General features: G+C 71.8%; 96 protein-coding genes, 1 tRNA gene and 2 pseudogenes (1 of these 99 cut by a window edge). 56 read left to right on the forward strand and 43 right to left on the reverse strand.

Annotated elements, in window-relative coordinates; genetic code table 11:
- Window positions 1-1,357: pyridoxal phosphate-dependent decarboxylase family protein (locus ACIQR3_RS08875; protein ID WP_403536163.1), on the forward strand; the 1,357-nt coding region annotated here is incomplete at its 5' end.
- Window positions 1,354-2,760, forward strand: coding sequence for a lysine N(6)-hydroxylase/L-ornithine N(5)-oxygenase family protein (locus ACIQR3_RS08880; protein ID WP_403536166.1), 1,407 nt, complete (start codon window positions 1,354-1,356; stop codon window positions 2,758-2,760). The genes ACIQR3_RS08875 and ACIQR3_RS08880, both read left to right, overlap by 4 nt.
- A gap of 20 nt (window positions 2,761-2,780) precedes the next feature.
- Here ACIQR3_RS08880 and ACIQR3_RS08885 read toward each other — a convergent pair whose 3' ends face one another.
- Window positions 2,781-4,589, reverse strand: a complete 1,809-nt coding sequence (locus ACIQR3_RS08885; RefSeq protein ID WP_403536169.1) for a bifunctional metallophosphatase/5'-nucleotidase — start codon at window positions 4,587-4,589, stop codon at window positions 2,781-2,783.
- A 375-nt stretch (window positions 4,590-4,964) separates the two neighbouring features.
- Between ACIQR3_RS08885 and pyk the strand changes: the two genes are divergently transcribed.
- Complete coding sequence (pyk, locus tag ACIQR3_RS08890) at window positions 4,965-6,389, forward strand: pyruvate kinase (RefSeq protein WP_403536172.1); 1,425 nt, start codon at window positions 4,965-4,967, stop codon at window positions 6,387-6,389.
- 84 nt (window positions 6,390-6,473) lie between these two features.
- On the opposite strand, the pseudogene ACIQR3_RS08895 reads toward pyk, so the two are convergent.
- Together ACIQR3_RS08895 and ACIQR3_RS08900 are read right to left on the reverse strand one after the other, a co-directional pair.
- Window positions 6,474-6,761: pseudogene (locus ACIQR3_RS08895) on the reverse strand (helix-turn-helix domain-containing protein); the annotation flags it as partial.
- A gap of 29 nt (window positions 6,762-6,790) precedes the next feature.
- Window positions 6,791-6,865 (reverse strand) — tRNA-Leu (locus tag ACIQR3_RS08900).
- Between the two features lie 100 nt (window positions 6,866-6,965).
- Here ACIQR3_RS08900 and ACIQR3_RS08905 point away from each other — a divergent pair.
- Entirely contained in the window at window positions 6,966-7,628 is a 663-nt protein-coding gene (locus tag ACIQR3_RS08905) for an ANTAR domain-containing response regulator (protein ID WP_403536180.1), read from the forward strand.
- A 68-nt stretch (window positions 7,629-7,696) separates the two neighbouring features.
- On the opposite strand, the gene ACIQR3_RS08910 is transcribed toward ACIQR3_RS08905, so the two are convergent.
- The 7 genes from ACIQR3_RS08910 to ACIQR3_RS08940 all read right to left on the reverse strand — a co-directional run bounded on the left by ACIQR3_RS08910 (window position 7,697) and on the right by ACIQR3_RS08940 (window position 17,433).
- Window positions 7,697-8,413, reverse strand: coding sequence for an ABC transporter ATP-binding protein (locus tag ACIQR3_RS08910; RefSeq protein ID WP_403536183.1), 717 nt, complete (start codon window positions 8,411-8,413; stop codon window positions 7,697-7,699).
- Window positions 8,410-9,282 carry an ABC transporter ATP-binding protein gene (locus ACIQR3_RS08915; protein WP_403536786.1) on the reverse strand — a complete coding sequence of 291 codons (873 nt, stop codon included), beginning with the start codon at window positions 9,280-9,282 and terminating at the stop codon, window positions 8,410-8,412. Before ACIQR3_RS08915 ends, ACIQR3_RS08910 begins: the two co-directional genes overlap by 4 nt.
- A complete protein-coding gene (locus ACIQR3_RS08920; RefSeq protein ID WP_403536186.1) occupies window positions 9,279-11,105 on the reverse strand; it encodes a branched-chain amino acid ABC transporter permease in 1,827 nt (608 codons plus the stop codon). Before ACIQR3_RS08920 ends, ACIQR3_RS08915 begins: the two co-directional genes overlap by 4 nt.
- 5 nt (window positions 11,106-11,110) lie before the next feature.
- Entirely contained in the window at window positions 11,111-12,043 is a 933-nt protein-coding gene (locus ACIQR3_RS08925; protein WP_403536188.1) for a branched-chain amino acid ABC transporter permease, read from the reverse strand.
- Between the two features lie 111 nt (window positions 12,044-12,154).
- Window positions 12,155-13,384 (reverse strand): branched-chain amino acid ABC transporter substrate-binding protein, encoded by a 1,230-nt coding sequence (locus ACIQR3_RS08930; RefSeq protein ID WP_403536190.1) that lies wholly within the window; start codon window positions 13,382-13,384, stop codon window positions 12,155-12,157.
- 1,227 nt (window positions 13,385-14,611) lie between these two features.
- Window positions 14,612-15,100, reverse strand: a complete 489-nt coding sequence (locus tag ACIQR3_RS08935) for a hotdog fold thioesterase (RefSeq protein WP_403536192.1) — start codon at window positions 15,098-15,100, stop codon at window positions 14,612-14,614.
- Between the two features lie 53 nt (window positions 15,101-15,153).
- Window positions 15,154-17,433 carry an FdhF/YdeP family oxidoreductase gene (locus ACIQR3_RS08940; RefSeq protein ID WP_403536195.1) on the reverse strand — a complete coding sequence of 760 codons (2,280 nt, stop codon included), beginning with the start codon at window positions 17,431-17,433 and terminating at the stop codon, window positions 15,154-15,156.
- 569 nt (window positions 17,434-18,002) lie between these two features.
- Here ACIQR3_RS08940 and polA point away from each other — a divergent pair.
- From polA to ACIQR3_RS08955, 3 genes are all read left to right on the forward strand, one after another.
- Complete coding sequence (gene polA, locus ACIQR3_RS08945) at window positions 18,003-20,729, forward strand: DNA polymerase I (protein ID WP_403536198.1); 2,727 nt, start codon at window positions 18,003-18,005, stop codon at window positions 20,727-20,729.
- 240 nt (window positions 20,730-20,969) lie between these two features.
- Window positions 20,970-21,407 (forward strand): hypothetical protein, encoded by a 438-nt coding sequence (locus ACIQR3_RS08950; protein WP_403536201.1) that lies wholly within the window; start codon window positions 20,970-20,972, stop codon window positions 21,405-21,407.
- A 329-nt stretch (window positions 21,408-21,736) separates the two neighbouring features.
- Window positions 21,737-23,491, forward strand: a complete 1,755-nt coding sequence (locus ACIQR3_RS08955; protein ID WP_403536204.1) for a lytic murein transglycosylase — start codon at window positions 21,737-21,739, stop codon at window positions 23,489-23,491.
- A gap of 20 nt (window positions 23,492-23,511) precedes the next feature.
- On the opposite strand, the gene ACIQR3_RS08960 is transcribed toward ACIQR3_RS08955, so the two are convergent.
- Both ACIQR3_RS08960 and ACIQR3_RS08965 read right to left on the reverse strand, forming a co-directional pair.
- Entirely contained in the window at window positions 23,512-26,349 is a 2,838-nt protein-coding gene (locus ACIQR3_RS08960) for an ATP-dependent helicase C-terminal domain-containing protein (RefSeq protein WP_403536206.1), read from the reverse strand.
- A gap of 4 nt (window positions 26,350-26,353) precedes the next feature.
- Entirely contained in the window at window positions 26,354-27,313 is a 960-nt protein-coding gene (locus ACIQR3_RS08965; protein ID WP_403536209.1) for a class I SAM-dependent methyltransferase, read from the reverse strand.
- Window positions 27,314-27,538: 225 nt separating this feature from the next.
- Between ACIQR3_RS08965 and rpsA the strand changes: the two genes are divergently transcribed.
- From rpsA to ACIQR3_RS08990, 5 genes and pseudogenes are all read left to right on the forward strand, one after another.
- Window positions 27,539-29,038 (forward strand): 30S ribosomal protein S1, encoded by a 1,500-nt coding sequence (gene rpsA, locus ACIQR3_RS08970; protein WP_403536212.1) that lies wholly within the window; start codon window positions 27,539-27,541, stop codon window positions 29,036-29,038.
- A gap of 183 nt (window positions 29,039-29,221) precedes the next feature.
- A pseudogene (locus ACIQR3_RS08975) lies at window positions 29,222-29,464 on the forward strand (FAD-dependent oxidoreductase); the annotation flags it as partial.
- 107 nt (window positions 29,465-29,571) lie between these two features.
- Entirely contained in the window at window positions 29,572-30,510 is a 939-nt protein-coding gene (locus ACIQR3_RS08980) for a PAC2 family protein (protein WP_403536213.1), read from the forward strand.
- A 20-nt stretch (window positions 30,511-30,530) separates the two neighbouring features.
- Window positions 30,531-31,160, forward strand: coding sequence for a dephospho-CoA kinase (coaE, locus tag ACIQR3_RS08985; protein WP_403536216.1), 630 nt, complete (start codon window positions 30,531-30,533; stop codon window positions 31,158-31,160).
- 49 nt (window positions 31,161-31,209) lie between these two features.
- Entirely contained in the window at window positions 31,210-31,590 is a 381-nt protein-coding gene (locus ACIQR3_RS08990; RefSeq protein WP_403536218.1) for a tetratricopeptide repeat protein, read from the forward strand.
- A gap of 114 nt (window positions 31,591-31,704) precedes the next feature.
- On the opposite strand, the gene ACIQR3_RS08995 is transcribed toward ACIQR3_RS08990, so the two are convergent.
- Window positions 31,705-32,004 carry a DUF6343 family protein gene (locus ACIQR3_RS08995; RefSeq protein WP_403536221.1) on the reverse strand — a complete coding sequence of 100 codons (300 nt, stop codon included), beginning with the start codon at window positions 32,002-32,004 and terminating at the stop codon, window positions 31,705-31,707.
- 140 nt (window positions 32,005-32,144) lie between these two features.
- Here ACIQR3_RS08995 and ACIQR3_RS09000 point away from each other — a divergent pair, with 140 nt between their 5' ends.
- Entirely contained in the window at window positions 32,145-32,837 is a 693-nt protein-coding gene (locus ACIQR3_RS09000) for a class I SAM-dependent methyltransferase (RefSeq protein WP_403536224.1), read from the forward strand.
- Window positions 32,838-32,877: 40 nt separating this feature from the next.
- Here ACIQR3_RS09000 and ACIQR3_RS09005 read toward each other — a convergent pair whose 3' ends face one another.
- The 3 genes from ACIQR3_RS09005 to ACIQR3_RS09015 all read right to left on the reverse strand — a co-directional run bounded on the left by ACIQR3_RS09005 (window position 32,878) and on the right by ACIQR3_RS09015 (window position 36,377).
- Window positions 32,878-34,752, reverse strand: coding sequence for a CocE/NonD family hydrolase (locus tag ACIQR3_RS09005; protein WP_403536227.1), 1,875 nt, complete (start codon window positions 34,750-34,752; stop codon window positions 32,878-32,880).
- Between the two features lie 449 nt (window positions 34,753-35,201).
- A complete protein-coding gene (locus ACIQR3_RS09010; RefSeq protein WP_403536230.1) occupies window positions 35,202-35,741 on the reverse strand; it encodes an RNA-binding S4 domain-containing protein in 540 nt (179 codons plus the stop codon).
- 78 nt (window positions 35,742-35,819) lie between these two features.
- A complete protein-coding gene (locus ACIQR3_RS09015; RefSeq protein ID WP_403536233.1) occupies window positions 35,820-36,377 on the reverse strand; it encodes a DUF3291 domain-containing protein in 558 nt (185 codons plus the stop codon).
- Window positions 36,378-36,643: 266 nt separating this feature from the next.
- Here ACIQR3_RS09015 and ACIQR3_RS09020 point away from each other — a divergent pair, with 266 nt between their 5' ends.
- The 3 genes from ACIQR3_RS09020 (at window position 36,644) to ACIQR3_RS09030 (ending at window position 38,984) form a co-directional block, all read left to right on the forward strand.
- Window positions 36,644-37,408: a uracil-DNA glycosylase gene (locus ACIQR3_RS09020; protein ID WP_403536235.1), complete on the forward strand. Its 765-nt coding sequence runs from the start codon at window positions 36,644-36,646 to the stop codon at window positions 37,406-37,408.
- Window positions 37,409-37,417: 9 nt separating this feature from the next.
- Window positions 37,418-38,425 (forward strand): prolyl aminopeptidase, encoded by a 1,008-nt coding sequence (pip, locus tag ACIQR3_RS09025; protein ID WP_403536238.1) that lies wholly within the window; start codon window positions 37,418-37,420, stop codon window positions 38,423-38,425.
- A 64-nt stretch (window positions 38,426-38,489) separates the two neighbouring features.
- Window positions 38,490-38,984 carry an ALF repeat-containing protein gene (locus ACIQR3_RS09030; RefSeq protein ID WP_403536241.1) on the forward strand — a complete coding sequence of 165 codons (495 nt, stop codon included), beginning with the start codon at window positions 38,490-38,492 and terminating at the stop codon, window positions 38,982-38,984.
- 117 nt (window positions 38,985-39,101) lie between these two features.
- On the opposite strand, the gene ACIQR3_RS09035 is transcribed toward ACIQR3_RS09030, so the two are convergent.
- Complete coding sequence (locus ACIQR3_RS09035; RefSeq protein WP_403536244.1) at window positions 39,102-39,794, reverse strand: GntR family transcriptional regulator; 693 nt, start codon at window positions 39,792-39,794, stop codon at window positions 39,102-39,104.
- Window positions 39,795-39,964: 170 nt separating this feature from the next.
- Between ACIQR3_RS09035 and ACIQR3_RS09040 the strand changes: the two genes are divergently transcribed.
- Window positions 39,965-41,425 (forward strand): NCS1 family nucleobase:cation symporter-1, encoded by a 1,461-nt coding sequence (locus tag ACIQR3_RS09040; protein WP_403536248.1) that lies wholly within the window; start codon window positions 39,965-39,967, stop codon window positions 41,423-41,425.
- Window positions 41,426-41,431: 6 nt separating this feature from the next.
- A complete protein-coding gene (locus ACIQR3_RS09045) occupies window positions 41,432-42,160 on the forward strand; it encodes an aspartate/glutamate racemase family protein (RefSeq protein WP_403536251.1) in 729 nt (242 codons plus the stop codon).
- A gap of 92 nt (window positions 42,161-42,252) precedes the next feature.
- On the opposite strand, the gene ACIQR3_RS09050 is transcribed toward ACIQR3_RS09045, so the two are convergent.
- Window positions 42,253-42,837: a TetR/AcrR family transcriptional regulator gene (locus tag ACIQR3_RS09050; RefSeq protein WP_403536254.1), complete on the reverse strand. Its 585-nt coding sequence runs from the start codon at window positions 42,835-42,837 to the stop codon at window positions 42,253-42,255.
- Window positions 42,838-42,984: 147 nt separating this feature from the next.
- On the opposite strand from ACIQR3_RS09050, the gene ACIQR3_RS09055 reads away from it, so the two are divergent.
- The 8 genes from ACIQR3_RS09055 (at window position 42,985) to ACIQR3_RS09090 (ending at window position 51,297) form a co-directional block, all read left to right on the forward strand.
- Window positions 42,985-43,722, forward strand: coding sequence for an SDR family oxidoreductase (locus tag ACIQR3_RS09055; RefSeq protein WP_403536256.1), 738 nt, complete (start codon window positions 42,985-42,987; stop codon window positions 43,720-43,722).
- A 184-nt stretch (window positions 43,723-43,906) separates the two neighbouring features.
- A complete protein-coding gene (locus ACIQR3_RS09060; RefSeq protein WP_403536789.1) occupies window positions 43,907-44,707 on the forward strand; it encodes a nucleotidyltransferase domain-containing protein in 801 nt (266 codons plus the stop codon).
- A gap of 220 nt (window positions 44,708-44,927) precedes the next feature.
- Window positions 44,928-45,332 carry a hypothetical protein gene (locus ACIQR3_RS09065; RefSeq protein WP_403536259.1) on the forward strand — a complete coding sequence of 135 codons (405 nt, stop codon included), beginning with the start codon at window positions 44,928-44,930 and terminating at the stop codon, window positions 45,330-45,332.
- A 38-nt stretch (window positions 45,333-45,370) separates the two neighbouring features.
- The gene (locus tag ACIQR3_RS09070) at window positions 45,371-46,510 is read left to right on the forward strand and encodes a hypothetical protein (protein ID WP_403536262.1); all 1,140 of its coding nucleotides are present in this window, start codon (window positions 45,371-45,373) and stop codon (window positions 46,508-46,510) included.
- Between the two features lie 184 nt (window positions 46,511-46,694).
- Entirely contained in the window at window positions 46,695-48,581 is a 1,887-nt protein-coding gene (locus tag ACIQR3_RS09075) for an FUSC family protein (protein ID WP_403536264.1), read from the forward strand.
- 172 nt (window positions 48,582-48,753) lie between these two features.
- Window positions 48,754-50,169: an amidohydrolase gene (locus ACIQR3_RS09080; RefSeq protein ID WP_403536266.1), complete on the forward strand. Its 1,416-nt coding sequence runs from the start codon at window positions 48,754-48,756 to the stop codon at window positions 50,167-50,169.
- A 97-nt stretch (window positions 50,170-50,266) separates the two neighbouring features.
- A complete protein-coding gene (locus ACIQR3_RS09085; RefSeq protein WP_403536268.1) occupies window positions 50,267-50,956 on the forward strand; it encodes a DUF899 domain-containing protein in 690 nt (229 codons plus the stop codon).
- A gap of 155 nt (window positions 50,957-51,111) precedes the next feature.
- A complete protein-coding gene (locus tag ACIQR3_RS09090; RefSeq protein ID WP_215167529.1) occupies window positions 51,112-51,297 on the forward strand; it encodes a hypothetical protein in 186 nt (61 codons plus the stop codon).
- Between the two features lie 29 nt (window positions 51,298-51,326).
- On the opposite strand, the gene ACIQR3_RS09095 is transcribed toward ACIQR3_RS09090, so the two are convergent.
- The 3 genes from ACIQR3_RS09095 to ACIQR3_RS09105 form a co-directional block, all read right to left on the reverse strand.
- Complete coding sequence (locus ACIQR3_RS09095; protein ID WP_403536271.1) at window positions 51,327-53,357, reverse strand: ABC transporter ATP-binding protein; 2,031 nt, start codon at window positions 53,355-53,357, stop codon at window positions 51,327-51,329.
- A 147-nt stretch (window positions 53,358-53,504) separates the two neighbouring features.
- The gene (locus tag ACIQR3_RS09100) at window positions 53,505-53,939 is read right to left on the reverse strand and encodes a hypothetical protein (protein WP_403536274.1); all 435 of its coding nucleotides are present in this window, start codon (window positions 53,937-53,939) and stop codon (window positions 53,505-53,507) included.
- Window positions 53,936-54,766 carry an ATP-binding protein gene (locus ACIQR3_RS09105; RefSeq protein WP_403536276.1) on the reverse strand — a complete coding sequence of 277 codons (831 nt, stop codon included), beginning with the start codon at window positions 54,764-54,766 and terminating at the stop codon, window positions 53,936-53,938. Before ACIQR3_RS09105 ends, ACIQR3_RS09100 begins: the two co-directional genes overlap by 4 nt.
- Window positions 54,767-55,117: 351 nt before the next feature.
- Here ACIQR3_RS09105 and ACIQR3_RS09110 point away from each other — a divergent pair, with 351 nt between their 5' ends.
- The 3 genes from ACIQR3_RS09110 (at window position 55,118) to ACIQR3_RS09120 (ending at window position 57,259) form a co-directional block, all read left to right on the forward strand.
- Window positions 55,118-55,978 (forward strand): helix-turn-helix domain-containing protein, encoded by an 861-nt coding sequence (locus ACIQR3_RS09110; protein ID WP_403536278.1) that lies wholly within the window; start codon window positions 55,118-55,120, stop codon window positions 55,976-55,978.
- Window positions 55,978-56,253 carry a DUF397 domain-containing protein gene (locus ACIQR3_RS09115; RefSeq protein WP_403536281.1) on the forward strand — a complete coding sequence of 92 codons (276 nt, stop codon included), beginning with the start codon at window positions 55,978-55,980 and terminating at the stop codon, window positions 56,251-56,253. Before ACIQR3_RS09110 ends, ACIQR3_RS09115 begins: the two co-directional genes overlap by 1 nt.
- A gap of 202 nt (window positions 56,254-56,455) precedes the next feature.
- On the forward strand, window positions 56,456-57,259 hold the full coding sequence (locus ACIQR3_RS09120; RefSeq protein WP_403536283.1) for an SAM-dependent methyltransferase: 804 nt from the start codon (window positions 56,456-56,458) through the stop codon (window positions 57,257-57,259).
- Window positions 57,260-57,602: 343 nt separating this feature from the next.
- Here ACIQR3_RS09120 and ACIQR3_RS09125 read toward each other — a convergent pair whose 3' ends face one another.
- Window positions 57,603-59,093, reverse strand: a complete 1,491-nt coding sequence (locus tag ACIQR3_RS09125; RefSeq protein ID WP_403536285.1) for a glutamate synthase subunit beta — start codon at window positions 59,091-59,093, stop codon at window positions 57,603-57,605.
- A 158-nt stretch (window positions 59,094-59,251) separates the two neighbouring features.
- A complete protein-coding gene (locus ACIQR3_RS09130) occupies window positions 59,252-59,731 on the reverse strand; it encodes a DUF1772 domain-containing protein (RefSeq protein WP_403536287.1) in 480 nt (159 codons plus the stop codon).
- A gap of 159 nt (window positions 59,732-59,890) precedes the next feature.
- On the opposite strand from ACIQR3_RS09130, the gene ACIQR3_RS09135 reads away from it, so the two are divergent.
- Complete coding sequence (locus ACIQR3_RS09135) at window positions 59,891-60,523, forward strand: uridine kinase (RefSeq protein ID WP_403536290.1); 633 nt, start codon at window positions 59,891-59,893, stop codon at window positions 60,521-60,523.
- Between the two features lie 19 nt (window positions 60,524-60,542).
- Here the strand turns inward: ACIQR3_RS09135 and ACIQR3_RS09140 are convergent, their stop codons facing one another.
- The gene (locus ACIQR3_RS09140; RefSeq protein WP_403536293.1) at window positions 60,543-61,670 is read right to left on the reverse strand and encodes a magnesium and cobalt transport protein CorA; all 1,128 of its coding nucleotides are present in this window, start codon (window positions 61,668-61,670) and stop codon (window positions 60,543-60,545) included.
- A 215-nt stretch (window positions 61,671-61,885) separates the two neighbouring features.
- On the opposite strand from ACIQR3_RS09140, the gene ACIQR3_RS09145 reads away from it, so the two are divergent.
- A complete protein-coding gene (locus ACIQR3_RS09145; RefSeq protein WP_403536296.1) occupies window positions 61,886-62,680 on the forward strand; it encodes a methyltransferase domain-containing protein in 795 nt (264 codons plus the stop codon).
- A 199-nt stretch (window positions 62,681-62,879) separates the two neighbouring features.
- Here ACIQR3_RS09145 and ACIQR3_RS09150 read toward each other — a convergent pair whose 3' ends face one another.
- A complete protein-coding gene (locus ACIQR3_RS09150) occupies window positions 62,880-63,872 on the reverse strand; it encodes a carbohydrate kinase family protein (protein WP_403536299.1) in 993 nt (330 codons plus the stop codon).
- Window positions 63,869-64,774 carry a pseudouridine-5'-phosphate glycosidase gene (locus ACIQR3_RS09155; protein WP_403536303.1) on the reverse strand — a complete coding sequence of 302 codons (906 nt, stop codon included), beginning with the start codon at window positions 64,772-64,774 and terminating at the stop codon, window positions 63,869-63,871. Before ACIQR3_RS09155 ends, ACIQR3_RS09150 begins: the two co-directional genes overlap by 4 nt.
- A 102-nt stretch (window positions 64,775-64,876) precedes the next feature.
- Between ACIQR3_RS09155 and ACIQR3_RS09160 the strand changes: the two genes are divergently transcribed.
- Window positions 64,877-65,305 carry a VOC family protein gene (locus tag ACIQR3_RS09160; RefSeq protein ID WP_403536305.1) on the forward strand — a complete coding sequence of 143 codons (429 nt, stop codon included), beginning with the start codon at window positions 64,877-64,879 and terminating at the stop codon, window positions 65,303-65,305.
- A 74-nt stretch (window positions 65,306-65,379) separates the two neighbouring features.
- Here the strand turns inward: ACIQR3_RS09160 and ACIQR3_RS09165 are convergent, their stop codons facing one another.
- Window positions 65,380-65,934, reverse strand: coding sequence for a methylated-DNA--[protein]-cysteine S-methyltransferase (locus tag ACIQR3_RS09165; protein ID WP_403536308.1), 555 nt, complete (start codon window positions 65,932-65,934; stop codon window positions 65,380-65,382).
- A gap of 71 nt (window positions 65,935-66,005) precedes the next feature.
- Window positions 66,006-66,893 carry a glycerophosphodiester phosphodiesterase family protein gene (locus ACIQR3_RS09170; RefSeq protein ID WP_403536311.1) on the reverse strand — a complete coding sequence of 296 codons (888 nt, stop codon included), beginning with the start codon at window positions 66,891-66,893 and terminating at the stop codon, window positions 66,006-66,008.
- Between the two features lie 276 nt (window positions 66,894-67,169).
- Here ACIQR3_RS09170 and ACIQR3_RS09175 point away from each other — a divergent pair, with 276 nt between their 5' ends.
- From ACIQR3_RS09175 to ACIQR3_RS09185, 3 genes are all read left to right on the forward strand, one after another.
- Window positions 67,170-68,051 (forward strand): MHYT domain-containing protein, encoded by an 882-nt coding sequence (locus ACIQR3_RS09175; protein WP_403536313.1) that lies wholly within the window; start codon window positions 67,170-67,172, stop codon window positions 68,049-68,051.
- 40 nt (window positions 68,052-68,091) lie between these two features.
- Window positions 68,092-70,233 (forward strand): excinuclease ABC subunit UvrB, encoded by a 2,142-nt coding sequence (gene uvrB, locus ACIQR3_RS09180; protein WP_403536316.1) that lies wholly within the window; start codon window positions 68,092-68,094, stop codon window positions 70,231-70,233.
- A gap of 456 nt (window positions 70,234-70,689) precedes the next feature.
- Window positions 70,690-71,691, forward strand: coding sequence for a TerC/Alx family metal homeostasis membrane protein (locus ACIQR3_RS09185; protein ID WP_403536319.1), 1,002 nt, complete (start codon window positions 70,690-70,692; stop codon window positions 71,689-71,691).
- A 168-nt stretch (window positions 71,692-71,859) separates the two neighbouring features.
- On the opposite strand, the gene ACIQR3_RS09190 is transcribed toward ACIQR3_RS09185, so the two are convergent.
- Entirely contained in the window at window positions 71,860-73,131 is a 1,272-nt protein-coding gene (locus ACIQR3_RS09190) for an MFS transporter (RefSeq protein ID WP_403536322.1), read from the reverse strand.
- Window positions 73,132-73,324: 193 nt separating this feature from the next.
- On the opposite strand from ACIQR3_RS09190, the gene aroQ reads away from it, so the two are divergent.
- Window positions 73,325-73,798 (forward strand): type II 3-dehydroquinate dehydratase, encoded by a 474-nt coding sequence (gene aroQ, locus ACIQR3_RS09195; RefSeq protein ID WP_403536324.1) that lies wholly within the window; start codon window positions 73,325-73,327, stop codon window positions 73,796-73,798.
- A 263-nt stretch (window positions 73,799-74,061) separates the two neighbouring features.
- On the opposite strand, the gene ACIQR3_RS09200 is transcribed toward aroQ, so the two are convergent.
- Together ACIQR3_RS09200 and ACIQR3_RS09205 are read right to left on the reverse strand one after the other, a co-directional pair.
- Window positions 74,062-74,718: an MBL fold metallo-hydrolase gene (locus ACIQR3_RS09200; protein ID WP_215172815.1), complete on the reverse strand. Its 657-nt coding sequence runs from the start codon at window positions 74,716-74,718 to the stop codon at window positions 74,062-74,064.
- A gap of 156 nt (window positions 74,719-74,874) precedes the next feature.
- Complete coding sequence (locus ACIQR3_RS09205; protein WP_403536326.1) at window positions 74,875-75,582, reverse strand: maleylpyruvate isomerase family mycothiol-dependent enzyme; 708 nt, start codon at window positions 75,580-75,582, stop codon at window positions 74,875-74,877.
- A 223-nt stretch (window positions 75,583-75,805) separates the two neighbouring features.
- Between ACIQR3_RS09205 and uvrA the strand changes: the two genes are divergently transcribed.
- Window positions 75,806-78,817 carry an excinuclease ABC subunit UvrA gene (gene uvrA / locus ACIQR3_RS09210; protein WP_403536329.1) on the forward strand — a complete coding sequence of 1,004 codons (3,012 nt, stop codon included), beginning with the start codon at window positions 75,806-75,808 and terminating at the stop codon, window positions 78,815-78,817.
- A 185-nt stretch (window positions 78,818-79,002) separates the two neighbouring features.
- On the opposite strand, the gene ACIQR3_RS09215 is transcribed toward uvrA, so the two are convergent.
- On the reverse strand, window positions 79,003-79,911 hold the full coding sequence (locus ACIQR3_RS09215) for a carbohydrate kinase (protein ID WP_403536331.1): 909 nt from the start codon (window positions 79,909-79,911) through the stop codon (window positions 79,003-79,005).
- Window positions 79,908-80,954: a LacI family DNA-binding transcriptional regulator gene (locus tag ACIQR3_RS09220; RefSeq protein WP_403536333.1), complete on the reverse strand. Its 1,047-nt coding sequence runs from the start codon at window positions 80,952-80,954 to the stop codon at window positions 79,908-79,910. Before ACIQR3_RS09220 ends, ACIQR3_RS09215 begins: the two co-directional genes overlap by 4 nt.
- A gap of 440 nt (window positions 80,955-81,394) precedes the next feature.
- Between ACIQR3_RS09220 and ACIQR3_RS09225 the strand changes: the two genes are divergently transcribed.
- Entirely contained in the window at window positions 81,395-81,820 is a 426-nt protein-coding gene (locus tag ACIQR3_RS09225; RefSeq protein ID WP_403536336.1) for a ubiquinol-cytochrome c reductase iron-sulfur subunit, read from the forward strand.
- A gap of 103 nt (window positions 81,821-81,923) precedes the next feature.
- A complete protein-coding gene (locus tag ACIQR3_RS09230) occupies window positions 81,924-82,439 on the forward strand; it encodes a DinB family protein (protein WP_403536339.1) in 516 nt (171 codons plus the stop codon).
- A gap of 44 nt (window positions 82,440-82,483) precedes the next feature.
- Here ACIQR3_RS09230 and ACIQR3_RS09235 read toward each other — a convergent pair whose 3' ends face one another.
- Window positions 82,484-83,410, reverse strand: coding sequence for a hypothetical protein (locus ACIQR3_RS09235; protein ID WP_403536342.1), 927 nt, complete (start codon window positions 83,408-83,410; stop codon window positions 82,484-82,486).
- 300 nt (window positions 83,411-83,710) lie between these two features.
- On the opposite strand from ACIQR3_RS09235, the gene uvrC reads away from it, so the two are divergent.
- The 12 genes from uvrC (at window position 83,711) to pgi (ending at window position 100,289) form a co-directional block, all read left to right on the forward strand.
- The gene (gene uvrC / locus ACIQR3_RS09240; protein WP_403536344.1) at window positions 83,711-85,834 is read left to right on the forward strand and encodes an excinuclease ABC subunit UvrC; all 2,124 of its coding nucleotides are present in this window, start codon (window positions 83,711-83,713) and stop codon (window positions 85,832-85,834) included.
- Window positions 85,831-86,961 (forward strand): RNase adapter RapZ, encoded by a 1,131-nt coding sequence (gene rapZ, locus ACIQR3_RS09245; protein ID WP_403536347.1) that lies wholly within the window; start codon window positions 85,831-85,833, stop codon window positions 86,959-86,961. Before uvrC ends, rapZ begins: the two co-directional genes overlap by 4 nt.
- A complete protein-coding gene (gene yvcK, locus ACIQR3_RS09250; protein ID WP_403536350.1) occupies window positions 86,958-88,034 on the forward strand; it encodes a uridine diphosphate-N-acetylglucosamine-binding protein YvcK in 1,077 nt (358 codons plus the stop codon). The genes rapZ and yvcK overlap by 4 nt, the downstream gene beginning before the upstream one ends.
- On the forward strand, window positions 88,025-89,014 hold the full coding sequence (gene whiA, locus ACIQR3_RS09255; protein WP_403536352.1) for a DNA-binding protein WhiA: 990 nt from the start codon (window positions 88,025-88,027) through the stop codon (window positions 89,012-89,014). The genes yvcK and whiA overlap by 10 nt, the downstream gene beginning before the upstream one ends.
- 870 nt (window positions 89,015-89,884) lie before the next feature.
- Window positions 89,885-92,869: a M14 family zinc carboxypeptidase gene (locus ACIQR3_RS09260; protein WP_403536355.1), complete on the forward strand. Its 2,985-nt coding sequence runs from the start codon at window positions 89,885-89,887 to the stop codon at window positions 92,867-92,869.
- Window positions 92,870-93,095: 226 nt separating this feature from the next.
- The gene (gap, locus tag ACIQR3_RS09265) at window positions 93,096-94,106 is read left to right on the forward strand and encodes a type I glyceraldehyde-3-phosphate dehydrogenase (RefSeq protein WP_215172789.1); all 1,011 of its coding nucleotides are present in this window, start codon (window positions 93,096-93,098) and stop codon (window positions 94,104-94,106) included.
- Between the two features lie 131 nt (window positions 94,107-94,237).
- The gene (locus ACIQR3_RS09270) at window positions 94,238-95,449 is read left to right on the forward strand and encodes a phosphoglycerate kinase (RefSeq protein ID WP_403536359.1); all 1,212 of its coding nucleotides are present in this window, start codon (window positions 94,238-94,240) and stop codon (window positions 95,447-95,449) included.
- A gap of 6 nt (window positions 95,450-95,455) precedes the next feature.
- Window positions 95,456-96,232: a triose-phosphate isomerase gene (gene tpiA, locus ACIQR3_RS09275; protein WP_403536362.1), complete on the forward strand. Its 777-nt coding sequence runs from the start codon at window positions 95,456-95,458 to the stop codon at window positions 96,230-96,232.
- A gap of 96 nt (window positions 96,233-96,328) precedes the next feature.
- Window positions 96,329-96,565, forward strand: coding sequence for a preprotein translocase subunit SecG (gene secG / locus ACIQR3_RS09280; RefSeq protein ID WP_215172783.1), 237 nt, complete (start codon window positions 96,329-96,331; stop codon window positions 96,563-96,565).
- Between the two features lie 234 nt (window positions 96,566-96,799).
- A complete protein-coding gene (locus ACIQR3_RS09285; RefSeq protein ID WP_003957010.1) occupies window positions 96,800-97,135 on the forward strand; it encodes an RNA polymerase-binding protein RbpA in 336 nt (111 codons plus the stop codon).
- Window positions 97,136-97,296: 161 nt separating this feature from the next.
- A complete protein-coding gene (locus tag ACIQR3_RS09290) occupies window positions 97,297-98,544 on the forward strand; it encodes an MFS transporter (RefSeq protein WP_403536365.1) in 1,248 nt (415 codons plus the stop codon).
- 89 nt (window positions 98,545-98,633) lie between these two features.
- On the forward strand, window positions 98,634-100,289 hold the full coding sequence (gene pgi / locus ACIQR3_RS09295; protein WP_403536367.1) for a glucose-6-phosphate isomerase: 1,656 nt from the start codon (window positions 98,634-98,636) through the stop codon (window positions 100,287-100,289).
- A 66-nt stretch (window positions 100,290-100,355) separates the two neighbouring features.
- On the opposite strand, the gene pgl is transcribed toward pgi, so the two are convergent.
- From pgl to tkt, 5 genes are read right to left on the reverse strand one after another with little or no spacing between them, the layout of a single operon-like run.
- On the reverse strand, window positions 100,356-101,144 hold the full coding sequence (pgl, locus tag ACIQR3_RS09300) for a 6-phosphogluconolactonase (RefSeq protein ID WP_403536370.1): 789 nt from the start codon (window positions 101,142-101,144) through the stop codon (window positions 100,356-100,358).
- Window positions 101,141-102,205, reverse strand: a complete 1,065-nt coding sequence (opcA, locus tag ACIQR3_RS09305; protein ID WP_403536372.1) for a glucose-6-phosphate dehydrogenase assembly protein OpcA — start codon at window positions 102,203-102,205, stop codon at window positions 101,141-101,143. The genes pgl and opcA overlap by 4 nt, the downstream gene beginning before the upstream one ends.
- The gene (gene zwf, locus ACIQR3_RS09310; RefSeq protein ID WP_403536374.1) at window positions 102,202-103,725 is read right to left on the reverse strand and encodes a glucose-6-phosphate dehydrogenase; all 1,524 of its coding nucleotides are present in this window, start codon (window positions 103,723-103,725) and stop codon (window positions 102,202-102,204) included. The genes opcA and zwf overlap by 4 nt, the downstream gene beginning before the upstream one ends.
- A gap of 5 nt (window positions 103,726-103,730) precedes the next feature.
- Window positions 103,731-104,849: a transaldolase gene (tal, locus tag ACIQR3_RS09315; RefSeq protein ID WP_403536376.1), complete on the reverse strand. Its 1,119-nt coding sequence runs from the start codon at window positions 104,847-104,849 to the stop codon at window positions 103,731-103,733.
- A gap of 35 nt (window positions 104,850-104,884) precedes the next feature.
- Complete coding sequence (tkt, locus tag ACIQR3_RS09320; protein WP_403536378.1) at window positions 104,885-106,972, reverse strand: transketolase; 2,088 nt, start codon at window positions 106,970-106,972, stop codon at window positions 104,885-104,887.
- A gap of 386 nt (window positions 106,973-107,358) precedes the next feature.
- Between tkt and ACIQR3_RS09325 the strand changes: the two genes are divergently transcribed.
- The 3 genes from ACIQR3_RS09325 (at window position 107,359) to ACIQR3_RS09335 (ending at window position 110,018) form a co-directional block, all read left to right on the forward strand.
- Window positions 107,359-108,312: a heme o synthase gene (locus ACIQR3_RS09325; RefSeq protein WP_215165606.1), complete on the forward strand. Its 954-nt coding sequence runs from the start codon at window positions 107,359-107,361 to the stop codon at window positions 108,310-108,312.
- Between the two features lie 90 nt (window positions 108,313-108,402).
- The gene (locus ACIQR3_RS09330; protein ID WP_403536381.1) at window positions 108,403-108,786 is read left to right on the forward strand and encodes a hypothetical protein; all 384 of its coding nucleotides are present in this window, start codon (window positions 108,403-108,405) and stop codon (window positions 108,784-108,786) included.
- A gap of 125 nt (window positions 108,787-108,911) precedes the next feature.
- Window positions 108,912-110,018, forward strand: coding sequence for an amidohydrolase family protein (locus tag ACIQR3_RS09335; RefSeq protein WP_403536383.1), 1,107 nt, complete (start codon window positions 108,912-108,914; stop codon window positions 110,016-110,018).
- Window positions 110,019-110,058: 40 nt separating this feature from the next.
- Here the strand turns inward: ACIQR3_RS09335 and ACIQR3_RS09340 are convergent, their stop codons facing one another.
- The 4 genes from ACIQR3_RS09340 to ACIQR3_RS09355 all read right to left on the reverse strand — a co-directional run bounded on the left by ACIQR3_RS09340 (window position 110,059) and on the right by ACIQR3_RS09355 (window position 113,727).
- The gene (locus ACIQR3_RS09340) at window positions 110,059-111,066 is read right to left on the reverse strand and encodes a heme A synthase (RefSeq protein WP_403536386.1); all 1,008 of its coding nucleotides are present in this window, start codon (window positions 111,064-111,066) and stop codon (window positions 110,059-110,061) included.
- Window positions 111,067-111,121: 55 nt separating this feature from the next.
- Window positions 111,122-111,889: an ABC transporter permease gene (locus tag ACIQR3_RS09345; protein WP_403536389.1), complete on the reverse strand. Its 768-nt coding sequence runs from the start codon at window positions 111,887-111,889 to the stop codon at window positions 111,122-111,124.
- Entirely contained in the window at window positions 111,886-112,809 is a 924-nt protein-coding gene (locus ACIQR3_RS09350; protein ID WP_403536391.1) for an ABC transporter ATP-binding protein, read from the reverse strand. The genes ACIQR3_RS09345 and ACIQR3_RS09350 overlap by 4 nt, the downstream gene beginning before the upstream one ends.
- Before the next feature lie 105 nt (window positions 112,810-112,914).
- Window positions 112,915-113,727 carry an aminoglycoside N(3)-acetyltransferase gene (locus tag ACIQR3_RS09355; protein WP_403536394.1) on the reverse strand — a complete coding sequence of 271 codons (813 nt, stop codon included), beginning with the start codon at window positions 113,725-113,727 and terminating at the stop codon, window positions 112,915-112,917.
- 160 nt (window positions 113,728-113,887) lie between these two features.
- Here ACIQR3_RS09355 and ACIQR3_RS09360 point away from each other — a divergent pair, with 160 nt between their 5' ends.
- Both ACIQR3_RS09360 and sufB read left to right on the forward strand, forming a co-directional pair.
- Window positions 113,888-114,619 (forward strand): helix-turn-helix transcriptional regulator, encoded by a 732-nt coding sequence (locus ACIQR3_RS09360; RefSeq protein ID WP_403536397.1) that lies wholly within the window; start codon window positions 113,888-113,890, stop codon window positions 114,617-114,619.
- Window positions 114,616-115,343 carry the 5' portion of a Fe-S cluster assembly protein SufB gene (sufB, locus tag ACIQR3_RS09365; protein ID WP_403536399.1) on the forward strand. Its footprint extends 694 nt past the window's final position, so 728 of the gene's 1,422 nt are visible here — the first part of the coding sequence; it begins with the start codon at window positions 114,616-114,618; the stop codon falls past the right edge of the window. The genes ACIQR3_RS09360 and sufB overlap by 4 nt, the downstream gene beginning before the upstream one ends.

Consider the following 115,343-nt stretch of genomic DNA (forward strand, 5'->3'; position numbering starts at 1 on the left):
GCCCCTCGCCTCGGGCCCCGACGGCCCCCAAGCCCTCCGCCCCTTGCTCGACACCGTCCTCGACGCCCTCCGCACCGGCACCCGGGCCCGCGGCGGGCCGCTCCCCGCCGGCGGGCCCGACGCCGTCGCCGCCCGCATCCGTGCCGCCCTCGGCGACGTCCTGCCCGAGCACGGCGACCCCGGCGCCCTGCGCACCCTCGTCACCGCCCTCGCCGCCGGCTCCGCCGACCCCGCCGACCCCCTGTGCGCCGCCCACCTGCACGGCCCGCCGCTCGCCGTCAGCGCCGCCGCCGACCTCGCCGCCAGCGTCCTCAACCCCTCCCTCGACTCCTGGGACCAGGCCCCCGCCGCCTCCGCCCTCGAAGCCCTCGTCACCCACGCCCTGGCCAGGGAGGCCGGCCACACCGACGCCCTCGTCACCACCGGCGCCACCGAGTCCAACCACCTCGCCCTGCTCCTCGCCCGCGAAACCCAGGGACCGGCAACCCGCCTCGTCCACGGCGCCAACGCCCACCACTCACTGCCCCGCGCCGCCTGGCTCCTCGGCCTGCCCGACCCCGTCCCCGTACCCACCCCCGCGGGCACCCTCGACCCCGCCGTCCTCGACAACATCCTCGCCCGGCTCCCCGGCCCCGGCAGCCCCGTCGTCGTGGCCGCCACCGCGGGCACCACCGACGCCGGCCTCATCGACCCCCTCCCCGACATCGCCGGCATCTGCGCCCGCCACGGAGCCCGGCTCCACATCGACGCCGCCTACGGAGGCGGCCTCCTCTTCAGCGACCGCCACCGAGCCCAGCTCACCGGCCTCGACCGCGCCCACACCATCGCCCTCGACCTGCACAAACTCGGCTGGCAACCGATCGCCGCCGGCCTCCTCACCGTCCGCGACCCCACCGACCTCACCGCCCTGCGCCAACGCGCCGACTACCTCAACGCCGACGACGACACCGACGCCGGCCTCCCCGACCTCCTCGGCCGCTCCCTGCGCACCACCCGCCGCCCCGACATCCTCAAGATCGCCGTCACCCTCAAGACCCTCGGCCGCACCGGCCTCGGCACCCTCGTCGACCACGTCCACGCCCGCGCCCAGGACCTGGCCCGCCTCGTCGAGGCCCGCCCCGCCCTGGACCTCTACGCCCCACCGCCCCTCAGCACCGTCCTGTTCCGCCCCGCCGGCGCCCCCGACCCCGCCGTCGCCGCCGTCCGCCGCACCCTCCTCACCGAAGGCCGCGCCGTCCTCGGCCGCGCCCGCCCCGACGGACGCCTGTGGCTCAAGGCCACCCTCCTCAACCCCCACACCGGCCCCGGCGACCTCACCGCCCTCCTCGACCTCGTGGAAGGACACACCCCCCGATGAACCCCACCCCCGAGCCCCACGACCTCGTCGGCATCGGCATCGGCCCCTGCAACCTCTCCCTCGCCGCCCTCGCCCACCCCCTGACCGGCCTCGACGCCGTCTTCTACGACCAGCGCCCCGCCTTCCACTGGCACCCGGGCCTCCTCATCGACGAGGCCCGCCTCCAGGTCCCCTTCCTCGCCGACCTCGTCACCCTCGCCGACCCCACCAGCCACTTCAGCTTCCTCAACTACCTCCGCACCCGCGAACGCCTCTACCCCTTCTACTTCTCCGAGCACTTCCACATCCACCGCACCGCCTACGACGCCTACTGCCGCTGGGTCAGCGAGAACCTCCCCTCCCTCCGCTTCGGCCACCAGGTCGACGCCGTCCGCTTCCACCCCCAACACGGCTGCTTCGAAGTCGACTACGCCCACCTCGACGCCGACGGAGAGGCCCACGCCCTCGGCCGCACCCGTACCAAGAACCTCGTCGTCGGCATCGGCACCGAACCCCACGTCCCCGAACCGCTCAAACCCCTCGCCGACGCCCCCGGCGTCCCCGTCCTGCACGCCGCCGACTACCTCGACCACCGCACCGCCCTGCTCACCGCCGGCCACGTCACCGTCGTCGGCACCGGCCAGTCCGGCGCCGAGATCTTCCTCGACCTGCTCCGCAACCGCCCCACCGGCCGCGAACGCCTGCACTGGATCGGCCGCACCGAGGCGATCACCCCCATGGAGTACTCCAAACTCGGCCTCGAACACTTCACCCCCGACTACACCCGCTACTTCCACGCCCTGCCCGAGAACGTCCGCGACCGCCTCGTCCCCGCCCAATGGCACCTCCACAAAGGCGTCGACGCCGGCACCCTCGCCGCCCTCCACGACGAGCTCTACCGCCGCTCCCTCACCGACGGCTGGCCCGACGCCGTCCTCACCCCCGGCGTCCGCGTCCGCACCGCCGGCCGCGTCGCCACCACCCAGATCGAACTCCACCTCGAACACGTCGAACAGAAGACCCGCTCCCGCCTCACCACCGACGCCGTCGTCCTCGCCACCGGCTACCGCGAACGCCCCCTCGACCAACTCCTCGCCGGCCTCGACCCCTACCTGCGCCGCGACAACGCCAACCGCCCCCGCGTCGACGAACGCTTCCGCCTCCTCCTCGACCCCACCGTCACCACCGCCGGCTGCCACGCCTACGTACAGAACGCCGAGACCCACACCCACGGCGTCGGCGCCCCCGACCTCGGACTCGCCGCCTGGCGCAGCGCCACCATCCTCAACACCCTCACCGGCACCGACCCCTACCCCCTCCCGCGCCGCACCGCCTTCACCACCTTCGGCCTGGAACAGCGACGGCCCCAGATCCCCTCCGCACGCGAGGCGAGAACACTCACCCCGCTCGCGGACGGAATCTGAGGCCACCCACCGGAAACGGATCAGAACACCGGCGTACCGTCCCGCGTCAGCCGCCAGTCCACCGACGCGAAGTCCGCCGGGTCCAGCACACCCTTCGCCGTCACCCACTCGGCGATCCGCGTACGGATCTCCGTCGACTCCGACCACACCTCCTGCGCCGACGCCACATGCGGGAACGCCCCACCGCCATTGGCCCGGTAGTTGTTCACCGCCAGCACGAACCGCTGCGCGTCGTCCAGCGCCGCACCCCCGTACGTCAGGTTCTTGATCCGCGAACCCGCCGGCTGCGCGATGTCGATCTCGTACGCCAGCCCCGACACGTAGTCGTAGTTGTAGTCCGGACGGCCGCCCGCGTTCGTCAGCTTCTCCACGTCCACCGCCGCACCCGCCGCGGTCTGCACGTAGTACTCCGCCGAGTACTCCAGGTACGCCCGCACCTGAGCACCCGTCATCACCTTCGCCACCAGCGTGTTGTCGTACACGTACAGACTCGACAGATCCCGGATCGTCACCTCGCCCGCCGGGATCTCCGACGTCCGCGAGAACGGCGACGCCTGCGCCAGCACCGGCAGCGACGCGTACTCCGTCCCCGCCAGCGCCGTCTTGACCACGTCCTCCTGCACCTTGGTGATCAGATCGATGATCGGCGCGTCCTTGTACCGCGCCTCCACCGTCGTCAACGTCTCCGTCGCCGTCCCCACCACCTGGTTGACGTACGCCACCACCAGCGCGTGCTCGTCCTTCAGCAACCGCGTGATCTTCGGATCGTCCGCCACCGTGCGGGAATCCCGCAGCGACGCCTTGACGGACTCCACCCGCCAACGGCCCTTCTCGTGCACCAGCTCGAAGTCGAACAGCGTCAGCCGCTCCGCGTAGCACAGCGGCTCCGACAGCACGACCTCCTCGCCGGTCTCCTCGTTGACGACCCGCTGCTCCACGATCTCCGTGTGCGCGTGCCCGACCAGGATCGCGTCGATCCCCGGCACCTGCCGGGCGACGTTCGCCGCCGCGTTCTCCACGTACGGCAACTGGTCACCGTACGACGACGTCCCCGAAGCCCCCGAGTGCGCCGAGACCACCACCACGTCCGCGCCCATCGACCGCAGCTTGGGCACCCACTTCGCCGCCTGCTCCTCCAGGCCCGGGAACGCCAGCTTCCCCTGCACGTACGCCTTGTCCCAGATCGCGATCCCCGGGTTGGTCAGCCCCAGCACCGCCACCTTGACCGGCGGCGCGCCCTTCACCCGGAACGTCTTCATGAAATACGGGGGAAAAGCGGGCTTCAGCGTCTTCGCGTCCACCGCGTTCGCACCCAGCAGCGGGAAATCGCACTGCTCCTCGAACTTGCGGAGCGTCTCGATACCGTAGTTGAACTCGTGATTGCCCAGCGCCACCGCGTCATAACCGATCGCGTTCATCGCCTGAGCCATCGGATGCACCGGCCCGCCCTCGGCGGTGATCGGGTCCACCTTCGCGTAGTAATACGTCAGCGGAGTCCCCTGAATCGTGTCACCCGCGTCCAGCAGCAGCGTATTGCCGCGGCCCTTCTCCTCGCGCACCTGGTCGATCAGCGTCGAGACCCGCGCCAGACCCTGCGCGTTGCCCGCCGAGTCCGTGTACTCCGCGTCCTTGAAGTAGTCCCAGTTGAAGACGTGCCCGTGCAGGTCGGTCGTCCCCATCACCGTCAGCGAGTACCGCTTGCCCTTCGGCTTGCGCCCGTGGCCGGCGGGCGCCGCCTCGGCCGCCGGAGCCGCCGCCGCACCGGCCAGCGCCACCCCCGCCCCCGTGACGGCGGACCTCTTCAGAAACTTCCGGCGGTTCAACGGCATGCTGATCTCCTGGATGACGGGGCGCACGGCCCACGTGGACAACGCGCGTAGATTGTGGCCGCTCAACGCGACCGGCAACACCCCTCGCAGGTTTCGATCCGGTGACTCACCGGGGGCCGCCCGGTCCGAAGCGGCGGCAGAGCGGGACCTACGGCCCCGACCGGCGTCCCCGCGGGTGCCCGCGACCGCAGCGCCGCCGACCATATGAGCGACCGTCGAAAAAGCGCCCGAAAGGGCTGGGAAAAACCCCGCCGAATGCTCATCGGAGCACCCCGCCGCACAATTCACCACTTGTCAAAAGGGCTTCACTCAAAGGTCGTTGAGCAGTCATGCACCGCCAATTCTCTACCCGCCGGTAAGTCATAGGCTCGCCCCATGCGCCGAGCGAAAATCGTCTGCACCCTGGGACCCGCCACCGACTCCTACGACCAGATCGAGGCACTGGTCGAGGCCGGCATGGACATCGCCCGCTTCAACCTCAGCCACGGCGGCCACGCCGAACACGAGGAGCGGTACCGACGGGTCCGCAAGGCATCCGACGTGACCGGCCGCAGCGTCGGACTCCTCGCCGACCTCCAGGGCCCGAAGATCCGCCTCGGCACCTTCACCGAAGGCCCCGTACTCCTCGAACGCGACGACACCTTCACCATCACCGTCGAGGACGGCGCCGAAGGCGACCGCACCGGCTGCGGCACCACCTACGCCGGCCTCGCCGACGACGTCACCCCCGGCGAACGCGTCCTCGTCGACGACGGCAAGGTCTGCCTCGAAGTCACCGCCGTCGACGGCCCCCGCGTCCGCACCCGCGTCGTCGAGGGCGGCATGGTCTCCGACCACAAGGGCCTCAACCTCCCCGGCGTCGCCGTCTCCGTCCCCGCCCTCTCCAAGAAGGACGAGGACGACCTGCGCTGGGCGCTGCGCACCGGCTTCGACGTCATCGCCCTCTCCTTCGTCCGCAGCGGACGCGACATCCACGACGTCCACCGCATCATGGACGAGGAGGGCCGCCGCCTCCCCGTCATCGCCAAGGTCGAGAAACCCCAGGCCGTCGAGAACCTCGACGGCATCGTCGCCGCCTTCGACGGCATCATGGTCGCCCGCGGCGACCTCGGCGTCGAAATGCCGCTGGAACAGGTCCCGATCGTCCAGAAACGCGCCGTCAAACTCGCCAAGCGCAACGCCAAACCGGTCATCGTCGCCACGCAGATGCTCGACTCGATGATCGACAACGCCCGGCCCACCCGCGCCGAGGCCTCCGACGTCGCCAACGCGGTCCTCGACGGCACGGACGCGGTGATGCTCTCCGGGGAGACCAGCGTCGGCAAGCACGCGATCGACACGGTCCGCACGATGGCCCGCATCGTCGAGGCGGCGGAGGAAGGCCTCCTCGCCGGGGGTCTCCCCCCGCTCACCGGCCACACCAAGCCCCGCACCCAGGGCGGCGCGGTCGCCCGCGCGGCAGCCGAGATCGGCGACTTCCTCGGCGCCCGCTTCCTGGTCGCCTTCACCCAGTCCGGCGACACGGCCCGCCGCCTGTCCCGCTACCGCTCACCCATTCCGCTGCTGGCCTTCACCCCCGAACCCGCGACGCGCTCCCAGCTGAACCTGACCTGGGGCGTGGAGACCTTCCTCGGCCCCCACGTCGACTCCACGGACGCGATGGCCGCCCAGGTGGACGAACTCCTCCTCCAGTACGGCCGCTGCCAGAAGGGCGACGTGGTGATCATCACGGCGGGCTCGCCGCCGGGGGTGTCGGGTACGACGAACATGGTGCGGGTGCACCACATCGGCGAGGACTAGTCAGTACTTCGGACCCACGTGAGCGTCCATCAGAGCAGTTGGTGATGCGGCAGCCGTCGGAGTGGATCAGCCCGCGGACGAGTCGATCCGCAGGTGGAAGCCGCTGCTGCGGGGGTGCGAGCTGATGCAGCCGTCTCCCAGGTACAGCCCCAGCAGACAGGCGTACGACCGCTCGCACGCGGGCGGTCCGGGGTCCGGCGGAGCCAGGCGGGGAAGTGGCTCCAAGCGGTCGAGCCAGGCGCGGATCGCCGCCCGGGAGATGCCCATCTCCCTGCTCACCGAATGCAGGCTGCGGCCCTGCGCCACGAGCGCGAGCGCTCGCTTGCGTGTGCAAGAAAGCGGATGTTCACGAGAACGTGGACATCCGCTTATCGGTGGCGACCTTCGAATCGAAGGAAAAGTGCCCCGGGTCGGACTCGAACCGACACTGTATGGGTTTTGAATCCATTGCCTGCTGCCAATTGGGCTACCGGGGCTCGTAGGATCGAAGGTTTCCGCCGACCCTGAGCGCGTCCACCTTACCGCAGCTAGGTAGGCTCTTGTCAGCAGTGCCCCTGCCCCGAACGAGGAGCCCACGTGACCGCCCCCGAGTCGCCCCAGCCCGCCGACGTGACCGATGACGACAAGTCGCACGTGCCTCCGCTGACGACCCGTGTCGTCATCGCCGAGGACGAGGCGCTCATCCGGCTGGATCTCAAAGAGATGCTGGAGGAGGAGGGGTACTCCGTCGTCGGTGAGGCCGGTGACGGGGAGCAGGCCGTCGAGCTGGCCCGTGAGCACCGCCCCGACCTGGTGATCCTGGACGTGAAGATGCCCAAGCTGGACGGCATCTCCGCGGCCGAGAAGATCGCCGGCGAGAGCATCGCCCCGGTGCTGATGCTGACCGCGTTCTCGCAGCGCGACCTGGTGGAGCGGGCGCGGGACGCGGGTGCGATGGCGTACCTGGTGAAGCCGTTCTCCAAGAGCGACGTCGTGCCGGCGATCGAGATGGCCGTCTCGCGGTTCACGGAGCTGAAGGAGCTGGAGAAGGAGGTCGCGGACCTCTCCCAGCGGCTGGAGACGCGCAAGCTGGTGGACCGCGCGAAGTCGGTGCTGCAGACGGAGTACGGGCTGACCGAGCCGGCCGCGTTCCGGTGGATCCAGAAGACGTCGATGGACCGGCGGATGTCGATGCAGCAGGTGGCCCAGGCGGTCATCGACGACGCCGCGGAGAAGAAGGCGCCCAAGGACAAGGGCTGAGCTTTCGAGCGCGTACGGCTGAGGCCCGCGTCCCGGACGGGGACGCGGGCCTCTGTCATGCCGCGGGGTCAGTCCTCGCCAAGGTACGCCTTGCGGACCGACTCGTCGTGCAGGAGGTCCTGCCCGGTGCCGGACAGGACGATGCTGCCGACCTCCATGACGTGCCCCTGGTCCGCGAGGGAGAGCGCGGCCTGGGCGTTCTGCTCGACGAGCAGGATGGTCGTGCCCTGGGACTTCAGCTCGGCGATGGTCGCCATGATCTTCTGCATCATGATCGGGGAGAGGCCCATGGAGGGCTCGTCGAGCATGAGGAGTTTCGGCTGGGACATCAGGGCCCGGCCCATGGCGAGCATCTGCTGCTCGCCGCCGGAGAGGGTGCCGGCGGCCTGCTTGCGGCGTTCGCCCAGGATGGGGAAGAGGTCGTAGGCGCGCTGGATGTCCTTCTCGATGCCCGCCTTGTCGCTCCGCAGGAACGCGCCGAGGCGCAGGTTGTCCTCGATGGTCATGCGGGGGAAGATGTGCCGGCCCTCGGGGGAGTGGGCGAGTCCGAGGGAGACGATCTGGTGGGCGGGGACCTTCTTCAGCGACCGGCCGTCGAACCTGATCTGGCCGCCGACCGGCTTGAGGAGGCCGGAGAGCGTCCGCAGCGTCGTGGTCTTGCCGGCGCCGTTGGTGCCGATGAGGGTGACGACCTCGCCGGCGTCGACGGTGAAGGAGATGCCCTTGACGGCTTCGATCTTGCCGTAGGCGACGCGGAGGTCCTCGACCTCCAGGAGTGCGGTCATCGGTCGTTCTCCTTGGGGGCGTGGGCCTCGGCGGCCTCCACCTCGGCCGCTTCGGCCGCGCCGGGGTCGTTCTCCAGGGGTTCGCCGAGGTAGGCGGCGATGACGCGTTCGTCGCCCTGGACGGTGGCGCTGTCGCCCTCGACGAGTTTCTCGCCCTGGACGAGGACGGCGACGCGGTCGCAGAGGTTGAAGATGAACCGCATGTCGTGCTCGATGACGAGGACGGCGATGCCCTGGTCGCGGATGGCGAAGACGAGTTCCTCGGTGGCGCGGGTCTCCTGGGGGTTCATGCCGGCGGTCGGCTCGTCCAGGAGCAGCAGGCCCGGTTCGCTGGCCAGCGCGCGGGCGATCTCCAGCTTGCGCTGTTCGCCGTAGGGGAGGTTGCGGGCGAGGTGGTCGGCCTTGGCGGCGAGGCCGACGAACTCCAGGAGTTCGGTGGCGCGGGCCCGGGAGGCGGCCTCCGCCTTGTGGAAGCCGGGGCCGCGCAGGACGGCGGACCAGAAGCCTTCCTTGGTGCGGGTGTGGCGGCCGACGAGGACGTTCTCCAGGACGGTCATGTTGGCGAAGAGACGGATGTTCTGGAAGGTGCGGGCGATGCCGACGGCGGTGACCTTGAAGGATTTCGGCGGCAGGACCTGGTCCTTGTAGCGGACTTCGCCCTCGGTGGGGACGTAGAGGCCGGTGAGGCAGTTGAAGAAGGTGGTCTTGCCGGCGCCGTTGGGGCCGATGAGGCCGACGATCTCGCCGCTGCGGACGGTGAGGTCGACGCCGCGTACGGCGGTGAGTCCGCCGAAGCGCATGGTGACGCCGCGGGCGTCGAGGACGGTCCGGCCGGCTGTGGTGTCCGTGGTGGTGGTCATGGTGGTCAGGCCCCTGTCTTGCCGAGGGCCGCGGGCGCTTCGGCCTCTTCGTGGAATTCGAGCTGCCGGCGGCGGTTGGGGATGAGTCCCTCGGGGCGGAAGCGCATCAGCAGGACGAGCGCGAGTCCGAAGGCGAAGAGCTGGTAGTCGCCGAGGAACTGGAGCTTGTTCGGGATGAGGAAGAGCAGTGCGGCGCCGAGCAGGGGGCCGCCGATGGTGCCCATGCCGCCGAGGACGACGGCGGCGAGCAGGAAGGCGGAGTTGGGCGGTGTGGTGCCGGCGAAGAGGTACTGCTCGGGGGTGACGGTGTAGGTGACGTGGGCCTGGACGGTGCCGGCGAGGCCGGCGAGGGAGGCGCCGACGGCGAAGGCGATGAGTTTGACGCGGAAGCCGTTGATGCCCATGGCGAGGGCGGCGGTCTCGTCCTCGCGGATGGCGACCCAGGCGCGGCCGATGCGGGAGTCGCCGCTGCGCCGGAAGACGAGGACGACGACGGCCGTGATGAGCAGCATCAGGAAGAAGTAGTTGGCGAAGCGGCCGATGGTGAAGCCGGCGATGTCGTGCTGGGCGCCGAGGTCCCAGCCGAGGATCTTGAGGTCGGGGATGCCGGCGATGCCGTTGGCGCCGTTGGTGACGTCGGGTCCTGAGGTGCCGTCGAGGTTGTTGGCGGTGATGCGGAAGATCTCGCCGAAGCCGAGGGTGACGATGGCGAGGTAGTCGCCGCGCAGCCGCAGGGTGGGGGCGCCGATGAGGACGCCGAAGACGAGGGAGGCGGCGGCGCCGACGAGGACGGCGGCCCAGAAGGGGAAGTGGACGTCGATGGGGCTGGTGGGGGAGCCGGAGACGAGGGAGGCGGCGTAGGCGCCTACGCCGAGGAAGGCGACGTAGCCGAGGTCGAGGAGTCCGGCGAGGCCGACGACGATGTTCAGGCCGAGGGCGACGGTGGCGAAGATGAGGATGTAGACGCCGATGGTGGCGTACTGGTCGTCGGTCTGGGTGAAGGGGAAGAGGGCGGCGGCGATGAAGGCGCCGAAGACGGTGATGTTCTGGTGCCGGGCGGTGATCTGGGAGATCTGGGCGATCAGGCCGGTGCGGTGCAGGGCGCTGAAGCCGAAGCCGGCGGTGATGAGGAAGCCGACGAAGAGTTCGTCGTACTCGGTGCCGATGCCGTAGGTGAAGACGGTGAGGGCGACGGCGAGGACGGCGACGATGATGAGGATCTCGACGGAGGAGGGCAGGGCCGGCGCGGGGCGGGGGGTGCCGCCGGCGAAGGCGGCCTTGACGGTCCCCCAGTTCTGCGCGGCGCGGTGCCGGAACTGCTCCCAGCCGGTGTCGTCGGGGTCGGAGGGGTCGGGCGCGGGGCGTTCGAAGGGGAGGGCGAGGGCGCCGAGGAAGGCGACGAGGGTGACGGCGGCGGCGAGGTAGCCGCCGGGTTCGAGGTTGACGACGCCGCCGAGCTGGGCGCTGATGGCGATGACGGTGTACCAGGTGGTGGCGAACGCGGCGAGGGCGGCGAACTTGATCGCCGCGTCGGCGCCGGCGGGGGTGAGCCATCGCAGGCCCTTGACGCCGTAGGAGGCGGTGCCGAGGAGGGCGGTGAGGGCGCCGGCGATGAGGGTGAGGACCTGGAGGCCGCCGGGGTAGCCGTAGACGGTGAGGTCGCCGGGGAAGGCGTCGGTCCAGGTCCAGGCCAGGAAGGTGGAGGCGACGGTGAGGAGGCCGCCGCCGGTGGCGAGGGCGCGTCCGAGGTGCGGGGGGATGCCGATGAGGCCGGTGGGGGCGCCCGGGGCGGGGGTGTCCGGGGTCTTCGGGGTGGTGGTCTGTGTGGTCATCGGTGTCACGCCCTGTCCGCAACGCGTTCGCCGAGCAGGCCCTGTGGCCTGAGCAGCAGCACGAGGATGAGGAGGATGAAGGCCCAGACGTCGGCCCAGGACTGGCTGCCGAACTGTTCCAGGCCGGGGATGTCGGCGATGTAGGCGGCGGCCAGGGTCTCGGCGACGCCGAGGACGACGCCGCCGATCATGGCGCCGTAGATGTTGCCGATGCCGCCGAGGACGGCTGCGGTGAAGGCCTTGAGGCCGAGGATGAAGCCCATCCGGAAGTCGATCTGACCGTACTTGAGGCCGTTGGCGACGGCTCCGACGGCGGCGAAGAGGGCGCCGAGGGCGAAGGCGATGACGATGATGCGGTCGGTGTTGACGCCCATCAGCTTGGCGGTGTCCGGGTCCTGGGCGGTGGCCTGCATGCCGCGTCCGGTGCGGGTGCGCATCACGAAGTAGGCGAGCAGGGCCATGCTGACGGGGGCGGCGATGAGCAGGAAGATGTCGCCGGTCTGGATGGTGACGTCGCCGATGTGGAAGGGGCCGCCGTCGATCTGCGGGAAGGTGCGGGCGGACTTGGCGTCGGGGTACCAGGCCCAGACCGCCTGCTGGAGGGCGAGGGAGAGGCCGATGGCGGTGATGAGGGGGGCGAGGCGGGGGGCTCCGCGCAGCGGGCGGTAGGCGAAGCGTTCCGCCCCGACGGCGACGGTGACGGCGACGATCATGGCGCCGATCAGCATCAGCGGCAGGGCGATCCACAGGGAGGTGCCGTCGGGCAGGATGTACACGTAGACCGTGAGGGCGCCGAAGGCGCCGGTCATGAAGATCTCGCCGTGGGCGAAGTTGATGAGCTGGACGATGCCGTAGACCATGGTGTAGCCGATGGCGACCAGCCCGTACATGGATCCCAGTAGCAGGCCGTTGACCAGCTGCTGCGGCAGTTCGTTCACCGCATGTCCTCCGAGACGTTCGGATGTTTCGACGGATGTTGGCCGGATGCGTGAGCGCGCGGGGCGCCTGTTGGACAGCGCCCCGCGCGGCTCGTGGCAGGTGCGGGTGGGTCAGCCGGTGTAGGTACCGGACTTGACGTCGTCGAAGGCTCCGTTCTCGACGGAGTAGACGGTGAGCTGCTTGTTGGTGGCGTCACCGAACTCGTCGAAGGAGACCTTGCCGGTCACCCCGTCGAAGGAGACGTTCTGCATGGCCTCGGTGACCTTGGCGCGGGCGTCGTCGGGGAGTTTGCCGTCGTTGTCCTCGACGACCTTCTTGACGGCCTCGATGATGGCCCAGCCGGAGTCGTAGGAGTAGCCGCCGTAGGCCGCGTAGTCCTCCTTGTAGCCCTCCGCCTTGTAGTCGGCGACGAACTTCTTGGCGGAATCGAGGGTTTCCACGGGGGCGCCCACGGAGGTGGCGAGGTCGCCTTCGCTGCCGGCGCCGGCGAGCTTGATGAAGGTGTCGTCCTTGATGCCGTCGCCGCCGACCAGCGGAATCTTGGCGCCGGCTTCCTTGATCTGCTTGCTGAGCGGGCCGGCCTGCGGGTATTCGCCGCCGTAGTAGACGACGTCGGCGCCGGAGTTCTTGACCTTGGTGGCGACCGAGGAGAAGTCCTTGGTGTCCGGGTTGATGTGTTCCGTGCCGACGACCTCGCCGCCGAGCTTCTTGAACTCTTCGGTGAAGGTGGCGGCGAGACCGGCGCCGTAGGTCTTCTTGTCGTCGATGACGAAGACCTTCTTCTTCTTGGCGTCGTTGTAGACGTACTGCGCGGCGAACGGGCCCTGGATGGCGTCGGTGGTCGCGGTGCGGAAGTACGACTTGTACGGGCGGACCTTCTTGGTGCGCCAGTCCGGGCCCTGGGTGAGGGAGGGGCCGGTGTTGGCCGGGGAGACCTCGACCAGGTTGGCGGTGTCGAAGACCTTCTGCATCGACTCGCCGACGGAGGAGTTCAGGGGCCCGACGACGCCGAGGACGTCCTTGTTGGCGACGAACTTGGAGGCGTTCTGCTGGCCGACGGAGGGCTGGCCCTGGTCGTCGGTGGCCTCTATCTCGAAGGTGACGCCTTCGACGTACTTCTCCTTGTTGGCCGTCTTGACGGCGAGGTCCACGGAGTTCTTGATGCCCAGGCCCAGCGCGGACAGGTCGCCGGTCAGCGGGGCGTCGACGCCGATGACGACGGTGGTGCCGTCGCCGCCGGAGTCCGAGCCGCCGTCGTCGTCACGCGAGCCGCAGGCGGTGAGGGTGAGCGCTCCCGCCGCCAGAGCGGCGGTGATGGCGATGAGCGAACGTTGACGCACGGTCAGTCCTTTCCCTGGCACGGCCGCGTCCCCGTGGAGACGGCCGAGTCGAGCGCTGGGCCGAAATGACTTTCGGATGGCGCGGTGACTGGCCGTGACTCTAAGCGTGTGTGGGGAACGTGGAGGAGAGTCTGACGGAGGCTGTGACTCTCTTGTTATGACACCGCGTAATGCAGAGCGGTATTGGCTGGGAAGAACGGTGGAATTCCGGCCGATTCGCCCGGTCCGCATGGTGAGAACCCGCAGGAGCGGCGAGGCGTGAACAGGCGTCTGGGGCGTTTTGCTGATTACGGGGAAACGTTGCCGCAGGCGTCCTGAAGGGCCTCGGAGAGGTTGTCGGGCATAGCGCGGTCCCAGGATGAAACTGTGGGTCTCTATTGCGCGCGCATTACACAGTGTTACATCCAGGAAAGGGAATCCGGCATTCCGCGGGACTTTCACGCATTCCGTCACGCGGAAGGTGACGGTGATCTTGCGGGTGGAATGCGACTTTATGCGGAAAGGCGCGCGGGGGGACGACGCCACCGAAAGGCCGGCGTCGGGCTGCGTCACCCGCGTCACGGTGACGGGCGGTCCGGACCGTACGGTCAGGGCCACTGTGAAGCCGAAGGCGCTGGTCGGGGCGGTGCCGGTGGGCGTGACCGGGGCCAGGTAGGCGAGGCGGACCACCTGGGAGGGACAGGACGGCGGGGCAGCGGGCCGCGGCTGCGGCCGGCTCGCGTACAGGTAGCCGCCGGCCGCCGGCGCGCAGAGGGCCGCGACGGTGACGAGGGCCGTACGGCGGTGGTGGCGGCCGCGGGCGCGGTAGCGGCTGGTGAGGGCCCGGAGGGGCCCGGGAACCTCCTCGGCATGCCGGGCCTCGGTGCCTTCGCCGGGCTCGACGGGGCCGGTGCCGCTCACCGCGCCCACGGAGCCTCAGGCACGGCAGCCGCGGCTGCCGACGTGACGGTCACGGTCGTCGACATGGCTGCAACGGCTGCTGGTGCGGCCGTCGAGGCTGTCCGTGCGGCCGTCGGCACCGGCATCCGTACGGACGCCGGCGGTGCCGTCGTCGCGGGTGGTGACGCGGGCGGTGCCGCGGGTCGTGGCGCGGGCAGTGCCGCGGGTGGTGGCGCCGGGCCGCGTGGGCGTCGGCCCCCGCCCGCCGCCTCCGGCCAGGGGGTTGCTCCTCCCCGTCCCATGCCCCGACGCCAGGACGCCGGGGAACCGGGGGCAAGGGCCGTGGCGTCAGCCCGGCGCGCCCGCCTTGGCGGCGTCCCCCGGGTTCACGTCGCGCAACAGACAGGTCAGCCGGGCGCTGCACACCCGCCGGCCCTCCTCGTCACTGATCACGATCTCGTACGTCGCCGTCGACCGGCCCCGGTGCAGCGGCGTGGCCACGCCGGTGACCAGGCCGGAGCGGGCGCCGCGGTGGTGGGTGCAGTTCAGGTCGACGCCGACGGCGATCTTCGAGCTGCCGCCGTGCAGCATCGAGCCGACCGAGCCGAGCGTCTCGGCCAGCACGGCGGAGGCGCCGCCGTGCAGCAGCCCGTACGGCTGGGTGTTGCCCTCCACCGGCATGGTGCCGACGACCTTCTCCGCCGACGCCTCCAGGATCTGGACGCCCATCCGGGTCCCGAGGTGCCCCGCGGAGAACAGGGCGGGCAGGTCGACGCCGAGCGCGGCGTACTCGTCGATGACCTCCTGCGGGAACTTCACGTGCTGCTGCTCGCCCATGGGCCCGGCTCCGTCCTCGTCCTTCGGTGGCTGCGCGTCGGCTGAGCAAACGCTCAGTCGGTGGCCGATTGTTCCAGACGGACCACGACGGACTTGCTGGCCGGGGTGTTGCTGGTGTCCGCGGTGGCGTCCAGCGGCACCAGGACGTTGGTCTCGGGGTAGTACGCCGCCGCGCAGCCCCGGGCCGTCGGGTAGTGCACGACGCGGAAGCCGGGTGCCCGGCGCTCCACGCCGTCCTTCCACTCGCCGACCAGGTCGACGTAGGAGCCGTCCCCGACGCCCAGTTCGCGGGCGTCCTCGGGGTTGACCAGGATGACCCGGCGGCCGTTCTTGATGCCCCGGTAGCGGTCGTCGAGGCCGTAGATCGTGGTGTTGTACTGGTCGTGCGAGCGCAGCGTCTGGAGCAGCAGGCGGCCCTCGGGCAGCTCGGGGAACTCCACCGGGGCGGCGGTGAAGTTGGCCTTGCCGGTGGCGGTGGGGAAGCGCCGCTCGTCGCGCGGGGCGTGGGGCAGGGCGAAGCCGCCGGGGCGGGCCACGCGCGCGTTGAAGTCCTCGAAGCCGGGGATCACGCGGGCGATGCGGTCGCGGATCGCGGCGTAGTCCTTCTCGAACTCCTCCCAGGGCGTGGTGCTGTTCCCGCCCAGCACGCGGCGGGCCAGGCGGCACACGATGGCCGGTTCGGAGAGCAGGTGCCGGCTCGCGGGCTCCAGGCGTCCGCGCGAGGCGTGCACCATGCCCATGGAGTCCTCGACGGTGACGAACTGCTCGCCACTGCCCTGGAGGTCGCGTTCGGTGCGGCCGAGGGTCGGCAGGATCAGGGCGCGGGCGCCGGTGACCGCGTGGCTGCGGTTCAGCTTCGTCGACACGTGCACGGTGAGGCGGGCGCGGCGCATGGCCGCCTCGGTGACCTCGGTGTCGGGGGAGGCGGAGACGAAGTTGCCGCCCATGGCGAAGAAGACCTTGGCCTCGCCGTCGCGCAGGGCGCGGATGGCCCGGACGACGTCGTAGCCGTGCTCGCGCGGCGGGGCGAAGCCGAACTCCTTCTCCAGGGCGTCCAGGAGGGCGGGCGCGGGGCGCTCGAAGATGCCCATCGTGCGGTCGCCCTGCACGTTGGAGTGGCCGCGCACCGGGCAGACGCCGGCGCCCTCGCGGCCGATGTTGCCGCGCAGCAGGAGGAAGTTGACGACCTCGCGGATGGTGGGCACCGAGTGCTTGTGCTGGGTGAGCCCCATCGCCCAGCACACGATGGTCCGCTTCGAGGCGAGGACCATGGCCAGCGCCTGCTCGATCTCCGTACGGCCGAGACCGGTGGCGGCGAGCGTCTCGTCCCAGTCGGCGGCGCGGGCGGCCTCGGCGAACTCCTCGTAGCCGTGGGTGTGCTCGCGCACGAACTCCTCGTCGACGGCGCCTTCCGTGTCGAGGATCAGCTTGTTGAGGAGCCGGAACAGGGCCTGGTCGCCGCCGATGCGGATCTGCAGGAACAGGTCGGTGAGCGCGGCGCCGGCGGCGAGCCCCTTGGGGGTCTGCGGGTTCTTGAACCGCTCCAGGCCGGCCTCGGGCAGCGGATTGACGCTGATGATCTTCGCGCCGTTGGCCTTGGCCTTCTCCAGGGCGGAGAGCATGCGCGGGTGGTTCGTGCCCGGGTTCTGCCCGGCGACGACGATCAGGTCGGCCTTGTACAGGTCCTCCAGCAGGACGCTGCCCTTGCCGATGCCGATGGTCTCGCTCAGCGCCGAGCCGGACGACTCGTGGCACATGTTGGAGCAGTCGGGGAGGTTGTTGGTGCCCAGCTCACGCGCGAAGAGCTGGTAGAGGAAGGCGGCCTCGTTGCTGGTGCGTCCGGAGGTGTAGAAGACGGCCTCGTCGGGGGAGTCGAGGCCGCCGATCTCCTCCGCGACGATGTCGAAGGCGCGCTCCCAGGTGACCGGCTCGTAGTGCGTGCCGCCCTCCGGGAGGTACACGGGATGGGTGAGCCGGCCCTGCTGGCCGAGCCAGTACCCGCTGCGGCCGGCCAGGTCGGCGACGGGGTGCGCGGCGAAGAACTCCGGGGTGACCCGGCGCAGGGTGGCCTCCTCGGCCACCGCCTTCGCGCCGTTCTCGCAGAACTCCGCGGTGTGCCGGTGCTCCGGCTCGGGCCAGGCGCAGCCGGGGCAGTCGAAGCCGTTCTTCTGGTTGACGCTCAGCAGGGTCAGGGCGGTCCGCTTCACGCCCATCTGCCGCTGGGCGATGCGCAGGGTGTGGCCGATGGCGGGGACGCCCGCCGCCGCGTGCTTCGGCTCGGTGACCCGCGGCGCGTCCTGGACCGGGTCACTCTTGGGCGGCTTGGTGGCCATCGCGCGCTCCTTCGCATGCACATGTGAGGTACGTCTCCGATCCTCGCACGCGCCTCTGACACCGCCGGAGCCCGGGCGCCCCCTGCGACCCCGGCCCCGGCGACGCCCTCACGGGGCGCGGGGAACTGCGCGCCCGGCCACGACGGACCCGCACGGTGCGACGGCGGAAGCGCCGGCTACGGCGGCGGGGCGGCCCCTGTGACGCCGGCCCCGGCGACGCCCTCACGGGGCGCGGGGAACTGCGTGCCCGGCCACGACGGACCCGCACGGTACGACGGCGGAAGCGCCGGCTACGGCGGCGGGGCGGCCCCTGTGACGCCGGCCCCGGCGATGTCCTGAAGGGGCGCGGGGAACTGCGCGCCCGGCCACGACGGACCCGCACGGTGCGACGGCGGAAGCGCCGGCTACGGTGGCGGGGTGGCCCCTGTGACGCCGGCCCCGGCGACGCCGTCAAGGGGCGCGGGGGAACCGCGCGACCAGCCACGACGCACCCGCACCGCACGACGGCGAACAGGGGGCACCGGCGAGCGTGGATCCCACTGTCAGTGGCACGTGGCAGGATCGGGGACGTGGCAGACACAGCATCGAAGAAGACCGAGACCCCCAGCGGCGGCAGCCGCCCGCGCCTGATGCTCATGGACGGGCACTCGCTGGCGTACCGCGCGTTCTTCGCGCTGCCCGCGGAGAACTTCACCACCGCGACCGGCCAGCCGACCAACGCGATCTACGGCTTCGCCTCGATGCTGGCCAACACGCTGCGTGACGAGGCGCCCACGCACTTCGCGGTGGCGTTCGACGTCTCCCGCAAGACCTGGCGGAGCGCGGAGTTCACCGAGTACAAGGCGAACCGCTCCAAGACCCCGGACGAGTTCAAGGGCCAGGTCGAGCTGATCGGCGAGCTGCTCGACGCCATGCGCGTGCAGCGCTTCGCCGTCGAGGGCTTCGAGGCCGACGACGTCATCGCCACCCTCGCCACACAGGCCGAGGCCGAGGGCTTCGACGTACTGATCGTCACCGGCGACCGGGACTCCTTCCAGCTGGTCAGCGACCACACCACGGTCCTCTACCCGACCAAGGGCGTCTCCGAGCTGACCCGGTTCACCCCGGAGAAGGTCATCGAGAAGTACGGGCTCACGCCCGCCCAGTACCCGGACTTCGCGGCCCTGCGCGGCGACCCGTCGGACAACCTGCCCGGCATTCCGGGCGTCGGCGAGAAGACCGCCGCGAAGTGGATCAACCAGTTCGGGTCGTTCGCGGAGCTGGTCGAGCGCGTCGACGAGGTCAAGGGCAAGGCCGGGCAGAACCTCCGCGACCACCTGGAGTCGGTCAAGCTCAACCGCCGCCTCACCGAGCTGGAGCGGCAGGTGGCGCTGCCGAAGACGGTCACCGACCTGGAGCGCGCCGCGTACGACCGCAAGGGCGTCGCGATGATCCTGGACACCCTGGAGATCCGTAACCCCTCCCTGCGCGAGCGGCTCTACGCCGTCGACCCGGGCGCCGAGGAGGCCGAGGCCACCCCGGTCGTCGCGGACGGCGTGGAGCTGGACGGCACGGTGCTCTCCACCGGCGAGCTGGCCGGCTGGCTCGGCGAGCACGGCACCGCGCCCCTCGGGGTCGCCACCGTCGACACCTGGGCGCTGGGCACCGGCTCGGTCGCCGAGGTCGCCCTCGCCGCGGCCGACGGCAAGGCGGCCTGGTTCGACCCGTCCCAGCTGGACGAGGCCGACGAACGGGCGTGGACGTCCTGGCTGGCCGACGCGGACCGCACCAAGGTGTTCCACAACGCCAAGGGCGCGATGCGGGTCTTCGCCGAGCACGGCTGGGACATCGCGGGCGTCTCGATGGACACCGCGCTCGCCGCCTACCTGGTCAAGCCGGGCCGCCGCTCCTTCGACCTGGACGCGCTGTCCCTGGAGTACCTGCACCGCGAGCTGGCCCCGGCCGCGGCGGCCGACGGCCAGCTGGCGTTCGGCGCGGACGACGCCGCCGAGGCCGAGGCGCTGATGATCCAGGCCCGCGCGGTCCTCGACCTGGGGGAGGCGTTCGAGGGCCGGCTCCAGGAGGTCGGCGCGGCGGACCTGCTGCGTGACATGGAGCTGCCCACCTCCGTGCTGCTGGCCCGGATGGAGCGGCACGGCATCGCGGCGGACCGGGAGCACCTCCGGGCGATGGAGCAGATGTTCGCCGGCGCCGTGCAGCAGGCGGTGAAGGAGGCGCACGCGGCGGCGGGCCGGGAGTTCAACCTGGGCTCGCCCAAGCAGCTCCAGGAGGTCCTCTTCGGCGAGCTGAACCTGCCGAAGACGAAGAAGACCAAGACCGGCTACACCACGGACGCCGACGCGCTGGCCTGGCTGGCGACGCAGACGGACAACGAGCTGCCGGTGATCATGCTCCGCCACCGTGAGCAGGCCAAGCTGCGCGTCACCGTCGAGGGCCTGATCAAGACGATCGCCGCGGACGGCCGTATCCACACCACGTTCAACCAGACGGTCGCGGCGACCGGCCGCCTCTCCTCCACCGACCCCAACCTGCAGAACATCCCGGTGCGCACCGACGAGGGCCGGGCGATCCGCCGCGGCTTCGTGGTCGGCGAGGGCTTCGAGTCCCTGATGACGGCGGACTACAGCCAGATCGAACTGCGGGTCATGGCCCACCTCTCCGAGGACGCCGGCCTGATCGAGGCGTTCACCTCCGGCGAGGACCTGCACACCACCGCCGCCGCACAGGTCTTCTCCGTCGAACAGAGCGCGGTCGACGCGGAGATGCGCCGCAAGATCAAGGCGATGTCGTACGGACTGGCGTACGGGCTGTCCGCCTTCGGCCTGTCCCAGCAGCTGAACATCGACGCGGGCGAGGCCCGCATGCTGATGGACGCCTACTTCGACCGCTTCGGCGGCGTACGCGACTATCTGCGCCGGGTCGTCGACGAGGCGAGGGCGACCGGCTACACGGCGACGCTCTTCGGCCGCCGCCGTTACCTGCCCGACCTCAACAGCGACAACCGGCAGCGCCGTGAGGCCGCCGAGCGCATGGCGCTCAACGCCCCCATCCAGGGCACGGCGGCCGACATCGTCAAGATCGCCATGCTCAACGTGGACAAGGCGCTGACCGAGGCGGGCCTCAAGTCCCGGATGCTGCTCCAGGTCCACGACGAAATCGTGCTGGAGATCGCCCCCGGCGAGCGCGCGGCGGCGGAGGAGCTGATCCGCCGCGAGATGGCCGACGCGGTGACCCTCCGGGTGCCGCTGGGCGTCTCGGTGGGCGCGGGGCCGGACTGGGAGTCGGCGGCGCACTAGCCGCCCGGCGCCCTGGAGGACGGGTGGGTGTTCCGGGAACGGCCGTACGCCGGCCGTCCCCGGCCAGTACGGCTGACCAGGTACCGGCGTTTCCTCCTCCCCGGAAACCCCTCAGCCCCTCAGGAAGCCCCCGGAAGCCCCGGAAGCCCCGGAAGCCCGCCGAAGCCTCCCCCCGAGCCCCGTCACTCAGGTGGCCCCCGCGAAAACGCCCCCGTCCCCGGCGCCCATGAGGATGCGGGCATGGGTATACGCATGCTCCACCACCGGACGGCGCCGGGGCGGCCCGGCGCCGGCGGGCCGGCCTGCGTGCCACTCCCGCCGGTCCCGGCCCTCGCCCTGGGCGCGAGTACCGCCCGGGTCCCCGCCACCCTCGCCTCGGCCGTGCGCCACGTACGCGACGACCTGCGCCGCGGACTCGCCCAGCGGACGCCCGCCGCACCGGGTGCCACCGCGGAGCCACCCGCCTGGCGCCGCTGGGCCGACCTGACCCGCGGTTACCTGGCCCTGGCCCTCACGCTGCTGCCACGGCCCCGCCCCGACCGCACGATGACCCTGTTCATCGTGACCGCCGACCCCGTGGGCGCCCGTCCGGCCGGTTCGGCGCCGCGCAGGCGTCGACGCCGCCTGAGAATCCCGAAAACCCCGGAGAAACCAGACCGCCCCCGCGGCCGGGCGTGAACGGCGGCCGGACTCCTCATGGCGGGCATGGGCCGGACAGACGACGCGGCATGTCCAACCGGGAAGAAACGGGCGCGAACGGGTGCCCGAGCAAAGGAAGTTGTCGTAGGGTCGCCTGCGCACCGTACCGGTCGGGCAGGCGCACCCGGGTCTCTGCGACGATGCGGGTACAACCCGAGGCGCCGGCCGATCGTCACACCAGGGCAAGCGCACCGAGGCGAGCACCGAGGACCGAGGCGAGCACCGAGGCAAGCGCACCGAGGCGAGCACGACAGGGCGAGCACACGACGGAGAGGGACGCCACGGCGTTCATGGGAGGGGTTCACTCTATGGCGGCGCACATCGGCAGGCGGTTGCGCAAGAGCGCGATGACCACCACCGTCGCGGCGGTCGCGGTCGCGGCCCTGTCCGCGTCCCAGGCTCCCGACGTCACGGCCGGCGCTGACGGCAGACAGAGCACCGCCGACTCCGCGTCCTCCGCCGACCCCGGCTCCGGGGACGGCGCCACGGGCAACTCGCCCTACTACACGGACCTTCCGCCGCTCGACAGTCCTGTCCCCTCGCCCTCGTCGACCATCGGCACCTCCGTCACCCAGGGTTCGGCCGAGTCGGGCATCCCCGCCACCGTCCTGGACGCCTACAAGAAGGCCGAGGCGTCGCTGCGCGCGTCGAAGCCGGGCTGCAACCTGCCCTGGGAACTCCTCGCCGCCATCGGCAAGGTGGAGTCGGGACAGGCCCGCGGCGGAGCCGTGACCGCCGACGGCACCACCACCAGCCCGATCCTCGGCCCGCAGCTCGACGGCAACGGCTTCGCGCTCATCAAGGACACGGACAACGGCGCGTACGACGGCAACAGCGAGTACGACCAGGCCGTCGGCCCGATGCAGTTCATCCCGTCCACCTGGGCGTGGGCCGGACGCGACGGCAACGGCGACGGCGAGGCCGACCCCAACAACATCTACGACGCCGCCCTCGCCGCCGGCCACTACCTGTGCCGCAACAGCTGGGACCTGTCGGACCAGGACGACCTGGACGCGGCCATCCTCAGCTACAACAACTCGTCGGAGTACCTGCACACCGTCCTGTCCTGGCTGGAGTACTACCGCAAGGGCAGCTACGAGATCCCGGACGGCACCGGCACGCTGCCCGTGGGCCGCAGCGACGACGACACCACGGTCTCGCCCAGTACGTCGCCCAGCACCGGGTCGTCGAACGGATCCGGCCGGTCCACGTCACCGGCCACCCAGTCCCCGTCCCCCTCCGATCCGGCGTCCTCCACCCCGCCCGCCACCGACACCCCGTCCCCCGACGAGACGTCCGCGACCCCCACCGACACCGTGGCCCGCCTGGAGAACGCCGGCACCGGCAAGCTCAGCGTGATGGCGGGCGACGCGTTCACCGAGCGCATCAGCACCCGCGCGGAGACCCGCGCCGGCAAGGCCGTCGGCAAGGTACGGGTCCGCTTCACCGTCATCGGCGCCACCGACGCCGAGTTCACCACCGGCGAGAGCGTCGCCACGGTCGTCACCGACAGCTCCGGCGTGGCCACCGCGCCCGCGCTGCGCGCCGGGGAGAAGACCGGCGGCTTCCTCGTCCGCGCCACGGTCGTGGGCCGGTCCGTCGCCGGCCTCGACTACAAGGCCACCGTCACCCAGCGCGTCGCCGACACGGTCGTGCGCACCGGCACCACCGCGCTCACCTGCACCGCGGGCGGCACCTTCGCCGATCAGGTGGAGGTGAAGGCCACCTACAAGGACGCCGTGGCGGACCGGGTCGCCGCCACCGCCACGCTCATCACGTCGGCCACCGACGCCACCGAGAACGACGAGGGCCCCTACTTCAAGGACGCCGACGGCAAGACCGTCCGCACGCTGACGGGCCTGGAGACCGATGCCAAGGGCCTGCTGAAGCTGCCGACGCTGTACGCGGACGACACCACCGGCACCTTCCTGCTGCGGATCACCACGGCGGGCGGCGCGTCCGTCGACGTGGAGCTGACGGTCGAGCCGGCGGGGACGGCCTCCCCGAGCCCGTCCGGGACCGCCTCGGCGAGCGCGAGCGCCTCCGCGAGTCCCTCCGCCTGACCCGACCCGCGTACGCCTGCTCAGTCCCTGCGAGCCGACCGGGCCTTGGTGTACCGGGTGGGCTCGGCGCCGGCCGGGTCCTCGGGCCACGGATGCTTCGGGTACCGGCCGCGCAACTCCGCCCGGACGGCCCGGTAGCCGTCGCGCCAGAAGGAGGCGAGGTCGGCGGTGACCGCCGCCGGGCGGCCCGCGGGGGAGAGCAGGTGGACCAGGAGCGGCACCCCGGCGACCTCCGGAGTGCGCTGGAGCCCGAACATCTCCTGGAGCTTCACCGCGAGCACCGGCCGCTCGGGATCGCCGTAGTCGATCCTGACCCGGGACCCGCTGGGGACGGTGATCCGCTCCGGGGCCAGTTCGTCGAGCCGTGCCGCCTCTCCGGTGGACCAGGGCAGCAGCCGCGCCAGCGCCTGGCCGGCGTCGATCCGCGCGAGGTCCGCGCGCCGCCGCGCCCGGCTCAGCTCGGGCTCCAGCCAGTGCTCCACGCGCGCGTGCAGCTCCTCGTCGGACACGTCGGGCCACGGCGCCCCCAGGTGCCGGTGGAGGAACGCGAGCCGCTGCCGCAGCACGTCCGCCTCCGCCGACCGGCGCAGCAGCCCGAACCCCTCCCGCCGCAGCCCCTCCAGCAGGGCCTCCCGTACGAGGCCGGGGTCCGGGTCGCGCAGCGGACGCGCCGCCAGTTCGATCGCTCCGAGCCGCTCGACCCGCCGGGCGACGACGTCCCCGTCCGCCCAGCGCACCTCGTCCTCTTCCGTCAGCAGGGCGCTCGCCGCACGTCGCGCGACGTCCTCGTCGACGACCGCGCCGAGCCGCACGCGCGCGTGCCGCCGTCCCACGGGCCGGTCGGCCACGGCGACGGCGATCCAGGGCGCCCCGCGCAACGCCGACCCCTCGGCCGCCTCGGCCCGGGTCCCGGAGGCCATCAGATACGACCCGCCGTCCTCCTTGGCGACCCGCTCGGGAAAGGCCAACGCGGCGACCAGCCCGGCAACCCGCTCGTCGGCACCACCGGCGCCCTGCCTGTCGTCGGTACGGCCGGCGCTCTGCCTGTCGGCGCCGCCGGTGCCGGGCCCGGAGGCCTCCCGCCAGGCGTCCGCCTCGTCGGTACGGCCGGCGCCCTGCCTGTCGGCGCCGTCGGCGCCGGGCCCGGAGGCCTCCCGCCGGGCATTCGCTTCATCGGCACCGCCGACGACCCGTCCGTCGGTACGGCCGGCACCCCGCCCGTCGGCGCCGGCGTCACCGTGGGTGCCGGGTCCGGAGGCCTCCCGCCCGGCACCCGCCTCATCGGCGCCGCCCGCGGACCGGCCCGCGGCCCGACCGGCGGACCGGCCGGCCCCCTCCCCGCAGACCCCCCGCAGTCGTCGAACCTCCGCCCGCCACCGCGCCCCGTAGGCGTCGCCCCCGCGCCGGGCGGCCCGTACCGCGGAGACCAGGTCGTCCCCGTACTCCCGCGGCGCCTCCTCGCTCAGCAGCGCGACGACCTCCGCGGCCTCCCCCGAGGCCCCGGCCGCGCCCCCGCCGGATTCCCCCGCGTCCAGCAACGCCCGACCCAGCCGCGGATGCACCCCGAGCCGGGCCAGCCGCGCGCCCCGCGCGGTGGCCCGTCCGGCGTCGTCCACCGCGCCCACGGCCGTCAGGACCGACCGCGCCGCCGCCATCGCCCCGCCCGGCGGCGGGTCCAGCAGCGCCAGCCCGGAGGCGTCCGGGTCGCCCCAGCACGCCGCCTGGAGGGCGAACGCCGTCAGGTCGGCCACCTTGATCTCCGGCGCCGGGAAACGCGGCAGACGGTCGTGCTCCGCCTCCGTCCAGCACCGGTAGACCACACCCGGCGCCTCCCGCCCGGCCCGGCCCGCCCGCTGCCGTGCCGCCGCCCGCGAGGCCCGTACCGTGGCCAGCGCGCTCAGCCCGCGCGCGTGGTCGACCCGCGGCTCCCGCGCCAGGCCCGAGTCGACCACCACCCGCACGCCCGGCACCGTCAGCGACGACTCCGCCACCGACGTCGCCAGCACCACCCGGCGCCGCACCCCGGCCGTCAGCACCGCGTCCTGCACGGCCGCCGGCGCCCGCCCGTGCACCTGGAGCACCTCCACCCCGTCGAGGCCGTCCCCGAGCTGCCCCGCGACCCGCGCGATCTCCCCCACGCCCGGCAGGAAGCACAGCACGTCCCCGTCCCGCTCGGCCAGCGCCCGCCGCACCACCGACGCCACGTGCGTCAGCAGCGCCGGGTCCACCCGCGTCCCGTGCGGCGGCCGCACCGGACGCGCCGGCGGGGCCCACACCGTCTCCACCGGATACGAGACCCCCTCGGCCTCGACCACCGGCGCCCCGCCCAGCAGCCGGGCCCAGCCCTCCGCGTCGGTCGTCGCCGACGCCGCCACCAGGCGCAGCTCCGGACGGAGCGTCTCGCGCACGTCCCAGAGGAACGCCGCCGCCGTGTCCGCGTCCAGATGCCGCTCGTGGCACTCGTCGAGGATCACGACGTCCACGCCGGCCAGCTCCTGGTCGCGCTGGAGCCGCTGGAGCAGTACGCCGGTCGTGACGACCTCCACGCGCGTGTGCCGCCCCACGACGCGCTCCCCGCGCACGGTGTGGCCGACGCTCTCGCCCGGCCGCTCGCCCAGCAGCCAGGCCATCCGCCGGGCCGCCGCGCGGGCGGCGATCCGGCGCGGCTCGGCCACCACCACCCGCCGCGTGGGAGCGCCCCCGCCCACCAGCCCGGCCAGCGCCAGCGGCACCAGCGTCGTCTTGCCGGTGCCGGGCGGGGCGACGAGGACCGAGGTGCCGTGCGTCTCCAGGGCGTCGTTCAGACCAGGAAGGGCGGTACGTACGGGCAGGGCGTCCAGAGCGTCGTAACGGATCACGCGCTCAGTCTCGTACGCACACGAAGATCGCCGTCCCCGGGATCAGGTGCCCGCGCAGCGGAGACCAGCCGCCCCACTCGGAGGTGTTCCAGTCGGGCCACTCCGGCTCGACCAGGTCCACCAGCGTCAGGCCGGAGGCGACGACGTCCCGGACGCGGTCGCCGAGCGTGCGGTGGTGCTCGACGTACACCGCGCGGCCGTCCTCGTCCTGTTCGACGTACGGCGTGCGGTCGAAGTAGGACGACGAGACGCTCAGCCCCTCCGGGCCCGGCTCGTCCGGGAAGGCCCAGCGGATCGGGTGCGTCACGGAGAACACGAACCGCCCGCCGGGCCGCAGCACCCGCCGCACCTCCCGCAGCACCAGCCGCGGATCGGCGACGAAGGGCAGCGCCCCGTACGCGGAGCAGGCCAGGTCGAAGGAGGCGTCCGCGAAGGGCAGCGCGCCCGCGTCGGCGCACACCAGGGGGAACGGGCTTCCGATGCGCAGCGCGTGCTGCAACTGCCGGTGCGACAGGTCCAGGGCGACCGGCCGGGCCCCCTGGGCGGCCAGCCAGCGCGAACACTGGGCCGCGCCGGCGCCGATCTCCAGGATCTCCTTGCCGCGCAGCTCCTCCGACGGGCCCAGCAGCTCGGCCTCCACCTCGTCCAGCCCCTCGGGGCACCACACGAAGCGGTCGTCGCCGAGGAACGTGCCGTGCTCGACCTGGTACTCGTCCGCGTTGCGGTCCCACCAGCCCCGGTTGGCGCGGGCGCTCTCGGTGACGCCTGCCGCACGCCGGGTGGCCTCGGGTTCGGGACCTTCGGGCTCTTGGATGACGGGCTCCCTCGTACTAATCTGCGGCACCTCCGTACGACCGTGCCCCAGGAGTGCCGGACGGGGGCGCCGCAGGGCCCACGTGGCCTCGGGAGACACGTTTTGTGCCGGGTATGCGGCGATCCGCCCCGGGTGTGCGGCTTCGCGCATTGACCCTGCCCGGCTGCCCCCGTATGCTACAAGTTGCGCTGCGAGCCTGCGCACCTCAGACGTAGCAGGCTGCGCTCGCATCTGTTGTATGTCCCCTCGGTTGTCGAGGCGCCATACCGGTCACCGGTGGGGTGCTTCCTTGGCTGTCCGGCTTCTGCAGAGCGAAACGGGCTCCGGCGTAGCAGTACCTACGACTTCAATGTCCGTACCGGAGCCCTTTCCCACATGACGAGCAGCACCGAGACCACCGCCACCACCCCGCAGGTAGCGGTCAACGACATCGGTAACGAGGAAGCCTTCCTCGCCGCGATCGACGAGACGATCAAGTACTTCAACGACGGCGACATCGTCGACGGCGTCATCGTGAAGGTCGACCGGGACGAGGTCCTGCTCGACATCGGTTACAAGACCGAAGGTGTGATCCCGAGCCGCGAGCTCTCGATCAAGCACGACGTCGACCCGAACGAGGTCGTCGCCGTCGGTGACGAGATCGAGGCCCTTGTTCTCCAGAAGGAGGACAAGGAAGGCCGCCTGATCCTCTCGAAGAAGCGCGCCCAGTACGAGCGTGCCTGGGGCACCATCGAGAAGATCAAGGAAGAGGACGGGATCGTCACCGGTACCGTCATCGAGGTCGTCAAGGGTGGTCTCATCCTCGACATCGGCCTCCGTGGCTTCCTCCCGGCCTCCCTGGTCGAGATGCGCCGCGTCCGCGACCTCCAGCCCTACGTGGGCAAGGAGCTCGAGGCCAAGATCATCGAGCTGGACAAGAACCGCAACAACGTGGTCCTGTCCCGCCGTGCCTGGCTGGAGCAGACCCAGTCCGAGGTCCGCCAGACCTTCCTCACCACCCTCCAGAAGGGCCAGGTGCGGTCCGGCGTCGTCTCCTCGATCGTCAACTTCGGTGCCTTCGTGGACCTGGGTGGCGTCGACGGTCTGGTCCACGTCTCCGAGCTGTCCTGGAAGCACATCGACCACCCGTCCGAGGTCGTCGAGGTCGGTCAGGAAGTCACCGTCGAGGTTCTCGACGTGGACATGGACCGCGAGCGCGTCTCCCTGTCGCTGAAGGCGACCCAGGAAGACCCGTGGCAGCAGTTCGCCCGCACCCACCAGATCGGCCAGGTCGTGCCCGGCAAGGTCACGAAGCTGGTTCCGTTCGGTGCGTTCGTCCGCGTGGACGAGGGCATCGAGGGTCTGGTCCACATCTCCGAGCTGGCCGAGCGCCACGTGGAGATCCCGGAGCAGGTCGTCCAGGTCAACGACGAGATCTTCGTCAAGGTCATCGACATCGACCTCGAGCGCCGCCGCATCAGCCTCTCGCTGAAGCAGGCCAACGAGTCCTTCGGTGCCGACCCGTCGGCGGTCGAGTTCGACCCGACTCTGTACGGCATGGCCGCGTCCTACGACGACCAGGGCAACTACATCTACCCCGAGGGCTTCGACCCCGAGACCAACGACTGGCTCGAGGGCTACGAGAAGCAGCGCGAGGAGTGGGAGCGCCAGTACGCCGAGGCGCAGACCCGCTTCGAGCAGCACCAGGCGCAGGTCATCAAGTCCCGCGAGGCGGACGAGAAGGCCGCTGCCGAGGGTGGCGACGTCGCGGGTGCGGCTCCGGTCGCGTCCGGTGGCGGTTCGTACTCCTCCGAGGGTGCCGACAACTCCGGCGCCCTGGCGTCGGACGAGGCGCTGGCCGCGCTGCGCGAGAAGCTGGCCGGCGGCCAGAGCTGACGCTCAGGCCCGTCTGCGGAAGGCCCCGCTCCCCTTCGAGGGAGCGGGGCCTTCCCGCGTTCCCGGCCCGCACAGCCGTAACAGACAGCAATGTGTGCGATACATCTGTGCCTGTCGGCGTGTAACACGCCGCTGTGAGGATCCCTCCCGACTTCAAGATCACAGCCGTCGCGTACGGCGGTGTACCGGACCGAACTGGCCGCCGCCTTCTCCCACCAGTGGAAGCTCACCCCGTACCTCGAAGGCGCCTGGCACTCGATGCCCGGCGGCCCCGACGCCCCCGCCTACGCACCCCTCAACCAGGCCCAGGGTCATGTGTACTTCGCCGGTGACTACCTCAGCCACCTCGACGCCTGGCAGCACGGCGCGATCGCGTCCGCGCGCAAGGTGGTGACGGAACTGCACGCGCGCGTGCTGGCCTCCTGAGAACTCCTGAGAACCCGGTGAGGTTCCGCGCGCACGGGGGCCCGGGCGGGAATGCCCGGGCCCCCGTGCACGTTCGACCAGGGGGAAGACAAGGGAGGACCGCCACAGTGCTTGATCCGCAGGGTTTGTACGCATGGGAGCCGAAGGGCCTGGCCGTGGTCGACATGGCGCTCGCCCAGGAGTCGGCCGGTCTTGTCATGCTCTACCACTTCGACGGTTACATCGACGCCGGGGAGACCGGCGACCAGATCGTCGACCAGGTGCTCGACTCGCTGCCCCACCAGGTCGTCGCCCGGTTCGACCACGACCGGCTCGTGGACTACCGGGCCCGCCGGCCGCTGCTGACGTTCAAGCGCGACCGCTACACCGACTACGAGGTGCCCTCCCTGGAGGTGCGGCTCGTCCAGGACGCCACCGGAGCGCCCTTCCTGCTGCTGTCCGGTCCCGAACCCGACGTCGAGTGGGAGCGCTTCGCCGCGGCCGTCGGACAGATCGTGGAGCGGCTCGGCGTCCGCCTGTCCGTCAGCTTCCACGGCATCCCGATGGGCGTCCCGCACACCCGCCCCGTCGGCATCACCCCGCACGGCAACCGCGCCGAGCTGGTGCCGGGCCACCGCAGCCCCTTCGACGAGGCGCAGGTCCCCGGCAGCGCCGAGGCGCTCGTCGAGCACCGGCTCATGGAGGCCGGCCACGACGTCCTGGGCGTCGCCGCCCACGTCCCGCACTACATCGCCCGCTCCGCCTACCCGGACGCCGCGCTGACCGTCCTGGAGGCCATCACGGCCGCCACCGGCCTCGTCCTGCCCGGCATCGCGCACGCGCTGCGCACCCAGGCGCACCGCACCCAGACCGAGATCGACCGGCAGATCCAGGAGGGCGACGAGGAGCTCACCGCGCTCGTCCAGGGCCTTGAGCACCAGTACGACGCCGCCGCGGGCGCCGAGACCCGGGGCAACATGCTCGCCGAGCCCGTCGAGATCCCCTCGGCGGACGAGATCGGCCGCGAGTTCGAACGGTTCCTGGCGGAGCGCGAGGGGGAGGGTTAGCAGGCCCTAGGCTTGCGGTCATGCTGAGAGTGGGCCTGACCGGCGGGATCGGCGCCGGCAAGAGCGAAGTGTCCGGGCTGCTCGTGGAGTGCGGCGCGGTACTGATCGACTCGGACCGCATCGCGCGCGAGGTGGTCGAGCCCGGGACCGAGGGGCTCGCCGCGGTGGTGGAGGCCTTCGGCGCGGACGTCCTCGCGGGCGACGGCACTCTGGACCGGCCGAAGCTGGGTGCGATCGTCTTCTCCGACCAGGAGCGGCTCGGCGTACTGAACTCGATCGTGCACCCCTTGGTGCGCGCCCGGTCCGAGGAACTGGAGCGGGCCGCGGCGCCGGACGCCGTCGTCGTGCACGACGTCCCGCTCCTGACCGAGAACGGTCTGGCGCCGCAGTACGACGTGGTGATCGTCGTCGACGCCGCCCCCGCCACCCAGCTCGACCGGCTGGTCCGGCTGCGCGGCATGACCGAGGAGGACGCACGCGCCCGGATGGCCGCCCAGGCGACGCGTGAGCAGCGGCGGGCGATCGCGGACATCGTCATCGACAACGACGTCCCGCTGGAGGAGCTGCGGCGCCGGGTGGCAGAGGTATGGGCGGAGCTGGCGCGCAGGGCGCACGGCGACCCCCGGGAGTCCCGGCCGCCCCAGGAATAGCGGCACCCGCACCCGCGTTGAACCGCCCCAGTGAGGGAAGGACTCTGCCGTGCCCGAGACCAGCGGACCGACCGGACGTACGCCGGAGACGGACGTGATCGACTTCCGTGCCGCCGAGCAGCTGCTCGCGGCGCGGGACCCGCAGGGCGCGGTGAAGCTGCTGGACAGTGTGATCGCCGCGCACCCGGAGAACACCGCCGCCCGGCTGCTGCGCGCGCGTGCCTTCTTCGCCGCGGCGCAGCTCAGACCCGCCGAGCTGGAGTTCACGATCGTTCTGGAACGGGAGCCGGACAACGCCTTCGCGCACTTCGCGCTCGCCCGCACCTACGAACGCCAGAACCGCCCTGACCAGGCCCGACGCCACTTCCGGCTGGCCGCCGCGCTGGATCCCAACCCGCAGTTCCTGCGGCGGGCGGACTTCGACGGCTGAGGACCGGCCGGCCAGGGTTGTCCTGGGCGGTTCCGGGGGCTGTTCCCGGGCTGCTTCCTGGGCGGTTCCTGGTGCGGGGGCCGCCCGCCGGGTCCGTGCTCGGCGCGGGCCGCCTCAGCGGTGTCTGTCCAGCGGTTCCTCCGGCGTCTTGTGCAACGGTTCGTCCAGCGGCCGGTACGGCGGGATGCTCCGGCCGGGCTGCCAGTGCGGGCCCTGCCGGATGTGCCGCACGACCACCATCAGGTCGACCGTGACGATCAGCCACAGCGCCGCGCAGGCCGCGGCCCACCCGGGCCGCCCGGCCAGCACGAACGCCACCGTCCCGAAGGCCGTCCAGCCCACGCCCCACACACTCAGCCAGAAACGCGCCCGCAGCGCACTGCGCGCGGTCACCGGTTCACTGCCTGTACGCATCTCGATCACCGCTCCCACCTGGCAACCTACTCGGCGCCGGAACCGTTGACCAGGCGAGCCGGTGACGCCCGGCGCTCACTCGTTCGGGTGAGCCGGCCGGAGGTGGGAACGCGCGTGCGGGAGCGGATCGTTGGACGGGCATGGAGCTGAAAAAGCGAGCGGGGCACAAGGGGACGGGGCCTGGGGCCATCACACCGGACGGCTGTGCGGTCGAGCTCTACTCTCGGCTGCCGGCCGGAGCCGAGCCGGACATCATCGCGTCCGCCGTGTCGGCGGGGGCACGCGTCCTGGAGCTGGGCAGCGGCGCCGGGCGCATCACCCACCCGCTGCGGGAGCGCGGGTTCGCGGTGACGGCCGTCGACGAGTCCGCCGAGATGCTGGAGCGCGTCCGAGGGGCACGCACGATATGCAGGCCGATCGAGGACCTCGACCTGGGCGAGACGTTCGACGCGGTGCTGCTCGCCTCGTTCCTCGTGCACACCTCCGACCCGGAGGTGCGGCGGGGGCTGCTGCGAGCCTGTGTGCGGCACGTGGCGAAGGGCGGCTGCGTGCTGATCCAGCGGGAGGGGGAGGACTTCCACACGCGGGTGCCCCGGGAGCGGGTCGACCCCGGCGGCTTCACCGTGCGCATCGCCTCGTCGGAACCGGTCGGCGACGGAGTCAACGAGGTACGTGCGGAGTACGAGTTCCCGGACGCGGTCTGGACGCAGACCTTCCGGACGCGGCCGTTGACGCGGGAGCGGTTCGAGGAGGTGCTGGCGGAGGCGGGGCTGAGAGTGGACCGGTATCTGACCGAGGACCGGATATGGGTGCGGGCCGTGCCCGCGGCCTGAACCGCGGGCCACGGGCACGGCCGGACCGGGGGAGGGGGCCTCAGAGGCGTCCGCCCGGGACCACCGAGAACGACGGCGGGCCGGCCGGAAGCCGCACGGTGTACTGGCTCAGATAGGTGTCCAGGAACGGTGAGCGGTCGCCCTGGGTGGCGACGTCGTCGGCCGGGTCGTCCAAGGCCAGCCGCAGCCGCGCGCTCTTGACCTTGATGGTCTCGCCGGAGGGCGTGTCGCGCCACGAGCCGGTCTGGATGGAGCCGATCTCGACGGCCAGGACGTGCCCTGCGGCCAGCGTCCAGTCGGTCGACTTCAGGTCGACGGCCAGCCGGCCCGACTCCACCAGCGACACCTGCTCGTCGAACATCACGGCGCTGCCGTCCGGGGCGACGTCGTAGAGCTTGAGCATGATGTTGCCCTCGCCCCGCGCGGTCAGCGAGATCCGCGGAGTACCGGTGACGCGTACGTCCTGCCGCACCGGCTTCGACCACACGAAGAAACTGGAGGTGATGTCACCGGCCCGCTGGCTCTCGGTCTGGGCCTCGGCCAGTCCCTTCGGCGCGGCCTGCTCGGTCGCGGGCGCGTTCTCCATGTCCCAGGTGCCCGACGGCTGCGACTGCTTCGGGGCGGGGGTGCCTCCGGACGCGGTCAGCGTCGCGCGGGCCGAGGCACCGCCGTCGTCCACGTACGAGCCGCCGCCCAGCGAGAGGTCGACGGACCGTTCGACGACCGGCCAGGTGCGCTGGGCGCGCCAGGCGCCGGTGGAGTCCTCGACGGCGTAGGCCGGGTAGCGGACCGTCGGCTTGGTGCCCTTCAGGTACTGGTCGTAGAAGGAGAGCGTCTCCGCGTACCAGCCCTCGCGGCCCATGGCGAGGCGGCCGTCGCCGACGCGGTCGCCGCCGCGGACGTGGTCCCACTGGCCGAGCCAGCCGCGTTCGACGCCGCGGTGGTTGTCGAGGTACTCCTCCATCTCCTCGGGCTTGGTGTTGTTCTCGATGAAGCCCTGGGTGACGAAGAGCGGGGTGTCGCTGCCCTTGGCCATCTTGGCGAGGTCACGGGAGGTCCAGTGCTCGTCCCACTGGTCGGCTATTCGGTACCCGGCCGCGTTCTCGGTCAGGCATTCCGGGTGGCTGTCCTCGTAACGGGCGTTGGCCTGGTAGTAGGCGTCGTCGTCCGTCATCGGCTCCATCGTGGCGATGGAGTTGTAGGCGCCGGCGGTGCCGGTCACGTTCGGACGGGGCACGCCGTTGGAGTAGATGTACTGGTACATGTCCCACACGGGCTCCTGGGCCACCACGGCCTTGAGCGCGCGCTGGTCCAGGTTGTTGCCGATCAGTCCGGTCACGGCGTCGTACGACTTGCCGTACATGCCGACCGCGCCGGTGGACCAGGGCTGCTTCGCGGCCCAGTCGACGGCGGCCTCGACGTCGGCCTGCTCGCCGGGGCCGCCCCAGTCCAGGCAGCCGGTGGAGCCGCCGAAGCCGCGCAGGTCGACCATGACGAAGGCGTAGCCGTTGTCGAACAGGTCGGCGCCCTCGATGAAGTCGTTGAACCGAGCGGAGGGGCCGGTGTGGGTGAAGCCCTCCGGGCCGGTCTGCCCCGAGTGCGCGAAGTAGGGGCCGATCGACAGGATGACCGGCACCTTCTTGTTCTTGGGCAGGGACTCCGGCAGCAGGACGTCGGCGTGCAGTTCGGTGCCGGAGTCGTCCGCGGACGGGAAGTAGTGCTGGGTCCAGACCGAGCCCTCGGGGACGCGGTCGTTCTCCTCGTGCGTGACCGGGTCGGTCGCGGTGGCGACCGCAGACGGCGCTGTGCCGGCCGCCGCGGTGGCGGGGCCGGCGAGTCCGGGGACTCCGGCGGTCAGCGCGAAGGTGGCGACGAGCGCCGAGGCAGCCCGGACGGTCGCGCGACGTGCTCTCACATGCTCCTCCTTGAGGGATGGGTGGAGGTGGTGCAAGTGGTGCGAACATGCCAAGTGGTGCGTATTGCGGGTGGTGCGTGGTGCTGGTGATGCGTAGTGCTGGTAGTGCGTAGTGCCGGTGGTGCGGGTGGTGCGGGTGGTGCGGGGTGGTGCGGGCAGTGCGCGGTGGTGCGGGCAGTGCGCGGTGGTGCAGGTGGTGCGCGGTGGTGCGGGTGGTGCGCGGTGGTGCGGGTGGTGCGATGTGCAGGTCTAGCAGCGGTACCGGCCCGTCGTCGATGGGGCGTCGGTGATATGCCGGGCTCGGGCAGGGAGTCGAGGACCGAGTGCGGTGATCATCTTCGGGCCGGTACGTCGCGGCGGTGTGTCCGGCGCGTTACCGGTGCGGCGCGGGGGCGCATGCCGAGGACCGGCCGTGGCGGCGACCGGTCCGGATGGTTCGGTGGCGTGGGTCAGCGTTCGCCGGAGCGGCCCTCCGGGCTGCCCGGGCCGGGCGGACTGCTCGGGCCGGTCGGACCGCTGAGGCTGTTCAGGGCGCGCAGGCGTTCCAGTTCGCGGCGGTCGCGCTTGGTCGGCCGGCCAGTGCCGCGGTCGCGGACGCCGATGGGAGCGACCGCCTCGCGGGGCGGGGGCGGCGGAGAGTTGTCGACGTAGCACTGGACCGCCACCGGGGCGCCGACCCGCTTGCGGATCAGGCGCTTCACGACGACGACGCGTTCCCGGCCCTCGTGACGCAGGCGGACCTCGTCGCCGACGCGCAGGGAGTACGCGGGCTTCACGCGTTCGCCGTTCACGCGGACGTGACCGCCCCGGCAGGCGGTCGCCCCGACGGAGCGTGTCTTGACCAGGCGGACGGCCCAGATCCAGCTGTCGACGCGGACGGTCTCGCCGTGCTGCGCTCCGGCCGCCTCGGCCGCGGCGATCGCGGCGGCCACCTTGGGATCGGCGGCCCGCTCGGTGCCGCCCCTGTCCTCATCACGCTCGGAAGCCATGCCCCGACCTTAACGGCCGGCTCCGCGGATCCTCCGTCGAGGCGCTGGACAGCGCATCCAGCCGTCCAGGCTTCTTTGTCAGCGCACCTGGTCGCTCTGCCGCGCGATGCCTTCGACGCCGGCCGGAGTTCCGTCCGGGGCGAACGGGTGGCGGAAGGTGAAGGCGTGCGGCGCGGAGCCGTGGTCGTGGAGGTGTTCCAGCCTGGAAACCCCGTCCTGCCAGGTGGGTATCGCGCCGTCGGAGACCCACCAGAACACGTGATTCGGGTGGACTGTTCTCTCGAACCAGTCGTAACGCCTGTTCAGCGCCTCACGGTGCAGACCGGTGTAGACGGCGTCGAAGGCGGAGCGCAGGTCGGTCCAGAGCGAGAGGGTCGTGGCCAGGGCGGTGGTCTCCACCGTACGGCCCTTGCCGTACCAGGCCGGTACGGCGAACTCTCCCCACGCGCCCCAGTCCGCCCCGAAGAGCGCGCCCCGGTCGCCGTCCGCCACTTCGGCACGCGCGAGGTATCCGGGGTGTTGGCTGATCTTCCGGTAGACGGCCTCACCGATGTCGTAGAACTCGTGTGTGGCGGGGGCGGGATCGGCGAGCGGTGACTTCAGGACGCCGAAGGTGTACAGCACGAGTCTGGGCATGCGTCTCTCCCTGATCGGGGGCAGTGCGACCGTGGGCGATCGCCGAAGACCGGTGAAGGTAGCGGCCTGCGCGGGCCCTGTCGAAGTTGCGTTCTCCCTGCCGAAATGGCCTCCTGTGCCGGTCGTTCTGGGGCCGGGGGCCGGGGGCCGGGGGCCGGGGGCCGGGGGCCGTGCTGGGCGGGCGGGCTGCGGGGTGCCGGTGACCGGTCCGCTTCGGCCGGTCGGCCGCCGGGCAGCCGGTGGCGCCCGGGCCCTACCGTGGAGACATGGACAGCGACGCCCTCACCGGACTCGATCAGCGGATCGCGGGCTGCCGGGCCTGTCCGCGGCTGGTCGACTGGCGCGAGGAGGTGGCCCGTACCAAGCGGGCGGCCTTCGCCGACTGGACGTACTGGGGCCGCCCCGTCCCCGGCTTCGGACCCGCGGACGCCCGGCTGCTCATCGTCGGCCTCGCCCCGGCGGCCCACGGCGGCAACCGCACCGGGCGCATGTTCACCGGCGACCGTTCGGGCGATGTGCTGTACCGGGCCCTGTACGACGTGGGCCTCGCCTCACAGCCCACCGCCGTCGCCGCCGACGACGGACTGGAACTGCGCGGCGTGCGCGTCACCTCGCCGGTGCACTGCGCACCGCCCGCCAACAAGCCCACCCCCGAGGAACGCGACACGTGCCGCCCCTGGCTGGTCCAGGAACTGCGGCTGCTGCGTCCGACCCTGCGGGCCGTGCTCGTCCTCGGCGCCTTCGGCTGGCAGGCCGCGCTGCCCGCGTTCGCCGCGGCGGGCTGGACGGTGCCCCGGCCGCGTCCGGCGTTCGGGCACGGTGCGCGGTTCACCCTCGCCGCCGAGGGCGGCGGTACCGGAGGCGGCGCAGGCCAGGACCTCGGCCTCTTCGGCTGCTTCCACGTCAGCCAGCGCAACACCTTCACCGGCCGGCTCACCCCGGAGATGCTCCGCGAGGTCCTCACCACGGCGGCGCGCGCCGCCGGACTGCCCGCCGAAAACGGGGCGACGGGAGCGCCGCGAGCGGGTTAGCGTGCCCGGATGGGCGTGTATCCGGAGATCGAACCGTACGACCACGGCATGCTCGACGTCGGCGACGGCAACCGCATCCACTGGGAGACCTGCGGCAACCCCGAGGGCAAGCCGGCCGTGGTGCTGCACGGCGGCCCCGGCTCCGGAAAGAGCCCGGCGCTCCGCCGCTGCTTCGATCCGGACGCGTACCGGATCGTGCTGTTCGACCAGCGTGGCTGCGGGCGCTCGACACCGCACGCGAGCGACTACGACACGGACATGAGTGTCAACACGACCGCGCACCTCCTCGCCGACCTGGAGCGGCTGCGCGGGCATCTCGGTATCGAACGGTGGCTGGTCTGGGGCGTCTCCTGGGGGTCGGCGCTCGGACTGCGCTATGCGCAGACGCACCCGGGCGTGGTGACGGAACTGGTCCTCACGGCGGTCGCGACCGGCTCCGACGCCGAGGTCACGCTCCTGACCCGTGGGCTCGGCAAGCTGTTCCCGGCAGCCTTCGAGGAGTTCCGCGCCCTGATCCCCGAGGACGAGCGGGACGGCAACCTGGCCGCCGCCTACAACCGGCTGCTGGAGTCACCCGACCGGGAGACGCGCGAGCGGGCGGCCCGCGCCTGGACCGACTGGGAGACGGCGATCGCCTCCGCCCCGCCGCGTTCGGTGCCGCGTTACGAGGACCCGGTGTTCCGCATGGGCTTCGCGCGCACGGTGACGCACTACTGGGCCAACGGCCACTTCTTCGGCGAGGGCGGCGAGGGCGGCGAGGGCGGCGAGGAGGGCGTGGTGCTGCGCGACGCGCACCTGCTGGCGGGCATCCCCGGCACCCTGGTCCAGGGCGCACTCGATCCCGGCAATCTCCTGGGCACCGTATGGCGCCTGCACCACGCCTGGCCGGGGAGCGAACTGCTGATGGTGGACGACGCCGGGCACAACGCGGGGGCGCCGAGCATGGCGGAACTGCTGGTGGCGGCGACGGACCGGTACGCGCGCGGCGAGCGGGCGAAGGCCCCGGAAACCGAGTGACGGGCGACGAGAGATCCACTTTTTGTCGATGAGTCAATTCATCGACAAAACAGGGGAGTCCGTTGTGAGAACGACCCGTACGGCGATATCCGCGGCCGTGGCTGTGGCCGCCGCCACCACGGCCCTCACGGTCGCCGGCCCCGCGCTGGCCGCCGGCACCGCGTCCACGCCCTCCGCCTCGTCCACGTCCTCCGCCGTGTCCACGTCCTCCGCCGTGTCCGCTCCCCTCTCCGTGTCCGCGGTGGCGGACGACGAGGACGAGGTGAACGACCTCAGGGTCGCGATCGTCCAGCTCATCTCCCTGCCGTACGCCGGTTCGGAGGTGCGGGAGAAGGGCCTGGCGGCCCTGAACGGCACGGTCGAGGAGATGCGCGCCTTCCTGGAGACCGGCTACCGCCTCGCGCAGGCCCAGGACGACCGCGTCGCCCTCGCCCAGCTCATCTCCAGGCCCGAGACGACCCCCGCGGTGAGGGCCGCCGCGATCGAGCTGCTCAGGACCAGCGACCCGGAGGAGATGCGCTGGTTCCTGGAGACCGGCCAGTACGAGGTCACCGGCTGAAACCCGCTGCCCTGAGGGGCGCGTGACGCCCCCGCGCGCGTCATTCCGTCACGCCCGGCGTCCCGGTAACCCCGTCACCCCGCTCCGCCCGGCGTCCCCGTCGCCCCTGTCACCTCGTCACCTCGTCACCTCGTCACGCCCGGCGTCCCCGTCGCCGCAGTCGCCCCCGTCCCCGAACAGCTGCCGTACCGTCGACCGGTAGTTGGCCCGGACGTGCCGCAAGGCGTGCGCGCGGGCGCGGTCCGGGTCGCCGGAGGCGATCGCCTCGTACAGCTCCCGGTGTTCGGTGAGGAGTTGCGGCCACTCCTCGTTGCGCCGGGTCAGCCAGCGCAGCCGGCCGTCGACCGGTTCCATTACCGAACTCAGCAGGCTGTTGCCGGCCAGGGTCAGGATGCGGTCGTGGAAACGGGTGTTGACGTCGGTGATCGCCTCGGCGTCCCCGGCCCCGGTGGCCCGCGCCGCCGCCCGCAGCAGGTCCGCCAGCTCCGCCAGCGCCTCGGGGCTCGCCCGCGTCGCGGCGAGTCCCGCCGCGTACACCTCCAACGCCTCACGCAGTTCGAACAGTTCCCGTACGTCGGCGGGCGTCAGCCGCCGCACGACGGTGCGGCGCGGGGTCTCGAACAGCACGAACCCCTCAGCGACCAGGGCGCGGATCGCCTCCCGGACCGGCACCCGGGAGACCCCGAAACGCTCGGCCAACTCCCGCTCCACGAGCCGGTCGCCGGGCCGCAGGCGCCCCGCGATGATGTCCTGCCGCAGCCCCGCCAGGACCCGCTCGCGCACCGCGCCCAGCGGTTCGATCTTCCCCATGCGTCCCATCTTCGCCGACTCCGGCGGTGTTTTACGGAGCGTTAACGAGCGTGACATCGGCGCGAAGGGTTGACGGGAGGACCATGACGGCAGTTTGGTATACCAAAACGGCGTTCCCGGACGCCGCCAGGCTCGGTATGCCCTCCCGTCCCCTCGCCCCAGGAGGCCCCGTGTCCCTCGCCGACCGCGCAGAGGCCACCGGCACCGCAGCGTCCCTCCCCGACCCCGACCCACGGCTCACCAACGAAGACCTCGTGCCCGCGGGCAAGCGCACCTGGAAGGTCTTCGACCTGTTCGCCCTGTGGATGTCCGACGTCCACAACCTCGGCAACTACACCTTCGCCGCCGGACTGCTCTTCCTCGGCATGAACGTCTGGCAGGTCTTCACGTCCCTGCTCGTCGGCTTCGTGATCATCTACGCCGGGATGAACATGATGGGCCGCATCGGCCAGCGCACCGGCGTGCCGTTCCCCGTCGTCGGCCGGATCGCCTTCGGCGTGTGGGGTGCCAACGTCCCGGCGCTGATCAGGGCCGTCATCGCCATCATGTGGTACGGCATTCAGACCTACCTGGCCTCCGTCGCGGTCAACGTGATGCTGCTGGCGGCCTGGCCGGGCCTCACGTCCTGGACCCACTCCTCCTTCCTCGGTCTCGACGCGCTCGGCTGGGTCTCCTTCGTCGCCCTGTGGCTGGTCCAGGCGCTGATCATCAGCCGCGGCATGGAGTCGGTCCGCAAGTTCCAGGACTTCTGCGGTCCGGCGATCTGGCTGGTGATGATCGCGCTGGCGGTCTGGATCTTCGCCGAGGCCGGCTGGAGCATCTCCCTGACCAGCACCCCGCATCCGGTGTCGACGGGCGAGCAGTGGCGTCAGTGGTTCGGCGCGATCGGCCTGATCCTCGCCACCTACGGCACGCTGATGCTCAACTTCTGCGACTTCTCCCGCTTCGCCCCCGACTACCGCACCGTCCGGCGCGGCAACTTCTGGGGCCTGCCGGTCAACTCCACGGCCTTCGTCATCCTCTCCGTCGTCGTCACCGCCGGCGCCTACGAGGTCTTCGGCAAGGAGATCACCGACCCGGCCTACCTGGTCGCGGAGATCGGCAACACCTGGGTCCTGGTGATCGGCGCGCTGACGTTCGCCATCGCCACCATGGGCGTCAACATCGTCGCCAACTTCGTCTCCCCGGCGTACGACCTCGCCAACGTCTGGCCGCAGAAGATCACCTTCCGGATCGGCGGCATGATCAGCACGGTGGCGGCCCTGGTCGTGACCCCCTGGAACCTCTTCTCCAACCCCACCGTCGTCAACTACTTCCTCGGCGGCCTCGGCGCCTTCCTCGGCCCGCTCTTCGGCGTGATCATGGTCGACTACTACTGGGTCAAACGCGGCCGCGTCGACGTGGACCAGCTCTTCCGCGCCGAACCCGGCTCCCGCTACCACTACCGCGGGGGCGTCAACCCCAAGGCGCTGTGGGCGTTCCTGCCGTCGGCGGCGGTGGCGGCCGTCCTCGCGCTGGTGACGGCGTTCGGCGAGGTGGCGCCGTACTCCTGGTTCATCGGCACGGCGATGGCCGCCGGGCTCTACGGACTGCTGTGCCGGGGCGAGCGGACGGCCGGGGCGGAGGACTGAGTTCCGGTGCGCATCGTCGTCACCAACTGCAACACGACGCGGCAGATGACCGAGGAGATCGTCCTCGGTGCCCGGGCCGCCGCGAGCCCGGGCACCACCGTGACCGGCCTGACCCCCGGGTGGGGCCCGGAGTCGGCGGAGGGCTGGCTCGACAGCTACCTGTCCGCCGCCGCCGTCATCGACACCCTGCGAAGCTACGACGGACCGCCGTACGACGCCGTCGTCCTGGCCGGTTTCGGGGAGCACGGGCGCGAGGGCGTCCGGGAGCTGGTCGACGTACCGGTCGTCGACATCACCGAGGCCGCGGCGCACCTCGCCTGTCTGCTGGGGCGCCGCTACGGCGTCGTCACCACCCTGGAGCGCAGCCGCGGACAGATCGAGGACAGCCTGGAGACGGCCGGCGTGGCCCGCAACTGCGCGGCCGTCGCCGGCACCGGCCTGGGCGTGCTCGACCTCGACGACGGCGAGCGCGCCCGGGCCGCGCTGCGCGCCGCCGCCGAGCGGGTCCGGGCGGCGGGAGCGGAGGTGCTGGTCCTCGGATGCGCCGGCATGACGGGACTGCGGCGGTCGGTCGCGTCGGTGGGGGAGGAGCTGGGGCTGCCGGTCGTGGACGGCGTGGCGGCGGCGGTGCGGCTGGCGGAGTCCCTCGTCGCCCTCGGGCTGACCACGAGCAGGGCGGGCGGCTACGCGGCTCCGCTGCCCAAGCGCCGGGTGTGGGGCCGGCCGGGTCCCTGAGCCCGGACACCCGGCGGTGGCCGCACGGCCGGGTGGCCGGTCCGTCCGGCGGTGGCCTCACGGCCGGGCGGCCGGTCCGTCCGGCGGTGGCCTTACGGCCGGGTGGCCAGTCCGTCCAGGACCAGGTCGAGGAGGCGTTCGGCCTGCTCACGCCCCGCGGGCGGGGCCGAGGAGACGGCGATGGCCGCCAGGGCGGCGCTCAGATCGCCCGGGCTGACGTCGGTGCGGATCGCCCCGGCGGCCACGCACGCCTCCATCAGGTCGGCGACGGCCGCCTCGATCATGTCCCGGCTCTGCCCGTAGGGGTTGCCGCCCGAGGCGGCGATGGCGCGCAGGGCCTCCGCCATGCCGAGTTTGGCGGTGACGTAGTCCAGGAAGAGCCGGGTCCACGCGCGCAGGGCCTCGTACGGCGGTCGCTGCGCCAGCAGGCCGGGGACGGCGTCGCAGAGCTGGGCCACCTCGTTGCGGTAGACCGCCTCGATCAGGGCCTCCCGGGTGGGGAAGTTGCGGTAGAGGGTCGCGCTGCCCACGCCCGCGGCCTTGGCGATGCGCTCCAGGTGCGCCTCCAGCCCCTCCTCGGCGAACACCCGCACCGCCGCCGTGAGGATCTTCTCCCGGTTGCGGCGTGCGTCGGCGCGCAGCGGACGCCCCGTGTCGTGTGCCCTCGGCTCTGCCATCGGCGGCTGCCGCCCCTCTCCTCGCGATCTGCCCGCTTGCTAAGTGGAGGCGTGTCCACTTAACCTGAAGGAAGTGGTGGCGCCCCCACTTCCACTGTAGGTCATGGCCTGACCTGCGCGCGCTCTCCCCAGCGAGGACTACTGATCATGTCGGGAATCGAAGGCAAGGTAGTGGCGATCACCGGTGCCAGCAGCGGCATCGGAGCGGCGACGGCGGCTCACCTCGCCGAGAAGGGAGCCCGGCTCGTGCTCGGCGCCCGCCGGGAGGACCGGCTGAAGGAGGTGGTGGACGGAATCGTCGCGCGGGGCGGCACGGCCGTCGGAGTCGTCATGGACGTGACGCGCCGGGAGGACCTGAGGCTCCTCACGGACACGGCTCTCGACCGGTTCGGCCGGCTCGACGTCCTGGTCTCCAACGCGGGCACGATGGCGGTGTCCCCGTTCGACGAACTGCGCCAGGACGACTGGGACGCGATGGTCGCCACCCACATCACCGGCCTGCTGAACGGCATCGGGGCCGCCCTGCCCGTCTTCCGGCGGCAGCGCTCCGGCCAGTTCGTCAACGTCGCCTCCACCTCCGCCTACGTGGTGAAGACCCCGCAGGGCGTCTACGCGGCCACCAAGACGGCGGTCAAGGTACTGACCGAAGGGCTGCGCCAGGAATCCGGTCCCCACCTGCGCGTCACCCTCGTCTCGCCCGGACTCACCGACACCGAGGGGGTCGGCAAGGGCGCGAGCCCCGGGACGGCGGCGGTCATGACGCGGATGCGCGACGAGATCGGCGCCCCGCCCTCCGCCGTCGCCGCCGCCATCGGCTTCGCGATCGAGCAGCCCGACGGCATCGACATCAGCGAGGTCGTCGTCCGGCCCACCGCGCAGGCCTGACGGGGGACGGGCGGAAGACGGGCGAAAGACAGCGGGGGACGGCGGAAGACAGCGAGGGACGGCGGGGGACGGCAGGGCGACGGGCGGGGGACGGGCGGGGGACGGCGAAAACCTGTCGTACGGCATGAGCGGCCCCCCTACGCTGTCGACGCGGCGCACCCGCCCCGACCCGAAGGACCCGCCCATGCCGCCCCGCCCCGCTCCCGCCCCCGCCACCGACCCCGACCAGGACTTCCTGGACGCCACCGCCGACCGCCTCGCCGCGCTGCCCGCCGTCCGCGCGGTCGCCCTCGGCGGCTCCCGCGCCCAGGGCACCCACCGCCCCGACAGCGACTGGGACCTGGCCGTCTACTACCGAGGTGCCTTCGACCCGGCCGACCTCCGCGCGGTCGGCTGGCAGGGCGAGGTCGGCGAGATCGGCGCCTGGGGCGGCGGCGTCTTCAACGGCGGCGCGTGGCTGACGATCGACGGACGCCGGGTCGACGTCCACTACCGCGACCTGGACGTGGTCGAGCACGAACTGGGCGAGGCGCGGGCCGGCCGGTACCGCGTCGAGCCGCTCATGTTCCACCTGGCCGGCATCCCGACGTACCTGATCGTCGCCGAACTCGCGGTCAACCGGACCCTCCGCGGCGACCTGCCCCGGCCCGCCTACCCGGAGCCGCTGCGCCGGACCGCCCCCGAGCGCTGGTGGGGCGTGGCCGAGGCCACCCTCGCCTACGCCGAGGCCGGACACGCCCCCAAGGGCGCCGTCACCCAGGTCGTGGGCGCGATCGCCCTCGCGGCGACCCAGACGGCACACGCGGTGCTGGCGGCGTGGGGCGAGTGGGTCACCAACGAGAAGGGGATGCTGGAGCGGGCCGGGCTGGGCGGGGTCGACGCGCTGATGGCGGGGCCGGGCTCCGGACCGGAGGCCCTGGCCGGGACGGTCGGGGAGGCGCGGACGCTGCTGCGAAGCGCCGTGGACACCGCTGCGCGCCCCTGAATCGGCACTGCGCGATGGTCATGTGGCGACAGTGACTGGAGGGCCCGGTCTGCCGCCCACCCGTGAATACGGTGAGTGAGGGACAGTGTGATGTCGGTAGGGGTCTAAAACCAACTCTGCTTTTATTCATACCAGTTGAGCTATGGTGACGGTCACGCTGTGTTGTTGTCGCCGGGCCGCGCACGGACGCCCCGGACACGCTGGACACTCGGGGGCTTCAATGGATCCGTATCTGCTCACGCTGGCCGGCACCGCGGGCACGTCTCTGGTGGCGTTGCTCGTCGGGGAGGGGTGGCAGCAGACGCGAGACGGGGTGGTGACCGTCTGGCGTCGCTTCCGGCCACAGGAGGCGGAAGAGATCGAACGCGAACTCGACGCGTCACGCCGTACGGCGGTGAACGCCGCAGAGGACGACGGCGATCTCGAACGCCGATGGAGCGAACGGTTCGCCGCTCTGCTGGACACCCACCCCCAGGCCGCCCACGACCTGCGAGAACTGCTGACTCGCCGGGGCCGGCAGGGGGACGGGCAGGTGGTCCACGGAGGCATACGTCTGGAGGCGCACGCTCAGGGGAACGGCCGTGTCTACCAGGCTGCCCGGGACCAGCACATCGCCGAGCGATGAGGGAACCGGAAAACCCGCGGGAGGGTGATCCAGGACGCGTGGACGCGTGGGGCCGTGCCTCGGAGAACGGGCAGGTGTATCAGGCCGGCGCCAACATGTACGTCACTCAGGTCGAGGTCAGCCGTCGGGCCGACGACGTCCTCCAGGCGATGGCCGGTGCGGTGGGAGAACTGGTCGCGCGGTGCGCGGCACTCGAACGACAGGTCGAGCGGGCGAGGGCCGAGGGGCGGGCCGCGGCACAAGCGGAGTTCGCCGAGCGGCTGAGGGACGCGGAGCTGCGCGTCATCGGGGCCCAGCGGCTGATGCGGGAAGCCGAGGACAAGCGGGCCACAGTCGAGGCCCTGTTGATCGAGACCCAGCGGGAACTGGCGAGTCACCGCAGGGCGTCGCGACGGGAACAGGCGTCCGGCTCCGCGGACGATCCCGGCCGTCTCCCGGGAGACCGCCGGGAGGAGGAGCGGTTCACCGAACTCATCGAACGTGCCGAGCGGGAACTGGGTGCGTTGCGCGCGGAGTTGCGACTCGTCACCGAGGAGGCCCGGATACCGGAGACCGGGCCGACCGTGGTGGTGGGGGAGACGGTGCGCACGAACCGGCCGGAGCGGTCCTCCGCCTCGTCGGCTCCGACGCGCACCCCCAAGGATTCCGAGGCGCACGAGACGTCCCGGAGGCGGCAGAAGGCTGAGGGAGAGGTACCGGAGGGCAAGCCCTCTGGTCGCAAGGCTGCGGAGAAGGCTCACACGGTCACGGTCACGGTCACGGTCGACGGAAGCTCCGGCTCCGCATCCAGCCCGTCGCCCGCGAAACCCCGCCTGCCGCCGCTGAGCACGTCCGGCCGATTCATGGTACTCGGCACCTTCTTCGCCGTCGCGCTGCCGCTGCCGATCGTCGGCTCCGCGATCCGCACCCTGTACGCGGCGGACCCGGGCCCGGCGGTCGCGTGGGCGCTCGTGTTCGACCTGGGCGTGGTGATCGCCGCCTCGGTGGTGGCGGCACTGGTCTACATGGGGCTGGTGATCAAGCTCGACTGGTCGTCCGACGGCGCCCTCGCGGGCTGCGTCGTCCACGTGATCGCCGGGGTGGCCCTCTTCATCACCGGCATCGCCGTGGGGCCGGACACGGCGCCGATGCTCGACAGAGCGGGGGCGTTCGTGGCGGAGTACTTCGGCCCGCTGTGAGGTGAGTGGGTGAGGTGACGCGCGTGATGTGACAGGTGAGGCGACGCTCGTGTCACCTCACCGAAACGCCACCGTTCGCTTCTCCGTACTCGGGCGCTCTACGCTGGTGAGCGCAATCGGTTCAGCCCGGCCACCGTCGCCCGAAGGCTCACCCGCCCTCGACGAGACGACTGGAGGCCGTGCCGTGACCCGCCGCACCCCCGCCCTCGCGCTTCCGCCCTGGCTGGCGCACGCCCTGCGCGCGCAGCGCGGACCCGTGCCCTGGAGCGCGGTCGTGCGCGGGGCGCTCGCCGCCGGGCCGCTGCTGCTGGCCGCGCTGGCGGCGGGCCGGGCCTCCCTCGGGGTGGCCGCCGCCGTCGCCGCCATGCTGGCCGGGATCAACGACCGGCCGGGCAGCCGACGGGGCTCCGTCCGGCGGATCGGCGTACCGGCGCTCGCGGGGGCGGCCGGGATGTGCGCCGGCACGTACGCCGGGGACCATCTCGGCGCCGTCGCGCTGACCCTCGTACTGACCGTGCTCGGACTGGTCGCCGGGGGCTTCAGTGCCGTCGGGCCGGTGGCGTCCGGGGCGGCGACACAGTTGCTGGTCACGTCCGCGATCGGGGCCGGGATGCCGCTGCCCGATCCCGGGTGGCAGCGCGTCCTGGCGTTCCTCGCCGGGGCCGGCTGGCTGCTCGCGCTGCGGCTGGCCCTGCCCACGCCCGGGTCGCTCACCGGTGCGACACCCCGCGACTTCCGTCTGGACTTCCGCTTCGACGGGGAGCGCGCGGCCGTCGCCGGAGTCTACGACGCCGTCGCGGCGCTGCTCGACGCGGCCGGTACCCAGCACGCCGTCGCCCGCCGGGCCGCGCTCACCGCCGCCCTGGACCAGGCGCAGGACGCGTTCGCCGGGCCCCGGCTGCGCCGCTACGCCTCCTCCTCGGCCGAGCGCCGGCTGCACGCGCAGTACGCCGCCGCACTGCCGCTCGCCGAGGCCGCCACCGCGCTGGCCTGGGCGGGGGAGACCGTGCCCCGCCGGGCCAGTGAGGGACCCCGGCGGCTCGCGGCGGCCGTACGCGCCGGAGCGCACACCGGCCCGCTGCCCGCCCCCACGCGCTCCGCGCCCGGCCTGCGCGCCCTCGACGACGCCCTGCTGCACGCCGCCGTCGCCTTCGACCGGGGACGCGGCGACGACCTGCACACCCGCAGGCGGCGGTCACCCGGTTCCGTCCTGCGCACGGTGCTCGGCGCCGGCGGACGGGAGTACGGGCTGCGGGTCGGGCTCTGCTTCGGGGCCGGCGTGGCGGTCGCCCAGGCGCTGCACCACGCCCAGTGGTACGGGCTCCACCGGCACTGGTACTGGCTGCCCGCCACCGCCGTCTTCCTGGTCAAGCCCGACCTCGGACCGCTGGTCTCCCGGGTGCTGTGCCGGGCCGCCGGCACGGTCCTCGGCGCGCTGGTCTTCGCCGCGGCGGCCGCCGTCCTGCCCCGGCCCGGCGGGCTCGTCGCGCTCGTCGCCCTCGCCGGGGCCCTGATCCCCGTGGCGACCCGGCACTTCGCCGCGCAGACCGCCGTCGTCACCGTCCTCGTGCTGGCCCTGGTCATGGTCGGCGGCGAGCCGCAGGCGTCCGCCGGGCGCATCGGCGAGACCCTGCTGGCCTGCGCGATCGTGCTGGTCGTCGGGCACCTGCCGATGCCGGGGCAGCGCGGCGGCGGGGTCCGCGCCCGGCTCACGGCGGCCGGTGACGCCGCGCACGCCTACCTCGCCCATGTGCTGAGCGGGTCCGACGACCGGGCCCGGCGCTGGACGCTGCGCCGGGAGGCGTACCGCACGCTCGCCGAGGCCCGCGCGGCGATCGCGCTGGCCGCCGCGGAGCTGCCCGCGCTCGCCCGCCACTCCCGGGGCGCCGACGAGATCGCGGCCACCCTGGAACGGCTCGCCGACACCACCACCGCCTGCGCCGTCCACCTCGACGACACGGGCCGGCTCACCCCGCGCCACCTCGCGCGGCTGGCCGAGCTGCGCGACGAACTGGCCGAACGGCGCGACCGGGCCGGCGTGCGCCTGCCCGAGCTGCCGCTCACCGGCTGAGGCACCCGCACTACCGCGGGAGCGCCGTGCGCCGGACGCATTCCACCGCATGTCGACTTCAGCGTGCGCCGTACGTCGGGTTCGGTGTGCGCCCGTACGTCGGATTCGGCGTGCGCGGTACCTCGGCTTGAGCGTGCGGTACACCGGCCTCGTCCCCCCGTACGTTGGCCCTATGACGCATCACGCGCAGCCACAACCCGTGCCGCCCGTGCCGCCCGCGCCGCCCACGCAGTCGGGGCAGCCCGCCGATCTCGTCATCACCGGATGCACCGTCCTCGTCCACGAGGGGGACGGCCCCGAGCACCTCGCGTTCAGGCCGGACGCCGGCATCGTCGTGCGGGACGGTGCCGTCGACTCCGTGACCACCGCCGAGGCGGTGGCCGTCCTGCCCGCCGTGGAACGCATCGACGCGCGCGGCCAGGTAGCCCTCCCCGGGCTGATCAACTGCCACACCCATGCGCCCATGGCCGTCCTGCGCGGCCTGGCCGAGGACCTGTCCACCGAGGAGTGGTTCAACGGCGTCGTCTGGCCGGTGGAGTCCAACCTGACCGCACGCGACGTCGAACTGGGCGCCCGGCTCGCCTGCGCCGAGCTGATCCGGGCCGGCGTGACCTGCTTCGCGGACCACTACTTCGCCATGGACGCGGTCGCCGACGTCGTCGCCGAGTCCGGGATGCGCGCGCTGCTGGGCCAGGCGTACTTCTCCTCGCAGGGCCCCGAGGGACGGGACCGCTCCCTCGACTTCGCGCTGCGGCGCCGGGGTGGTGCGGACGGCCGGATCACCACCGCCCTCGCCCCGCACGCCCCCTACACCGTCACCGACACCGACCTCGCCGCCACCGCCGAGCTGGCCCGCGCACACGGCCTGCCCGTCCATCTGCACGCCGCCGAGAACCGCGACCAGACCGAGACCAGCCTCACCCGGCACGGCGCCACCCCCATCGAGATCCTGGAACGCACCGGTGTCCTCGACACCGACGTGCTGATCGCGCACGGCACCGGCATCCTCGGACGCGACCTGCCGGTCCTGGCGCGCGCGGGCGGCCGTACGGCGGTGGCGACCGCGCCCCGCGGCTACCTCAAATTCGCCTGGCCCACCACCACGCCGGTCCGCGCCCTGCGCGCCATCGGCGTCGACGTGGGACTCGCCACGGACGGCGCCGCCTCCAACAACTCCCTCGACGTGTGGGAGTCGATGGCGCTCACCGCCCTGATCCAGAAGCAGACCGAGGGCGACCCGCGCTGGCTGACCGCGCGCCAGGCCCTGCACCACGCCACCGACCAGAGCGCCCGCGCGGTCGGCCTGGGGGAGACGGCCGGGCGGATCGCGCCGGGCCGGCGGGCAGACCTCGTCCTCGTCGACCTCACCGGACCACACACCCAGCCGGTGCACGACCTGGCCGCCACCCTCGTGCACAGCGCCCGCTCCAGTGACGTGCGCACGACCATCGTCGACGGACGGGTGCTGATGCGGGACCGCGAACTGCTCACGCTCGACGTTCCGGCCGTGGTGCGGGAACTGGAGCGGAGGCTGCCCGAGCTGGTCGAACGGGGCCACGGCCGGCGCGTCCAGACGTACGACACCTGACGCCGCCGAGAACGCGGAAAGTTTTTTCGCGCGCCGCGATGAGTTCCGCCGCCGCCACCGGTCCACCCCCTGACGGACCGTTGCACAGGAGGAGCCCATGTCGCTTCCCGAGATCGTCTCCCGCCACGAATGGCGCGCGGCGCGCGAGGCGTTGCTGGCCAAGGAGAAAGCGGCCACCCGCGCGCGTGACGCGCTCAACGCCGAGCGGCGCGGGCTGCCCATGGTGGAGATCGACAAGGAGTACGTGTTCGAGGGCGGCGACGGGAAGGCCACGCTGCTCGACCTGTTCGAGGGGCGGCAGCAGCTCATCGTCTACCACTTCATGTTCGCCCCCGAGTGGGACGCGGGCTGCCGCAGCTGCTCGGCGTTCCTGGACCAGATCGGCCACCTGGCGCACCTGCGGGCCCGCGGCACCTCGTTCGCGGCGGTCTCCCGGGCGCCGTACCCGAGGATCCTCCCCTTCAAGGCGCGGATGGGCTGGACGCTGCCCTGGTACTCGTCGTACATCACCGACTTCAACGAGGACTTCGAGGTCACCCTCGACCACGAGGGCGAGCTGACCGAGCGTCCTGGCCTCAGCTGCTTCCTGCGGGACCGCGACCGCGTCTTCCACACCTACTCGACGTACGAACGCGGCCTCGACTGCCTCGGCTCGACCACCAGCCTGCTGGACCTGACCGCACTGGGGCGCCAGGAGGAGTGGGAGGAACCCGCGGGGCGCGCGTCGGCCCTGGGGGCGCCCATGGGCAGTGAGCGCCTGCGGTACCACGATGAGTACGAAGACTGACACGCGCGGTGAGTGAGGGGCCCGAAAAGCCGCAATGATGCTCACTCTTTGCGGTGAACGCGTGTCAGCTACGTCTCGATACCGTCACTCGACGAGGTGTTCACCCCATCGTTGGCGTTTAACTCTACGAGTGCAACGCCAGATGGAGGTGCAGGGTGAACGGGCGAACAGTGCTCGAACGCTTTCCGGCCGGCGGACCGCGGGGGTCCTGGCCGGCCGAGGAGTTCGCCGACGCGCGGCGCCAGGAGGGACTGCCCGCCGAGGTCGTCATGGACCTCGCGACCGACATGTTCCTGGTGATCGTGCGGGGCGGCGAGGCAACCGGGGGCGCCGCGGCCTGAGCCGTGCGGTGCGCCGTCCGCGCGGCTGATCAGGCCGACTTGGGCGCGGGCACCGGGGCCTTCGGCGGGGTTTTCGGCGGGGTTTTCGGCGGGGACTTCTTGGCGGTCTTGTTCAGGGACTGCTTCCGGGTCGGCACCGGCGTCTGCGTGAACTGCTCGGCCTGGAGCGAGTACAGCTCGGCGTAGACCCCGCCGGTGGCGAGCAGTTCGTCGGGCGTCCCGGATTCCACGAGCCGGCCCTGGTCCAGGACGTGCACCAGATCCGCGTGGCGCGCGGACGCCAGCCGGTGCGTGATCAGCACGACCGTCTGTCCGCTGCCGGCCAGCGCCCGGATCTTCTCGAACACCTCCAGCTCGGCCCGCGCGTCGAGCGCCGCCGTCGGCTCGTCCACCACGAGGATGCGGCCCTTCCGGTACGCCGCCCGCGCGATCCCGAGCCGTTGCCACTGCCCGCCGGACAGCTCGTGGCCGCCGGTGAAGTGCCGGGCGAGCAGGGTGTCCAGGCCGCGCGGCAGGTCCGCGACCACGTCCCCGGCGCCGGCCTCGGCGACCGCGTCGGCCACCCGCCGCTCGTCCGGCGGCACGGTGGAGCGGCCCACGGCGACGTTCACCCGGGCGGTGAACGGCCACCGTTTGAAGTCCTGCGCCACCATCGCGATCCGTTCCGCCAGCTCCCGCCGGTCCGCGGCGGCGGCGTCCACCCCGTCCCACAGGACGCGTCCCCGCTCCGGGGTGTAGAGCCCGGCGAGCAGTTTGACCAGCGTGGTCTTGCCCGAGCCGTTCTCGCCGACGAGCGCGATGATCCGGCCCAGCGGGAGGGTGAGCGACACATCGTCCAGGGCGGGGCGCGCGGAGTCGCCCGGGTAGCGGAACGTGACGTTCTCGAAGCGGATCTCGCGCGGGTCGGCGGGCAGCGCCGTGCCGCCCTCCGGGATCGCCCGCTTGGCCGCTTCCACGTGCAGCCGCTCCAGGTCGCCGACGAACAGCGCCTCCTCGTGCAGCGCGTTCACCTCCACCACCAGGGTCTCCAGGCTCTGCGAGCCGGTGCGGATCGCGATCACCGCGGTGCCCGCCACCGACAGGGCCATCGCGCCGCCCAGCAGCAGCCCGCCGAGCGTCGCGTACGTCGCCGCCGTCGCCAGCCCCGTCCAGGCCGCCGCGATCAGACCGGTACGGGCCGCCAGCCCCGCCAGCCGGGCCTGCTCCGCCTCCGCCGTCTCCGACATCGCCCGGTAGTGCCGCAGCAGGAACGCGCCCACCCCGTGCACCCGGATCTCGGGCGCCGCCTCGGGTTCGATGAGCAGCCCGGCGATCAGCCGGCCGGCGCGCACGTGCTGCACCCAGGCCTGGAAGGACTCGTACCGGCGCCGGGCGACCGTCAGCGCGCTCCAGGCGCTCGGCAGGGTCATGGTCACCAGCAGCGGCAACAGCGCCGGGTGCAGCACGGTCAGCACACCGGCCGCCGCCACCAGCGAGATCAGCGCGTTGATCACGCGTGCGCTGTACGCGATCATGCGGCGGGCCGAGACGGCGCCGTACTGGGCGGTGTCCAGCAGTTTGTGGAAGGCGTGGTCCTCGATGGCCGCCAGTTCGACCTCGGTCGCCCGCTCCAGGTACTGCTCCGTCGCCACCCGCTCCACCTTGGGCTCCAGCCGCCCGGTGGCGTACGTGGTGGCCGCCCGCAGCAGCGCCGCGACCAGCATCATCGCGGCGACCGTGAACAGCGCGGGCAGGGCTTCGCGCAACCGCTCCTCGACCGGTCCCGCCGCCATCAGCCGGCTCAGCACGCTGTTGACCGCCAGCAGGCTCACCGCCTGCGCCACGCCCCGTCCGGCCTCGGCCGCCAGAACGGTCCGCGCGGCCACCGGATCGGCCTGCCGGGCGAGCCGGAAACTGGCGGCCAGCAGGGACGGCAGGCGGGTCACCATGGACCGGAAGCCCAGCTCCAGGAACGCGTCGGAGTGCTGGCTCCAGCCCGTGTCGTAGCGCAGGGGACCGCCGAAGAGCAGCCGCTCCGACTCCGACACCCCGGCCGGTTCCGCCCCACGCTTCTTCCGCACCGTCGGCCTCCCCCGATCGTGGACGGACGCCACTATGGCGGGGCGGCCCACGCGGGGACAGGGCGTGACCGGGGGACACCGGAGCGCGCGGGCGCACGACGGTTCCCGCGTGCGCCGAGGGGGTCCGGTGCTCAGCCAGGGGCCCGGTCAGGCGGTGACCGGGCGCGACCAGGACGGCGTGGTGCCCGTCAGCCGGCAGACCGCGAGGTAGAGGGGGATGGGCGGGGTGTACGGGACCTCGCCGTCCGGGCGGTAGAGCAGGCCGGGGACGTCGAGCAGGCCGTGCAGGACCGCGCCGGCGGCGTACTGCGCGGGCGCCGGCCACTCCATGGCGTAGTCGGAGTCGGAGGGGACGATCCACCACCAGTGCGTCTCGTCGGCGTAGACGCACCCCACACGGGGCAGCCGGGGCAGTACCCGCTGGCCCAGTACCGGAGGGAGTGCCACCGCGTCACAGCCCAGCGGGGCGCTCATGCCGTCTGGCACGGGGAGGCGGTGCGGTGTCCGTTGCGTGGTCAGTCGGCGCTGGAGTCGGACCAATGTGTCCAGGCCGCGTACCCGAGCACCCGATGCAGCCCTCACAGCCGTTCTCCCCCCGTTCCGTGCCGTGCCGTTCCGTGCCGTGCCGTTCCGTGCCGTGCCGTTCCGTGCCGGTCCGCTTCGTGTCGGTCCGGTTCATGCCGGTCCGGTTCGTGTCGGTCCGTTCCGTGCTGCCGTGCGTCGTGGGTCCGGTCGGCGGTGTCACCACCGCCCTCGTCGTCTCCGGAACCCGCGCCGGGCGGGGTGGGCGGGCCGGGCTTGGGGCGGGTACCCCATCCGAGGTCGCCGCGCGGCTCGGGCGCGACGGGGTGTCCGGGTGTACCGGACGGTTCAGGAGCTTCCGAGGGAGCGCTGGTTACGGACGGTTCCGGCGGAGCGTCGGCCGTGTGCGGCAGTTCTGCCCAGACCAGCAGCCCTGGACCGTGCTCCTGTGCACCCCAGGCGTGGCACAGGGCATCGACCAGGAGCAGTCCTCTGCCGTGCTCGTCCTCGGGCTGCCGCCGGGAGGACGGCTGCGGCTGACCCGGCGCGCACCCCTCGTCCCGTACGGCTATGCGGACCAGGTCGGCGCGGTCGGACAGCTCGCACACTATGCGGCTGCTCGCCGTGTGCACGATGGCGTTGGTGACCAGCTCCGAGACGACCAGAGCCGCTGTGTCGCAGGTGTCCTCACACACCGACCAGCCGGTCAGCCGGGCGCGCGTCAGGCGTCTGGCCTGGGCCGGGGAACCCGGATGGGCGGCCAGCTCGAAGCGGAACCGGCGCTCGGCAGCTGGCCCGCAGGGGGCGGCTCCCGTGGCGGCGCCCGGGCCGTGGGGGCCCGAGGCGGCCTCTGTTCCTAAAGGCGCGGACGGAATCACGCTTGCCACTATCGCCCCGCCGGGAACACTTGGCAAGAGTCACTCTGAAAATTGCAGAGTGCTGTGTGACGTTCTGGACGGGCGTGGCACACTGCTCGCAACAGCACGTCGAGCGGCGCCACTTCAGATCCGGCCCGAGGTCTGACCGGACTCCGGGAACGGGTCCGGGGAGGGCGCCGCCGGGCTGTCCGCGCGCGCTCGCGGCCGGCCTCGGCGCGCTCGGCGGACGTCAGTACTGCTCGATACGGATCGTGCGGCTTGTGCAGCTGGTCCGGCTAGTACAGCTGGTCCGGCTCGTACAGCTGGTCCGGCTCGTACGGCTCGACACGTGACAAAGGGACTCTTCGTGGAGGTGGAACGGTGAGCGAACCGCGGTCCGCGCCGACCGTCGGTCAGGTCGTCCTCGGCCGTCGCCTGCTGGACCTGCGGGAAAGCGCCGGGATGAAGCGCGAGGAAGCCGCCCGCATCCTCCGGGTCGCCCCCGCCACGGTCCGCCGTATGGAGATGGCCGAGGTCGCGCTGAAGATCCCGTACCTCCAGCTGCTCCTGAAGGCGTACGGCGTCTCCGAGGAGGAGGCCGACGCCTTCGTCCTGCTGGCCGAGGACGCCAACAAACCGGGGTGGTGGCAGCGCTTCCACGACATCCTGCCCGGCTGGTTCTCGATGTACGTCAGCCTGGAGGGCGCCGCAGCCCTCATCCGGTCCTACGAGCCGCACTTCGTTCCCGGACTGCTCCAGACCGAGGCCTACGCGCGCGGGGTGCTGCAGTCGGGCGCCATCGGCCAGACCCGCCCCGACGACATCGAACGCCATGTCGATCTGCGGATGCGACGCCAGGAACTGCTGACCCGCAAGGACGCGCCCCGCCTGTGGGTCGTCATGGACGAGACCGTGCTGCGTCGCCCGGTCGGCGGCCCGGAGGTGATGCGGGACCAGGTCGACAGACTGCTCGACGCCGCGGAGCTGCCCAACGTGACCCTTCAGGTCGCCCCGTTCGCCAACGGGCCGCACCCCGGCACGTACGGGCCCTTCGTGCTCTTCAGATTCGCCGTGCCGGAACTCCCGGACATGGTGTACAGCGAGTACCTGACCGGCGCCGTCTACCTCGACGCGCGTGCCGAGGTGGCGGCCCACCTCGAGGTCATGGACCGCATGGCGGCGCAGGCCGCTACGGCACATCGCACAAAAGAGATCCTCCGGGATCTCCGCAAGGAGCTGTAATGGATCGCATCACGTCCCAGCCCAGGCCACGGATACGCGGCCAGCGCATCTACAACGGCATGCCCGCGCGCGAGCTGGGCAGCGAAGGCTGGCACAAGCCGTGGAGCGGCGGCAACGGCGGCAACTGCCTGGAGGCGATGAAGCTCGCCGACGGGCGGATCGCCGTCCGCCAGTCCACCGACCCCGACGGGCCCGCGCTGATCTACACGTCCGACGAGATGACGGCCTTCATCGAGGGAGCGAAGGCCGGAGAGGCGGACTTCCTGCTCTCCTGAACCTGCTCTCCTGAACCTGATCTCTCGAACCTTTGTGCACCACTTGCCTCTAAGCCTCTCGCTCCACTTGATCACTGATCTTGATTACCGATCTTGATCGCTGACTTCGACCACTGACTTCGACCACTGACTTTCGTCACTGACTTTGGTCACTGACCTTGATCGCTCACCGCCCACCCGGCTCAGCCCTCTGGAGTCCGTCATGACCGGACAGCAGCCCGTCGAGATCGACACGAGCAGACCTCACCCCGCACGCATGTACGACTGGTACCTCGGCGGCAAGGACAACTACCCCGTCGACGAGGAGATGGGCCGTCAGATGCTCACCCTCGACCCGCGGGTCCCGGTGATGGCGCGCGTCAACCGCGCGTTCATGCACCGGGCCACCCGCTGGCTGTCGCGCCAGGGCGTACGGCAGTTCCTGGACATCGGCACCGGCATACCGACCGAGCCCAACCTCCACCAAGTCGCCCAGGAGACCACACCCGACGCCCGCGTCGTCTACTGCGACAACGACCCCATCGTGCTGGCCCACGCGGCGGCTCTGCTGCGTGGCACCCCCGAAGGGGCGACCGAGTACCTCCAGGCCGACGTCCGCGACCCGGACGCCATCCTGGACGGCGCCCGCAAGGTACTGGACCTCGACCGTCCCGTCGCGCTGTCGCTCATCGCGCTGCTGCACTTCGTCTCCGACGAGGACGGCGCCCACGACCTGGTCCGCCGCCTGCTGGCCGCACTGCCCTCCGGCAGCTACCTCGTGGTGACCCACGCGACCTCCGACTTCACCCCCGAGGAGTCGCGGGCGGCCACCGAGAAGCTCAAGGCCGCGGGGGTCACCCTGGCCCTGCGCTCCCGCGAGGAGTTCACGCGTCTCTTCGACGGCCTCGACCTCGTCGAACCGGGCGTCCAGGTGCCCCACCTGTGGCACCCCGAACTGGGCGAGCCGGTGCCCGGCCAGGAGGACGGCGTGATTCCCGGGTACGGGGCAGTGGCACGCAAGCCTTGACCCAGGGCGCGGGCTGCTCCCCGTCCCGAGGCGGGCTGCTCCCGTCCCGAGACGGGCTGCTCCCGTCCCGAGCCGGGGTGTTCCCGTCCCGAGGCCGGGCTGTCCCCGTCCCGGGGCCGGGCTGTCCCCGTCCCGGGGCCGGGCTGTCCCCGTCCCGGGGCCGGGCTGTTCCCGTCCCGAAGCCGAGCTGCTCCCGTCCCGGGGCCGAGCTGCTCCCGTCCCGGGGCCGGGCTGTTCCCGTCCGGGGCCGGGGTTGCTCCCCGTCCGGCGAGGGGCGGGTTGCTGCCTGTTCCGGCCCGTCGGGTCGTCGGTCGGTCGCGGAGCCGGGCGCGACGACTGTCGCTCAGGCCGTCATCGGTCGGTCGTACGGACCGATCGGTGCCGGCAGGGGCGAGGGCCGGCCGGTCAGGTGGCGGTCGACGGCCGCCGCCACCGCCCGCCCCTCCGCGATCGCCCACACGATGAGCGACTGCCCGCGGGCGGCGTCCCCCGCGGCGAACACCCCGGGGACGTTCGTCTCGAACCCCGCGCCCCGCGCGAGCGTGCCGCGCGGGTCCAACTTCAGCCCCAACTGGCCGACCAGCCCGTCCGCACGGTCCGGCCCGGAGAAACCGAGGGCGAGCAGCACCAGATCGGCCGGGAGCGTCCGCTCGGCGCCGGGCAGCGGGCGGCGCCCGGCGTCCACTCCGGTCAGGTGCAGCTCCCGCACATGCCCGTCCGCGTCCCCGGTGAGACGCAGCGTGGACGCCGCGAACAGCCGTGCGTCCGAGTCCGCCACCGGCGCGGAACGCAGGTCCCGCGCCTCCTCGTGCGCCGCCGACAGCCGGTACAGCCGCGGGTACGTCGGCCACGGCTCTGCCTCCTCGTCGCGTTCCGTACCCGGCTGCGCGTAGATGTCCAGCTGGGTCACGGACGCGGCGCCGTCCCGTACCGCCGTGCCCAGACAGTCCGCCCCCGTGTCACCCCCGCCGACGATGACGACGTGCTTCCCGGCGGCGGACAGCGGAGAGGCCCCGAGATCCCCCTCGCACACCCGGTTGGCCAGCGGCAGATACTCCATCGCCTGATGCACTCCGGCCAACTCCCTTCCCGGCACCTCCAGTTCCCGCCACGCCGTCGCCCCCGTGGCGACCACCACGGCGTCGTACCTCGCCCGCAACTCCTCCGCGGCGACGTCCCGCCCGACCGCCGTGGACGTACGGAACCTCGTCCCTTCCGCCCGCATCTGCTCGATCCGCCGCTCCAGATGCCGCTTCTCCATCTTGAACTCGGGGATGCCGTACCGCATCAGCCCCCCGATCCGGTCGTCCTTCTCGTACACGGCGACCGTGTGCCCCGCCCGGGTCAGCTGCTGTGCCGCCGCGAGACCCGTGGGCCCCGACCCGATCACCGCCACCGTCCGGCCCGACAACCGGTCCGGCGGGCACGGCGGCGTGAGGCCCTCCTCCCATGCCCGGTCGGCGATGGCGCACTCGACGTTCTTGATGGTGACGGCCGGCTGATTGATCGCCAGCACGCACCCCGCCTCACACGGCGCCGGGCACAACCGGCCCGTGAACTCAGGGAAGTTGTTGGTGGCGTGCAGCCGCTCACTCGCCGCCCGCCAGTCCTCCCGGGAGACCAGGTCGTTCCACTCGGGGATCAGGTTGCCCAGTGGACAGGCTTGGTGGCAGAAGGGGATGCCGCAGTCCATGCAGCGGTCGGCCTGCTCGCTGATGATCGGCAGCAGGGCCCCGGGGACATACACCTCGTCCCAGTCGCGCACCCGTTTCTCCACCGGCCTGCGGGGCCACTCCTGGCGGGGCGTGGTGATGAATCCCTTGGGGTCGGCCATGGCCGTCTCCCTTGTGTGCGCGGGGTCAGGCCGTGCGCGGGCGCCGCACTCTCCCTGCCACGATACGTCCGGCCGGCCACCCCCGCAGGGCGGCCGCGGCGGCACCTGATCGCTGGCGTCCACAGGGCCGGCATCGGGTGCTGGGCGTCGGGCGTCGCTCAGGTGAGGGCCGATATGTACGACACCGCCGCTCCGGCCGACGCCGCCGTACGGACGTGGTTCCACGCCGTCCACTCGCGTACGTACCTGGGCCAGTACGCGGTCGCCTCCGTGCTCTCCGGCTCCAGCCGGGCCAGCGCGTCGTTGCGGGGCACGTTGGCGGCCATGGTGAGCCCGAACGAGCCGATCAGGTGCAGCCCGCTGCCCAGGAGCAGTTCCACGGTGCCCTCCTCCGGCCAGAGCACGAAGGTCACCACGGCGAGCACCGCGCACAGCAGCGCCGACCCGACGAACAGGACCATGAACGGCGGTGTCACCGCGGCCACGTTGATCGCCTGCATCGCCGCCACGCCCCGCGCGGGCGGCAGCGCGGCCAGTCCGCGCATGACGAAGGCCGAGAAGCCGAAGAAGACGCCGGCCACCAGCCCTGTCCCCAGTACTCCCAGCACCGTCAGCGCGAAGTACGGCCCCTCGATCATGATGTCCGCCCCCGCTCTTCGATGAATGTCATCCGTCCCCCCCGTGATGTGTTCCCTCGTCTTCGCCACCCGAGCCCTGCCCGGGAGGTCCCCCCCGCCCAGCCGGTGTGCCGTGTGCCCGTGCCTTCGGCCTCTCGGGCCTGTCGCATCATGGGTGCTGTGGGATGGGAAGCGATCACCTGGGACCGGCTCGGCGGCCTGCTCGCCGAGCGTCTGCTCGACTCGAAACCGGCCGACGGCGGTCCCTGGTGCCGCGTCGCCATCGACGGCGCGCCCGCGGCCCGCCCCGGTGACCTCGCCGAGCGGGTCGCCGAGGCGCTCCGTCCTCTCGGGCGGCCCTCTCTGGTCGTCGGCACGGACGGCTTCCTGCGCCCCGCCTCGCTGCGCCTCGAACACGGCCGCCAGGACGCCGACTCCTACTACGACGGCTGGTACGACACCCGCGCTCTGTGGCGCGAGGTCTTCGGCCCCCTCGAGCCGGGCGGCGACGGGCGGGTCCTGCCCGACCTCTGGGACCCGGTCACCGACCGCGCCACCCGCAGCCCCTACGTCCACCTCCCGCCCGGCGGGATCCTGCTGCTGCACGGTCCCTTCCTGCTGCGCCACTGGTTCCCCCTCGACCTGAGCGTCCACCTTCTCCTCACCCCCGGCGCACTGCGTCGTCGTACCGCCGAGGCCGAGCGGTGGACGCTGCCCGCCTTCGAACGCTACGAACACGAGACCGGCCCCGCCGGTGCCGCGGACATCCTGGTCCGTGCCGACGACCCGCGTCACCCCGCCTGGAACGGGTGATGCGTCCGGAGCGCGTCGTTCACAGCCAGTCGTTCCGCCGGAATCCCCGGTACAGCGTCAGACAGGCGACGGCGATCACGCCCAGGACCAGGCCGTAGCCGTACCGCCACCGCAGTTCCGGCATGTGGTCGAAGTTCATGCCGTACATGCCGCAGACCATGGTCGGCACGGCGACGATCGCCGCCCAGGCCGTGATCTTCCGCATGTCGGCGTTCTGCGCGACCGTGACCTGTGCGAGGTGTGCCTGGAGGATGGAGTTGAGCAGTTCGTCGAAGGCGGCTATCTGCTCCGTGGCCCGCAGCAGGTGGTCCGAGACGTCACGGAAGTAGGCCTGTATCTCCGGGTCCACCACCCGGATCGGCCGGGTGGCCAGCTCCTCCAGGGGCCGGCCCAGTGGTACCACCGCCCGCTTCAACTCCAGGAGCTCGCGTTTGAGCTGGTAGATCCGCCCGGGGTCGAGCCGTGCGCCGTCCTCCGCGAACACGGCCGTCTCGACATGGTCGACATCCGCCTGCACCGCGTCGATGGCGGTGAGGAAGTCGTCGACGACATGGTCCGCGACCGCGTGCAGCACCGCCGAGGGGCCCTTGGCGAGCTGCCGGGGGTCGGACTCCAGCTCCTCGCGCAGCGGCCCCAGTGAACCGTGCCGTCCGTGCCGCACGGTCACCACGAAGTCCTGGCCGGTGAAGACCATGATCTCGCCGGTGTTCACCACCTCGCTGGTGGCCGTCAGTTCCTCGTGTTCTACGTAACAGACCGTTTTGAAGACCGCGAAGAGCGTCTCCCCGTACCGCTCCAGCTTCGGACGCTGATGGGCCTCGACGGCGTCCTCGACCGCCAGCGGATGCAGATCGAACAGTTCCGCGATGTCCGCGAACTCCTCGTCCGTGGGCTCGTGCAGCCCGAGCCAGACGAAACCGTCCCCACGCTTGCGTACCCGCTCCACCGCGTCCACCAGACCGACAGCCCCGGGCACGCGAATCCCGTCCCGGTACGTCACGCAGTTGACCACCGAAGAGCCCAGCGGGGAGCGCGCGGGATGGCTGAGGTCGACGCGCGGACGCCGGCGGGCGAGCCGCGCCACGCGGCGGAGGTGTCCGCCCTTGCCGAGGCTCGTGACCTTCCGCAGATTCCCTGCCATGGACATACGGATCTCCTCGCGTGCTACCCCGTGCGCCGTGCTTCCCGCGCCTGCCGCGCCAGTCTGCCAGGCCGGCGCGGACCTCGGACGGGCCTGTGGAAAGGGGAGATTCCGCTTGGTTCCCGACTGTGGACAACCGGTCGTACTCGAATGCGGACAGCCGGGTTCCGTTCGGAGCGTCGGCCCCTTCCGACAAGCCGGGCAACTGGGATGATCGCCCCATGACGCGAACCGACGGATATCTCCTCGACAACCGGCAGACCGAGGCGGCGGAGCGTTTCGATGCCTTCGCCACCCTCTTCGATCCCACGACGTTCCGGCTCCTCACCGCCATGGGCATCGGACCGGGCTGGCGCTGCTGGGAGGTCGGAGCCGGCGGCACCTCCGTGGTCTCGTGGCTGGCCAAGAAGGTGGGCCCCACGGGACGGATCGTCGCGACCGACATCGACACCTCGCGTCTCGCCCCGGCCGCCCGGCCGCCGGTCGAGGTGCGGATGCACGACGTGGGCGCTCAGGACCCGCCGGGCGAGGGGTTCGACCTGGTGCACGCCAGACTCGTACTCGTTCATGTACCGGAGCGGGAACGGGCGTTGCGGTCCATGGTCAGGTCCCTGCGCCCCGGCGGGCGCCTCCTGGTGGAGGACGCCGACCCCGCGCTTCAGCCGCTGCTGTGCCCCGACGAGTACGGGCCCGAGCAGCAACTGGCGAACCAGCTGCGGCACGCCTTCCGCAAGTTGCTGGCCCGTCGTGGCGCCGACCTGTCCTACGGCCGGCAACTGCCGCGGCTGCTGCGGGAGGCCGGTCTGCGCCGGGTCGAGGCGGACGCCCACTTCCCGGTGACGTCGCCCGCCTGCGCCGCCCTGGAGTCCGCCACGATCCGCCAGGTCCGCGACCAGCTCGTCACCGCCGGCCTCGCCACGGACCAGGACATCGACCGTCATCTCGCGAACGTCGCCTCGGGGTCCATGGACCTGGCCACGGCCCCCATGATCTCGGCGTGGGGGCGCAAGGCGTAGCCCGGTGGCGCGGCGGCCGAGCGCCGCCGGACCGCCGACGTGCAGGGTCCGCACGAACGGCGCTCGGCCTCCGCTCCGGTTCCTGTCCCTCAGCGGAGGTGAGACCGCTGTCGTCAGCCTGGCGGGCGGGAGCGGCCGCCGTGCGGGAAGCCGGGAGCTGTCGCCGTAGCGGGGCCGGGCCGCACGGCGAGCCCGCGCGTCAGCCGCCGAGGGCCGGGGGCCGGACACAGGCGGGCCGACCGCCCACCCGCGCAACCGCCTCCGCCCCCGCCCGGCACCCCCGCGCCGCCGCCTCCGCCGGTCCCGCCCCCGACAGCAGGGCCGCGAGGAACGCCCCGGTGAAGGCGTCACCCGCGCCCGTCGTGTCCCGGGGCGTCGCCGCTACGGCGGGCACCCGGGCGCACACGGCACCGCCGCGCGCCACCACCGCACCGTCCGCTCCCAGCTTGGCGACCACGAGCGGCACCCGACGGCTCAACTCGACCGCCGCGCCGACCGCAGCGTCTGCCCCTGCGTCGGTCCTTGCGTCGGTCCTTGCGTCGGCCACCGAGCCGTCCGTCCGGGACAGCCCCGTCAGCAGACATGCCTCGTCACGACTCGGCAGGAGTACGTCCACCCCCTGGACGAGGGAGAGGAACCGGTCGGCACCCAGTTCCGCGAGGAAACCGGCCGACGCGGGATCCAGACTCACCGGCACCCCACGCGCGCGTGCCGCTTCCAGCGCGACCGCCACCAGCGCGCGGCCCGGCGCCGAGAACAGCAGGTACCCCGACAGATGCAGGTGCCCGACACCGTCGAGCAGCGTGTCCGACCAGTCGCCGGGCGCGAGCCGGAGCGACGCCCCGCTGTCCGTCAGGAACGTCCGCTCGGCCGAGGCACCCGCGTCGACCAGGCAGACGACCGTCCCCGTCGGCGCCTCCTCGTCCACCACCAGACGGGGCCGTACCCCGGCCGCCACCAGCTCCCGCTCGTGCCAGACCGCCGCGTCCGCACCGACCCGCCCGAACAGCCGTACGTCCTGCAAGCCCTGGTGAGCGGCCCAGCAGGCCACATTGGCGCCCGCGCCACCGGGCAGCCAGCGGATCGAGGCGGCCGTGTCCGTACCGACGGCCAGCGGCCCGCGGGGACGGACGACGATGTCCGTGACCACGTCCCCGACCACCAGCAGCGCGCCGTCCGGCCTCGCCGTCACGCTCCGGCCCAGGCCGCCGCCACCCGTGCCGCCAGCCGCACGTTGCCGCGCACCGCCGCCAGGTTGGCGCGCAGCGAGGCCCCGTCCGTGTGCCGCACCAGGTGGTCGAGGAGGAACGGGGTGACCGCCTGCCCGCCGACGCCCTCCTCCGCGCACGCGCGCAGCGCGTCGGCGAGCACCCGCGCGTGCACCTCAGGATCGAGCTGCTCCTCCTCGGGCACCGGATGGGCGACGATCAGCGCCGACTCCGGCGTCCCGAGCGCGTCCTGCGCCCGCATCACCGACGCCACCTCCTCCGGCGTACGCAGCGTCCAGTCCACCGGATGGCCCGAATCGGACAGGTAGAAGCCGGGGAACCGGTCCGTGCCGTACCCGGCCACCGCGACCCCCAGGGTCTCCAGCCGCTGGAGCGTCGCCGGCACGTCCAGGATCGACTTCACCCCCGCGCAGACCACGGTGACACGGGTGCGTGCCAGCAGGCCCAGGTCGGCCGACTCGTCCTGCGTCACCGTCCACTCCCGGTGCACCCCGCCCAGCCCACCGGTGGCGAAGACCCGGATGCCCGCCCCCGCCGCCAGCGACGCGGTCGCCGAGACCGTGGTCGCCCCGCTCGCCCCGGCCGCGACCGCGAGCGGAAGGTCGCGGTGACCGAGTTTGCGGATACCGTCCTCGTTCGCGATCCGTTCCAGCTGCTCCTTCCCGAGTCCGACGTGGGGCCGTCCGTCCAGCACGGCGATCGTGGCCGGAACGGCTCCCTCCTGCCGTACCGCCTCCTCCAGCTCCCGCGCCACCTGGAGATTGCGCGGACGCGGCAGTCCGTGCGCGATGATCGTGGACTCCAGGGCCACCACGGGCCTGCGCGAGTCGACCGCCTCCCGCACCTCTTCCGACACCACCAGCACCACAGGTACGCCTCCTGTCCGTCGGCTCTCCCTCATCTCTGGCGGGCACGGCGCCGGGCCAAACCCTTGCGGCCCCCGGGGCCCGGCACCAGGCTGGTGACCATGACGGACAACACGGCACGCCTCGACCACGTCGTCCTCTGGGTGCGCGACCCGCTCACCTCGGTCGGCTTCTACGAGAAGACGCTGGGCATGGAGCCCTTGCGGGTCACTGAGTTCGCGGCGGGAACGGTGCCCTTCCCCTCCGTACGCCTCAACGAGGAGACGATCTTCGATCTCATGCCGCTCACCATGGGCCCGCGGATGACGATGCTGCCCGATGCCGCCGACAGCTCGGGCCATCCGGTCAACCACGTCTGCCTGTCCCTGCCGGAAGGCGACTTCGACGCGCTGCGCGGCCGCCTGGAGGACCAGGGCGCCCCGGTCTCGGACTTCTCGTACGACTCCTACGGGGCCCGGGGCATGGCCAGGCGCAGCTTCTACTTCACCGACCCGGACGGGAACATCTTCGAGGCGCGGCACTACGCCTGACCCGAGGGCCACGTGACCCGAGGGCGCCTGCCGGGTCACCGGACCCGCACGGACCGCGTCCGGCAGCCGAGCCGTCAGAACAGCGGCTCGGGCAGCACTCCCTCCAGCGCGAGCAGCTTCCTCTTGGTCTCCAGGCCGCCCCCGAACCCCCCGATGCCGCCGTCGCTCTCCACGACCCGGTGGCAGGGCACGACGATCGGCAGTGGATTGGCGCCCATCGCCATGCCCACGGCCTGGGCCGCGCCCGGCTGGCCCACCCGGCCGGCGAGATCGCCGTAACCGACGACCGTCCCGTAGCGGACCCCGGACGCCAGCTCCCGCAGCACCTCCCGGTTGAACCCGGATATCAGCGACCAGTCCAGGGGCAGGTCGAAGGTGTGCCGGTCACCGGAGAAGTACGCCCCCAACTGCTCCGCCGCCTCCGTCAGCAGCGGGGTGCCGGGTGCCTCCACCGGCTCGGCGCCCAGCCGCGCCGCGAGCCGGTCCAGCGCCCGGCCGCGGACCGGCCCGGTGGCGTGGAACACGACGTTGACCAGGCCCTCGCTGGTCGCGGCGAGCAGCAGCGGACCGATGCCGCTGCCGACGACGGTCCACGCCACCCGCGGCTCGTACTGCCCATGGCTGTCCATGCGCACCACCGTACGGCCCGCCACTGACAACGCCCCGCGGAACCGGCGGTCCTCCTCCGGTACGGGCGCGGTCATTCGGTTCCCGGCACACCCCCGCGCGTCGCGTCCCGGATCACGTCGGGCCGGTTGGTGATGATGCCGTCGACGCCGTACCCGGCCGTCAGCCGGGCGGCGTCCGCGTCGTCGACCGTCCAGGCGAAGACCTCCAGCGGCCTGCCGTGCGGCCCGTCGAACGCCTGGACCGTGGACACGTAGACCGGCGAGAGCGAGCCGTAGGAGGGATTGATCTGGTCGGTGAACTCGGCGTACGCGGGCAGGTCGGACACGGGCGGCGTGCCCAGGAACCCGGTCTTGACGGCCGGTTTCAGCTCATGGACGGTGCGCACACTGTCCGCGCTGAAGCTCTGCACGACCAGCCGGCCGACGACGTGCCGCCGGTCCAGCCAGCCTTCGTTGCCGAGGATCTTGAGGGTCTCCCGCTCGATGCCGGGGTACAGCTCAGGATTCTTGATCTCCAGCAGCAGCTTCTGGTGGTGGTGCTCGACACGGTCGACGTACTCCTCCAGCGTCGGCACGCGCGCGCCCGCGTAGGCGGCGCCGAACCAGCTTCCGGCGTCCAGGCGCGCGATCTCGGCGGCCGTGAAGTCCTTCACCTTCCAGGGCGCCCGGTCGGGGAAGACCTCCTCGGCGTCGGTGGTGCGCCGCAGACTGTCGTCGTGGAGGACGACGAGTTCGCCGTCCTTCGTGCGCTGGACGTCGTTCTCCACCCAGTCGATGCCCAGCTCGGCCGCCTTGTCGACGGCGGCCAGGGTGTTCTCCGGCGCGTAGGCGGAAGCGCCCCGATGGGCGACGACCACCGGTCCCGGCCCGCCGTGGGACCCCTGGGCCCAGGAGGCGGGCGCCAGCAGGGCAGCTCCCAGGAGCGCGGTGGTCGTGACGGCAACAGCGCGCGCGTGCATGCGTACTCCTCGCGTCGAGTGATCACGAACAGCACCACTGTGACAGCGGACTGTCAACGGCGGAGGAGTGTGGAATGGCCACAGGCTGAATGGAGTTGCTCAACTGTGCTCACGGGGGCGGCACAACTGGGGCAAGGCCGTGATTCTTTGCCGGAGAATCGTTCGACCATTCCGGTGGCGGTCATACTTCTCTGGACCCGGACCGCCCGTGCGGTCCTGGGAGGGGGACGTACATCGGGGGAGCCAGGACGTAACAGGGCGGAAGGACAGCCGCGCATGCAAGGCACGGTCGACGGATTCAGTTACGGACTCGTCACACCGCTGGTGGCCTACCTGATGGCCTGCCTCGGCGGTGCCCTCGGCCTGCGCTGCACCACCAGGTCCATGCTGGTCGCCCGGTCATGGCGGCCCGGATGGCTGGCGCTGGGCTCGGCGGCGATCGGCTCCGGCATCTGGACCATGCACTTCATCGCGATGATGGGGTTCAGGGTCGAGGGCACACCGATCCGCTACGACATGCCGATGACGTTCGCGAGCCTGGCCGTCGCCATCGTGATGGTGGGCATCGGCATCTTCATCGTCGGCTACCGGGACGCCGGCGGAGCGGCCCTGTTCACCGGCGGCACGATCACCGGTCTGGGCATCGCCTCGATGCACTACCTGGGCATGGCCGGCATGCGCCTCGACGGGGACCTGGAGTACAACACCGTCACCGTCGCGATGTCCGTCGTCATAGCGATGGCCGCCGCCACCGCGGCCCTGTGGGCGGCGGGGCAGGTCCGCGGCCTCCTGTGGAGCGTCGGCGCCAGTCTGGTCATGGGGCTCGCGGTCGCCGGCATGCACTACACGGGTATGGCCGCGCTCGACGTCCATGTGCACGGCACGGCCGGACCCGTCCCCGGCGACTCGCCCGCCGCCCTCCTCGCGCCCATGCTGATCGGCCCGCTCGCCTTCCTCCTCCTCGCGGGCGTGGTCGTGATGTTCGACCCGCTCATGGTGGTGGGCGAACCCGTCCGGCGCCCGGTCGACCACAAGCCCGGCATCCCCGCGCACCCCGTCGGCCCCGGCCCGGCCCGCCACCCGGCGGCCCGCCACCCCGCCCTCCGCTACCGCCGCCCGCTGGCCCACCGGCGCTCCCGGACCCCGCAGAACCGCTGATCCGGGCCCATTGTCAGTGGGGGGTCGTACGGTTGATGGCATGCGGCCCGTTTCCCACATCGAACGCACGGTGGCGCCCTTCGAGGTCGTCAGCCCCTACCAGCCGAGCGGCGACCAGCCGGCGGCGATCGCCGATCTCGCCCGGCGCGTCCAGGCAGGCGAGAAGGACGTCGTCCTGCTCGGCGCCACCGGCACCGGCAAGTCCGCCACCACCGCGTGGATGATCGAGAAGCTCCAGCGGCCGACCCTCGTGATGGCCCCGAACAAGACCCTGGCCGCCCAGCTGGCCAACGAGTTCCGCGAGCTGCTGCCGAACAACGCGGTCGAGTACTTCGTCTCGTACTACGACTACTACCAGCCCGAGGCGTACGTCCCTCAGTCGGACACCTACATCGAGAAGGACTCCTCGATCAACGAGGAGGTCGAGCGGCTGCGCCACTCCGCGACCAACTCGCTCCTCACCCGCCGCGACGTCGTCGTGGTCGCGTCGGTCTCCTGCATCTACGGCCTGGGTACGCCCCAGGAGTACGTCGACCGCATGGTCCCGCTCCGCGTCGGCGACGAGTTCGACCGGGACGAGCTGCTGCGCCGCTTCGTGGACATCCAGTACACGCGCAACGACATGGCCTTCACCCGGGGCACCTTCCGGGTCCGCGGCGACACCATCGAGATCTTCCCGGTCTACGAGGAGCTGGCCGTCCGGATCGAGATGTTCGGCGACGAGATCGAGGCGCTCTCCACCCTCCACCCCGTCACCGGCGAGATCATCAGCGACGACCAGCAGCTCTACGTCTTCCCGGCCTCCCACTACGTCGCCGGCCCCGAGCGCCTGGAGCGGGCGGTCAACGACATCGAGAAGGAACTGGGGGAGCGCCTGGCCGAGCTGGAGCAGCAGGGCAAGCTCCTGGAAGCCCAGCGGCTGCGGATGCGGACGACGTACGACCTGGAGATGCTCCGCCAGATCGGCAGCTGCTCCGGCGTCGAGAACTACTCGATGCACTTCGACGGCCGCTCGCCCGGCTCCCCGCCCAATACCCTGCTGGACTACTTCCCGGACGACTTCCTGCTCGTCATCGACGAGTCGCACGTCACCGTGCCGCAGATCGGCGCCATGTACGAGGGCGACGCCTCCCGCAAGCGCACCCTCGTCGACCACGGTTTCCGGCTGCCCTCCGCGCTCGACAACCGCCCGCTGAAGTGGGAGGAGTTCCAGGAGCGCATCGGACAGGCGGTCTACCTGTCGGCCACTCCCGGGCAGTACGAGCTGTCCCGCTCGGACGGCGTCGTCGAGCAGATCATCCGTCCCACCGGCCTCGTCGACCCGGAGGTCGTGGTCAAGCCCACCGAGGGCCAGATCGACGACCTGGTGCACGAGATCCGCACCCGCACCGAGAAGGACGAGCGCGTCCTGGTCACCACGCTCACCAAGAAGATGGCCGAGGACCTCACCGACTACTTCCTGGAGCTGGGCATCCAGGTGCGCTATCTGCACAGCGACGTCGACACCCTGCGCCGCGTCGAGCTGCTGCGTGAGCTGCGCGCCGGCGAGTACGACGTGCTGGTCGGCATCAACCTCCTGCGTGAGGGCCTCGACCTGCCCGAGGTCTCCCTGGTGGCGATCCTCGACGCCGACAAGGAGGGCTTCCTGCGCTCCGGCACCTCGCTGATCCAGACCATCGGCCGCGCGGCGCGCAACGTCTCCGGCCAGGTCCACATGTACGCCGACAAGATCACCCCGGCGATGGAGAAGGCCATCGACGAGACCAACCGCCGCCGGGAGAAGCAGGTCGTCTACAACAAGGCGAAGGGGATCGACCCCCAGCCGCTCCGCAAGAAGATCAACGACATCGTGGCGCAGATCGCCCGCGAGGACGTCGACACCGAGCAGCTGCTCGGATCGGGGTACCGCGGCCAGTCCAAGGACGGAAAGGGCGCCAAGGCCCCCGTCCCCGCGCTCGGCGGGAAAGCCGCGGGGGGCGCCAAGTCCGGCAGGAAGAAGGCGGGGGAGACGGCGCCGACCGACCGTCCCGCGGCCGAGCTGGCGGAGCAGATCGAGGAGATGACCGCCCGGATGCGGGCCGCCGCGGCGGAGCTCCAGTTCGAGATCGCGGCCCGGCTGCGCGACGAGGTCTCCGAGATGAAGAAGGAACTGCGCCAGATGAAGGAGGCCGGCCTGGCCTGACGGCGGGCCGGACGCGCTGCACCGCAAGACCGTCCCGCTTCGCTGTGGCACGCGCCGGTGTGCCTGACCCCGGTGGCCGACGACCGCTTGGTCGGCCACCGGGTCAGGCCCGCCTGAGCGTCCTGATCTGCGGGCATGTCCGGATCTGAGCGCCCTCGCTCGTGCCGCCCGGCAGCCGACGGACGACCGAGTGACCAAGAGCTGGTAAAAAGCTCCCACCTGGCACTTTGGGCAAAATTAGCGAAACCCTTTACCAATCCTTGGGGATTGGGTACTGTTTTTCGTACGGAGGGGAGTACTCCCTGTCTGCTGCGACGTGCCCGTCAATACGGATCAGGCCAGATCCCGGGGCGTCGGCCCGTGGTCCGCGTGCGTCTGGCACGCCGGATCCCGGGTGGAAGAGACCTCCGGCAGCGACGACGCTGACACCTGCCGTTACGTACTGCCGGAGGCGCAGTGGAAGTTACGACGACTTTGTGGGTCCTGACCATCGTGGGCCTTGCCGCCCTCATCGCGGTCGATTTCTTCATCGGCCGCAAACCGCACGACGTGTCGATCAAGGAAGCCGGGATCTGGACGGGCGTCTGGATCGCCCTGGCCGCGCTGTTCGGGCTCGGTCTGCTCCTCTTCGGCGGCGGCCAGCCCGCCGGTGAGTTCTTCGCGGGCTTCATCACCGAGAAGTCCCTGAGCGTCGACAACCTCTTCGTCTTCGTCCTGATCATGGCGAAGTTCGCGGTGCCCTCGCAGTACCAGCAGCGAGTGCTCCTCATAGGCGTCCTCATAGCCCTGGTGCTCAGGGCCGTGTTCATCGCCGCCGGCGCCGCGATCATCGCCAGCTTCGCCTGGGTCTTCTACATCTTCGGAGCGTTCCTGATCTACACCGCCTGGAAGCTCATCCAGGAGGCCAGGGCCGACGAAGAGGACGAGGAGTACGAGGAGAACAAGCTGCTCAAGGCCGCCGAGCGTCGCTTCGGCGTGGCCGACCGCTACCACGGCACCAAGCTGTGGATCCAGCAGAACGGCAAGCGGGTCATGACCCCGATGCTGGTCGTGATGCTCGCGATCGGCACCACCGATGTGCTCTTCGCCCTGGACTCGATCCCCGCGATCTTCGGTCTCACCCAGGACCCGTACATCGTGTTCACGGCCAACGCCTTCGCCCTGATGGGCCTCAGGCAGCTGTACTTCCTCATCGGCGGCCTGCTGAAGAAGCTCGTCCACCTCTCCTACGGCCTGTCGATCATCCTGGGCTTCATCGGAGTCAAGCTCGTCCTGCACGCGCTCCACGAGTCCGGCGTCCACGTCCCCGAGATCAGCATCCCGGTCTCGCTCGGCGTGATCTGCTCGGTCCTGATCGTCACCACGATCACCAGCCTGAGGGCGACCAGGAAGCAGGCGGAGGCCGAAGCGGCCGACGCCCGGGACGAAGACGCACCGAAGAACAGCGTCGACGTCTGACCTCCGGGAAGCTCCGCAGCAGGCCGACCACGGGACCGTGCTGAGCCCCTCGGACGTAGGGGCGACAAGACCGGCACAGGAATCGGCCCCGGGAGCGGCGCACGGCACATCGCCGGCACCGCTCCCGGGGCCTTCCCGCCTGTACCGGCCTCACGGACAGGCCGCCCGTCACCCCGAAACGGGCGCCGCGACCGGCACCGGTGCCGGACGCGTCTCCGGCAGCAGCGCGAAGCAGCCGAGGCTGAGCAGCGCGATCGCCGTCAGATACGCACCCACGGCCCAGGGCACACGGCCACCCTGCTCCGCCAGGGCCGTTGCCACGATGGGCGTGACGGCTCCGCCCACCACCCCGCCGAGATTGTACCCCACCGCGGCACCCGTACAGCGAACCCGCGCCTCGTACAGTTCCGGCAGATACGCCGCGATCACCGAGAACATCGTGATGAAGGCGATCATCGCCACCAGGAAGCCCAGGAACATCAACAGCGGCTCGCCGGTGGCCAGGAGCGCGACCATCGGGAACATCCACACCGCCGCCGCTCCGCATCCGATCAGGCACACCGGCCGGCGCCCGTAGCGGTCGCCGAGCAGTGCGAACACCGGCGTGAGAGCGCCCTTCACCACCACCGCGGCCATGATGCAGACCAGCATCACGCTCCGCTCCACCCCGAGCCGCTCCGTCGCGTAGGCGAGGGACCAGGTCGAGACGGTGTAGAAGATGGCGTACCCGATCGCCAGGGCTCCGGCGGTCAGCAGGACCAGCCGCCAGTGGTCCCGCACCACCTCGGCGAACGGGACGCGCGCGCGGCCGTCCAGCTCCAGGAAGCGGGGACTCTCCGCGAGCGACGACCGCAGCCACAGCCCGACCAGGGCCAGCACACCCGCCGCCCAGAACGGCACCCGCCACCCCCACTGGGCGAACTGCGCGTCCGACAGTGACGCGGAGAGCACCAGGACCACGCCGTTGGCGAGCAGGAAACCCAGCGCTGGTCCGACTTGGGGAAAACTCGCCCACAGTGCGCGCCGCCCGGCCGGCGCGTGCTCCGCGGTCAGCAGCACCGCGCCGCCCCACTCCCCGCCCAGCCCCAGCCCTTGCAGGAAACGCAGCGCGATGAGGAGCAGCGGAGCCGCCACCCCGATCGTGTCGTACGTCGGCACACAGCCGACCGCGACCGTCGACGCCCCGGTCAGCAGCAGGGAGAGGACGAGGACCGGCCGTCGTCCGTGGCGGTCCCCGATGTGCCCGAACAGCACCGACCCCAGCGGCCGGGCCACGAAGCCGACACCGAACGTGCCGAAGGCGGCCAGCGTTCCCGCCAGCGGGGAGATCGTCGGGAAGAACAGCGGCCCCAGGACCAGAGCTGCCGCGGTCCCGTAGACGAAGAAGTCGTAGAACTCGATCGCCGTGCCGGCGAGCGCGGCGCCGGCCAGTCGCGGCATGGAGGGCGCCTTCGCGGCGCGTCCATCGTGTACTTCGTGCATGCTGCGCCAACTACCCACAGTGATGGGCGGTTACGGGGCGCTCAAGGGGTGTGCGGGGCAGTGGACGGCGGTAATGCGCTGGGCGGGCGCCGTGATAAACCGGGGCGGACAGCGGTCCGGCGGACCGCCCACCCGACGGACCGGAGGAACCGTGCCCCGCACCCTGGCCAACGCACCGATCATGATCCTCAACGGCCCCAACCTGAACCTGCTCGGCCGGCGCCAGCCGGAGATCTACGGGTCCGACACCCTGGCCGACATCGAGACGCTGTGCGTCAAGGCAGCGGACGCGCACGGCGGCACGGTGGATTTCCGCCAGTCCAACCACGAGGGCGAACTGGTCGACTGGATCCACGAGGCCCGCTCGAACCACTGCGGCATCGTGATCAACCCGGCCGCCTACTCGCACACGTCCGTCGCGCTCCTGGATGCGCTCAACACCTGCGACGGGCTTCCGGTGGTGGAGGTCCACATCTCCAACATCCACCAGCGTGAGCAGTTCCGGCACCACTCCTACGTGTCGCAGCGTGCCGACGGCGTCATCGCGGGCTGCGGTGTGCAGGGGTACGTGTTCGGCGTGGAGCGGGTCGCCGCGCTGGCGGGGGCGGGGCGGACCCAGGCGTGATGCCGGTGCCGCTGGTGCGATCCCGCCGGGCCGCCGGTCCGGGGGAGGGGAAGGGAACGGGGAAGAGAGACCGGCGGCCCGGGGTGCCGCACGGGAACGCCTTCCGCGCGGAACCGGCACCAGTTGACCGCGCGGGTGGTGTGCGCCGGTAGCGCGCGTACGGGCCGGTCGTGTGCGAAGGGTTCACACGGGGCGTGCGCGGCGCCCGCGCCGGGCGCGCCCCGTGCACCGCGCCTCGTTCGGTCCCCGGGCCGCCCCGGGAGTCACCACCCGCGCGCGTGCCACTCCGGCAGGTGCGGGCGTTCCGCGCCCAGGGTGGTGTCGTTGCCGTGTCCGGGGTAGACCCAGGTCTCGTCCGGCAGCGGGTCGAAGATCTTCGTCTCGACATCGTGGATCAGACTCGCGAACGCCTCCGGGTCCTTCCAGGTGTTGCCCACGCCGCCCGGGAAGAGGCAGTCCCCGGTGAACACATGGGGATGCCCGTGGGGGTCGTCGTAGACGAGGGCGATCGAGCCCGGCGTGTGCCCGACGAGGTGGCGCGCGGTGAGCCGTACGCGCCCCACTCGGATGGTGTCGCCGTCGTCCACCGGGACGTGGGTGGGGACGGGGATGCCCTCGGCGTCGTGCCGGCCGGCGTAGGTGCGGGCGCCGGTGGCGGCGACCACCTCGGCCAGCGCCTGCCAGTGGTCGGCGTGCTGGTGGGTGGTGACGACGGACGCGACGCCGTCGGCACCGATCGTGCCGAGCAGCGTCTCGGCGTCGTTGGCGGCGTCGATCAGCAACTGCTCGTCGGTGGCCCGACAGCGCAGCAGATAGGCGTTGTTGTTCATCGGGCCGACCGCGATCTTGGTGATCATCAGGTCCTTGAGCTCGTGCACGTCGGCGGGGCCGCCGACCCTCACCTCTCCGCTGTACGTCATGGCCGCCAGCCTAGGGCCTGTCGTTTGGATCAGGACGCAGGGCATCGGCGGGACTTGTCCACGCTGGTGCGCGTGCCCAGGCCCCGCGTCTGCGGCGTGATCCAAACGCCAGGCCCGTGCGGCCAGACCCGGCCTGGGACTCGCGGGGCTGTGCGGCTACAGCGGGGGAAGGGCCGGCAGCGGCCCGCCCGTCACGGTGAGGCCCGAGCCGTCGCGGCGGCCCGCGAGCCAGCCGAGCAGATCGGCCCGACCGCCCGCGACGGTGACCTCGATGGCCTCCGTCCCCGTCCCACCCCAATCCCGTTCCCGTCCCGTGCGCCACGCGCGCGTGCCGTCCGTGATCCGCGCCGGTGGCACGTCCCGGTGCTCCGCGAACCGCTCGGCGAGGAAGCCGATCTCCCGCTCGGTGAACTCCGCCGGCAGGTCCTCCAGCTCGTATCCGATCCCGAGGTCCACGTGGTGCAGTTCGACCTCGATCCACCGCCGGAACGGCACCTGTGAGGCGGCGTCGGTGACCCCGTTGCGCAGCGTGACGGTGCGCGACCAGTCCGCCGGTACGGCTGTCGCCCGCTGGAAACGGGCCGCGCTTTCGCGCACGTCCGCGATCTGCGCGACGAGGGGACGCGGAGCGTCCCGCTCGATGTCGGCGTCCCGGGCCGCGCCGGAGACGTACATGGGCCGTCCCTCGAGGACGTTCACGAGCGCGTCCGCGTTGCGGGCGAGATGGGCCAGGACATGCCCCCGGGTCCAGCCGGGAAGTCGTGACTGCTCGGTCACCTTCGCGTTGTCCAGTTCACCGACCGCGCTGAGCAGCCGCTCGGTAGCGTCCTGTACAGACGCCAGGTCATGCGCGTGATCCGTCATGCCACCGACCCTAGGACGCGCCACCCCTTCGGGTGAAGGAGGCCGCCCGTACCCGTGAATCGAATGTACGTGCTATATGGTCGGACGTGGCGTCGGGCATGCTGGATAGCCGGGGTTTGTTGACAACCCGTGAATCCGACCGGCGTTGTCAGTGGCTCCCCCTAGTCTGAGAAGGACGGGGGCCCCGCCCCTGTCACTTCTCTCAAGAAAGGTGCGGACCGGCGTGGCCGACCGTCTCATCGTCCGTGGCGCGCGCGAGCACAACCTGAAGAACGTCTCGCTCGACCTGCCGCGTGACTCGCTCATCGTCTTCACGGGCCTGTCCGGGTCGGGCAAGTCCTCCCTGGCCTTCGACACGATCTTCGCCGAGGGCCAGCGGCGCTACGTGGAGTCGCTCTCCTCCTACGCCCGGCAGTTCCTCGGCCAGATGGACAAGCCGGACGTCGACTTCATCGAGGGCCTCTCCCCGGCGGTCTCCATCGACCAGAAGTCGACCTCGCGCAACCCGCGCTCCACGGTGGGCACCATCACCGAGGTCTACGACTACCTGCGCCTGCTCTTCGCGCGCATCGGCAAGCCGCACTGCCCCGAGTGCGGCCGGCCGATCTCCCGCCAGTCGCCGCAGGCCATCGTCGACCGCGTGCTGGAGCTTCCGGAGGGAAGCCGCTTCCAGGTGCTGTCGCCGCTGGTGCGTGAGCGCAAGGGCGAGTTCGTCGACCTCTTCGCCGACCTCCAGACCAAGGGCTACTCCCGCGCGCGCGTGGACGGCGAGACGATCCAGCTCGCCACCCCGCCCACGCTGAAGAAGCAGGAGAAGCACACCATCGAGGTGGTCATCGACCGCCTCACCGTCAAGGAGTCCGCCAAGCGCCGCCTGACCGACTCGGTCGAGACCGCGCTCGGCCTGTCCGGCGGCATGGTCGTGCTCGACTTCGTCGACCTTCCCGAGGACGACCCCGAGCGCGAGCGCATGTTCTCGGAGCACCTGTACTGCCCGTACGACGACCTGTCCTTCGAGGAGCTGGAGCCCCGCTCCTTCTCCTTCAACTCGCCCTTCGGCGCCTGCCCCGACTGCTCCGGCATCGGCACGCGCATGGAGGTCGACCCGGAGCTGATCGTCCCGGACCCCGACAAGTCCCTGGACGAAGGCGCCATCCACCCCTGGTCGCACGGACACACCAAGGACTACTTCGCCCGGCTGATCGGCGCCCTCGCCGACGCCCTGGGCTTCCGGACCGACATCCCCTTCGCCGGTCTCCCGCAGCGCGCCAAGAAGGCCCTCCTGTACGGCCACAAGACGCAGGTGGAGGTCCGCTACCGCAACCGGTACGGCCGCGAGCGCCGGTACACCACGGCCTTCGAGGGCGCGGTCTCCTTCGTCAAGCGCCGGCACAGCGAGGCCGAGAGCGACTCCAGCCGCGAGCGCTTCGAGGGCTACATGCGCGAGGTGCCCTGCCCCACCTGTGAGGGCACCCGCCTGAAGCCGCTGATCCTCTCCGTCACGGTCATGGGCAAGTCCATCGCCGAGGTCTCCGCGATGTCCATCAGCGACTGCGCGGACTTCCTGGGCGAGCTGAAGCTCACCGCCCGCGACAAGAAGATCGCCGAGCGCGTGCTCAAGGAGGTCAACGAGCGGCTGCGCTTCCTGGTCGACGTCGGCCTGGACTACCTGTCGCTCAACCGCGCGGCGGGCACCCTCTCCGGGGGCGAGGCCCAGCGCATCCGCCTGGCCACCCAGATCGGCTCCGGCCTCGTCGGCGTCCTCTACGTCCTCGACGAGCCGTCCATCGGCCTGCACCAGCGCGACAACCACCGGCTCATCGAGACCTTGGTGCGGCTGCGCGACATGGGCAACACGCTCATCGTCGTCGAGCACGACGAGGACACCATCAAGGTCGCCGACTGGATCGTCGACATCGGCCCGGGCGCCGGCGAGCACGGCGGCAAGGTGGTGCACAGCGGCTCCGTCAAGGAACTGCTCGACAACGCCGAGTCGCAGACCGGCCTGTACCTGTCCGGCAAGAAGGCCATCCCGCTGCCCGACGTACGGCGCCCCCGTGACCCGTCCCGGCAGCTCACCGTGCACGGCGCCCGGGAGAACAACCTGCGGGACATCGACGTGTCGTTCCCGCTGGGCGTCTTCACGGCGGTCACCGGCGTCTCCGGTTCCGGCAAGTCGACGCTGGTCAACGACATCCTGTACACCCACCTCGCGCGCGAGCTGAACGGCGCCCGCAACGTTCCCGGGCGGCACACGCGCGTGGACGGCGACGACCTCGTCGACAAGGTCGTCCACGTCGACCAGTCGCCCATCGGCCGCACCCCGCGGTCGAACCCGGCGACGTACACCGGTGTCTTCGATCACATCCGCAAGCTGTTCGCCGAGACGACCGAGGCGAAGGTCCGCGGCTACCTGCCCGGACGCTTCTCCTTCAACGTCAAGGGCGGCCGCTGCGAGAACTGCGCGGGCGACGGCACGATCAAGATCGAGATGAACTTCCTCCCGGACGTCTACGTCCCGTGCGAGGTCTGCCACGGCGCCCGGTACAACCGGGAGACCCTGGAGGTCCACTACAAGGGCAAGTCCATCGCCGACGTGCTGAACATGCCGATCGAAGAGGCCACCGACTTCTTCGAGGCGGTGCCCGCGATCTCCCGGCACATGAAGACGCTGAAGGACGTCGGGCTCGGCTACGTCCGCCTCGGCCAGTCCGCGACGACGCTCTCCGGCGGTGAGGCACAGCGCGTCAAGCTCGCCAGCGAGCTGCAGCGCCGTTCCACCGGCCGTACGGTCTACGTCCTGGACGAGCCGACCACCGGTCTGCACTTCGAGGACATCAGCAAGCTGCTGACCGTCCTGTCCGGCCTGGTCGACAAGGGCAACACGGTCATCGTCATCGAGCACAACCTCGATGTGATCAAGACCGCCGACTGGGTCGTCGACATGGGACCCGAGGGCGGCGCGGGTGGCGGCCTGGTGGTCGCCGAAGGCACGCCGGAGCAGGTCGCGAGCGTGCCGGCCAGTCACACCGGCAAGTTCCTGCGGGACATCCTCGGCGCCGACCGGATCAGCGACGCGGACCCCGTGGACACCGCACGAGGAGCTGCCAAGAAGACGGCGGCGAAGAAGACGACGGCGAAGAAGACGGCCGCCAAGAAGGCGACGACGGCGGTGGCCAAGGCTCCCGCCAGGAAGGCCCCCGCCAAAAAGGCGACCGGGACCCGCAAGCCCTGACCGCCCCGGCGGAACGGGAACGGCAGCAGCACGGCGACGCGCCGGGCACACGCGATGACGTGAACCCGGCGCGTCGCCCTGTCCGCGAGCGATGACGCCGACGCCTCCACGGCCGCCGTTCCGCCCCTCGCCGGCCGCCGGTCGAGCGCCCTGTGGGCGTTGAGGGAGACCGGCTGAAACGTGCGTCAGGCCACCACTTCGTGTGCGTACGGCGGTTCCGCGCCCGCGCGCGAGCAGGTGACCGCCGCCGCGCGGGCCGCGAAGCCGAGGAGGTCCGTCCAGCCGTCGGCTCCCAGTGAGGCCAGGGCCTCGTGGGTGAGCGCGTCGCGGGCCGCGAGCCCGTGCAGCAGCGCGGCGTTCACCGTGTCGCCCGCGCCGATGGTGTCGACGACGTCGACCTGCTCACCCGGCACCGCGTACACGCTCCCGTCGCGGGTGAAAACGGTCAGCCCGTCACCGCCCAGGGTGACCACGACCGCCGCCGGGCCCGAGGCCAGCCACTCCCGGGGCGTGCCGCCCAGCCACTCGGCGTCCTCCGCGGACAGCTTCAGCAGTGACACCGAGGGCAGCCAGCTCTTGAACCGGGCCCGGTACCCGTCCGGGTCGGCGATGAGCCCCGCCCGGATGTTCGGGTCCAGGGCCGTGAACAGGCCCCGCGCGGCGGACTCCCGCATCAGCTCCTCGTACGCGCTCGCCCCCGGCTCCAGCACCAGCGAACAGGTACCGAAGGAGACCGCCCGGGTTTCGGACGGCAGCTCGGCGGGCGTATGGAACAGCCGGTCCGCCGTGCCCTCCACGTAGAAGGAGTACGCGGCCGATCCGTCCGCGCCGACCGTGGCGACGGCGAGTGTCGTCGGCTCGGTCCCGCGCTGGACCGGGGAGACGTCCACCCCCGTCTGCCGGAGCCGGTCCAGCAGTGCCTCGCCGAAGGCGTCGTGCGACACCCGGGAGCAGAAGGCGACGGGGGAGCCGAGGCGGCCCAGGGCCACGGCGGTGTTGTACGGGCCGCCGCCGAGTGCCGGCGTGAGGGCGGCCAGCGCGCCCGTTGCCTGCGGTACCAGGTCGATCAGTGCCTCACCGGCCACGACGATCACGGTGCGGTCCTTTCCGTAGCCTCGGATGGGTCGGGGCACCCGCACGAGGTGCGGTGCATGAGAGAGCAGGTCAGTCGTACGGTCCTGGCGGGCAGGTCCGGGTCCGCCAGGCGTTCCAGGAGCAGTCGGACGGCATGCGTGCCCAGCTCTCTGCCGGGTTGCGCGACGGCGGTGAGCCGGGGGGTGAACAAATCCGCCCAGGCGAAGTCGTCGAAGCAGCACAGCGCGATGTCACCGGGCACGGACAGGCCACGGGTGCGCAGGGCGCGCAGCGCGCCGATGGTCATCGCGTTGTTGGCGGTGATCAGCGCGGAGGGTGGCGCGGGCAGGGCGAGCAGGTTGCCGGTGGCCCGTTCGGCGCCGGCCGACTCGGAGTCGCCGTGCGTCAGCAGCCGTGCGTCGTAGGGCAGGCCCGCCGCCCGCAGGCCGTCGCGGTACCCGGCGGCCCGCTCGCGCGTGGTGCTGAAGCCGGGCCGGCCGGCCACCAGGGCGATCCGCCGGTGGCCGAGTTCGGCGAGGTGCCGGACCAGGCGGGCCGTCGGTTCCGCGCCGCCGGCGCAGACCTGGTCGAAGCGCGGCGAGGCGTCCGCCGGGACGTCGACGACCCGGTCGAGGAACACCGTCGGCACCCGGTGCCTGCCGAGGTAGGCGACGAGGGCGCCCGGGTCGGCCGAGGGGGCGACGATCACGCCGTCCACGCGCCGTTCGTGCAGGAGCCGGACGACCTTGAGCTCGTGTCCGGGGTCGTCGCGCGGGTCGGCGATGAGCAGGCCGTAGCCCTGCCGCACGGCGGCCGCCTCGACCCCCTGGAGGATCTCGGTGAAGTAGGGATTGCTGATCGCGGAGACCGCGAGCCCGAGGGAACGGGTGCGCGCGGTGACCAGCGACCGCGCCAGGGCGTTCGGGGCGTACCCCAGCTCCTCGATCGCGTCCAGGACTGCCTGACGGGTACGGGGCAGTACCGGCCGGGTGTCGTTCAGGACGTGCGAGACGGTCGCGACCGAGACACCGGCGCTCCGCGCCACGTCGGCCATCGTCGCCATCGACCCGCTCCCTCCCAGGCCTCTCGGCCTTCGCCCGCCTGGCCCGCCCCGCCTCGCTCTGTCTCGCTCCGTCCGGGCCTCTGGGCCTTCCCCGGTCGCCCGGCTGTCCCGGCGCCCGCTGCGGGGCTGGGCGGACGGTATCGCATCCGGCTCACGGACGTAAACGCTTGCGTAATCGCTTACGTCATCGCTTACGTCTTTGCTCGCGCCACCGCTCGCGCCACCGCTTGCGTCACCGCCCACGTGCATCGTGCAGACCCGCCGCGCCACCAGCCTCGCCCGCACCTCACCCCGCCCTGACCCGAACCCTGACCGCACCCCGCCCAACCCCACCCAACCCCTCCCCGCCTCGGTCCCACCCCGCCCTGAACTCAACGCGCGTCGGCGCGCTCGGTATCGTCGGCATGCCCGTTCCAGACCTGAGCAGGGGAGATACACCCATGTCCGGCCGCCCCGTCCCGAGCCGTCGTACCGTCCTGTGCTCGGTGGCCGCCGTGTCCGTCACCGGACTGGGCGCGACCGCATGCGGGCCGGGCGGCGAGAGCGGCGTCGCGGCGGCGCCGACCGCGCCCGTCGATCTCGGTGCCGAGGGAGAGGTGGCCCGGGGCGGCGTCAAGCTGTACCGGGACCACAACGTGGTGGTCGGCCGGTCCGAGGACGGTTCCCTCACGGCGTACAGCACGGTCTGCACACACGCGGGGTGTGCCATCGACCGCCTTGAGGAGGAGCGGCTCGTCTGCCCTTGCCACGGCAGCGCGTTCGACCCGCGCACCGGCGAGGTGCTGCACGCTCCGGCCACCGTCCCCCTGGAGGAACTGCCGGTCGAGGCCCGTGCCGGCAGGATCGTGGCGGGACCCGGCGTCTGACACGTCCGTTGCCTCACGTCCGTTGCCTCACGTCCGTTGTCCGACGGACGTCCTCTGATTAATCGCTCGACACGCCCGCACGGGTCACGGCAGGCTCCGCACGGTGACCCGACGAACAGACACGCCTCCCGCCTGGGACGAGCGCACGCAGCTGGCCACGTTCCTGGACTACGCCCGTGACACGGCGCGGGCCAAGTGCGAGGACGTGTCCGCCGAAGACGCCCGCAGGGCCCCGCTACCGGGGTCGCCGCTGATGACCCTGTGCGGGCTGATCAGCCATCTGCGCTGGGTCGAGCACTACTGGGTCCACGTGGTGTTCCTGGGAGAGGAACTCTCGGGTCCGTTCGCGGAGGCGACCGCCGACGACCCCGATCCCGAGATGCGGACGGCGGTCGACGTCCCGTTGCCCCGGCTGCTCGCCGAGTACGAGGAGCAGAGCGCCCGCTACCGTGACCTGCTGGCCGGGCACGACCTGAGCGAGCGGGCGCGGCGTCCGATCCGGGACGGCCGTCACGTGGACCTCCGTTGGATCATGCTCCACCTGATAGAGGAGACGTCGCGGCACAACGGGCACATCGACATCGTGCGCGAACTCCTCGACGGACGGACCGGCGACTGACTGATCGTTTCAGCGGGGAGCCGGCAGGGACCGGCCCGGGCCGCTCACGTCCAGTCCCACCCGATGCCCACCACCCCGGGCCGCACCCGCGGTTCCACCAGATGCACCGAGTGGTGCCGGTCGCCGAGGAAGAGGTCCCGCCGTGCGCCGCGCGGGCCCGTCGGCGACGGCCTGGTGAAGCGGTGGCAGCGGGCCGGGAGGGCTGCTGCGTCGAACCGCACCTGGAGGGCGTACTGTCCGCCCGCGATGTCGAACAACCGTGCGTACTCGTGGGACGGCTCCGCCGTGCCGTCCTCGACGGCGTACCGGAAGAGACAGGTGTCACCGGCCCGCAGCCGGGTGTCGAAGAGCAGCTCGGCCACCAGCACACCAGAGTCGTGGTGCCTGCGGACGCGTCCCGCGCGGCAGTTCTCCAGCGCGTGGACGGTCATCCGTTCCGGCGCGCACCCCGGATCACCCTGGTGGACGGCCACGAAGCGGTCGACGCCGTCCCGCAGGGCGCGGACTATGTGCTGGTCCTCGCGTCCCGCCAGCTCGCGGTGGGGCCCGATCCGTACCCGCTCGTGGTGCCCGAGGGGGTCCAGCCCGTCGTCCGGCGGCTGGTCCAGTTCGGCCAGCAGCCGGCCGAGCACACCGGAGTCCCTCGCGCAGGCCCGCCGCGCGGGCAGGGGTCCGTCGCTCTCGGCGAGCAGCCTGAGCAACGACTCCGCGGGCAGCCGCAGGATCTCCTCCAGCGCCCGCACGGCCCGCAGCGACTCCGGGCGCTGCGGACGCCGCGCGCCCTGCTGCCAGTAGCTCAGGCTGGTGACACCGACCTTCACCCCGTGCCGCGACAGATGGTGCTGCACCCGCTGGAGCGGCAGCCCGCGGGCGGCGATCGCGGTCCGCAGCGCGAGGTGGAAGGGGCCGCCGCGCAGGGCGGAGTCGAGCTCCGCGGTGGCGGCGTCCGAGTGCTGGGTGGCGTGCGGCATGCGGAAACCTCTCTGTGACGGTACGCCCCGGCCGCTCGGCCGCCCGGGCGCGCATCGGCCGGGACCGCCCCGGCACGGCGCGGGCCCCGTCCCCTGTGCCGCGTGCCAGGGCCCCCGAGTTCCCCCGCATTGAAGCGTGTTGACCAAGTCCCGACAACACTTCCGGCCGGACGGCCCTCTTCCGGCACGGGGACCGCGGCACCGCCCCCCTCACGGCGGGGCCCGGCGCGGCCGGCCGGCGCCCGGCACGTTATCCACAGGCCGGACGGTCTGTCGGCCCTCGCCAGTAGGGTGTGAGTCATGGCCGACCCCTCCAGCTACCGCCCCAGTCCGGGACAGATCCCGGACTCGCCCGGGGTGTACAGGTTCCGTGACGAGCACCGCAGGGTGATCTACGTCGGAAAGGCGAAAAGCCTGCGCCAGCGCCTGGCCAACTACTTCCAGGACCTGGCGAACCTGCACCCCCGCACCCGCTCCATGGTCACCACGGCCGCGTCCGTGGAGTGGACGGTGGTGTCCACGGAGGTCGAGGCGCTCCAGCTGGAGTACTCCTGGATCAAGGAGTACGACCCCCGGTTCAACGTCAAGTACCGCGACGACAAGAGCTACCCCTACCTCGCGGTGACGATGAACGAGGAGTTCCCCCGGGTCCAGGTGATGCGCGGCCACAAGAAGAAGGGCGTGCGCTACTTCGGCCCGTACGGACACGCCTGGGCGATCCGCGACACGGTCGACCTCCTGCTGCGCGTCTTCCCGGTACGCACCTGCTCGGCCGGCGTCTTCAAGAACGCCGCCCGCACCGGCCGCCCCTGCCTGCTCGGCTACATCGGCAAATGCTCGGCGCCCTGTGTGGAGCGGATCTCCGCCGAGGACCACCGGGAGCTCGCCGAGGAGTTCTGCGACTTCATGGCCGGGCGCACGGGCACCTACCTGCGGCGCCTGGAGCGGCAGATGGCCGACGCCGCCGAGGAGATGGAGTACGAGCGGGCGGCCCGCCTGCGCGACGACATCGGCGCCCTGAAGAAGGCCATGGAGAAGAGCGCGGTCGTGCTCGCCGACGCGACCGACGCCGACCTGATCGCCGTCGCCGAGGACGAGCTGGAGGCGGCCGTCCAGATCTTCCACGTGCGCGGCGGACGCGTACGCGGCCAGCGCGGCTGGGTGACCGACAAGGTCGAGGAGATCACCACCGGCGCCCTCGTCGAGCACGCCCTCCAGCAGCTCTACGGCGAGGAGAAGGGCGACGCCGTCCCCAGGGAGGTCCTGGTCCCGGCCCTGCCCGACCCGGTGGAGCCCGTCCAGCAGTGGCTCACCGACCGCCGCGGCTCGGGCGTGTCGCTGCGCATCCCGCAGCGTGGCGACAAGAAGGCCCTGATGGAGACGGTGCAGCGCAACGCCCAGCAGTCACTGGTCCTGCACAAGACCAAGCGCGCCTCCGACCTGACCACACGCTCGCGTGCGCTGGAGGAGATCGCCGAGGCGCTCGGCCTGGACAGCGCCCCCTTGCGCATCGAGTGCTACGACATCTCGCACCTCCAGGGCGACGACGTCGTGGCCTCCATGGTCGTCTTCGAGGACGGGCTCGCCCGCAAGAGCGAATACCGCCGCTTCCAGATCAAGGGCCGCGCCGGAGAGACACAGCTGTGGCACGGCCAGGGACAGGACGACGTCCGTTCCATGCACGAGGTGATCACCCGCCGTTTCCGGCGCTACCTCGCGGCGAAGGAGAAGACCGGCGAGTGGGTCGAGGAGCCGGCCGCCGACGAGACCCTGCCGGACGGGGAGGCGGTCCGGGCCGGTCAGGACCTGAAGGACGAGGACGGCCGCCCCAAGCGCTTCGCCTACCCGCCGCAGCTCGTCGTCGTCGACGGCGGGCAGCCCCAGGTCGCCGCGGCCCAGCGGGCCCTCGACGAGCTGGGCATCGACGACATCGCGGTGTGCGGTCTCGCCAAGCGGCTGGAGGAGGTCTGGGTGCCCGGTGAGGACGACCCGGTGATCCTGCCCCGTACCAGTGAGGGCCTGTACCTGCTCCAGCGGGTCCGCGACGAGGCCCACCGCTTCGCGATCACCTACCAGCGCACCAAGCGCGCCAAGCGTTTCCGTGCCAGCCCCCTGGACGACGTGCCGGGTCTGGGTGAGACCCGTAAACAGGCACTGGTCAAGCACTTCGGTTCGCTGAAGAAGCTGCGGTCGGCGACCGTCGACCAGATCTGCGAAGTACCCGGCATAGGCCGCAAGACGGCCGAGACCGTCGCGGCGGCGCTCGCCGTCGCGGCCCCGGCCGCACCCGCCGTGAACACGGCGACCGGAGAGATCATGGATGACGCAGACGAGACGGCCGGGCTGTCCGAGACGACGGCGGACACCCCGGGGGAGCCCGTGATCGCGGGCCCCGCGGACGAACGACGGGGGCAGGAGAGATGACCGAGCGGGAAGCACGTCAGGCGGAAAACCCAGCGGAGAGCCAGGCCGCGCACAAGAAGACGGGCGATGATCACCCCGAGGACCCCGGACGCTTCGAACGGGAAGAACGCCTCGAACGACAAGAACACCTCGAACGACAGGAACGCCTCGAGCAGGAAGACCATCACGAGCCTCGCGAGCAGGGTGAGGATCACGAGCAAGACGCACGCCAGGAAGACGGAGCACAGGTGAGTACGGGCAGCGAGCCGACGGGAGTCCCCGAGGCGGCCATCCCCGAGTTGGTGATCATCTCCGGCATGTCCGGGGCCGGCCGGTCGACGGCCGCCAAGTGTCTCGAGGACCTCGGCTGGTTCGTCGTCGACAACCTGCCGCCCGCGCTGATCCCCACCATGGTCGAGCTGGGCGCCCGCTCCCAGGGCAACGTGGCCCGGATCGCGGTCGTCGTCGACGTCCGCGGACGCCGCTTCTTCGACAACCTGCGCGAATCGCTGGCCGACCTCGACGCCCGGGGCGTCACCCGGCGCATCGTCTTCCTGGAGTCCTCCGACGACGCCCTGGTCCGCCGCTTCGAGTCGGTGCGCCGCCCGCACCCCCTCCAGGGAGACGGGCGCATCGTCGACGGCATCGCCGCCGAGCGGGAGCTGCTGCGCGAGCTGCGCGGCGACGCCGACCTGGTGATCGACACCTCCAGCCTCAACGTGCACGAGCTGCGGGCCAAGATGGACGCCCAGTTCGCCGGCGAGGAGGAGCCCGAGCTGCGGGCCACCGTCATGTCCTTCGGCTTCAAGTACGGCCTGCCGGTCGACGCCGACCTGGTGGTGGACATGCGGTTCCTGCCCAACCCTCACTGGGTCCCGGAACTGCGCCCCTTCACCGGTCTGAACGAGGAGGTGTCGTCGTACGTGCTCAACCAGCCGGGAGCCAAGGAGTTCCTGGACCGCTACGCCGAACTCCTCCAGCTGGTGGCCGCGGGCTACCGTCGTGAGGGCAAGCGCTACGTGACCATCGCCGTCGGCTGCACCGGCGGCAAGCACCGTTCCGTCGCCATGTCGGAGAAGCTCGCCGCCCGGCTCGCGGCCGAGGGCGTGGAGACGGTGGTCGTACACCGGGACATGGGACGGGAATGACAGGACGTACTCCGCGGCTGAGCAGGCTGGGCAGACTGGGCCGGGCGGTGCCCGAGGGACGCGGCAGCCGCCCCGCCGAGGCCCGGGGCGGCAAGCCGCGCCGCCGGGGCGCCCAGCCCAAGGTCGTCGCCCTCGGCGGCGGCATGGGCCTGTCCGCCTCGCTCGCCGCGCTGCGCCGGATCACCGGCGCCCTCACCGCCGTCGTCACGGTCGCCGACGACGGCGGCTCCAGCGGCCGGCTCCGCGACGAGCTGGGCGTGCTGCCGCCCGGCGACCTGCGCAAGGCGCTGGCCGCGTTGTGTGGCGACGACGACTGGGGTCAGACCTGGGCCCGGGTCATCCAGCACCGCTTCCAGTCCAAGGGCGACCTGCACGAACACGCGGTCGGCAACCTGCTGATCGTCGCCCTGTGGGAGCAGCTCGGCGACCACGTCATGGCCCTGGACCTGGTCGGCAAGCTGCTCGGCGCGCACGGGCGGGTGCTGCCCATGTCCGCCGTGCCGCTGGAGCTCCAGGCCCTGGTCAAGGGCCACGACCCGGACCGGCCCGAGGACGTGGACACCGTCCGGGGACAGGCGACCGTGGCGCTCACGCCCGGCGAGGTGCAGTCGGTGCACCTGGTGCCGGCCGATCCGCCCGCGGTCCCCGAGGCGGTCGACGCGGTCCTCGACGCCGACTGGGTGGTGCTCGGTCCCGGGTCCTGGTTCTCCTCGGTCATCCCGCACCTGCTGGTGCCCGATCTGCTGGACGCGCTCACCGAGACCAAGGCCCGCCGGGTCCTCTCGTTGAACCTCGCTCCGCAGCCCGGAGAAACCGAGGGGTTCTCCCCGCAGCGTCATTTGGAGGTTTTGGGACGACACGCCCCTAAACTCGCCCTGGACGTGGTGCTGGCCGACGAGGCCGCCGTGCCCGACCGTGACTCGCTCACCGAAGCCGCGAAACGGTTCGGCGCCGCGGTCGAGCTGGCTCCGGTCGCCCGGACCGACGGAACCCCGAGGCACGACCCGGAGCTGCTGGCCGCCGCGTACGACCGTATTTTTCGGATGCATGGAAGGATCGGCCCATGGCGATGACGGCAGCGGTGAAGGACGAGATTGCGCGGCTCCCCGTCACCCGGACCTGCTGCAGGAAGGCGGAGGTCTCCGCCATTCTGCGGTTCGCCGGCGGCCTTCACCTGGTGAGCGGGCGCATCGTGATCGAGGCGGAGCTGGACACCTCGGCGGCGGCCCGGCGGCTCAAGCGGGACATCCTGGAGATCTTCGGCCACAGTTCGGAACTGATCGTGATGGCCCCGGGCGGACTGCGCCGCGGCTCGCGCTACGTCGTCCGGGTCGTCGCGGGCGGTGACCAGCTGGCCCGGCAGACCGGACTGGTCGACGGCAGGGGCCGCCCCATCCGCGGCCTGCCCCCGCAGGTGGTCTCGGGGGCCACCTGCGACGCGGAGGCCGCCTGGCGCGGGGCGTTCCTGGCGCACGGTTCGCTCACCGAGCCCGGCCGCTCCTCCTCCCTGGAGGTGACCTGCCCCGGCCCCGAGGCCGCGCTCGCCCTGGTCGGTGCCGCCCGCCGCCTGTCGATCGCCGCCAAGGCCCGCGAGGTGCGCGGCGTGGACCGGGTCGTCGTCCGCGACGGCGACGCGATCGGCGCCCTGCTCACCCGGCTCGGCGCGCACGACTCGGTGCTGGCCTGGGAGGAGCGCCGGATGCGCCGCGAAGTCCGGGCCACCGCCAACCGGCTGGCCAACTTCGACGACGCCAACCTGCGCCGCTCCGCCCGCGCGGCCGTCGCCGCCGGCGCGCGGGTCCAGCGTGCGCTGGAAATCCTCGCCGACGACGTCCCCGAGCACCTCGCGGCCGCCGGCCGGCTGCGGATGGAGCACAAGCAGGCGTCCCTGGAGGAGCTGGGCGCGCTCGCCGACCCGCCGCTGACCAAGGACGCGGTCGCGGGCCGCATCCGCCGGCTGCTGGCCATGGCCGACAAGCGGGCCGCCGACCTCGGCATTCCGGGCACGGAGGCCAACCTCTCCGAGGACCTCGCGGACAATTTCGCGGGCTGACCGGACGCCGTGTCACCAGGCCGGCGCGAGGCGACCGGGAGCAGCCGACGCCTACCACAGCCGACGGAGCGAGCCCCGGCCGCCTGGGGCCGGTCGGCAGGCCGCGCAGCCGCCCCTCGCGGTCGCCGGAGGTCCGTCGGCGCAGGCCGCGCCGCCGCCTACGGTCACCGTGGGCCGGTCGGCAGGCCACGTCGCCGCCCCCCCGGTCAGTGGAGGCTCGTTTGGCGCAGGCCCGCCGCCCCGGTCGCCGGAGGTTCGTCGGCGCAGGCCACCTCGCCATCGCCGGTCGCCGGAGGTCCGTCGGCAGGCCGCGTCGCCGCCCCCGGCCACGCCCCGGCCGAAGTGCCGAAACCGCCGGAACCGGAGGTCGCTCCCCGGCAGCCGCGGGCCCTGACCGGAAGCGCCGAAACCGCCGTGACCGCCTGGCCCGGAGGGACGCCTCCCGTCTGCCGTGGCCGCCTGGTCCGGAGGGACGCCCCCCGTCTGCCGTGACCGCCCGGTCCGGAGAGATGCCGCCCCCTGCGCCGTGACCGCCTGGTCCGGAGGGACGCCCCCCGTCTGCCGTGACCGCCTGGTCCGGAGAGATGCCCCCTGCGCCGTGACCGCCCGGTCCGGAGAGGTGCCCCCCGTCCGCCGTGACCGCCTGGCCCGGAGGGACGCCCCCGTCTGCCGTGACCGCCCGCCCCGGAGAGAGGCCCCCTCCGCCGTAACCGCCGGGCCCGAACGGGACGCCCCCGGCCGCTGCCGGCCGCCACTTGAGTGGTCCGCACCGGCGTCCGCGTGTCGTGACGGTGCTCTTGACTCGATCATGGAGTGTCATGAGCCTGGCAACCTGTTCGCCGCTGTGGCGAACCACCGCTAGGGGGGTTCATGAGACAGGGACAACCCGGACGACCCGCACGGCACAGAGCGAGATCGATCCTCGCCGTCGGCACACTCCTGATCGGCGCGGCCGGCTTCGCACCCGTGGCCCAGGCGCAGCCGCCAGCGGCGGCCCCGGCCCCGGACCCGCAGGAAGTGAAGGTCTTCCGCGCCGAGGTGACCCAGCGACAGGTACCGCTCCTGCTGGCCGCCGGCCAGGACGCCCATGAACTCGGCGAGCAGGTACCCGGCAAGGGCACGGCCTCCGTCGAGCTCTACCTCACCGACCAGCAGGCCCGAAAGCTGGACGAACAGGGCGTCGACCTCACCGAACACACCCTCTCCGCCCGCGCCGCACAGCGCACCGAGGCCGCTGCCGACGGGGTCTTCCGCCCGTACAGCGGCAGCGGGGGGCTGAAGGAGGAGATCCTCCGCACCGCCCAGGAGAACCCCGGCCTCACCAAGGTCGTCTCCATCGGCAAGACCGTCAAGGGCCAGGACATCCTCGCCCTGAAGCTCACCAAGGCCGCCGGACAGACGAAGGACGGCTCCAGGCCGTCCGTCCTGTACGCCTCCAACCAGCACGCCCGCGAGTGGATCACCCCGGAGATGACCCGGCGGCTGATGCACCACTACCTGGACAACTACAAGACCGACCGGCGCGTCAAGAAGATCGTCGACTCCACCGAACTGTGGTTCCTGCTCTCGGCCAACCCCGACGGCTACGACTACACCTTCGAGAGCACCGACAACCGCCTGTGGCGCAAGAACCTGCGCGACGTCAACGGCGACGGCGCCATCAGCACCGGTGACGGCGTCGACCTCAACCGCAACTTCGCCTACAAGTGGGGCTACGACGACGAGGGCTCGTCCCCCAACCCCACCAGCCAGACCTACCGCGGCGCCGGGCCGAACTCCGAGCCCGAGACCCAGGCCCTGGACGCCTTCGAGAAGCGGATCGGCTTCACGTACGGCATCAACTACCACTCCGCCGCCGAACTCCTCCTCTACGGCGTCGGCTGGCAGGTCGCCACCGACAGTCCTGACGACGTCCTCTACCGGGCCCTCGCCGGCACGCCCGGCGACTCCGCGATCCCCGGCTACCGGCCCCAGGTCTCCTCGGAGCTGTACACCACCAACGGCGAGGCGGACGGACACGCCGCCAACGTCAACGGCATGGCGATGTTCACCCCCGAGATGTCGACCTGTCAGACGGTCTCGGACGCCGACCCCGACGACGAGTGGAACGCGGGCGACTGCCAGTCGGTCTTCAACTTTCCGGACGACGAGACGCTGATCCAGCAGGAGTTCGAGAAGAACGTCCCCTTCGCGCTCTCCGTCGCCGAGACCGCCTCCCACCCCGACCGGCCGTCCTCGGCGGTCGGCCTGCGGGCCGCGGACTTCACCCCGAAGGCGTTCACCACCTCCTACTCCCGCGGCACCGGCCAGGAGGTCGCGGTCGTCGCCCGCAAGTCCGTGCGCGCCAAGGAGCTGAAGTACCGCGTCAACGGCGGCCGCGTCCATGACACCGCGCTGCGGCCCTGGAAGGGCGGCGAGACCTACGGCGGCGAGGACAACCTCTACTTCGACGAGTACCGCGCCGGGGTGAAGGACGGCGCACCCGGCGACGAGGTCGAGGTCTGGTTCACCGGCAGGAGCGAGCGGGGCAAGCGGGTGACCAGCGAGCCCTTCACCTACACGATCGCCGAACGGCCCCGCGCCGACGTCCTGGTCGTCGCCGAGGAGGGCGCCCGGGCCACCCAGGCACAGACGTACGTGGACGCGCTCAAGGCCAACGGCCACCGGGCCGCCGTATGGGACGTCGCGGCGCAGGGCGCGCCCGACGCGCTCGGCGTTCTCTCCCACTTCGACACCGTCGTCCACCACACCGGCGCTGCCACCCCCGGCAACGCCACCCAGCTCCAGCTGCGCGCCTTCCTCAACGAGGGCGGCAAACTGATCGAGGCGGGCGAAGAGGCCGGCGGCAGCGTCGACCTCGGCGGCGGCAACCTGTCGGACGACTTCAGCCAGTACTACCTGGGCGCCTACACCCGCACCGCCACCTCCGGGGCCGCCGCCTTCACCGGCTCCGGCGCGCTCGACGGCACCGGCGGCCCGCTCGGCGCCGCGCCCGGCAACCCGCTGGACCGGGCCGGCACCTACAGCGTGACCTCGGACCAGCTGCCCGTCGGGACGTACCCGCAGTTCGCGAGCGAGGGCGCGGGACAGTTCGCCGGGACGGCCAACCCGTACGGGCCCTACGCGGGCGACTGGATGGCCGCGGCCGTCCACACCGACGACGCCTACAAGCGCCTCACCCGCACCGTCGACCTCACCGGCACCACCGCCGCCCAGGCGCCCACGCTGCGCACCCAGCTGCTGTGGGACACCGAGGACGGCTACGACAACGTGCTGATCGAGGCCCGCACGGCGGGCGGCGACGACTGGACGACGCTCCCGGAGGCGGGCGGCGCCACCGGCACCGCCGTACCGGCGGACTGCTCGGCCGGCTACTACCTGGCCGAGCACCCCTGGCTGGAGCACTACCTGACCCTCACCGACGACGGCTGCGCCGCGACCGGCACCACCGGGTCCTGGAACGCCCTCACCGGCTCCTCCGGCGGCTGGCGGCAGGTCTCCTTCGACCTGAGCGCGTACGCCGGGAAGAGCGTCGAGGTGTCGATCAGCTACGTCACCGACCCCGGCACCGGCGGCCGGGGCGTCCTGGCCGACGAGGCGTCCCTGGTCGTGGACGGCACGGCGGCCGGGACCGAGGGATTCGAGGCGTCGCTCGGCGTCTGGCGGGTACCCGGACCGCCCGAGGGCAGCCCGGCCGCGTCGCGCGACTGGACCCGTACCGGAACCCTGTTCCGGACCTACGGAGCCGTCACCACGGACGACACCGTGCTGCTCGGCTTCGGCCTGGAACACCTCACCTCGGCAGCCGGCCGGACGGCGCTGCTCGGCACGGCACTGAGTGCCCTGGACGAGTGACGAACCGGTCGGCGAGGGGCTGACGCCTTGTCGCGAAATCAGGTGATCAGTCACCCGCTCACATGGCGTTGCGTACCCGTACCGGCGGGTACGGAACGCCATGCCGTCGACGGCCCTCTCGATGTCACCCCGGGGCCGTCGGAGAGGTAGGGTCGGAGGCGGTCGGGGACATCCCATACAGCTCGTCGGCGTCGAGCCGCCGACGTACCAACGAGGAGATCGGTTCGTGACGATCCGCGTAGGCATCAACGGCTTTGGCCGCATCGGTCGTAACTACTTCCGCGCGCTGCTGGAGCAGGGTGCAGACATCGAGATCGTGGCTGTCAACGACCTGGGTGACACCGCGACCACCGCCCACCTGCTGAAGTACGACACCATCCTCGGACGCCTCAAGGCCGAGGTGTCGCACACGGCGGACACCATCACCGTCGACGGCAAAACGATCAAGGTGCTGGCCGAGCGCAACCCCGCCGACATCCCGTGGGGCGAGCTGGGCGTCGACATCGTCATCGAGTCGACCGGCATCTTCACCAAGAAGGCCGACGCCGAGAAGCACATCGCCGGTGGCGCCAAGAAGGTCCTCATCTCGGCTCCGGCCAAGGACGAGGACATCACCATCGTGATGGGCGTCAACCAGGACAAGTACGACCCGGCGAACCACCACGTCATCTCCAACGCCTCCTGCACCACCAACTGTGTGGCGCCGATGGCCAAGGTCCTCGACGAGAACTTCGGCATCGTCAAGGGCCTGATGACGACGGTGCACGCGTACACGAACGACCAGCGCATCCTCGACTTCCCGCACAAGGACCTGCGCCGCGCCCGTGCCGCCGCCGAGAACATCATCCCGACCACCACCGGTGCCGCCAAGGCCACTGCCCTGGTCCTGCCGCAGCTCAAGGGCAAGCTGGACGGCATCGCCATGCGCGTCCCGGTCCCGACCGGCTCGGCCACCGACCTGGTCGTCACGCTCCAGCGCGAGGTCACCAAGGACGAGGTCAACGCCGCGTTCAAGAAGGCCGCCGACGACGGCGACCTCAAGGGCTACCTGACCTACACCGAGGACGAGATCGTCTCCTCGGACATCGTCAGCGACCCGTCGTCCTGCACCTTCGACGCCTCCCTGACCATGGTCCAGGAAGGCAACACGGTGAAGATCCTCGGCTGGTACGACAACGAGTGGGGCTACTCCAACCGCCTCGTCGACCTCACGGTCTTCGTCGGCAACCAGCTCTGACCCACTGAGCAGGCATTCTCGATGCGCCGGCAGGGCTCGGACGGTGTGCGCGCCGTCCGGGCCCTGACGCGCGTCCGGTACGACCGGCCCTCGTAGGATCACGAGCGATCACCAGCCCCAGGAGTTGCTGTATGAAGACGATCGACGAACTGCTCTCCGAAGGCGTCGCGGGCAAGCGCGTCTTCGTCCGCGCCGACCTGAACGTGCCGCTGGACGGCACCACCATCACCGACGACGGCCGCATCCGCGCCGTGCTGCCCACCGTCAAGGCCCTGGCGGAGGCGGGCGCGCGCGTGATCGTCGCCTCGCACCTGGGCCGCCCCAAGGGCGCCCCGGACCCCGCCTTCTCCCTCGCCCCCGCCGCCGCCCGCCTCGGTGAGCTGCTCGGCGCCGACGTGGCCTTCGCCGAGGACACCGTCGGCACCGCGGCCGAGGCCGTCGTCTCCGGCCTCACCGACGGGCAGGTCGCCGTCATCGAGAACCTGCGCTTCAACGCCGGCGAGACCAGCAAGGACGACGCCGAGCGCGCCGCCTTCGCGGACAGGCTCGCGGGCCTCGCGGACGTGTACGTCGGTGACGGCTTCGGCGCCGTGCACCGCAAGCACGCCTCCGTCTTCGACCTGCCGAAGAAGCTCCCGCACTACGCCGGGTACCTCATCGCCACCGAGGTCGGCGTCCTGAAGAAGCTCACGGACGACGTCCAGCGTCCCTACGTGGTCGCGCTCGGCGGCGCCAAGGTCTCCGACAAGCTCGCCGTCATCGACCAACTGCTCGGCAAGGCCGACCGGCTGCTCATCGGCGGCGGCATGGCGTACACCTTCCTCAAGGCCAAGGGGTACGAGGTCGGCATCTCCCTCCTCCAGGAGGACCAGATCCCGGCCGTCCAGGAGTACATCGAGCGCGCCGAGAAGAACGGCGTGGAGCTGGTGCTCCCCGTCGACGTGCTGGTGTCGACCGAGTTCCCGGACCTCAAGACCAAGGCCCCGGCCAACCCCTCCACCGTCGCCGCGGACGCCATCCCCGCCGACCAGGAGGGCCTGGACATCGGTCCCGAGACCCGCAAGCTGTACGCCTCGAAGCTCGCCGACGCGGCCACCGTCTTCTGGAACGGCCCCATGGGCGTCTTCGAGCACCCCGACTACGCCGAGGGCACCAAGGCGGTCGCCCAGGCCCTCGTCGACGCCCCGGGCTTCTCCGTGGTCGGCGGCGGCGACTCCGCCGCGGCCGTCCGCACGCTCGGCTTCGACGAAAAGGCATTCGGCCACATCTCGACCGGCGGCGGCGCCTCCCTCGAATACCTCGAGGGCAAGACGCTCCCCGGTCTCGCCGCACTGGAGGACTGACCCCGCATGACCACTCGCACGCCGCTGATGGCGGGCAACTGGAAGATGAACCTCAACCACCTGGAGGCCATCGCCCACGTCCAGAAGCTCGCCTTCGCCCTCGCGGACAAGGACTACGAGGCCGTCGAGGTCGCCGTCCTGCCGCCCTTCACCGACCTGCGCTCGGTGCAGACCCTGGTCGACGGGGACAAGCTCAAGATCAAGTACGGCGCCCAGGACATCTCGGCGCACGACGGCGGTGCCTACACCGGCGAGATCTCCGGCCCGATGCTCGCCAAGCTGAAGTGCACGTACGTCGCGATCGGCCACAGCGAGCGGCGGCAGTACCACGCCGAGACCGACGAGCAGGTGAACGCCAAGGTCAAGGCCGCCTACAAGCACGGCCTGACCCCGATCCTGTGCGTCGGCGAGGAACTGGAGGTCCGCGAGGCGGGCGACCACGTCGCCCACACCCTCGCCCAGGTCGAGGGCGGTCTCAAGGACCTCCCGGCCGAGCAGGCCGAGTCCGTCGTGATCGCCTACGAGCCGGTGTGGGCCATCGGCACCGGCAAGGTCTGCGGCGCCGAGGACGCGCAGGAGGTCTGCGCGGCGATCCGCGCCAAGCTCGCCGAGCTGTACTCGCGGGAGCTGGCCGACCAGGTCCGCATCCAGTACGGCGGCTCGGTCAAGTCGGGCAACGTCGCCGAGATCATGGCGCAGGCCGACATCGACGGCGCCCTGGTCGGCGGGGCCTCGCTGGACGCCGACGAGTTCGTCAAGATCGTCCGCTTCCGCGACCAGTGAGTTCCTGGTAGACGGGATCCGTCGTACCCTTGCGGGGGCACAGCCCGGTGGCTGTGCCCCTGTCGTCCATCCGAATCCGAGGAAGTTGGTCCAGCCGTGGTTCTGGGGTTCTCGATCGCCCTGATCGTCTTCAGCCTGTTGCTGATGCTGCTGGTGCTGATGCACAAGGGGAAGGGCGGCGGCCTCTCCGACATGTTCGGCGGTGGCATGCAGTCGTCCGTCGGCGGCTCCTCGGTCGCCGAGCGCAACCTCGACCGGATCACCGTGGTGGTCGGTCTGCTCTGGTTCGCGTGCATCATCGTCCTCGCCCTCCTGATGAAGGCGAACACCTGACCCGGACGCACCCGCGGCACACACGTCGCAGTTCTTCACGTAACGCCCCATGTTCGGTACGCGCTCCTGAGCGCGGCCTATCATGGGGCGTGCGTCTTGATGGGCTTGCGTCTTGGTGTGGGGCCGGTAACTCCCCTCACTGGACGCGCGTTGGGCCTTACGTAGACTGAGGCGCTCGCAGCGAAGCGAAACGCCGACTCGCTTTGCGGCACCATCACGCAGGGAGTTACGACCGTGGCAAGTGGCAACGCGATCCGGGGAAGCCGGGTCGGAGCGGGGCCGATGGGCGAGGCCGAGCGCGGCGAGTCCGCGCCGCGTCTGCGCATCTCCTTCTGGTGCTCCAACGGGCACGAGACACAGCCGAGCTTCGCCAGCGACGCGCAGGTGCCCGACACGTGGGACTGCCCTCGCTGTGGCTTCCCCGCCGGACAGGACCGGGACAACCCGCCGGACCCACCGCGCACCGAGCCGTACAAGACCCACCTGGCGTACGTACGCGAACGCCGCAGCGATGCCGACGGCGAGGCGATCCTCGCCGAGGCGCTCGCCAAACTGCGGGGCGAGATCTAGGAGTCGACACCGGCCGGGCACCCACGAGGTGCCCGGCCGGGTCCGCTCCACGCCTCGGCGCAGCCGCCGCTCGCGGTCCGTTGTCAGTGGTGCCGTCTACGGTTTGTGCATCCGGTGCATCTGGTGCATCCGGTGCATCGGACGAATCGTGGGGGACGGGCATGGCGACGGTCGAGGCGGCGGACGAGTGCGCGCCCGCGTGGCGCGGAGGGTTCGGGCGGCTGTGGAGCGCGGCGGTGCTCTCCTCCTTCGGCGACGCGCTGCGCACGGCCGCGCTGCCCCTGCTGGCCGTGTCGCTGACCGACGATCCCCTGCTCATCGCCTCGGTCACCGCCTGCGGCTATCTGCCCTGGCTGGTCTTCGGGTTGCTCGGCGGCGCGGTCGCCGACCGGGTGGACCAGCGGCGCGCCATGTGGGCCGTCGACGCGGTACGCGGACTGGCGGTCGCGGGCTTCGCGGTGGCCGTGGGCCTCGGCCACGGCTCCATCGCGCTGCTCATCGCCCTGGCCTTCGCCCTGACCACGCTCCAGACCCTCTTCGACAACGCGGCCACGGCCCTGCTGCCCACCCTGGTGGGCCCCGACGAACTGGGCAGCGCCAACGCCCGCCTGCTGACCGGACAGCGCATCGCCGGCGGACTGCTGGGCGGGCCGGTCGTCGCGCTGCTGCTCACGGTGGGTGCCGCCGCCCCCTTCGCGGTCGACGCCGCCACCTTCCTGGCCGCCGCCGCGCTGGTGGCCTCGCTGCGGCCGGCCGTGCCCCGGCAGCGGGAGTCCGGAGCGGCCGGCAGCACCCTGCGCCGGGAGATCGCCGAGGGGCTGCGTGCCCTGGCCCGGGACCGGCTGCTGCGCGGGCTGTGCGCCGCCACCGCCCTGTGCAACATCGGCATGGGCGCCCTCATCGCGACCCTCGTCCTGCTGGTCACCGGCCGGCTCGACGCGGGCACGACCGGGTACGCGGCGGTGATCACCGCGTACACCGTCGGCTCGCTGGCCGGGGGAGCGGTCCATCGCCGCCTGGTCACCCGTACGGGGTACGCGCGCGGGATGCTCCTCGCCGGGACCGTGCAGACCGGGGCGCTCCTCGTGATGGGCACGGTGCGCAGCCTGCCCGTGCTGGCGGCGGCGCTGGCCGTGTTCGGGTTCATGGGCATGGTGTGGAACGTCAGTTCACAGACGCTGATGCAGCGACGCAGCCCCGCCGGGATGCTGGGCCGGGTCAGCGCGGCCTTCCGGACCCTGGGCGTGGCAGGGGCACCGGTGGGCGCGCTCCTGGGCGGAGCCGTCGCCGCCGCCTGGGGCGCGAACACCCCGGCGCTGCTCGCCGCCGCCTGCTTCGTCCTGTCCGTCGCCGCGCTGATACCCGGGCTCCATGCCGACGACAGGTCAGGTCAACCCCTGATCAATTAGGTTGGGACCGGCAGCGGGGCAAGGGCGTGGCAGGACACGCGGCAGGCATACGCAGCAGGGACTGGCAGGAAAGAAGGCGGAAGTCCGAAATGAACGCAGACGGCCGTACCAGGCTCAACCAGACACCCGAGTGGACCGCACTGGCCAAGCACCGCGAGGAGCTGGGCGAGACGCACCTGCGGGAGCTGTTCGCCACAGACCCCGGACGCGGCACCGGGTACACCCTCCGGGTGGGTGATCTGTACGTCGACTACTCCAAGCACCTGATCACCGACGAGACGCTGCGGCTGCTGCGCGAGCTGGCCGCCGCCACCGACGTCTTCGGCCTGCGGGACGCCATGTTCCGCGGCGAGAAGATCAACGTCACCGAGGACCGCGCGGTGCTGCACACCGCGCTGCGCGCCCCCTCGGACGCGACGATCCTGGTCGACGGGGAGAACGTCGTGCCGGGCGTGCACGCGGTGCTGGACAAGATGGCCGGCTTCGCCGGCCGGGTGCGGTCCGGCGAGTGGACCGGCCACACCGGCAAGCGCATCCGCACCGTGGTCAACGTCGGCATCGGCGGCTCCGACCTCGGCCCGGCGATGGCCTACGAGGTGCTGCGCGCGTTCACCGACCGCGAGCTGACGGTGCGTTTCGTCTCCAACGTGGACGGCGCGGACCTGCACGAGGCGATCCGCGACCTGGACCCGGCCGAGACGCTGTTCATCATCGCCTCGAAGACGTTCACCACGATCGAGACGATCACCAACGCCACCTCCGCCCGCGCCTGGCTGCTGGACGCGCTCGGCGGGGACGAGTCGGCCGTGGCCAAGCACTTCGTCGCCCTGTCGACCAACGGCGAGAAGGTCGCCGAGTTCGGTATCGACACGGCCAACATGTTCGAGTTCTGGGACTGGGTCGGCGGACGCTACTCGTACGACTCGGCGATCGGGCTCTCCCTGATGATCGCCATCGGCCCGGACCGGTTCCGGGAGATGCTCGACGGCTTCCGGATCGTCGACGAGCACTTCCGCACCGCGCCCGCCGAGTCCAACGTGCCGTTGCTGCTGGGGCTGCTGGGCGTCTGGTACGGAAACTTCCACGACGCCCAGTCGCACGCGGTGCTGCCGTACTCCCACTACCTGTCCAAGTTCACCGCCTACCTCCAGCAGCTGGACATGGAGTCCAACGGCAAGTCCGTCAGCCGCGACGGACGCCCCGTCACCTGGCAGACGGGTCCGGTGGTGTGGGGCACGCCCGGCACCAACGGGCAGCACGCCTACTACCAGCTGATCCACCAGGGCACCAAGCTGATCCCGGCGGACTTCATCGGCTTCGCCCGCCCGGTCGCCGAACTCGACGGCCGGCTGAAGGCCCAGCACGACCTGCTGATGGCCAACTTCTTCGCCCAGACCCAGGCCCTCGCCTTCGGCAAGACCCCCGACGAGGTCCGGGCGGAGGGCGTCGCGGAGGAACTGGTCGCGCACAGGACGTTCCAGGGGAACCACCCCACCACCACCATCCTCGCGCGTGAGCTGACGCCGTCCGTCCTCGGCCAGCTCATCGCCCTCTACGAGCACAAGGTGTTCGTCCAGGGCGCCGTGTGGAACATCGACTCCTTCGACCAGTGGGGCGTCGAACTCGGCAAGGTCCTCGCCAAGCGCGTCGAACCCGCCCTCACCGAGGGGGTGGCGGTGCCGGGGCTGGACGCTTCGACCAAGGCGCTGGTCGGCGCCTACCGGGAACTGCGCGGACGGCAGTAAGCGCCGGAGAGAAGCGCGGGCCCCCGCGCGCCCGGAGGCGGCGGGGGCCCGTGTGCCGGAGGCCGGCTACGCCGAGGCCGGCGGGTACAGCGAACGCGGCAGCTGGGAAGCGGCCGCCGAGTCCAGCAGCCACAGGGTGCGGGCCCGGCCCCGGGCCCCCGCCGCCGGGGCCTGGATCTCGCCCGCGCCGGACAGGGCGATCGCCGCGGCCTGCGCCTTGTCCTCGCCGGCCGCCAGCAGCCACACCTCGCGGGCGGCCCGGATCGCCGGGAGGGTCAGGGACACCCGGGTCGGCGGCGGCTTGGGGGCGCCGTGGACGCCGACCACCGTGCGCTCGGTCTCGCGCACCGCCGGCAGCTCCGGGAAGAGCGAGGCGACGTGCGTGTCCGGGCCGACGCCGAGGAGCAGGACGTCGAAGGTCGGCACGGGGGCGTGGTTCTCCGGACCGGCGGCCTGGGCCAGCTCCTCCGCGTACGCCGCCGCGGCGGCGTCCACGTCGGGGCCGTACTGACCGTCGGAGGCCGGCATCGCGTGCACCCGCTTCGGGTCCAGCGGCACCGAGTCCAGCAGGGCCTCGCGGGCCTGCGTGACATTGCGCTCCGGGTCGCCCTCCGGCAGGAAGCGCTCGTCGCCCCACCACAGGTCCAGCCGGCCCCAGTCGATGGCGTCCCGGGCGGGGGAGCCCGCCAGGGCGGCCAGCAGGCCGTTGCCGTTGCGGCCGCCGGTGAGGACCACGGAGGCGTAGCCCCGGGAGGCCTGGGCGTCCACGACGCGGGTGATCAGCCGGGCCGCGGCGGCCTGGGCCATCAGTTCCTTGTCGCGGTGCACGACCAGCTGCGGAGTGTGCGTGCTCACTTCGCCGCCCCCTTCCTCACCGGCGCCTTCCTCTGCGCCGCGTCTTTCGCAGGTGCCTTGGCGGCGTCCTCGACGGGAGTGGGGACCGCGACGGCCTCCCCTCCTTTGCCACCGGCGGCACCCGCTGTGGCCGCCTTCTCGTGCAGCCGCTCCACGCCGTAGCGCAGCGCCGAGGCGTAGGTGTCGTCCGGGTCGAGCCGGCGCAGTTCCTCCGCGATCAGCTCGGCGGTGTCCCGGCGCTTGAGCGCCACCGCGCGGTTGGGCTGCCCCTGGACGGAGAGGTGGGCCAGCGTGCCGTCGGCCCGGTCCAGGGCGATCGGACCGCAGTCCGTCTCCATCCGGACGGCGGTGAGACCGGGACCGGCGGAGTGCGTCCGCTTGACCGGCACGTCCAGCCGGTCCGCGAGCCACATGGCGAGCAGTTCGCAGCTCGGGTTGAACTCCTCGCCCTCCACCTCGACGCCCTGCACCTGGCAGTCGACCTGGTCCAGGGCCGCCGCCAGCATCGAGCGCCACGGCGTGATGCGGGTCCAGGACAGGTCGGTGTCGCCGGGGGCGTAGGCGCCGGCGCGGGCGGCCAGCTCCCGTACCGGTTCCTCGGAGGCGTAGGTGTCGGTGACCCGGCGCTGGGCCAGGGCGCCGAGCGGGTCCTTGGCCGGTTCCAGCGGGGCGTTGACCGGCCACCACACCACGACGGGGGCGTCGGGGAGCAGCAGCGGCAGGACCACCGACTGGGCGTGGTCGACGACGTCGCCGTACAGCCGCAGCACCACCGTCTCGCCGGTGCCCGCGTCGGCACCGAGGCGGACCTCGGCGTCCAGCCGGGAGCGGGTCCGGTCCCGGGGGGAGCGCGAGACGCGCTTGATGACCAGGAGCGTGCGCGAGGGGTGCTCGTGCGCGGCGTCGCTCGCGGCCTTCAGCGCGTCGTAGGCGTTCTCCTCGTCGGTGACGATGACGAGGGTGAGCACCATGCCGACGGCCGGGGTGCCGATGGCGCGGCGGCCCTGCACCAACGCCTTGTTGATCTTGCTGGCCGTGGTGTCCGTGAGGTCGATCTTCATGGCCGGCGCCAGCTCCGTCCGTCTCGCTCCAGCATCTCGTCCGCCTCGACGGGTCCCCAGGTACCCGCCGGGTACTGGGCCGGGGTGCCGTGGGTGTCCCAGTACTCCTCGATCGGGTCGAGGATCTTCCAGGACAGCTCGACCTCCTCCGTGCGCGGGAAGAGGTTGGCGTCGCCCAGGAGGACGTCCAGGATGAGGCGTTCGTACGCCTCGGGGCTGGACTCGGTGAAGGACTCGCCGTAGGCGAAGTCCATCGACACGTCCCGGATCTCCATCGACGTGCCCGGCACCTTGGAGCCGAAGCGGACGGTGACGCCCTCGTCGGGCTGGACGCGGATGACGATCGCGTTCGACCCGAGTTCCTCGGTGGCCGTGGAGTCGAAGGGGGAGTGCGGGGCCCGCTGGAAGACGACCGCGATCTCCGTGACCCGGCGACCCAGACGCTTGCCGGTGCGCAGGTAGAACGGGACGCCCGCCCAGCGGCGGTTGTCGATGCCGACCTTGATCGCGGCGTAGGTGTCGGTCTTGGAGGCCGGGTCGATGCCCTCTTCCTCCAGGTAGCCGACCGCCGCCGCGCCGCCCTGCCAGCCCGCCGCGTACTGGGCGCGGACGGTGTCCCGGCCCAGGTCCTTGGGGAGCCGGACCGCGCCGAGCACCTTGGTCTTCTCCGCGGCCAGCGCGTCGGCGTCGAAGGAGGCGGGCTCCTCCATCGCGGTCAGCGCGAGCAGCTGGAGCAGGTGGTTCTGGATGACGTCGCGGGCGGCGCCGATGCCGTCGTAGTAGCCGGCCCGGCCGCCGATGCCGATGTCCTCGGCCATGGTGATCTGGACGTGGTCGACGTAGGACCGGTTCCAGATCGGCTCGAACATCGTGTTGGCGAAGCGCAGCGCCAGGATGTTCTGGACGGTCTCCTTGCCCAGGTAGTGGTCGATGCGGAAGACCTGGTCCGGGGCGAAGACCTCGTGGACGATGGAGTTGAGCTCCTCGGCCGACTTCAGGTCGTGCCCGAAGGGCTTCTCGATGACCGCGCGCCGCCAGGAGCCGCCCGACTGGTCCGCCAGCCCGTGCTTCTTCAGCTGCTGGATGACCACCGGGAAGGACTTCGGCGGCACGGAGAGGTAGAAGGCGAAGTTGCCGCCCGTCCCCTGCGCCTTGTCCAGCTCCTCGATGGTGCCGCGCAGCCGCTCGAACGCGGCGTCGTCGTCGAAGGTGCCCTGGACGAAGCGCATCCCCTGGATGAGCTGCTGCCAGACCTCCTCGCGGAACGGCGTACGGGAGTGTTCCTTGACGGCGTCGTGCACGACCTGGGCGAAGTCCTCGTGCTCCCAGTCGCGGCGGGCGAAGCCGACGAGCGAGAAGCCCGGCGGCAGCAGACCCCGGTTGGCGAGGTCGTAGACGGCGGGCATGAGCTTCTTGCGGGACAGATCGCCGGTGACGCCGAAGATGACCAGGCCCGACGGCCCCGCGATACGCGGGAGCCGTCGGTCTGCGGGGTCACGCAGCGGGTTGCTGCTCGACAAGGATCTCAGCCCTCCGAGGGGGCGAGGCGCTGGAGCTCGGCCTCGGTCGACTTGAGCAGGTCGTTCCAGGAACCCTCGAACTTCTCCACGCCCTCGTCCTCCAGGAGCTGGACGACCTCGTCGTAGGAGATGCCGAGCGCCTCGACCGCGTCGAGGTCGGCGCGGGCCTGCTCGTAGGTGCCGGAGACGGTGTCGCCGGTGATCTGGCCGTGGTCCTCGGTGGCGAACAGGGTCGCCTCCGGCATGGTGTTCACCGTGTTGGGCGCGACCAGGTCGGTGACGTACATCGTGTCGCTGTACGCCTTGTCCTTCACGCCGGTCGACGCCCACAGCGGACGCTGCTTGTTGGCGCCGGCCTTCTCCAGGGCCGCCCAGCGCTCGCCGGAGAAGATCTCCTCGTACGCCTGGTAGGCCAGCCGGGCGTTGGCGACGGCGGCCTTGCCGCGCAGCGCCTTGGCCTCGTCGGTGCCCAGCGCGTCGATCCGCTTGTCGATCTCGGTGTCCACGCGGGAGACGAAGAAGGACGCGACCGAGTGGATGTCGGACAGGTCCAGGCCGCGCTCCTTGGCCTTCTCCAGGCCGGTCAGGAACGCGTCCATGACCTTGCGGTAGCGCTCCAGCGAGAAGATCAGCGTCACGTTGACGCTGATGCCCAGGCCGATGACCTCGGCGATGGCCGGGATGCCGGCCTCGGTCGCCGGGATCTTGATCAGCGTGTTGGGGCGGTCCACCAGCCAGGCCAGCTGCTTGGCCTCGGCCACCGTGGCCTTGGTGTCGTGCGCCAGCCGCGGGTCGACCTCGATGGAGACCCGGCCGTCCTTGCCGCCGGTCGCCTCGTAGGTGGAGCGCAGGATGTCGGCGGCGTCGCGGACGTCCGCCGTCGTGATCATGCGGATGGCCTCTTCGACGGTCACCTTCCGGGCGGCCAGGTCGGAGAGCTGCTGGTCGTAACCGTCGCCCTCGGAGATCGCCTTCTGGAAGATGGTCGGGTTGGTGGTGACGCCCACGACGTGCTGCTGGTCGATCAGCTCGGCGAGGTTGCCGGACGTGATCCGCTTGCGCGACAGGTCGTCCAGCCAGATCGCGACGCCTTCATCGGAGAGGCGCTTGAGTGCGTCTGTCATCGAAAATGCATCTCCTACGTGTCGTTATACGAGCGTCAGCGCTGGGCCGCGGCGATCGATTCCCTCGCCTTTTCGACGACGTTCTCCGCAGTGAAACCGAACTCCTGGAAGAGCACCTTGCCGTCGGCGGAAGCACCGAAGTGCTCCAGGGAAACGATGCGGCCGGCGTCCCCGACGTAACGGTGCCAGGTGAGGCCGATCCCGGCCTCGACGGCGACGCGGGCCTTCACGGACGGGGGCAGGACGCTGTCCCGGTACCCCTGGTCCTGCTGCTCGAACCACTCCACGCACGGCATCGACACCACGCGCGTCGGCACGCCGTCGGCCTGCAGCCGCTCGCGCGCCTCGACGGCGAGGTGCACCTCGGAACCGGTGGCGATGAGGATGAGCTGCGGCTCGCCGCCCTCCGCCTCGAACAGCACGTAGCCGCCGCGCGCCGCGTCGTCGTCGGCCTCGTACGTCGGCACGCCCTGGCGGGTCAGCGCCAGACCGTGCGGCTGGCCCTTGCCGAACTCCTTCGTCCAGCGGCGCAGGATCTCGCGCCAGGCGATGGCCGTCTCGTTGGCGTCGGCCGGACGGACGATGTTCAGCCCCGGGATGGCGCGCAGCGAGGCAAGGTGCTCGACCGGCTGGTGGGTCGGGCCGTCCTCACCGAGACCGATGGAGTCGTGCGTCCACACGTACGTCACCGGCAGGTGCATCAGGGCGGAGAGGCGGACGGCGTTGCGCATGTAGTCGGAGAACACCAGGAAGGTGCCGCCGTAGATGCGGGTGTTGCCGTGCAGCGCGATGCCGTTCATCTCCGCGCCCATGGAGTGCTCGCGGATGCCGAAGTGGATGGTGCGGCCGTACGGGTCGGCCTCCGGCAGCGGGTTGCCCTCGGGCAGGAACGACGACGTCTTGTCGATCGTCGTGTTGTTCGAGCCGGCCAGGTCGGCGGAGCCGCCCCACAGCTCGGGCACGACCGCGCCGAGCGCCTGGAGCACCTTGCCGGAGGCGGCACGGGTGGCGACACCCTTGCCGGTCTCGAAGACCGGGATCTTCTCCTCCCAGCCCTTGGGCAGCTCACCCTTGGCGATGCGGTCGTACTCGGCGGCGCGCTCGGGGTTGTTGTCCCGCCACTGCTGGTACGCCTTCTCCCAGACGGCACGGGCCGCCCGGCCCTTCTCCAGCGCCTTGCGGGTGTGGCCGATGACCTCGTCGGAGACCTCGAAGGTCTGCTCCGGGTCGAAGCCGAGGACGCGCTTGGTGGCCGCGACCTCGTCGTCGCCGAGCGCCGAGCCGTGCGCGGCCTCGGTGTTCTGCGCGTTCGGCGCGGGCCAGGCGATGATCGACCGCATGGCGATGAACGACGGCCGGTCGGTGACCTGCTTGGCCGCCTCGATGGCGTCGTAGAGGGCGTGCGGGTCCAGGTCGCCGTCCGGCTTCGGGGCGACGCGCTGGACGTGCCAGCCGTAGGCCTCGTAGCGCTTGACGGTGTCCTCGGAGACGGCCGTCTCGGTGTCGCCCTCGATCGAGATGTGGTTGTCGTCCCACAGCAGGATCAGGTTGCCGAGCTTCTGGTGGCCCGCCAGGGAGGACGCCTCGGCGGAGATGCCCTCCTGGAGGCAGCCGTCACCGGCGATGCAGTAGACGAAGTGGTCGAACGGAGACTCGCCCTGCGGGGCCTCCGGGTCGAACAGGCCGCGCTCGTAGCGGGCGGCCATCGCCATGCCCACCGCGTTGGCGACACCCTGGCCCAGCGGGCCGGTGGTGGTCTCCACGCCGGTGGTGTGGCCGTACTCGGGGTGGCCCGGGGTCTTCGAACCCCACGTCCGGAAGGACTTCAGGTCGTCCAGCTCCAGGCCGAAGCCGGCCAGGTAGAGCTGGGTGTAGAGGGTCAGGGACGAGTGTCCGGCGGACAGCACGAAGCGGTCGCGTCCGACCCAGTCCGCGTCGGCGGGGTCGTGCCGCATCACCTTCTGGAAGAGGGTGTAGGCGGCAGGTGCCAGGCTCATCGCCGTACCCGGATGGCCGTTACCGACCTTCTGTACGGCGTCGGCGGCCAGGACGCGGGCCGTGTCTACGGCCCGCTGGTCCAGCTCGGTCCACTCGAGGTCTGTGGTGGTCGGCTTGGTGCTCACCCTGGGTCAGGGCTCCTCTCCACATGTCGGTTGCCGGTGTGCGCGAAACGCCCACCGGCTGCCGGCGTTCTTTCGGCATCGGCCGGCCGCTGTCGAGCCTACCCCCGCAAGTACGTGCGCTTTTCCCCGCTATTCCAGACTGCCGGGAGTCTGTGTGATCCGCCTGTCGACCGGGTGAAACGGCATTCGGCAAGTGAATACGGAGGCGCTCATCTGACTGCTCAATCGACTCCGCGCACGCCCGTCGGAGCACGGCCGCCAACACGACCCCACCCCCGCGAAGGCCGGGGTAGGGGCAACGTCTAAAGTGGCGTGGTACGCGCGAGCCTTTACCCGCACTTCACACGGGGATGCACGGGAAGCTCGCTGGGATGTCTCTGTCAGGGGTGTGCGTGACGGCCGTTGAATCCCGTCCTGCGGGGGTTATCGGGACGAGCCAGAGCCCGAGTCACCGGCCGTTCGGGGCCCGTGTCAAGGCGTTCGTGGCGCTGACCAAGCCGCGGATCATCGAGCTTCTGCTGATCACCACCGTTCCGGTGATGTTCCTCGCCGAACAGGGCGTGCCCGATCTGAAGCTGGTGCTGCTGACCTGTATCGGCGGCTACCTCTCCGCGGGCGGCGCCAACGCGCTGAACATGTACATCGACCGGGACATCGACGCGCTGATGGACCGCACCTCCCAGCGCCCGCTGGTCACCGGGATGGTCAGCCCGGTCGAGTGCCTGGTCTTCGGCATCGCCCTGGCGGTGGTCTCCACGCTGCTGTTCGGCCTGACCGTCAACTGGTTCTCGGCCTGGCTCTCCCTCGGCGCGCTCCTCTTCTACGTCGTCGTCTACACGATGATCCTCAAGCGCCGCACCTCGCAGAACATCGTCTGGGGCGGCATCGCCGGCTGTCTGCCGGTGCTGATCGGGTGGTCCGCGGTGACCGACTCGATCTCCTGGGCGCCGGTCATCCTCTTCCTGGTGATGTTCTTCTGGACGCCGCCGCACTACTGGCCGCTGTCCATGAAGGTGAAGGACGACTACGCGCGCGTGGGCGTGCCGATGCTGCCGGTCATCGCCTCCAACAAGGTCGTCGCCAAGCAGATCGTCATCTACAGCTGGGTGATGGTCGTCGTCTCCCTGCTGCTGACCCCGCTGGGCTACACCGGCTGGTTCTACACGGCCGTCGCCCTGCTCGCGGGCGGCATGTGGCTGTGGGAGGCGCACGGGCTGCAGAACCGCGCCAAGGCGGAGGCGACGGGCGCCAAGCTCAAGGAGATGCGGCTGTTCCACTGGTCGATCACCTATGTGTCGGTGCTGTTCCTCGCGGTCGCGATCGATCCGTTCCTGCGCTGACCTTCCCCACGTCCGACGGGCGGGGTACGTGGCCCGGGCCACGTACCCCGCCCGTCGCCGTTTCCGCTACCCGTCGGTAGCATCCTGGCCATGGCAGACACGGAGCAGGCAGGGACGCAGCAGGACCCCGAGAAGGGCGCCGGTAAGGCCGCCGCGACGGCCGCCGCGAAGGCCGAGCGCACGGCGGGCCGGCTGGCCGGGCGGATCGGGGCCTTCGCCAAGGCGCACGGCGGGGCCGAGGGCCAGGTGGCCCACCTCGGCCGGCGTGGCGCGCGGATCGTGCTCGTCGGCGCGGACGGCGACTGGGGTGACCTGGTCGCGCCGTCGTACGAGATCGCCGAGCAGGCGGTCGGGAAGGCGGGGATCACCGTCCACGAGTCCTTCGACGGCGAGTTCGCGGGGAAGGTGCGGACGGGGCCGTACGAGTGGTCGCGGATGGCAGGGCTCCAGCTCGGCGGCCCCCGCAACGGCTGACTGCCGGCGGAACCGTGCCCGAGGCGCGGAGGGCGTCACCTGAGCGGCGGCAGGGCATCACCTGAGACCCCGTTCACCCGTTAGGACTCGTGAGCAGCAGCACGGCGTCTACTCGGGGAGCCCGGATGATCGAAACGCCGTCCCTGGTGGACCAGTACTGCCACGGCGTCCTCCGGACCGAGCTGGGCCTCGGCACCTTCGAGGCCCAGCTCGGCCGCACCGAGGGCCCGCCCGCCCCGGGCACCACCCTGTTCGACACCCAGACCGGGTTCGCCGTACGCCGCTGGTGCCCGCCCCTGCTCGGCCTGGAGCCGCACTGTCCGCCGGCCCGCTATCTGGCCCGGCGCCGCGAGCTGGGCGTGCTGGAGGCGGACCGCAAGCTGCTGCGCGGCAGCGGCATCACCACGTACCTGGTCGACACGGGGCTGCCCGGCGACCTCACCGGCCCGGCCGAGCTGGCCTCCGCGGCGGCGGCCGACGCCCACGAGATCGTGCGGCTCGAACCGCTGGCCGAACAGGTGGCCGACACCTCCGGCACGGTGGAGTCCTTCCTCGCCAACCTCGCCGAGGCGGTGCACGGCGCCGCCGCCCACGCCGTCGCCTTCACCTCGGTGGCGGGCGTCCGGCACGGCCTGGCCCTGGTGCCCGAGCCGCCGGAGCCGGGCGAGGTGCGCGGCGCCGCCGGACGCTGGCTGGCCGGACGCCGGGCCGGCGGCGAGCTGAGCGACCCGGTGCTGCTGCGTCACCTGCTGTGGATCGCCGTCGCCTCCGGACGGCCGCTCCAGCTCCACGCGGGCCTCGGCGAGCCCGGCCCGCACACCGACCGCACCGACCCGGTGCTGCTCACCGGCTTCGTCCGGGCCACCGCCGGCCTCGGCACCGACCTCGTCCTGCTGCACGGCTACCCGTACCACCGGCACGCGGCCCACCTCGCCGGTGCCTTCTCGCACGTGTACGCCGACTCGGGCGCCGCCCTGGTCCGCACCGGCGCCCGCGCGGCCACCGTCCTCGCCGAGATCCTGGAGCTGGCCCCCTTCGGCAAGATCCTCTTCTCCAGCGGCGGCGGGGGCCTGCCCGAGCTGCACGTGGTGGGCGCCCGGCTGTTCCGCGAGGCGCTCGGCCGGGTGCTCGGCACCTGGGTGACCGAGGGGGCGTGGTCCCTGGCGGACGCGCAGCGGGTGGCGGGGATGATCGCCGCGGGGAACGCGGTGCGGGTGTACGGCTTGGCGTGAGCCCGGGGCAGACCTCGGTGTACGGCCTGAAGTGAGCGGGTCAGGCCCGGGTGAGCGTGGCTTCCGTCGCCGGGCCGGGCACCGGGGCGTCCTCCCGCGGCCGCTCGCGCAGCGCCAGCAGGACGCGCAGGGTGCCGATCCACACCAGGCACGAGCCGACCATGTGCAGGCCGACCAGGACCTCGGGCAGGTCGGTGAAGTACTGCACATAGCCGATGACGCCCTGCGCCAGCAGGATCAGGAACAGCTCCCGGGTGCGGGCCAGCGGCCCCTGGGGCGCGTCGACCGCCTTCAGCACGAACCACAGGGCGAAGGTCAGCGTCACCACGATCCACGCCAGCACGGCGTGCGCCTTGGAGACCATCTCCCAGTCCAGCGGCATGCGCGGGACCTCGCTGGAGTCGCCCGCGTGCGGACCGGCGCCGGTGACCACCGTGCCGGCCGCGATCAGCAGTACGGAGACGACGACCAGCACCCACACCAGCTGCTGGACGGACGTGCCGGTCAGGGGGCGCGGTGCCGCGTCGCCCTCCCGGGTGCGCTGCCACATCACGGTCGCGACCGCGATCAGGGCCGTGGACAGCAGGAAGTGGGCGGCGACGGTGTACGGGTTCAGACCGACCAGGACGACGATGCCGCCGAGGATCGCGTTGCCCATCACGACCCAGAACTGCGCCCAGCCCAGCCGGGTCAGCGAGCGCCGGTACGGCTTCTCGGACCGGGCGGCGATGATCGCCCAGCCGACCGCCGCGCACAGCACGTAGGTCAGCAGCCGGTTGCCGAACTCGATGACGCCGTGGAAGCCCATCTCGCTGGTGGTGGTGAGCGACTCGTCCGTGCACTTGGGCCAGGTCGGGCAGCCCAGGCCCGAGCCGGTCAGGCGGACGGCGCCGCCGGTGCCGACGATGATCACCGACATCACGAGGGCGGAGAGCGCCGACCGCTGGACGGTGCGGGGCTGCGGGGTCCAGCGCGCGGCGATGAAGGCGAGCGGGTTGCGCACGGCGGCTGCGAGGTCGTCGCGGGTCACGTTTGGCACGCGGTCCATCGTAGGGGGCCGCTTGTGCACGCGTTCACGAGGGTCCGGCTCGGTGTCATTCCCCTCATTCCCAGCGGAAGAACTTCCCCGCCGCGCCCAGGGCCACGACCGCCCATACGGCGAGGATGCCGAGGTCGGCCCAGGGCATCCCGGCCCCGTGCTGGAGCACGTCCCGCAGCCCGTCGGAGAGCGCGGAGATGGGCAGCAGGCCCAGGACGCTCTGCGCGGCGTCGGGGAACTTGTCCAGCGGCACGATCACGCCGCCGCCCACCAGCAGCAGCAGGAAGACGAGGTTGGCGGCGGCCAGCGTCGCCTCGGCCTTCAGGGTGCCGGCCATGAGCAGGCCGAGGCCGGAGAAGGCCGCCGTGCCGAGCACCAGCAGGAGGAGCACGGCGAACGGGTTGCCGTGCGGGGACCAGCCCAGCGCGAACGCGATCACCGTGAGCAGGACGACCTGGAGCACCTCGGTGACCAGCACGGACAGGGTCTTGGCGGTCATCAGGCCCCAGCGGGGCAGCGGCGAGGCCGCCAGCCGCTTCAGCACTCCGTACCGGCGTTCGAAGCCGGTGGCGATGGCCTGCCCCGTGAACGCCGTCGACATCACGGCGAGCGCGAGGACGCCGGGGGCCAGGAAGTCGACGGCCTCGCCCGCGCCGGTGTCGATGATGTCCACCGTGCTGAACAGCGCCAGCAGCAGCGTCGGGATGATCACCGTCAGCAGCAGCTGCTCGCCGTTGCGCAGCAGCATCTTCGTCTCCAGGACGGCCTGGGCGGCGATCATGCGGGGGAGGGGCGCGGCGCCGGGCTTCGGGGTGTGGATGCCGGTCGTCATGAACGCAGCTCCTTGCCGGTCAGCTCCAGAAAGACGTCCTCCAGGGTGTGCCGTTCCACCGAGATCCGGTCCGGCATCACCCCGTGCTGGGCGCACCACGACGTCACCGTCGCCAGTAGCTGCGGGTCTATCTTGCCGGTGACCCGGTAGGCGCCCGGCGTCAGCTCGGCCGCCGAGCAGTCGGCCGGGAGGGCCTTGAGCAGGCTCGCCACGTCCAGGCCGGGACGGCCGGTGAAGCGCAGGGTGTTCTCGGCGCCGCCGCGGCACAGCTCCTCGGGCGAGCCCTGGGCGATCACCCGGCCCGCGTCGATGATCGCGACGTCGTCGGCGAGCTGCTCGGCCTCGTCCATGTGGTGCGTGGTCAGGATCACCGAGACGCCGTCGGCGCGCAGGTCCCGGACCAGGTCCCAGGTGGCGCGGCGGGCCTGCGGGTCCAGGCCGGCGGTGGGTTCGTCCAGGAAGACCAGCTCCGGGCGCCCCACCACGGCCATCGCCAGCGCGAGCCGCTGCTGCTGGCCGCCGGAGAGCCGGCGGTAGGCGGTCCGGCCGCAGGAGCCGAGGCCGAGGCGTTCGATCAGGGCGGGCACGTCCAGCGGGTGGGCGTGCAGCCTGGCGACGTGGCGGAGCATCTCGTCGGCGCGGGCACCGGAGTAGACGCCGCCGGACTGGAGCATCACGCCGATGCGGGGCCGCAGCTCGGCGGCCTGGCGCCGGGGGTCGAGGCCCAGGACGCGCACCGTGCCGGAATCCGGCCCGCGGTACCCCTCGCAGGTCTCGACCGTGGTCGTCTTGCCCGCCCCGTTGGGACCGAGGACGGCGGTCACGCCCGCCCGGGCCACCAGGTCGAGGCCGTCCACCGCGGTCTTCGTGCCGTACCGCTTCACCAGGGCCTGGACCTGGACCACGGGCTCGCTTCGCATGGGTCACGAGTCTAGGGAGGCGCGCGGGGGCCCGGGCGCGGGGGTGCGCGATGTCCTCCGCACGGGGAGGGCACGGGCCGGGAGGGGCGGTCCGGCCGGAGGGGTTCAGGCGCGGCGGTGCGCGGTCTCCTCCGCGCGGGGACGGTGCAGCGCCAGCCACCGCTCGGCGTAGGCCACCGCGTCCGCCACCGGGAACAGGCGCGCGTCGGCCGCCCCGACCGTGCCGCGTACGACGGGCCGGTCCCGTTCGAAGTCGTGCCCCAGTTCGTCGAACCGGTCCGAGGTGATCGACACCTCCGTGACCCGCTCCCAGCCGTAGGGACCGGGGCGGCCCACCTCGACGAGCGGGGCGGGTATGCGGTACTCGGCCAGGTGGAAGGCGGTGCAGGAGGCGTAGCCGGCGCCCAGGAGGAGGACCCGGGCGCCGAGCCGCTCCAGGGTGGCGAGGGGGCTGCGCTCACCGAGCCGGCAGTCGGTGGCGTGGTCCGCGACGACCTCGGCGGCGCGCGGGCCGACGGCCGCGAACGACGTCTGCGGGTGGGCGCTGCGCAGGGCGCCCGGCCAGGTCCGTACGGTCTCCGGGACCACGCCGACGCCGCGGGCGGGGGTGGTGCGCGGGTCGTACGGGGGCATGGCGGTGCGGATGGCGGGCCACCAGTCGGCGGGCACCGGCGGGTTCGTCCACAGGGCCGGGTCGGAGAGGTCGGCGGTCTGGGTCGGCACCACCAGGGTGCCGTCCGGGCCGAGGGCGTCCAGGAGTCCCTGGACCACGGCCACGGCACCGCCGCACACCCAGCCCAGGGAGCGCAGCGAGGAGTGGGCCAGGAGGATCTCGCCGGAGCGCACGCCGAGGGCGCGCAGTTCGCCGGCGAGGGTGCCTCGGGTGACGAGTGGGCCGGTGGGAGGGGGTGCGGGCATGCTGGCGAGTGTCCCCGAGGGGGCTCGGGCGCGCTACCGTTTTGATCGATCAATGATCGTTTCCGCAGGTCAGATTAGGTATACCTAAGTGACGCACGGCACCGTCGGGGGGTCCTGGCGTGGCTTGCCGGGGTCGGAGGAATTACGCAACAATGGCGTTGTGAAATACGTCGGCGAGGTGCCCCACGAGGAGCTCGCGACCGGTGAGCGCTCCACGCGCAACCGCGTCGCGCGGTCCATCCTGGACCACGGACCGTCGACCGTCGCCGAGCTGGCCGACCGCCTCGGCCTCACCCAGGCCGCCGTCCGCCGCCATCTCGACGCGCTCACCTCGGACAACGTGGTCGAACCCCGCGACCGCCGCGTCTACGGCGCGCGCACGCGCGGGCGGCCCGCGAAGGCGTTCGCGCTGACCGACTGCGGCCGGGACGCCTTCGACCAGTCCTACGACAAGCTCGCCGTGGACGCGCTGCGCTGGATCGCCGAGCGCGAGGGCGGGGAGCAGGCGGTCGCCGCCTTCGCCCGCGCCCGGATCGCCGCTCAGAGCGGCGCGTACCGCAAGGCCGTCGAGGCGGCGCCCCCCGAGCGGCGGGCGGAAGCGCTGGCCAAGGCCCTGAGCGCGGACGGGTACGCTGCCACCGCGCGCAGCGCTCCCCACCCCCAGCAGGGTGAGCAGCTCTGCCAGCATCACTGCCCGGTCGCCCACGCCGCCGAGAAATTCCCGCAGCTGTGCGAGGCCGAGACGGAATTTTTCGCCGAGCTGCTCGGTACTCACGTACAGCGGCTGGCGACCATCGCGCACGGCGACGGCGTCTGCACGACGTTCATTCCGAAGACTTCCAAGACCACTGACAACGCATCCGTAAGCACGGCCGGGAGGAACCCCGCATGACTCTCCCCACGGAGACTGCCCACCCTGAGCTCGAGGGCCTGGGCAAGTACGAATACGGCTGGGCCGACTCCGACACGGCCGGCGCCTCTGCGAAGCGCGGCATCGACGAGGACGTCGTCCGCGACATCTCCGCCAAGAAGTCCGAGCCGGAGTGGATGACCAAGCTCCGCCTCAAGGGCCTGAAGCTGTTCGAGAAGAAGCCCATGCCGAACTGGGGCTCGGACCTCTCCGGCATCGACTTCGACAACATCAAGTACTTCGTGCGCTCCACGGAGAAGCAGGCGGAGTCCTGGGAGGACCTGCCCGAGGACATCAAGAACACGTACGACAAGCTCGGCATCCCGGAGGCGGAGAAGCAGCGCCTCGTCGCGGGTGTCGCGGCCCAGTACGAGTCCGAGGTCGTCTACCACCAGATCCGCGAGGACCTGGAGGAGCAGGGCGTCATCTTCCTGGACACCGACACCGCGCTCAAGGAGCACCCGGAGCTCTTCAAGGAGTACTTCGGCACCGTCATCCCGGTCGGTGACAACAAGTTCGCGTCGCTGAACAGCGCCGTGTGGTCCGGCGGCTCCTTCATCTACGTCCCGCCGGGCGTGCACGTGGAGATCCCGCTCCAGGCCTACTTCCGGATCAACACCGAGAACATGGGCCAGTTTGAGCGGACCCTGATCATCGTCGACGAGGGTGCCTACGTGCACTACGTCGAGGGCTGCACCGCGCCGAT

Origin of the sequence: Streptomyces sp. NPDC090994, assembly GCF_044768905.1 — a bacterium.
In the GTDB taxonomy this organism is placed as follows: domain Bacteria; phylum Actinomycetota; class Actinomycetes; order Streptomycetales; family Streptomycetaceae; genus Streptomyces.

Bases quoted from the DNA above. Each gene is read 5' to 3' on its own strand.
- pyk (WP_403536172.1), top strand. From the start codon at position 4,965: ATGCGCCGAGCGAAAATCGTCTGCACCCTGGGACCCGCCACCGACTCC.
- ACIQR3_RS09120 (WP_403536283.1), top strand. From the start codon at position 56,456: ATGACCGGACAGCAGCCCGTCGAGATCGACACGAGCAGACCTCACCCC.
- yvcK (WP_403536350.1), top strand. From the start codon at position 86,958: ATGACAGGACGTACTCCGCGGCTGAGCAGGCTGGGCAGACTGGGCCGG.
- ACIQR3_RS08880 (WP_403536166.1), top strand. From the start codon at position 1,354: ATGAACCCCACCCCCGAGCCCCACGACCTCGTCGGCATCGGCATCGGC.
- ACIQR3_RS09200 (WP_215172815.1), bottom strand. From the start codon at position 74,718: ATGACGTACAGCGGAGAGGTGAGGGTCGGCGGCCCCGCCGACGTGCAC.
- ACIQR3_RS09350 (WP_403536391.1), bottom strand. From the start codon at position 112,809: ATGCGAAGCGAGCCCGTGGTCCAGGTCCAGGCCCTGGTGAAGCGGTAC.
- ACIQR3_RS08885 (WP_403536169.1), bottom strand. From the start codon at position 4,589: ATGCCGTTGAACCGCCGGAAGTTTCTGAAGAGGTCCGCCGTCACGGGG.
- ACIQR3_RS09130 (WP_403536287.1), bottom strand. From the start codon at position 59,731: ATGATCGAGGGGCCGTACTTCGCGCTGACGGTGCTGGGAGTACTGGGG.
- ACIQR3_RS09170 (WP_403536311.1), bottom strand. From the start codon at position 66,893: ATGCACGCGCGCGCTGTTGCCGTCACGACCACCGCGCTCCTGGGAGCT.
- tal (WP_403536376.1), bottom strand. From the start codon at position 104,849: ATGACAGACGCACTCAAGCGCCTCTCCGATGAAGGCGTCGCGATCTGG.
- ACIQR3_RS09085 (WP_403536268.1), top strand. From the start codon at position 50,267: ATGTCGCTTCCCGAGATCGTCTCCCGCCACGAATGGCGCGCGGCGCGC.
- ACIQR3_RS09055 (WP_403536256.1), top strand. From the start codon at position 42,985: ATGTCGGGAATCGAAGGCAAGGTAGTGGCGATCACCGGTGCCAGCAGC.
- uvrC (WP_403536344.1), top strand. From the start codon at position 83,711: ATGGCCGACCCCTCCAGCTACCGCCCCAGTCCGGGACAGATCCCGGAC.
- ACIQR3_RS08940 (WP_403536195.1), bottom strand. From the start codon at position 17,433: ATGGCCACCAAGCCGCCCAAGAGTGACCCGGTCCAGGACGCGCCGCGG.
- ACIQR3_RS09340 (WP_403536386.1), bottom strand. From the start codon at position 111,066: ATGGACCGCGTGCCAAACGTGACCCGCGACGACCTCGCAGCCGCCGTG.
- uvrB (WP_403536316.1), top strand. From the start codon at position 68,092: ATGCGGCCCGTTTCCCACATCGAACGCACGGTGGCGCCCTTCGAGGTC.
- ACIQR3_RS09020 (WP_403536235.1), top strand. From the start codon at position 36,644: ATGGACAGCGACGCCCTCACCGGACTCGATCAGCGGATCGCGGGCTGC.
- ACIQR3_RS08965 (WP_403536209.1), bottom strand. From the start codon at position 27,313: ATGCGCGAAGCCGCACACCCGGGGCGGATCGCCGCATACCCGGCACAA.
- ACIQR3_RS09345 (WP_403536389.1), bottom strand. From the start codon at position 111,889: ATGACGACCGGCATCCACACCCCGAAGCCCGGCGCCGCGCCCCTCCCC.
- ACIQR3_RS08910 (WP_403536183.1), bottom strand. From the start codon at position 8,413: ATGACCGCACTCCTGGAGGTCGAGGACCTCCGCGTCGCCTACGGCAAG.
- ACIQR3_RS09000 (WP_403536224.1), top strand. From the start codon at position 32,145: ATGGAGCTGAAAAAGCGAGCGGGGCACAAGGGGACGGGGCCTGGGGCC.
- ACIQR3_RS09330 (WP_403536381.1), top strand. From the start codon at position 108,403: ATGGCAGACACGGAGCAGGCAGGGACGCAGCAGGACCCCGAGAAGGGC.
- rapZ (WP_403536347.1), top strand. From the start codon at position 85,831: ATGACCGAGCGGGAAGCACGTCAGGCGGAAAACCCAGCGGAGAGCCAG.
- ACIQR3_RS09190 (WP_403536322.1), bottom strand. From the start codon at position 73,131: ATGCCGCGACTGGCCGGCGCCGCGCTCGCCGGCACGGCGATCGAGTTC.
- tpiA (WP_403536362.1), top strand. From the start codon at position 95,456: ATGACCACTCGCACGCCGCTGATGGCGGGCAACTGGAAGATGAACCTC.
- ACIQR3_RS09205 (WP_403536326.1), bottom strand. From the start codon at position 75,582: ATGACGGATCACGCGCATGACCTGGCGTCTGTACAGGACGCTACCGAG.
- ACIQR3_RS09335 (WP_403536383.1), top strand. From the start codon at position 108,912: ATGATCGAAACGCCGTCCCTGGTGGACCAGTACTGCCACGGCGTCCTC.
- ACIQR3_RS09060 (WP_403536789.1), top strand. From the start codon at position 43,907: ATGCCGCCCCGCCCCGCTCCCGCCCCCGCCACCGACCCCGACCAGGAC.
- ACIQR3_RS09160 (WP_403536305.1), top strand. From the start codon at position 64,877: ATGACGGACAACACGGCACGCCTCGACCACGTCGTCCTCTGGGTGCGC.
- pip (WP_403536238.1), top strand. From the start codon at position 37,418: ATGGGCGTGTATCCGGAGATCGAACCGTACGACCACGGCATGCTCGAC.
- ACIQR3_RS09115 (WP_403536281.1), top strand. From the start codon at position 55,978: ATGGATCGCATCACGTCCCAGCCCAGGCCACGGATACGCGGCCAGCGC.
- ACIQR3_RS09035 (WP_403536244.1), bottom strand. From the start codon at position 39,794: ATGGGGAAGATCGAACCGCTGGGCGCGGTGCGCGAGCGGGTCCTGGCG.
- ACIQR3_RS09290 (WP_403536365.1), top strand. From the start codon at position 97,297: ATGGCGACGGTCGAGGCGGCGGACGAGTGCGCGCCCGCGTGGCGCGGA.
- ACIQR3_RS08955 (WP_403536204.1), top strand. From the start codon at position 21,737: ATGGCGGCGCACATCGGCAGGCGGTTGCGCAAGAGCGCGATGACCACC.
- ACIQR3_RS09080 (WP_403536266.1), top strand. From the start codon at position 48,754: ATGACGCATCACGCGCAGCCACAACCCGTGCCGCCCGTGCCGCCCGCG.
- ACIQR3_RS09220 (WP_403536333.1), bottom strand. From the start codon at position 80,954: ATGGCGACGATGGCCGACGTGGCGCGGAGCGCCGGTGTCTCGGTCGCG.
- ACIQR3_RS08995 (WP_403536221.1), bottom strand. From the start codon at position 32,004: ATGCGTACAGGCAGTGAACCGGTGACCGCGCGCAGTGCGCTGCGGGCG.
- ACIQR3_RS08950 (WP_403536201.1), top strand. From the start codon at position 20,970: ATGGGTATACGCATGCTCCACCACCGGACGGCGCCGGGGCGGCCCGGC.
- ACIQR3_RS09225 (WP_403536336.1), top strand. From the start codon at position 81,395: ATGTCCGGCCGCCCCGTCCCGAGCCGTCGTACCGTCCTGTGCTCGGTG.
- ACIQR3_RS09050 (WP_403536254.1), bottom strand. From the start codon at position 42,837: ATGGCAGAGCCGAGGGCACACGACACGGGGCGTCCGCTGCGCGCCGAC.
- ACIQR3_RS09270 (WP_403536359.1), top strand. From the start codon at position 94,238: ATGAAGACGATCGACGAACTGCTCTCCGAAGGCGTCGCGGGCAAGCGC.
- opcA (WP_403536372.1), bottom strand. From the start codon at position 102,205: ATGAAGATCGACCTCACGGACACCACGGCCAGCAAGATCAACAAGGCG.
- ACIQR3_RS09140 (WP_403536293.1), bottom strand. From the start codon at position 61,670: ATGTCCATGGCAGGGAATCTGCGGAAGGTCACGAGCCTCGGCAAGGGC.
- ACIQR3_RS09010 (WP_403536230.1), bottom strand. From the start codon at position 35,741: ATGGCTTCCGAGCGTGATGAGGACAGGGGCGGCACCGAGCGGGCCGCC.
- pgi (WP_403536367.1), top strand. From the start codon at position 98,634: ATGAACGCAGACGGCCGTACCAGGCTCAACCAGACACCCGAGTGGACC.
- ACIQR3_RS09235 (WP_403536342.1), bottom strand. From the start codon at position 83,410: ATGCCGCACGCCACCCAGCACTCGGACGCCGCCACCGCGGAGCTCGAC.
- rpsA (WP_403536212.1), top strand. From the start codon at position 27,539: ATGACGAGCAGCACCGAGACCACCGCCACCACCCCGCAGGTAGCGGTC.
- ACIQR3_RS09165 (WP_403536308.1), bottom strand. From the start codon at position 65,934: ATGGACAGCCATGGGCAGTACGAGCCGCGGGTGGCGTGGACCGTCGTC.
- ACIQR3_RS09260 (WP_403536355.1), top strand. From the start codon at position 89,885: ATGAGACAGGGACAACCCGGACGACCCGCACGGCACAGAGCGAGATCG.
- ACIQR3_RS09175 (WP_403536313.1), top strand. From the start codon at position 67,170: ATGCAAGGCACGGTCGACGGATTCAGTTACGGACTCGTCACACCGCTG.
- ACIQR3_RS09065 (WP_403536259.1), top strand. From the start codon at position 44,928: ATGGATCCGTATCTGCTCACGCTGGCCGGCACCGCGGGCACGTCTCTG.
- ACIQR3_RS09355 (WP_403536394.1), bottom strand. From the start codon at position 113,727: ATGCCCGCACCCCCTCCCACCGGCCCACTCGTCACCCGAGGCACCCTC.
- ACIQR3_RS09125 (WP_403536285.1), bottom strand. From the start codon at position 59,093: ATGGCCGACCCCAAGGGATTCATCACCACGCCCCGCCAGGAGTGGCCC.
- ACIQR3_RS08920 (WP_403536186.1), bottom strand. From the start codon at position 11,105: ATGACCACACAGACCACCACCCCGAAGACCCCGGACACCCCCGCCCCG.
- ACIQR3_RS08935 (WP_403536192.1), bottom strand. From the start codon at position 15,100: ATGGGCGAGCAGCAGCACGTGAAGTTCCCGCAGGAGGTCATCGACGAG.
- ACIQR3_RS09145 (WP_403536296.1), top strand. From the start codon at position 61,886: ATGACGCGAACCGACGGATATCTCCTCGACAACCGGCAGACCGAGGCG.
- whiA (WP_403536352.1), top strand. From the start codon at position 88,025: ATGGCGATGACGGCAGCGGTGAAGGACGAGATTGCGCGGCTCCCCGTC.
- ACIQR3_RS09015 (WP_403536233.1), bottom strand. From the start codon at position 36,377: ATGCCCAGACTCGTGCTGTACACCTTCGGCGTCCTGAAGTCACCGCTC.
- coaE (WP_403536216.1), top strand. From the start codon at position 30,531: ATGCTGAGAGTGGGCCTGACCGGCGGGATCGGCGCCGGCAAGAGCGAA.